At 60.3% G+C, this 115003-nt stretch carries 99 protein-coding genes, 2 tRNA genes and 2 pseudogenes (1 of these 103 cut by a window edge); 54 read left to right on the forward strand and 49 right to left on the reverse strand.

The annotated features are described in order from the left end of the window. Positions 1–235, reverse strand: a 235-nt coding sequence (locus BMX59_RS19810) for a transposase domain-containing protein (protein ID WP_175486696.1), incomplete at its 3' end; no start/stop codon positions are given. A 125-nt stretch (positions 236–360) separates the two neighbouring features. Further along, a complete protein-coding gene (treR, locus tag BMX59_RS19815) occupies positions 361–1065 on the reverse strand; it encodes a trehalose operon repressor (protein ID WP_093124996.1) in 705 nt (234 codons plus the stop codon). A gap of 237 nt (positions 1066–1302) precedes the next feature. Between treR and treP the strand changes: the two genes are divergently transcribed. The 5 genes from treP to BMX59_RS19840 all read left to right on the forward strand — a co-directional run bounded on the left by treP (position 1303) and on the right by BMX59_RS19840 (position 8646). Beyond that, positions 1303–2745, forward strand: coding sequence for a PTS system trehalose-specific EIIBC component (treP, locus tag BMX59_RS19820; protein ID WP_093125001.1), 1443 nt, complete (start codon positions 1303–1305; stop codon positions 2743–2745). Between the two features lie 117 nt (positions 2746–2862). Continuing rightward, positions 2863–4509 carry an alpha,alpha-phosphotrehalase gene (treC, locus tag BMX59_RS19825; RefSeq protein WP_071489266.1) on the forward strand — a complete coding sequence of 549 codons (1647 nt, stop codon included), beginning with the start codon at positions 2863–2865 and terminating at the stop codon, positions 4507–4509. 69 nt (positions 4510–4578) lie between these two features. After that, positions 4579–5799, forward strand: a complete 1221-nt coding sequence (locus BMX59_RS19830; protein WP_093125005.1) for a maltoporin — start codon at positions 4579–4581, stop codon at positions 5797–5799. A gap of 49 nt (positions 5800–5848) precedes the next feature. Then, entirely contained in the window at positions 5849–8365 is a 2517-nt protein-coding gene (ptsP, locus tag BMX59_RS19835) for a phosphoenolpyruvate--protein phosphotransferase (RefSeq protein WP_093125010.1), read from the forward strand. 2 nt (positions 8366–8367) lie between these two features. Then, entirely contained in the window at positions 8368–8646 is a 279-nt protein-coding gene (locus tag BMX59_RS19840; protein ID WP_071489269.1) for a PTS sugar transporter subunit IIB, read from the forward strand. A 124-nt stretch (positions 8647–8770) separates the two neighbouring features. Here BMX59_RS19840 and mltF read toward each other — a convergent pair whose 3' ends face one another. Further along, a complete protein-coding gene (gene mltF / locus BMX59_RS19845; protein WP_093125016.1) occupies positions 8771–10231 on the reverse strand; it encodes a membrane-bound lytic murein transglycosylase MltF in 1461 nt (486 codons plus the stop codon). 287 nt (positions 10232–10518) lie between these two features. Here mltF and purL point away from each other — a divergent pair, with 287 nt between their 5' ends. Further along, on the forward strand, positions 10519–14415 hold the full coding sequence (purL, locus tag BMX59_RS19850) for a phosphoribosylformylglycinamidine synthase (protein WP_093125021.1): 3897 nt from the start codon (positions 10519–10521) through the stop codon (positions 14413–14415). Between the two features lie 4 nt (positions 14416–14419). Beyond that, complete coding sequence (locus tag BMX59_RS19855; protein WP_015885716.1) at positions 14420–14731, forward strand: YqfO family protein; 312 nt, start codon at positions 14420–14422, stop codon at positions 14729–14731. A gap of 173 nt (positions 14732–14904) precedes the next feature. On the opposite strand, the gene nagE is transcribed toward BMX59_RS19855, so the two are convergent. The 7 genes from nagE to BMX59_RS19890 form a co-directional block, all read right to left on the reverse strand. Beyond that, positions 14905–16611 carry an N-acetylglucosamine-specific PTS transporter subunit IIBC gene (gene nagE, locus BMX59_RS19860; protein WP_093125025.1) on the reverse strand — a complete coding sequence of 569 codons (1707 nt, stop codon included), beginning with the start codon at positions 16609–16611 and terminating at the stop codon, positions 14905–14907. A gap of 27 nt (positions 16612–16638) precedes the next feature. Next, positions 16639–19149 carry a phosphoenolpyruvate--protein phosphotransferase gene (ptsP, locus tag BMX59_RS19865; RefSeq protein WP_093125027.1) on the reverse strand — a complete coding sequence of 837 codons (2511 nt, stop codon included), beginning with the start codon at positions 19147–19149 and terminating at the stop codon, positions 16639–16641. A gap of 29 nt (positions 19150–19178) precedes the next feature. Continuing rightward, complete coding sequence (locus BMX59_RS19870) at positions 19179–20201, reverse strand: SIS domain-containing protein (RefSeq protein WP_092246726.1); 1023 nt, start codon at positions 20199–20201, stop codon at positions 19179–19181. Next, positions 20182–21288, reverse strand: coding sequence for an N-acetylglucosamine-6-phosphate deacetylase (gene nagA, locus BMX59_RS19875; RefSeq protein ID WP_093125034.1), 1107 nt, complete (start codon positions 21286–21288; stop codon positions 20182–20184). The genes BMX59_RS19870 and nagA overlap by 20 nt, the downstream gene beginning before the upstream one ends. Before the next feature lie 10 nt (positions 21289–21298). After that, on the reverse strand, positions 21299–22057 hold the full coding sequence (locus tag BMX59_RS19880; protein ID WP_071489278.1) for a GntR family transcriptional regulator: 759 nt from the start codon (positions 22055–22057) through the stop codon (positions 21299–21301). Positions 22058–22320: 263 nt separating this feature from the next. Continuing rightward, positions 22321–22824: a L,D-transpeptidase family protein gene (locus BMX59_RS19885; RefSeq protein ID WP_071489279.1), complete on the reverse strand. Its 504-nt coding sequence runs from the start codon at positions 22822–22824 to the stop codon at positions 22321–22323. A 17-nt stretch (positions 22825–22841) separates the two neighbouring features. Next, positions 22842–23390, reverse strand: coding sequence for an NUDIX hydrolase (locus BMX59_RS19890; RefSeq protein WP_093125038.1), 549 nt, complete (start codon positions 23388–23390; stop codon positions 22842–22844). A gap of 149 nt (positions 23391–23539) precedes the next feature. Here BMX59_RS19890 and BMX59_RS19895 point away from each other — a divergent pair, with 149 nt between their 5' ends. The 5 genes from BMX59_RS19895 to purT all read left to right on the forward strand — a co-directional run bounded on the left by BMX59_RS19895 (position 23540) and on the right by purT (position 26796). Continuing rightward, positions 23540–24142 carry a CoA pyrophosphatase gene (locus BMX59_RS19895; protein ID WP_071489281.1) on the forward strand — a complete coding sequence of 201 codons (603 nt, stop codon included), beginning with the start codon at positions 23540–23542 and terminating at the stop codon, positions 24140–24142. Positions 24143–24178: 36 nt separating this feature from the next. Then, positions 24179–24703: a gamma carbonic anhydrase family protein gene (locus tag BMX59_RS19900; RefSeq protein ID WP_071489282.1), complete on the forward strand. Its 525-nt coding sequence runs from the start codon at positions 24179–24181 to the stop codon at positions 24701–24703. Then, complete coding sequence (locus BMX59_RS19905) at positions 24700–24915, forward strand: DUF1289 domain-containing protein (RefSeq protein ID WP_071489283.1); 216 nt, start codon at positions 24700–24702, stop codon at positions 24913–24915. The genes BMX59_RS19900 and BMX59_RS19905 overlap by 4 nt, the downstream gene beginning before the upstream one ends. Before the next feature lie 162 nt (positions 24916–25077). Beyond that, on the forward strand, positions 25078–25545 hold the full coding sequence (locus BMX59_RS19910; RefSeq protein WP_032890779.1) for a VUT family protein: 468 nt from the start codon (positions 25078–25080) through the stop codon (positions 25543–25545). A 69-nt stretch (positions 25546–25614) separates the two neighbouring features. After that, complete coding sequence (gene purT / locus BMX59_RS19915; protein WP_093125043.1) at positions 25615–26796, forward strand: formate-dependent phosphoribosylglycinamide formyltransferase; 1182 nt, start codon at positions 25615–25617, stop codon at positions 26794–26796. 102 nt (positions 26797–26898) lie between these two features. On the opposite strand, the gene BMX59_RS19920 is transcribed toward purT, so the two are convergent. From BMX59_RS19920 to BMX59_RS19930, 3 genes are all read right to left on the reverse strand, one after another. Then, on the reverse strand, positions 26899–28212 hold the full coding sequence (locus tag BMX59_RS19920; protein ID WP_093125047.1) for an MFS transporter: 1314 nt from the start codon (positions 28210–28212) through the stop codon (positions 26899–26901). Positions 28213–28488: 276 nt separating this feature from the next. Continuing rightward, complete coding sequence (locus tag BMX59_RS19925) at positions 28489–29727, reverse strand: transporter associated domain-containing protein (protein WP_093125051.1); 1239 nt, start codon at positions 29725–29727, stop codon at positions 28489–28491. Between the two features lie 12 nt (positions 29728–29739). Then, positions 29740–30552: a cytochrome C assembly family protein gene (locus tag BMX59_RS19930; RefSeq protein WP_071489286.1), complete on the reverse strand. Its 813-nt coding sequence runs from the start codon at positions 30550–30552 to the stop codon at positions 29740–29742. Between the two features lie 220 nt (positions 30553–30772). Between BMX59_RS19930 and ffh the strand changes: the two genes are divergently transcribed. The 9 genes from ffh to thrC all read left to right on the forward strand — a co-directional run bounded on the left by ffh (position 30773) and on the right by thrC (position 39138). Beyond that, entirely contained in the window at positions 30773–32149 is a 1377-nt protein-coding gene (ffh, locus tag BMX59_RS19935; protein ID WP_003193965.1) for a signal recognition particle protein, read from the forward strand. A gap of 251 nt (positions 32150–32400) precedes the next feature. Further along, entirely contained in the window at positions 32401–32652 is a 252-nt protein-coding gene (gene rpsP, locus BMX59_RS19940) for a 30S ribosomal protein S16 (RefSeq protein ID WP_003175899.1), read from the forward strand. 5 nt (positions 32653–32657) lie between these two features. After that, the gene (rimM, locus tag BMX59_RS19945; protein ID WP_053135622.1) at positions 32658–33194 is read left to right on the forward strand and encodes a ribosome maturation factor RimM; all 537 of its coding nucleotides are present in this window, start codon (positions 32658–32660) and stop codon (positions 33192–33194) included. Then, positions 33176–33949, forward strand: coding sequence for a tRNA (guanosine(37)-N1)-methyltransferase TrmD (gene trmD / locus BMX59_RS19950; protein ID WP_016971933.1), 774 nt, complete (start codon positions 33176–33178; stop codon positions 33947–33949). Before rimM ends, trmD begins: the two co-directional genes overlap by 19 nt. Positions 33950–33994: 45 nt before the next feature. Beyond that, positions 33995–34345, forward strand: a complete 351-nt coding sequence (gene rplS, locus BMX59_RS19955; protein ID WP_003175895.1) for a 50S ribosomal protein L19 — start codon at positions 33995–33997, stop codon at positions 34343–34345. A gap of 114 nt (positions 34346–34459) precedes the next feature. Then, a complete protein-coding gene (gene xerD / locus BMX59_RS19960) occupies positions 34460–35356 on the forward strand; it encodes a site-specific tyrosine recombinase XerD (protein WP_093125056.1) in 897 nt (298 codons plus the stop codon). Between the two features lie 139 nt (positions 35357–35495). Further along, positions 35496–36227, forward strand: coding sequence for a thioredoxin fold domain-containing protein (locus BMX59_RS19965; protein ID WP_010207987.1), 732 nt, complete (start codon positions 35496–35498; stop codon positions 36225–36227). A gap of 129 nt (positions 36228–36356) precedes the next feature. Further along, positions 36357–37661: a homoserine dehydrogenase gene (locus tag BMX59_RS19970; RefSeq protein WP_092246744.1), complete on the forward strand. Its 1305-nt coding sequence runs from the start codon at positions 36357–36359 to the stop codon at positions 37659–37661. Positions 37662–37728: 67 nt separating this feature from the next. Beyond that, on the forward strand, positions 37729–39138 hold the full coding sequence (gene thrC, locus BMX59_RS19975) for a threonine synthase (RefSeq protein WP_092246747.1): 1410 nt from the start codon (positions 37729–37731) through the stop codon (positions 39136–39138). Between the two features lie 88 nt (positions 39139–39226). Here thrC and BMX59_RS19980 read toward each other — a convergent pair whose 3' ends face one another. Continuing rightward, on the reverse strand, positions 39227–39427 hold the full coding sequence (locus tag BMX59_RS19980) for a hypothetical protein (RefSeq protein ID WP_093125066.1): 201 nt from the start codon (positions 39425–39427) through the stop codon (positions 39227–39229). 314 nt (positions 39428–39741) lie between these two features. Between BMX59_RS19980 and BMX59_RS19985 the strand changes: the two genes are divergently transcribed. Beyond that, complete coding sequence (locus BMX59_RS19985) at positions 39742–40026, forward strand: DUF3509 domain-containing protein (protein WP_092246752.1); 285 nt, start codon at positions 39742–39744, stop codon at positions 40024–40026. Between the two features lie 226 nt (positions 40027–40252). Here BMX59_RS19985 and BMX59_RS19990 read toward each other — a convergent pair whose 3' ends face one another. Further along, entirely contained in the window at positions 40253–41452 is a 1200-nt protein-coding gene (locus BMX59_RS19990) for a CaiB/BaiF CoA transferase family protein (RefSeq protein WP_093125072.1), read from the reverse strand. A 136-nt stretch (positions 41453–41588) separates the two neighbouring features. On the opposite strand from BMX59_RS19990, the gene BMX59_RS19995 reads away from it, so the two are divergent. Together BMX59_RS19995 and recJ are read left to right on the forward strand one after the other, a co-directional pair. Then, positions 41589–42131, forward strand: a complete 543-nt coding sequence (locus BMX59_RS19995) for a YaeQ family protein (protein WP_032858231.1) — start codon at positions 41589–41591, stop codon at positions 42129–42131. A gap of 60 nt (positions 42132–42191) precedes the next feature. Continuing rightward, complete coding sequence (recJ, locus tag BMX59_RS20000) at positions 42192–43901, forward strand: single-stranded-DNA-specific exonuclease RecJ (protein ID WP_093125076.1); 1710 nt, start codon at positions 42192–42194, stop codon at positions 43899–43901. Positions 43902–43977: 76 nt separating this feature from the next. Here the strand turns inward: recJ and BMX59_RS20005 are convergent, their stop codons facing one another. The 4 genes from BMX59_RS20005 to BMX59_RS20020 all read right to left on the reverse strand — a co-directional run bounded on the left by BMX59_RS20005 (position 43978) and on the right by BMX59_RS20020 (position 48538). Further along, positions 43978–45258, reverse strand: a complete 1281-nt coding sequence (locus tag BMX59_RS20005; protein ID WP_071489292.1) for a virulence factor family protein — start codon at positions 45256–45258, stop codon at positions 43978–43980. Next, positions 45258–47900, reverse strand: coding sequence for a bifunctional lysylphosphatidylglycerol flippase/synthetase MprF (mprF, locus tag BMX59_RS20010; RefSeq protein ID WP_071489293.1), 2643 nt, complete (start codon positions 47898–47900; stop codon positions 45258–45260). Before mprF ends, BMX59_RS20005 begins: the two co-directional genes overlap by 1 nt. A 279-nt stretch (positions 47901–48179) precedes the next feature. After that, positions 48180–48256 (reverse strand) — tRNA-Met (locus tag BMX59_RS20015). A gap of 205 nt (positions 48257–48461) precedes the next feature. Continuing rightward, positions 48462–48538, reverse strand: a tRNA-Met gene (locus BMX59_RS20020). 279 nt (positions 48539–48817) lie between these two features. On the opposite strand from BMX59_RS20020, the gene dinB reads away from it, so the two are divergent. Continuing rightward, entirely contained in the window at positions 48818–49876 is a 1059-nt protein-coding gene (gene dinB, locus BMX59_RS20025) for a DNA polymerase IV (RefSeq protein WP_093125081.1), read from the forward strand. Positions 49877–50005: 129 nt separating this feature from the next. Here dinB and BMX59_RS20030 read toward each other — a convergent pair whose 3' ends face one another. The 4 genes from BMX59_RS20030 to BMX59_RS20045 form a co-directional block, all read right to left on the reverse strand. Beyond that, entirely contained in the window at positions 50006–50959 is a 954-nt protein-coding gene (locus tag BMX59_RS20030; RefSeq protein WP_093125085.1) for a hypothetical protein, read from the reverse strand. Between the two features lie 20 nt (positions 50960–50979). Beyond that, entirely contained in the window at positions 50980–52695 is a 1716-nt protein-coding gene (locus BMX59_RS20035; RefSeq protein ID WP_093125089.1) for a proline--tRNA ligase, read from the reverse strand. 182 nt (positions 52696–52877) lie between these two features. After that, positions 52878–54410: an AmpG family muropeptide MFS transporter gene (locus BMX59_RS20040; RefSeq protein ID WP_092246767.1), complete on the reverse strand. Its 1533-nt coding sequence runs from the start codon at positions 54408–54410 to the stop codon at positions 52878–52880. 43 nt (positions 54411–54453) lie between these two features. Then, positions 54454–54807, reverse strand: coding sequence for an MGMT family protein (locus BMX59_RS20045; protein WP_058423311.1), 354 nt, complete (start codon positions 54805–54807; stop codon positions 54454–54456). A gap of 154 nt (positions 54808–54961) precedes the next feature. Between BMX59_RS20045 and BMX59_RS20050 the strand changes: the two genes are divergently transcribed. The 5 genes from BMX59_RS20050 to groL all read left to right on the forward strand — a co-directional run bounded on the left by BMX59_RS20050 (position 54962) and on the right by groL (position 59591). Beyond that, complete coding sequence (locus BMX59_RS20050; protein ID WP_071489298.1) at positions 54962–55969, forward strand: DUF481 domain-containing protein; 1008 nt, start codon at positions 54962–54964, stop codon at positions 55967–55969. Between the two features lie 106 nt (positions 55970–56075). Then, on the forward strand, positions 56076–56807 hold the full coding sequence (locus tag BMX59_RS20055) for a HugZ family pyridoxamine 5'-phosphate oxidase (protein WP_093125094.1): 732 nt from the start codon (positions 56076–56078) through the stop codon (positions 56805–56807). 66 nt (positions 56808–56873) lie between these two features. Further along, entirely contained in the window at positions 56874–57350 is a 477-nt protein-coding gene (locus tag BMX59_RS20060; protein ID WP_016975517.1) for an FxsA family protein, read from the forward strand. A gap of 247 nt (positions 57351–57597) precedes the next feature. Continuing rightward, positions 57598–57891: a co-chaperone GroES gene (locus BMX59_RS20065; RefSeq protein WP_003193940.1), complete on the forward strand. Its 294-nt coding sequence runs from the start codon at positions 57598–57600 to the stop codon at positions 57889–57891. A gap of 50 nt (positions 57892–57941) precedes the next feature. Beyond that, a complete protein-coding gene (gene groL, locus BMX59_RS20070) occupies positions 57942–59591 on the forward strand; it encodes a chaperonin GroEL (RefSeq protein ID WP_092246773.1) in 1650 nt (549 codons plus the stop codon). A gap of 75 nt (positions 59592–59666) precedes the next feature. Here groL and BMX59_RS20075 read toward each other — a convergent pair whose 3' ends face one another. From BMX59_RS20075 to BMX59_RS20085, 3 genes are all read right to left on the reverse strand, one after another. Then, positions 59667–60014 carry a hypothetical protein gene (locus BMX59_RS20075; protein ID WP_092246776.1) on the reverse strand — a complete coding sequence of 116 codons (348 nt, stop codon included), beginning with the start codon at positions 60012–60014 and terminating at the stop codon, positions 59667–59669. Positions 60015–60134: 120 nt separating this feature from the next. Then, on the reverse strand, positions 60135–61433 hold the full coding sequence (locus BMX59_RS20080) for an ATP-binding protein (RefSeq protein ID WP_092246779.1): 1299 nt from the start codon (positions 61431–61433) through the stop codon (positions 60135–60137). After that, complete coding sequence (locus BMX59_RS20085) at positions 61423–62121, reverse strand: response regulator (RefSeq protein ID WP_093125106.1); 699 nt, start codon at positions 62119–62121, stop codon at positions 61423–61425. The genes BMX59_RS20080 and BMX59_RS20085 overlap by 11 nt, the downstream gene beginning before the upstream one ends. A gap of 250 nt (positions 62122–62371) precedes the next feature. Between BMX59_RS20085 and colR the strand changes: the two genes are divergently transcribed. The 5 genes from colR (at position 62372) to BMX59_RS20110 (ending at position 66142) form a co-directional block, all read left to right on the forward strand. Next, positions 62372–63055, forward strand: a complete 684-nt coding sequence (gene colR / locus BMX59_RS20090; protein ID WP_003175870.1) for a two-component system response regulator ColR — start codon at positions 62372–62374, stop codon at positions 63053–63055. Beyond that, complete coding sequence (locus tag BMX59_RS20095; protein WP_071489305.1) at positions 63045–64325, forward strand: sensor histidine kinase; 1281 nt, start codon at positions 63045–63047, stop codon at positions 64323–64325. Before colR ends, BMX59_RS20095 begins: the two co-directional genes overlap by 11 nt. 188 nt (positions 64326–64513) lie before the next feature. Next, positions 64514–65194 carry a class I SAM-dependent methyltransferase gene (locus tag BMX59_RS20100; RefSeq protein ID WP_093125110.1) on the forward strand — a complete coding sequence of 227 codons (681 nt, stop codon included), beginning with the start codon at positions 64514–64516 and terminating at the stop codon, positions 65192–65194. Positions 65195–65198: 4 nt separating this feature from the next. Then, the gene (locus BMX59_RS20105) at positions 65199–65918 is read left to right on the forward strand and encodes a lipopolysaccharide kinase InaA family protein (protein WP_093125116.1); all 720 of its coding nucleotides are present in this window, start codon (positions 65199–65201) and stop codon (positions 65916–65918) included. Continuing rightward, the gene (locus BMX59_RS20110; RefSeq protein WP_028617789.1) at positions 65915–66142 is read left to right on the forward strand and encodes a hypothetical protein; all 228 of its coding nucleotides are present in this window, start codon (positions 65915–65917) and stop codon (positions 66140–66142) included. Before BMX59_RS20105 ends, BMX59_RS20110 begins: the two co-directional genes overlap by 4 nt. A gap of 250 nt (positions 66143–66392) precedes the next feature. Here BMX59_RS20110 and BMX59_RS30245 read toward each other — a convergent pair whose 3' ends face one another. The 4 genes from BMX59_RS30245 to BMX59_RS20125 all read right to left on the reverse strand — a co-directional run bounded on the left by BMX59_RS30245 (position 66393) and on the right by BMX59_RS20125 (position 71478). Further along, positions 66393–67400: a hypothetical protein gene (locus BMX59_RS30245; protein ID WP_139212914.1), complete on the reverse strand. Its 1008-nt coding sequence runs from the start codon at positions 67398–67400 to the stop codon at positions 66393–66395. A 454-nt stretch (positions 67401–67854) separates the two neighbouring features. Beyond that, complete coding sequence (locus BMX59_RS20115; RefSeq protein ID WP_093125485.1) at positions 67855–68952, reverse strand: DUF1513 domain-containing protein; 1098 nt, start codon at positions 68950–68952, stop codon at positions 67855–67857. 2 nt (positions 68953–68954) lie between these two features. Continuing rightward, on the reverse strand, positions 68955–70019 hold the full coding sequence (locus BMX59_RS20120; RefSeq protein WP_071489310.1) for an imelysin family protein: 1065 nt from the start codon (positions 70017–70019) through the stop codon (positions 68955–68957). A 31-nt stretch (positions 70020–70050) separates the two neighbouring features. After that, positions 70051–71478, reverse strand: a complete 1428-nt coding sequence (locus BMX59_RS20125) for a di-heme oxidoreductase family protein (RefSeq protein WP_093125120.1) — start codon at positions 71476–71478, stop codon at positions 70051–70053. Positions 71479–71618: 140 nt separating this feature from the next. Between BMX59_RS20125 and BMX59_RS20130 the strand changes: the two genes are divergently transcribed. Beyond that, positions 71619–72182, forward strand: a complete 564-nt coding sequence (locus BMX59_RS20130) for an NAD(P)H nitroreductase (RefSeq protein WP_071489312.1) — start codon at positions 71619–71621, stop codon at positions 72180–72182. 134 nt (positions 72183–72316) lie between these two features. Here BMX59_RS20130 and BMX59_RS31170 read toward each other — a convergent pair whose 3' ends face one another. The 8 genes and pseudogenes from BMX59_RS31170 to gap form a co-directional block, all read right to left on the reverse strand. Further along, complete coding sequence (locus BMX59_RS31170) at positions 72317–73072, reverse strand: methyl-accepting chemotaxis protein (RefSeq protein WP_371914385.1); 756 nt, start codon at positions 73070–73072, stop codon at positions 72317–72319. Positions 73073–73174: 102 nt separating this feature from the next. Continuing rightward, positions 73175–74455 (reverse strand): annotated as a pseudogene (locus tag BMX59_RS31175) (HAMP domain-containing protein); the annotation flags it as partial. 138 nt (positions 74456–74593) lie between these two features. Continuing rightward, complete coding sequence (locus BMX59_RS20140; RefSeq protein WP_071489314.1) at positions 74594–74995, reverse strand: YbaN family protein; 402 nt, start codon at positions 74993–74995, stop codon at positions 74594–74596. 146 nt (positions 74996–75141) lie between these two features. Then, the gene (locus tag BMX59_RS20145; RefSeq protein ID WP_071489315.1) at positions 75142–75750 is read right to left on the reverse strand and encodes a biliverdin-producing heme oxygenase; all 609 of its coding nucleotides are present in this window, start codon (positions 75748–75750) and stop codon (positions 75142–75144) included. A 133-nt stretch (positions 75751–75883) separates the two neighbouring features. After that, positions 75884–78448, reverse strand: a complete 2565-nt coding sequence (locus tag BMX59_RS20150; protein WP_093125129.1) for a TonB-dependent receptor — start codon at positions 78446–78448, stop codon at positions 75884–75886. A 115-nt stretch (positions 78449–78563) separates the two neighbouring features. Further along, entirely contained in the window at positions 78564–79532 is a 969-nt protein-coding gene (locus BMX59_RS20155; protein ID WP_093125134.1) for a FecR family protein, read from the reverse strand. A gap of 74 nt (positions 79533–79606) precedes the next feature. Further along, positions 79607–80125 carry an RNA polymerase sigma factor gene (locus tag BMX59_RS20160; protein WP_092246816.1) on the reverse strand — a complete coding sequence of 173 codons (519 nt, stop codon included), beginning with the start codon at positions 80123–80125 and terminating at the stop codon, positions 79607–79609. A gap of 214 nt (positions 80126–80339) precedes the next feature. Next, a complete protein-coding gene (gene gap, locus BMX59_RS20165; RefSeq protein ID WP_058426789.1) occupies positions 80340–81341 on the reverse strand; it encodes a type I glyceraldehyde-3-phosphate dehydrogenase in 1002 nt (333 codons plus the stop codon). A gap of 221 nt (positions 81342–81562) precedes the next feature. Here gap and edd point away from each other — a divergent pair, with 221 nt between their 5' ends. From edd to BMX59_RS20185, 4 genes are read left to right on the forward strand one after another with little or no spacing between them, the layout of a single operon-like run. After that, positions 81563–83389 carry a phosphogluconate dehydratase gene (edd, locus tag BMX59_RS20170; RefSeq protein WP_071489320.1) on the forward strand — a complete coding sequence of 609 codons (1827 nt, stop codon included), beginning with the start codon at positions 81563–81565 and terminating at the stop codon, positions 83387–83389. Continuing rightward, entirely contained in the window at positions 83386–84342 is a 957-nt protein-coding gene (locus BMX59_RS20175; RefSeq protein ID WP_093125140.1) for a glucokinase, read from the forward strand. The genes edd and BMX59_RS20175 overlap by 4 nt, the downstream gene beginning before the upstream one ends. Before the next feature lie 59 nt (positions 84343–84401). Further along, the gene (locus BMX59_RS20180) at positions 84402–85178 is read left to right on the forward strand and encodes a response regulator (RefSeq protein ID WP_219731708.1); all 777 of its coding nucleotides are present in this window, start codon (positions 84402–84404) and stop codon (positions 85176–85178) included. Continuing rightward, positions 85168–86637, forward strand: coding sequence for an ATP-binding protein (locus tag BMX59_RS20185; protein WP_071489322.1), 1470 nt, complete (start codon positions 85168–85170; stop codon positions 86635–86637). The genes BMX59_RS20180 and BMX59_RS20185 overlap by 11 nt, the downstream gene beginning before the upstream one ends. A gap of 60 nt (positions 86638–86697) precedes the next feature. Here the strand turns inward: BMX59_RS20185 and BMX59_RS20190 are convergent. Then, positions 86698–87627 (reverse strand): annotated as a pseudogene (locus BMX59_RS20190) (AraC family transcriptional regulator N-terminal domain-containing protein). Between the two features lie 327 nt (positions 87628–87954). Between BMX59_RS20190 and BMX59_RS20195 the strand changes: the two are divergent. Continuing rightward, positions 87955–88296, forward strand: coding sequence for an antibiotic biosynthesis monooxygenase family protein (locus BMX59_RS20195; protein WP_010208042.1), 342 nt, complete (start codon positions 87955–87957; stop codon positions 88294–88296). 9 nt (positions 88297–88305) lie between these two features. Then, positions 88306–88584: a hypothetical protein gene (locus BMX59_RS20200; protein ID WP_083351504.1), complete on the forward strand. Its 279-nt coding sequence runs from the start codon at positions 88306–88308 to the stop codon at positions 88582–88584. 123 nt (positions 88585–88707) lie between these two features. On the opposite strand, the gene BMX59_RS20205 is transcribed toward BMX59_RS20200, so the two are convergent. Beyond that, positions 88708–89340: a flavin reductase family protein gene (locus tag BMX59_RS20205; protein ID WP_092246825.1), complete on the reverse strand. Its 633-nt coding sequence runs from the start codon at positions 89338–89340 to the stop codon at positions 88708–88710. Positions 89341–89500: 160 nt separating this feature from the next. Between BMX59_RS20205 and BMX59_RS20210 the strand changes: the two genes are divergently transcribed. After that, complete coding sequence (locus BMX59_RS20210) at positions 89501–90256, forward strand: COG4705 family protein (RefSeq protein ID WP_071489326.1); 756 nt, start codon at positions 89501–89503, stop codon at positions 90254–90256. A gap of 53 nt (positions 90257–90309) precedes the next feature. Here the strand turns inward: BMX59_RS20210 and BMX59_RS20215 are convergent, their stop codons facing one another. The 4 genes from BMX59_RS20215 to BMX59_RS20230 all read right to left on the reverse strand — a co-directional run bounded on the left by BMX59_RS20215 (position 90310) and on the right by BMX59_RS20230 (position 96718). Beyond that, positions 90310–91629: an MFS transporter gene (locus BMX59_RS20215; protein WP_071489327.1), complete on the reverse strand. Its 1320-nt coding sequence runs from the start codon at positions 91627–91629 to the stop codon at positions 90310–90312. 284 nt (positions 91630–91913) lie between these two features. Then, positions 91914–93239, reverse strand: a complete 1326-nt coding sequence (locus BMX59_RS20220; protein ID WP_093125147.1) for a sigma-54-dependent transcriptional regulator — start codon at positions 93237–93239, stop codon at positions 91914–91916. Continuing rightward, a complete protein-coding gene (locus BMX59_RS20225) occupies positions 93233–94999 on the reverse strand; it encodes an ATP-binding protein (RefSeq protein ID WP_093125151.1) in 1767 nt (588 codons plus the stop codon). Before BMX59_RS20225 ends, BMX59_RS20220 begins: the two co-directional genes overlap by 7 nt. Before the next feature lie 195 nt (positions 95000–95194). Next, a complete protein-coding gene (locus tag BMX59_RS20230; RefSeq protein WP_027605509.1) occupies positions 95195–96718 on the reverse strand; it encodes a fumarate hydratase in 1524 nt (507 codons plus the stop codon). Positions 96719–96934: 216 nt separating this feature from the next. On the opposite strand from BMX59_RS20230, the gene BMX59_RS20235 reads away from it, so the two are divergent. Together BMX59_RS20235 and BMX59_RS20240 are read left to right on the forward strand one after the other, a co-directional pair. Continuing rightward, positions 96935–97867 carry an iron-sulfur-binding ferredoxin reductase gene (locus BMX59_RS20235; RefSeq protein ID WP_071489330.1) on the forward strand — a complete coding sequence of 311 codons (933 nt, stop codon included), beginning with the start codon at positions 96935–96937 and terminating at the stop codon, positions 97865–97867. A gap of 30 nt (positions 97868–97897) precedes the next feature. Further along, entirely contained in the window at positions 97898–98647 is a 750-nt protein-coding gene (locus BMX59_RS20240) for an enoyl-CoA hydratase (protein ID WP_092246834.1), read from the forward strand. Positions 98648–98808: 161 nt separating this feature from the next. Here BMX59_RS20240 and pyk read toward each other — a convergent pair whose 3' ends face one another. Next, on the reverse strand, positions 98809–100260 hold the full coding sequence (gene pyk, locus BMX59_RS20245; protein WP_071496512.1) for a pyruvate kinase: 1452 nt from the start codon (positions 100258–100260) through the stop codon (positions 98809–98811). Between the two features lie 173 nt (positions 100261–100433). Here pyk and BMX59_RS20250 point away from each other — a divergent pair, with 173 nt between their 5' ends. Then, positions 100434–100808: a tetratricopeptide repeat protein gene (locus BMX59_RS20250; RefSeq protein ID WP_092246837.1), complete on the forward strand. Its 375-nt coding sequence runs from the start codon at positions 100434–100436 to the stop codon at positions 100806–100808. Between the two features lie 224 nt (positions 100809–101032). Further along, complete coding sequence (locus BMX59_RS20255) at positions 101033–101392, forward strand: PilZ domain-containing protein (RefSeq protein WP_093125160.1); 360 nt, start codon at positions 101033–101035, stop codon at positions 101390–101392. 76 nt (positions 101393–101468) lie between these two features. Here the strand turns inward: BMX59_RS20255 and BMX59_RS20260 are convergent, their stop codons facing one another. Together BMX59_RS20260 and BMX59_RS20265 are read right to left on the reverse strand one after the other, a co-directional pair. Then, entirely contained in the window at positions 101469–102800 is a 1332-nt protein-coding gene (locus BMX59_RS20260) for a DUF58 domain-containing protein (protein WP_093125163.1), read from the reverse strand. A 7-nt stretch (positions 102801–102807) separates the two neighbouring features. Then, positions 102808–103848 carry an AAA family ATPase gene (locus BMX59_RS20265; RefSeq protein ID WP_371914383.1) on the reverse strand — a complete coding sequence of 347 codons (1041 nt, stop codon included), beginning with the start codon at positions 103846–103848 and terminating at the stop codon, positions 102808–102810. Positions 103849–104096: 248 nt separating this feature from the next. Between BMX59_RS20265 and BMX59_RS20270 the strand changes: the two genes are divergently transcribed. The 7 genes from BMX59_RS20270 (at position 104097) to BMX59_RS20300 (ending at position 113612) form a co-directional block, all read left to right on the forward strand. Then, complete coding sequence (locus BMX59_RS20270; protein ID WP_071489336.1) at positions 104097–105869, forward strand: ATP-dependent nuclease; 1773 nt, start codon at positions 104097–104099, stop codon at positions 105867–105869. Between the two features lie 665 nt (positions 105870–106534). After that, on the forward strand, positions 106535–107329 hold the full coding sequence (locus BMX59_RS20275; RefSeq protein WP_010425947.1) for a Hachiman antiphage defense system protein HamA: 795 nt from the start codon (positions 106535–106537) through the stop codon (positions 107327–107329). Next, on the forward strand, positions 107330–109810 hold the full coding sequence (locus tag BMX59_RS20280) for a DEAD/DEAH box helicase family protein (protein ID WP_093125169.1): 2481 nt from the start codon (positions 107330–107332) through the stop codon (positions 109808–109810). Between the two features lie 238 nt (positions 109811–110048). After that, complete coding sequence (locus tag BMX59_RS20285; RefSeq protein ID WP_071489338.1) at positions 110049–110336, forward strand: hypothetical protein; 288 nt, start codon at positions 110049–110051, stop codon at positions 110334–110336. 460 nt (positions 110337–110796) lie between these two features. After that, complete coding sequence (locus tag BMX59_RS20290; protein WP_027981124.1) at positions 110797–111618, forward strand: hypothetical protein; 822 nt, start codon at positions 110797–110799, stop codon at positions 111616–111618. Beyond that, entirely contained in the window at positions 111596–112792 is a 1197-nt protein-coding gene (locus BMX59_RS20295; protein ID WP_231999527.1) for a DUF3800 domain-containing protein, read from the forward strand. The genes BMX59_RS20290 and BMX59_RS20295 overlap by 23 nt, the downstream gene beginning before the upstream one ends. 52 nt (positions 112793–112844) lie before the next feature. After that, positions 112845–113612 (forward strand): SIR2 family NAD-dependent protein deacylase, encoded by a 768-nt coding sequence (locus tag BMX59_RS20300; protein WP_027981122.1) that lies wholly within the window; start codon positions 112845–112847, stop codon positions 113610–113612. A 39-nt stretch (positions 113613–113651) separates the two neighbouring features. Here the strand turns inward: BMX59_RS20300 and BMX59_RS20305 are convergent, their stop codons facing one another. Next, positions 113652–114590: a hypothetical protein gene (locus BMX59_RS20305; RefSeq protein WP_071489341.1), complete on the reverse strand. Its 939-nt coding sequence runs from the start codon at positions 114588–114590 to the stop codon at positions 113652–113654. A gap of 171 nt (positions 114591–114761) precedes the next feature. After that, positions 114762–115003 carry the 3' portion of a hypothetical protein gene (locus BMX59_RS20310; RefSeq protein WP_071489342.1) on the reverse strand. It continues 94 nt past the right edge of the window, so only the last 242 of its 336 coding nucleotides appear in the window; the start codon falls outside the window, past its right edge; its stop codon occupies positions 114762–114764.

Here is a 115003-nt window from a genome sequence, read left to right on the forward strand (position 1 = left end):
CTTGCGCGCAGATATTCAAACGCCTGGCGACCTCGTGGACGGGCTCATCACGAAACAAAGCCATGCCCAGAACCAGCCAAAGAACTTGGTCACTCGGCAAGCGGCGCCGCCGTATGGTGGCTTGCACCGAAAGGTTCAGCGCACTCGCTACCCACTCGATTGGGATGTTCTGAGTGAAGGTGCTCAGGTCAGAAAAGTTGAAGAGATCGCCGAGGTCGAGCAACTGCTGCTGAATGGGCATAAAAAAATCCGATGCCAGGAGTCTGACATCGGATTCTCTATAAAGCCCGGCCGGGACTCAAATGCTTAAGTGAACAGCATTACGGTCATGTGCCGGGGTTTTGTGCTTTTGGTGTTTGTTTACCGCCGCGCAATATCCGAAAAATAAAACTTATCCAACGTATGCCGCGACTCGGTGTACTCGAACTGCCGCCCGTCCTGCAAAAACGTCTGGTTGCTCACCACGATCACATGGCTCTGACCCTCAAGGTCCAGGTGCGTCTGGTCGTCCTTGCTGCGCGGCAGGGCTTCGATGGTGCGTTGGGCGTAGGCGATTTGCAGTTGCAGGGTCTGTTCGATAAACGCGTAGATCGACTGCTCGGCAATCGAGCGGTCCAGGCCGGGGATCACGTCGGCCACGAAGTGGTTGATGTCGAGGATCACCCGTTTGCCACCGATGCGCCGTACCCGTTTGATGCGGGTGATCAGGGTGCCGGGTTCGGCTTCGATGTGTTGCAGCAGTGAGCCTTCCAGTGGGAACTGAGTGAATTCGACCACTTCGGTGCGTACGTCGTCGCCCAGGTCGGCGTGGGTTTCGTGGAAGCTGACGATGCCGCCCAATTGGAACTCGATCGGGTTGGGCGACAACACGAACGTGCCCTTGCCGTGGATCTTTTGCGCAAACCCGCGCTCCTGCAACTGCTCGATGGCGCGACGCACGGTGCCTCGGCTGGCCTGGTAGCTGTCCATCAGTTCGGTTTCGGAGGGGAGGCGCGTGCCGCGTTGCAGGCGTTCAGTGGTGATGCTGGCAAGCAGATCCGTATAGATCTGGTTGTATTTGCTCATGGGGATGGCTCTTTGCCGGGGTTGCGGTCAAGGCAGGAACCTTAGTGGCAGAGAGGCGGTTTGTCCATTAGACCCTTGGTTCATGCGGCTTGCAGCGACGCGCTGTCCTACAAAAAATAAACAATATGTAACTCGTACAGACGAGTTGTTGCTTTAACTCGTACAGACGAGTACTTTTGCCCTCGGCGTGCTGCCAATGACTGCCCCCAATAAAAAAAACCAAAGTGGAACCCAAGCATGAGCCACGACTATTCCAATATCGCCCGCGAGATTCTCGAGAACCTCGGGGGCAGCGACAACCTTGAGCAAGCTGCCCACTGTGTGACCCGTCTGCGCCTGGCGCTCAAGGACCCGAGCCTGGTCAACAGCAGCGCGCTGAACCAGGTGGATCTGGTCAAGGGCTCGTTCTTTACCGGCGGTCTGTTCCAGGTGGTGATCGGCCCCGGCGAAGTGGAGAAGGTCTACGCCGCCCTGCGTGAACAGACCGGCCTCGCCGCCGCGACCATCGCCGACGTGAAGAAGAAGGGCGCCGACAAGACCAACGCCATGCAGCGCCTGGTGCGGGTGTTCTCCGATGTGTTCATGCCGATTCTGCCCGCGCTGATCATCGCCGGCCTGTTGATGGGCGTGAACAACCTGATGGGCGCCAAGGGCATGTTCATCGAGGGCAAGACGCTGCTGGAGGCTTATCCGGACCTGGATGGCCTGTGGAGCCTGATCAACCTGATGGCCAACACCTCGTTTGTGTTCCTGCCGGCCCTGGTGGGCTGGTCGGCGGCCAAGCGGTTTGGCGGCAGCGAAATCCTCGGCATCGTGCTCGGCCTGATGCTGGTGCACCCGGACCTGCTCAACGCCTGGAACTACGGCAAGGCGGTGGCTGGTCTCGACGGCCAGAGCCTGCCGTACTTCGATATCTTCGGTTGGTTCAAGATTGAAAAAGTCGGTTACCAGGGGCAGATCCTGCCGATCCTGATGGCGGCCTACGTGATGAGCGTCATCGAGAAATGGCTGCGGGCGCGGGTGCCCAACGCGATTCAACTGCTGGTCGTGCCGATCACCACCATCGTTGTGACCGGCGTGCTGGCCCTGGCCATCATCGGCCCGGTGACCCGTCACCTCGGCATCCTGATCACCGAAGGCGTGGTCACCCTGTTTGACCTGGCGCCGATGGTCGGCGGGGCGATTTTCGGCCTGCTGTATGCGCCGCTGGTGATCACCGGCATGCACCACATGTTCCTCGCCGTGGACCTGCAACTGATCTCCACCCAGGGCGGCACTTTCATCTGGCCGATGATCGTCATGTCCAACCTGGCCCAGGGCAGCGCCGCGCTCGCGGTGTTCTACACCACCCGTAATGCACGGGACAAAAGCATGGCCTCGACCTCGGCAATTTCCGCGTACTTCGGCATCACTGAACCTGCGATGTTTGGCGTGAACCTGCGCTTCAAGTTCCCGTTCTATGCAGCGCTGCTCGGCTCGGCGCTGGGTAGCATTTTCCTGTCGCTGAACAAGGTGCAGGCGTCGGCCATCGGCGTCGGTGGCTTGCCTGGATTCATTTCGATCATTCCGCAGTACATCCCCAGCTTTGTTATCGGGATGGTCATCGCGATCGTCGTGCCGTTTGTCCTGACCTGTGCGTTGAGCATGAAAATTGTTCGGCCTGGATATCGCGTCGCCTGAACCATCGCAATCGGGGCAAGCCCCCTCCCACATTGAAACGCATTTCAAATGTGGGAGGGGACTTGCCCCCGATGAGGCCCGAAAGGCCTGCACAGCAATCAACTGAAGGAACCCACCATGCAAGACTGGCAACACTCGGTGATCTACCAGATCTACCCCAAAAGCTTCCACAGCCACGCGGGTAACGCCACCGGTGACCTGCTGGGCATCGTGGACAAGCTCGACTACCTCAAATGGCTGGGCGTGGACTGCCTGTGGATCACCCCATTCCTGCGCTCGCCGCAACGCGACAACGGCTACGACATCAGCGACTACTACGCCATCGACCCCAGCTACGGGACCATGGCCGACTGCGACCTGCTGATCAGCGAAGCGGCCAAGCGCGGCATCAAGCTGATGCTCGACATCGTGGTCAACCACACCTCCATCGAGCACGAATGGTTCCAGCAGGCACGCAGCAGCCTGGACAATCCGTACCGCGACTTCTACATCTGGCGCGACCAGCCGAACAACTGGGAGTCCAAGTTCGGCGGCTCGGCCTGGGAATACGAGGCGCAAACCGGCCAGTACTTCCTGCACCTGTTCGACCACACCCAGGCCGACCTGAATTGGGACAACCCCAAGGTGCGCGCCGAGGTGTTCAAGCTGATGCGCTTCTGGCGCGACAAGGGCGTGGGCGGTTTCCGCCTGGATGTGATCAACCTGATCTCCAAGCCCGCCGATTTCCCCGAGGACACCAGCGACGGCCGCCGTTTCTACACCGACGGCCCGAACGTGCATGAATACCTGCAGGAAATGCACCGCGAAGTCTTCGAGGGACATGACCTGATCAATGTCGGCGAGATGTCGTCCACCAGCCTCGAGCACTGCATTCGCTACTCCAATCCCGCGTCGAAAGAACTGTCGATGACCTTCAACTTTCATCACCTGAAAGTCGATTACCCGAACCTGCAGAAGTGGGTGAAGGCTGACTTCGACTTCCTGCAGCTCAAGCAGATCTTCTCTGACTGGCAGCTGGGCATGCAGGCCGGTGGCGGCTGGAACGCGCTGTTCTGGTGCAACCACGACCAGCCGCGGGTGGTCTCGCGTTTCGGCAATGACGGTGAACATCGCGTGGTCTCGGCCAAGATGCTCGCCACCGCGCTGCACTTTCTCCAGGGCACGCCGTATGTGTACCAGGGCGAAGAACTGGGCATGACCAATCCGGGCTTTGACCGGATCGAACAGTACCGCGATGTGGAGACCCTGAACATCTTCCGACTCAAGCGTGATGCGGGGGAATCCGAGGCGTCGAGCATGGCGGCGATCATGCAGAAGTCCCGCGATAACGGCCGTACGCCGATGCAGTGGAATGCCGACAGGAATGCCGGTTTCAGCAGCGGAGAACCCTGGATCGGCATTCCGGCCAATGCCTCCATCATCAACGTCGAAAGCCAACGGGATGACCCCGAGTCCGTGCTGCATCACTACCGCGCATTGATTGCGTTGCGCCGTCATGAACCGCTGATCCAGGAAGGTATTTATCGCGAGCTGCTGCAAGGCCACTCGCAAGTCTGGGCGTACCTGCGCGAAGGCCATGGCGAACGCCTGCTGGTGCTGAACAACTTCTACGGCACGCCCTGCGAAATCCAACTGCCGGACAACGTGATCAACCAGGCGACTGAACAACGCCTGCTGATCAGTAACTACCCCGACTGCCCGGCGCGAACGGGCACGGTTGCATTACGCCCTTACGAATCGTTCGTGCTGCACCTCAAGGACTGAGACCCGCTGTAACCCCGTGTGGGAGCACGGGGCGCTGCAAAAAACATAATAAAAATATCGGAGTGCTTTATGAAAACAACAATAAAGCTGGGCCTCGTTGCGTCTTGTCTAAGCCTGCCTCTTGGCGTTCAAGCCTTGGAATTTGCGGGTTACGTGCGCAGTGGCGCGGGGACGTCGACGGGCAGTGGCCCACAGCAGTGTTTCCAATTACCCGGGGCGCAAACCAAATACCGTCTGGGCAACGAGTGCGAGCAGTACGCCGAACTGGAGTTGCGCCAGGACCTGCTCACCCTCGACGACGGCTCGGTGCTCAGCGTCGATGCCATGGCATCGCTCTACAACAAGTACGACCGCGCGCTGAAGTTCCAGGGCGAAAACAACGGCACCGCGCGCATGCCGCAGATGTATGCGCAGTGGTCCAACCTGCCAGCCCTTAATGGCGGTTCGCTGTGGGCCGGCCGGCGTTACTACAAACGTAACGACATCCATATCTCCGACTTCTACTACTGGAACCAGAGCGCCACGGGCGGTGGTATCGAGGACGTGCTGATCGGCGACCTCAAGTACAGCTATGCCATTTCCCGCAAGGACAACCTGTACCAGAAGGAATACGCCACCCGTCACGACTTCAACGTCGCGGGCTTCAAGACCAACCCCGGCGGCGAGCTGGAACTGGGCCTGAGCTACATCGAAAAAGCCGGCGGGCGCGACACCAACAGCGGTTGGGCGCTCACCGCGCAGCACGTGCAAAAACCTTTCCTGGGCGGCAAGAACAAGTTCGCCTTGCAGTACGGCGAAGGCCCCGGCACCGGCCTGGGTTACACCGGCAATACCTTGCTGGACAACAGCAGCAAAAGTTACCGCGCCGTGGAGTTTTTCGATTGGCAGGTGACCCCGCGTTTCGGTGGGCAGATCGAAGCGGTGTACCAGAAGGATATTCGTCCGGGCAGCCAGGACCAGACCTGGATGTCCCTCGGTGTGCGTCCGGCGTACGCCATCAGCGAACAGTTCAAACTGGTCGCCGAGCTTGGGCATGATCAGGTCGAGGCTACGGGCGGGACGCGCAAACTGAGCAAATTCACCTTCGCTCCGACCTGGTCGCCCAAAGGCCCGGATTTCTGGGCGCGGCCGGAGGTGCGCTTGTACTACACCTATGCCACCTGGAACGAAGCGGCCAAACGTGCGGCGAATGAATTGGCGGCGGGGTCGGCGTTGTCCGATACCGGCTCGTATGGCACGGCGCGGCATGGGTCGAACGTTGGTGTGCAGGTTGAGTATTGGTGGAAGTGACCCTTCCTCCGCTCAATGATATCTACGGAACAAAACAACAGGTGAAGTCATGACCACAACTCAACCCCTGGAATTACTGGCGCCCTTGTCGGGTGTGCTGCTGGCGCTGGACAAGGTGCCCGACCCGGTCTTCTCCAGCCGCCTGATCGGCGATGGCCTGTGCATCGACCCCACGTCGCAGACCCTCTGCGCGCCATTGGCCGGGACGATCAGCAATATCCAGGACAGTGGTCATGCCGTCAGCATCACCGACGACAACGGCGTCCAGGTGCTCATGCACATTGGCCTGGACACCGTGAACCTGGCGGGCAAGGGCTTCACCCGGTTGGTGCAGGAAGGCCAGCGGGTGGAGACCGGGCAGCCGTTGATCGAATTCGATGCCGACTACGTGGCGCTCCATGCGCGCAGTCTGCTGACCTTGATGCTGGTGGTCAGCGGCGAGCCGTTCAGCGTGTTGGCCACCGATGGTGTGGAGGTCGGCCAGCCGTTGCTGCAGTTATCCCCCGGTGAAGCCGTTGGCGCAGTGGACGAGGAGGAGGGCGATGCGCTGTTCTCCAAGCCGTTGACCTTACCCAATGCCAACGGTTTGCACGCCCGGCCGGCGGCGGTGTTCGCCCAGGCGGCGAAGGGGTTCAAGGCGAGCATCTACCTGCACAAGCAAACCCAGAGCGCTAACGCCAAGTCGCTGGTGGCAATCATGGCGTTGCAAACGGTACGGGGCGACAGCTTGCAGGTGAGCGCAGCAGGGCAAGATGCCGAAGAGGCGATCAAGGCGCTGGTGGCCTTGTTGGCTGAAGGTTGTGGCGAGGTAATTGCGAGCGTTGCCGAGCCCGTCGAAATTCAGTCGTCGGCGACCGTGCTGCGGGGCGTGTGTGCATCGCCGGGTTCGGCGTTTGGCCAGGTTGTTCAAGTGACTGAGCCTGAACTGACCATCACTGAGCAAGGCACGGGGGAAGCCACCGAACGTGCTGCCTTGGCGCGTGGCCTGCTGGCTGCCACTGAGGCATTGCAGGCGTTACGGGACAAGGCTGCCGGCAGTGCCCAGGCCGAGATTTTCCGCGCTCACCAAGAATTGCTCGAAGACCCGACCTTGCTGGAACAAGCCCACCGTTTGTTGGCGGAGGGCAAGAGCGCCGCGTTTGCCTGGAACAGTGCCACGCTCGCGACCGTCAAGCTATTCCAGGGGCTGGGCAACGCGCTGATCGCCGAGCGCGCGGCAGACCTGGCCGATGTCGGCAAGCGTGTGCTGAAACTGATCCTGGGTATTCAGGACAACGCCTGGGACTTGCCGGAGCGCGCGATCCTGATCGCCGAGCAATTGACCCCTTCGCAGACGGCCAGCCTGGATACCCGCAAAGTGCTGGGGTTCGTCACCGTTGGCGGCGGCGCGACCAGTCATGTCGCCATCCTTGCCCGCGCCCTCGGCCTACCGGCCATTTGCGGTGTTCCAACCGAGGTACTGGGGCTGGCCAATGGCAAACAGGTGTTGCTCGACGCCGACAAGGGCGAGCTGCACCTGGAGCCGGACCTGGCCGAAATCGAGCAACTGGACATTGCGCGCAAGCAACAGGCGCTCCGCCATCAGCGCGATGTGGCACAGGCGTCTTTGTCCGCCACAACCCGCGATGGCCATCACGTCGAAGTCACCGCCAACGTGGCCTCGTTGCAGGAGGTGGAGCAATCCCTGACCCTGGGTGGCGAAGGTGTCGGCCTTCTGCGCTCGGAATTCCTCTACCTGGATCGCAACCGTGCGCCAGGCCCCGATGAACAAGCGGCCACCTACACCGCCATCGCCCGTGCCCTGGGCACCGAGCGCAACCTGGTGGTGCGCACCCTGGACGTCGGCGGCGACAAGCCGTTGGCCTATGTGCCGATGGACGCCGAAACCAACCCGTTCCTCGGCCTGCGCGGTATCCGCCTGTGCCTGGAGCGTCCTGAGCTGCTGCGCGAACAATTCCGTGCGATCCTCGCCAGCGCAGGCTTTGCGCGGCTGCACATCATGTTGCCGATGGTCAGCCTGCTGTCGGAGCTGCACCTGGCCCGCAGGATGCTTGAAGAGGAAGCACTGGCGCTGGGGCTTACCGAGCTGCCGAAGCTGGGCATCATGATAGAAGTGCCGTCCGCCGCGCTGATGGCGGATGTGTTCGCGCCCCATGTGGACTTTTTCTCCATCGGCACCAACGACCTGACCCAATACACCCTGGCCATGGACCGCGACCACCCGCGCCTGGCCAACCAGGCCGATAGTTTCCACCCGGCGGTGCTGCGCCTGATCGCCACCACGGTCAAGGCCGCCCATGCCCATGGCAAGTGGGTGGGGGTGTGCGGTGCGCTGGCTTCCGAAGTGCTGGCCGTGCCGGTGCTGATCGGGCTGGGCGTGGACGAGTTGTCGGTCAGCGTGCCGTTGATCCCCACCATCAAGGCCACCGTGCGCGAACTGGACCTGGCCGACTGCCAGATCATCGCCCGTCAGGTACTGGGCCTGGAAGAAGCCGCCCAGGTGCGTGAGGCCTTGCGCCAATATCACGCAGCCACCGTTGAAACCTCACCTGTCATGGAGCTTTGAGCATGTTCGAGAAATTACAGCGGGCGTTCTGGAAAGCCCTGACGCCGGATTTGATTGCCGAGACCGTAGCAACACCGACGCAGAGTCTATTGCCGGCCGAAGTAATCAGCGCGTTGGGCGGCGCGGACAACCTCAAAACGCAGCAGCGTGTGGCGCTGACGCGGGTGCGGGTGCAGTTGCAGGATGCGGGGCGGTTGGATGAGGTGGCGTTGAAGGCGGCCGGTGTCGCAGGGGTGATGGTGTTAACAGGCGGCGTAGTCCATCTGCTCACCGGTCTCTAATCCAAATAGAGATCAAAATGTGGGAGGGGGCTTGCCCCCGATTGCAATGTATCTGTCAGCTTATTTGTAGCTGACACACCGCTATCGGGGTGCAAGCCCCCTCCCACTGGGTTTTGCTGTGTTCTTACAACTGTGGGTTGTCTTCCGGCGGCTTGGTCTTGTCGATACCCGGCACATGCAAGTTGCCTTCGACCACCTGGTTGCCCTCCAGCTGCGGCTGGGTCACCCAGGTGAGGATGTCGTAGTAACGCCGGATGTTTGCCACAAAGTGCACCGGCTCACCGCCTCGCGCATAGCCGTAGCGGGTCTTGCTGTACCACTGCTTCTGCGACAGGCGCGGCAGCATCTTTTTCACATCCAGCCACTTGTTCGGGTTCAGGCCTTCGCGCTTGGCCAGCGTGCGCGCATCCTCCAGGTGGCCGGTGCCAACGTTGTAGGCGGCGAGGGCGAACCAGGTGCGATCCGGTTCGGCGATGCTGTCGTCCAGTTCACCCTTGATCTTGGCCAGGTATTTGGCGCCGCCCATGATGCTTTGCTTGGGATCCAGGCGGTTGGACACGCCCATGGCCTGGGCGGTGTTCTGGGTCAGCATCATCAGGCCACGCACGCCGGTCTTGGAGGTGACGGCCGGCTGCCACAGCGATTCCTGATAGCCGATGGCGGCCAGCAGGCGCCAATCGACCTTTTCTTCCTTGGCATAGGCGCGGAAGTGTTTCTCGTACTTGGGTAAACGCTGCTGCAGATGCTGGGCGAAGGTGTAGGCACCCACATAGCCGAGCACGTCGACGTGCCCGTAGTAGCGGTCTTTCAGACGCTGCAACGTGCCGTTCTTCTCGACTTTATCCAGGTAACTGTTGATCTCGTTGAGCAGGCTGTTGTCATCACCGGCAGCGACAGCCCAGCTCTGGTTGCTGGCGTCGCCCAGGTCGAACGCCACGCGTACGTTGGGGAAGTACACCTGGTTCATCGCCACTTCGTTGGAGTCCACCAGGGTCAGATCGATTTGCCCCTCGTCCACCATGCGCAGCAGGTCGACTACCTCAACGGCGTCGGATTCTTCGTATTCAATTGCAGGATTCTGCTTCTTCAGCGCCGCCAATTGTTCGGCGTGGGTGCTGCCCTTGAGCACCATGATCTTCTTGCCCACCAGGTCCGCCGCGTTCGTCGGGCGGGACTGGCCATTGCGGTAGATGATCTGCGGAGTGACTTCCAGGTAAGGGTGGGAGAAACGTACCTGCGCCTTGCGCTGTTCGCTGCTGACCAGGCCGGCGGCGGCGAGGACCGGGCCGTTGGGTTTGCCCAACTGGCCGAACAGGTCGTCGAGGTTGTCGGCGGTCTCGATCTCCAGCTTCACGCCCAGGTCGTCGGCGAAGCGCTTGACCAGTTCGTACTCGAAACCGGTTTCACCGTTGCGGTCCTGGAAATAAGTCGCCGGGCTGTTCCGGGTGATCACCCGCAAGACGCCATCCTCCTTGATTCGCTCGAGCGTGCTGGGTTTATCAACACAGGCGCTGAGCATCAGGAAGAGTCCGGTGGCGATGAGCCATTTGGCGCATCGCGGTCGCAAAGCCGTTGGGGAGAACATCTGCGCAGTATACGCAAACGGCCCACGGCGCCATATCTCGACAGCGTGGGCGTTGTCTGCTAGCGCCGGCAAAACTGTGCTGCAACCCGCAGAAACGCGGCTTGGCGAGGGATTGTGACGGTTAAAATAACTGCGCCGAATGCCCCTCATGACCCGGCGAAAGGGGTGCAATCCGGCCAACTGACGTTCGGCGGCAGCCACCGGTAGCGTTTCGGGTGCCGTTGGCGGCGGTTTACGCTAGAATGCACGGCCTCAAAGCACACCCCCTTCCCGAGGCTGTCCCGAAGATGTTGATCCTGCGCGGCGCTCCTGCCCTTTCTGCCTTTCGCCACAGCAAGCTCCTTGAGCAACTGAGCCAGAAGGTTCCAGCTGTTACAGGCCTGTACGCTGAATTTGCTCACTTCGCCGACGTTACCGGCGTGTTGAACGCCGACGAACAGCAAGTGCTCGCACGCCTTCTGAAGTACGGCCCAAGCGTTCCGGTCCAAGAGCCTGATGGCCGCTTGTTCCTGGTGCTGCCACGGTTCGGCACCATCTCGCCCTGGTCGAGCAAGGCCAGCGATATCGCCCGTAACTGCGGCCTGGAGAAAATCCAGCGTCTGGAGCGTGGTATCGCTTTCTACGTCGCGGGCCAGTTCAGCGATGCCGACGCCGAGCTGATCGCCAGCAGCCTGCACGACCGCATGACCCAGATCATCGTCAGCCAGCTGGAACAGGCTGCCGGCCTGTTCAGCCATGCCGAGCCCAAGCCGCTGACCGCGATTGACGTGCTCGGCGGTGGCCGCGCCGCCCTCGAGAAGGCCAACACCGAGCTGGGCCTGGCCCTGGCCGAAGACGAGATCGACTACCTGGTCAACGCCTTCAACGGCTTGAAGCGCAACCCGCACGACATCGAACTGATGATGTTCGCCCAGGCCAACTCCGAGCACTGCCGTCACAAGATCTTCAACGCCAGCTGGGACATCGACGGCGAAAGCCAGGAAAAAAGCCTGTTCGGCATGATCAAGAACACCTACGTGATGCACAGCGAAGGGGTTCTTTCTGCTTATAAGGACAACGCCTCGGTGATCGTCGGCTCCGTCGCCGGCCGTTTCTTCCCGGACCCTGAGACCCGCCAGTACGGCGCGGTCCAGGAGCCGGTGCACATCCTGATGAAGGTCGAGACCCACAACCACCCGACCGCGATTGCCCCGTTCCCGGGCGCAGCCACCGGTTCCGGCGGCGAAATTCGCGACGAAGGTGCTACCGGTCGCGGCGCCAAGCCCAAGGCGGGCCTCACCGGTTTCACCGTGTCCAACCTGCAGATCCCGGGTTTCGAACAGCCGTGGGAAGTGCCGTACGGCAAGCCTGAGCGCATCGTCACCGCGCTGGACATCATGATCGAAGGCCCGCTGGGCGGCGCTGCGTTCAACAACGAATTCGGGCGTCCGGCGCTGACCGGTTACTTCCGGACCTTCGAACAATCCATCACCACCCCGCGTGGCGATGAAGTGCGCGGCTACCACAAGCCGATCATGTTGGCCGGCGGCATGGGCAACATCCGTGAAGAACACGTCAAGAAAGGCGAGATCCTGGTCGGCTCCAAGCTGATCGTGCTCGGCGGCCCGGCGATGCTGATCGGCCTCGGCGGCGGCGCGGCGTCCTCCATGGCCACCGGCACCAGCTCGGCAGACCTGGACTTCGCTTCGGTACAGCGCGAAAACCCGGAGATGGAACGCCGCTGCCAGGAAGTCATCGACCGTTGCTGGCAGTTGGGTGACAAGAACCCGATCAGCTTCATCCACGACGTCGGCGCGGGCGGTTTGTCCAATGCCTTCCCGGAACTGGTCAACGATGGCGACCGGGGTGGCCGCTTCGAACTGCGCAACATTCCAAACGACGAGCCGGGCATGGCCCCGCACGAAATCTGGAGCAACGAATCCCAGGAACGCTACGTACTGGCGGTTGGCACAGAAGACTTCGCGCGCTTCCAGGCCATCTGCGAACGCGAGCGCTGCCCGTTTGCCGTGGTCGGCGAAGCCACTGCCGAACCGCAGCTTACCGTCACCGACAGCCACTTCGGCAACAGCCCGGTGGACATGCCGCTTGAAGTGCTGCTGGGCAAAGCCCCGCGCATGCACCGTTCGGCGGTACGTGAAGCCGAGCTGGGCGATGACTTCGACCCAAGCCAACTTGAACTGGCCGACAGCATCGAACGCGTGCTGCACCACCCGGCCGTGGCGAGCAAGAGCTTCCTGATCACCATCGGCGACCGCACCATCACCGGCCTTGTGGCACGTGACCAGATGGTCGGCCCGTGGCAAGTGCCGGTGGCTGACGTTGCCGTCACCGCCACCAGCTTCGACGTCTACACCGGTGAAGCCATGGCCATGGGCGAACGTACGCCGCTGGCCCTGCTGGATGCGCCGGCGTCAGGCCGCATGGCAATCGGTGAAACCCTCACTAACATCGCGGCGTCGCGCATCGGCAAGCTGTCCGACATCAAGCTGTCGGCCAACTGGATGTCCGCTGCCGGCCACCCGGGTGAAGATGCGCGCCTGTACGACACCGTCAAGGCGGTCGGCATGGAACTGTGCCCTGAGCTGGGCATCACCATTCCGGTGGGCAAGGACTCCATGTCCATGGCCACCCGTTGGAACGAAGACGGCGTCGACAAGACAGTCACCTCGCCGCTGTCGCTGATCGTCACCGGTTTTGCACCGGTTACCGACATCCGCCAGACCCTGACCCCGCAACTGCGCATGGACAAGGGCACCACCGACCTGATCCTGATCGACCTGGGCCGTGGCCAGAACCGCATGGGCGCGTCGATCCTGGCGCAGACCCATGGCAAGCTCGGCAAGCAGGCTCCGGACGTCGATGACGCCGAAGACCTCAAAGCCTTTTTTGCCGTGATCCAGGGCCTCAACGCCGACGGTCACCTGCTGGCTTACCACGACCGTTCCGATGGTGGCTTGCTGACCAGCGTTGTCGAGATGGCCTTCGCCGGTCACTGCGGCCTGAATATCGTGCTCGACAGCGTTGCCGAGGATGCGTCCGAGATCAACGGCATCCTGTTCAACGAAGAGCTGGGCGCAGTGATCCAGGTTCGCCAGGACGCGACCCCGGACGTACTCGCCCAATTCAGCGCCGCTGGCCTGGACGACTGCGTGGCGGTGATCGGCCAGCCGATCAACAACGGCGAGATCAACATCTCGTTCAATGGCGACACGGTGTTTGCCGGCCAGCGCCGCTTGCTGCAACGCCAGTGGGCCGAGACCAGCTACCAGATCCAACGCCTGCGTGACAACGCCGACTGCGCCGAGCAGGAATTCGACGTGATCCTGGAAGAAGACAACCCGGGCCTGAGCACCAAGCTCAGCTTCGACGTCAACCAGGACATCGCCGCGCCTTACATCAAGAAAGGCATTCGTCCACAAGTTGCCGTACTGCGTGAGCAGGGCGTCAACGGCCAGGTGGAAATGGCGGCGGCGTTCGATCGCGCTGGCTTCAATGCGATCGACGTGCACATGAGCGACATCCTCGCCGGTCGCGTTGACCTCAACGAGTTCAAGGGCCTGGTGGCCTGCGGCGGTTTCTCCTACGGCGACGTGCTGGGTGCCGGTGAAGGCTGGGCCAAGTCGGCCCTGTTCAACAGCCGTGCGCGCGATGCGTTCCAGGGCTTCTTCGAGCGCAACGACAGCTTCACCCTGGGTGTGTGCAACGGTTGCCAGATGATGTCCAACCTCAGCGAACTGATCCCAGGCAGCGAGTTCTGGCCGCACTTTGTACGCAACCGTTCCGAGCAGTTCGAAGCCCGTGTTGCCATGGTGCAGGTGCAGGAGTCCAACTCGATCTTCCTGCAAGGCATGGCCGGTTCGCGCATGCCGATCGCCATTGCCCACGGTGAAGGCCATGCCGAGTTCGCCAGTGAAGAAGCGTTGCTTGAAGCTGACCTGTCCGGCACCGTCGCCCTGCGTTTCGTCGACAACCACGGCAAGGTCACCGAGACCTACCCGGCCAACCCGAACGGCTCGCCGCGCGGGATCACCGGCCTTACCAGCCGCGACGGTCGCGTGACCATCATGATGCCGCACCCGGAGCGTGTATTCCGCGCCGTGCAGAACTCATGGCGTCCGGAAGAGTGGAACGAAGACGGCGCCTGGATGCGCATGTTCCGCAACGCGCGCGTGTGGGTGAACTAAGGCCGTGTACAAGCTCAGCTTCTTCGTGCCCGACAGCCACGTGGAGACGGTGAAAACCGCTGTCTTCGCAGCGGGTGGCGGGCGCATCGGCAACTACGACAGCTGCGCCTGGCAAGTGCTGGGCCAGGGCCAATTCCGCGCGTTGGACGGCAGTCAGCCGTTTATCGGGCAGGTGGGCCAGGTTGAAGTGGTTGAAGAGTGGAAGGTTGAGCTGGTGGTGGCGGATGAGTTGATTGTGGCGGTTGTGGCTGCGTTGAAACTTAGTCACCCCTACGAGACACCGGCGTATGAGGTGTGGCAGTTGGCGGATTTTTGATTCGCACGCTGCAAAAACAAGAAACCCGCTGGGCCAGTTTGGCCAGCGGGTTTTTTGTCGGCTGTCAGGGCCTCATCGCGGGCAAGCCCGGCTCCCACATCTTGAATGTATTCACAGATAAAAATGTGGGAGCCGGGCTTGCCCGCGATGGGGGCTGTTCAGGCCAAGATTTGTTAGGCCCCAGCCCCAATCTGGCGACCGCTGACCAACCGCTCCAACGCGTCACCCAAGCCCGACGCTTTGTCACCAATCAACAAATGCCAAACACCGCTTTCCAGCTGGCTCACACCCTGGCAACCCAGAGCAGTCAGGTCAGCTTCAGACAACTCCGAGTCATCCCCTAACTCCACTCGCAACCGCGTCATCGCCACCGCTTCCAACTGGCGAACATTACCTCGGCCACCCAAGGCATTCAGCCATTTCTCAGCCTCTTGCACATTCACTGCTACGGGCTTATCCACAGGCGCCGGTTGCACGGGCACACTGGCAACAAACGAAGGCATGGCCAAGCGAATCTCATCGGCAATGCTGTCTGCCATCGGCCCGACCACCACCTGCAAACTGCCGCCGTTACCTGGCCGGACGACCGCCATGGCACCCAGCGCTTTCAACTCCGCATCCACCGCCTTGTTGCGATCCACCATGTCCAACCGTAAGCGCGTGGTGCAGGCGCCGACACTCAGCAAATTCTGTGCACCGCCCAAGGCCTGGATGTAGGCCGTGGCGCGCTGGTTATCTGTCATCACCTCAGCCTGCACCACCTGGATATCCTCACGCCCCGGCGTCTTCAGGTTGAACCGGCGAATGCAGTAGCTGAACACGCTGTAATAGACCAGCGCATACGCCAGGCCTACCGGGAACACCAGCCAGCCATTGGTGGACTTGCCCCAGCCCAGCACCATGTCGATAAACCCACCGGAGAAGGTAAAGCCCAGGTGGATATTCAGCATATTGGTGACCGCCATCGACAGGCCGGTCAGCACCGCATGGATCAGGTACAAAAACGGCGCGAGGAACATGAAGGCGAATTCAATCGGCTCGGTCACCCCGGTCAGAAACGACGTCAGCGCCATCGACAGGAAAATCCCGCCCATCACTTTGCGCCGTTCCGGCAGCGCATTGCGGTACATCGCCAGACACGCCGCTGGCAGCCCGAACAGCATCACCGGGAACATGCCGGTCATGAACTGGCCGCCTTTGGGGTCGCCAGCAAAGTAACGGGTCAGGTCGCCGGTCACCACGGCACCGGTCACCGGGTCGGTAAAGGTGCCGAACACGAACCACGCCATGTTGTTGAGGATATGGTGCAGGCCGGTGACGATCAGCAGGCGGTTGAACACGCCAAACACGAACGCGCCCAGGCTGCCGCTTTCCATCAGCAGCACACCGAAGCTGTTGATGCCGTGCTGGATCGGCGGCCAGATCAGGCCAAAGATCACGCCCAGCGCCACCGCCGAAAACCCCGTGACAATCGGCACGAACCGTCGCCCACCAAAGAACGCGAGGTACTCCGGCAGCTTGATGTCCTTGAAGCGGTTATACAGCGCGCCTGCCATCAAACCACTGGCGATACCGGCAAGCATGCCCATGTTGATGGTCGAGTCCATCACCTTGAGCGTGGAAACCATCACCAGGTAACCAATCGCACCCGCCAAACCCGCCGTGCCGTTGTTGTCGCGGGCGAAACCCACGGCGATGCCGATGGCGAAGATCAGCGCCAGGTTGGCGAAGATCGCCTGCCCGGCGTCGTGCATCACCGCGATGTTCAAAAGATCGGTGTCGCCCAGGCGCAGCAACAGGCCGGCGATCGGCAGGATCGCGATCGGTAGCATCAGTGCACGGCCCAGGCGTTGCAGGCCTTCGATGAAATGTTGGTACATGGCGAGTCTCCTTTTTTCTTGTTGTTGTCAGCTCAGCGGCCAGTGGTGTTGACAGGCTTGGCGAACGGCCTGGGCGCTGCTCAGGTTGAGCAGGCCCTGGCTCAGTTGCCGGCATTGCGCCGCGTCCAGGTGGCGGACGCGGTCCTTGATTTCTCCGATCTGCGGCGGGCTCACCGACAGCTCGCTGACCCCCAGGCCGACCAGTACCGGCGTGGCCAGCGGGTCGGAGGCGAGGGCGCCGCAGACCCCAACCCAGCGCCCGTGTTGCGCCGCGCCTGCGCAGGTCTGGGCGATCAGCCGCAGCAGCGCCGGGTGTAGCGCATCAACGCGCGCGGCGAGGCCGGCGTGGTCGCGGTCCATGGCCAGGGTGTACTGGGACAGGTCATTGGTGCCGATGGACAGGAAGTCGGCATGTTTGGCCAACTGCTCGGCCATCAGCGCGGCGGCGGGCACTTCGATCATCACGCCCAGTTCGGGACGCTGGGTCAGTTCCAACTCAGCGCACAACTCGTCCAGGCGCTGGCGAATCTGCAACAACTCATCCACCTCGCTGACCATCGGCAGCAGGATGCGGCAGCGCTCCAGCGGGCTGACTTGCAGCAGCGCCCGCAGTTGCTGGTCGAGCAGTTCCGGGCGTACCTGGGCCATGCGGATACCGCGCAGGCCCAGCACCGGGTTGGCCTCGACCGGCAGTGGCAGGTAGTCGAGTTGCTTGTCGCCGCCCACGTCGATGGTGCGGATGATCACCGACTTGTCGCCCATGGCATCCAGCACGGCCTGGTAGGCCTGGCGTTGTTCCTGTTCGTCCGGCGCGGTGCGGCGGTCGACGAAGAGAAACTCGGTGCGCAGCAGGCCGACGCCATCGGCGCCATTTTCAAACGCCACCAAGGCTTCGGCGCTGGAGGCAACATTCGCGGCAACTTCGATGCTCACGCCATCGGCGGTGCGTGCCGGCTGCCGGGCTTGGGCCTGTTGTTGCTGGCGCCGCAGTTTCTGCGTATCGCGAATCTGGTGTACTTCGGCGTGGCGCGCATCGCTGGGCGCCAGTTCCAGCCTGCCGTTGGCGGCGTCGAGGACCACGCGTTGGCCCTGGGGCACATCGAGGACTTCGGCGCCCAGCGCGACCACACAGGGCAAGCCTTTACCACGGGCCAAAATAGCCACATGGGAGGTGGCACCGCCTTCGGCCATGCAGATGCCTGCGGCATTTTGCGCGCTCAGTTGCAGCAGGTCGGACGGGGTCAGTTCGTGGGCGCTGACAATCGCCCCTGCGGGCAATTCGAAGTGCCAGGCTTCACCCAGCAATGCGCGCATTACCCGTTGCTGCAAATCCCGCAGATCATTGGCACGTTCGGCAAACAGCGGTTTGCCCAGGGCCAGCAACACGGCGCATTGCGCCTGGATCGCGTCGCGCCAGGCATGGGTGGCGGCACTGCCGTGCTCGATGGCGCCGGTGGCGGCGTCCAGCAGGGTCGGGTCTTCCAGCAGGGCGAGGTGGGCGGCGAAGATGTCTTCTTCCTCGACGTTCTTGCGTTGGCGCGCATGATCCAGGGTGCTGCGGATTTCGCTGCGCACCTGCTCCAGGGCGGCATCCAGGCGTTGCAGTTGCTCGTCGGCAGCATGCTTGCCGGTGTCTGCCGGCAGTTCGATACCGGTCAGGCGGAACAATGGCCCGCAGACCAGGCCCGGCGCGGCACACACGCCTTGCAACACACCCACTTCGGTATTGACCCGACGGGGCGCGGCTGCCACCGGGGTGTGGTGTTCTTCCTTGACGACGGCTGACAAGGCCGCGATCACTGCCTGCACCGCCGCTTCGGCATCCTTGCCGCGACAGCTCACACGCACCTCATCCCCTTCACCGATACCCAGGCCCAGTAAACCGATCAGGCTGTCACACGAGGCGGTTTTATTGCCAAAGTGCAGCGAGGCCTGGCTGCTGAAACCCTGCGCAGCCTTGCGCACCAACGCCGCCGGGCGGGCATGTAAACCACCGCGATGGGTGATGCGTACGCGGGCGCTGGCTTCACCCGCCGAGTTATCCACAGGCGTCGACACCGACGCTGCCGAACGCGCCACGATCTGCAACAACGGCTCGCCGACCTTGACCGTTCTAGCCGCCACCGAGCGCAACTCGAAGCGCTCGCCATTGGTCAGGATGATCAGGCTGACCAGGCTCTTGCACTGGCGTGCAATGCGGTCCAGCTCAAACTGCACCAGCGCCTGGCCCTTGCTTACCCGCGCGCCATCCTTCACCAGCAAGGCGAAGCCTTCGCCGTTCAGTTCCACCGTATCGATGCCCACATGCATCAACACCTCGGCACCGTTGTCAGCGCGGATCGTCAGTGCATGCCCGGTGCGGGCGACGTGGATGATCACGCCGTCACAGGGTGCATGCAGGCAGTCATTCAACGGGTCGATGGCAATGCCGTCGCCCATGGCGCCGCTGGCGAACACTTCGTCGGGAACGTTGCCCAGGGCCAGCACCGGTCCGCTGAGGGGGGCGCTGAGGGTCAGGTCATTATTGTTGTTGGACATGGGCACGGTACTCATCAGGAAAACGCGACTCAGTGAGTGCGGGTAACTTTGCTCAGGTGACGCGGCTGGTCCGGGTCCATGCCCCGGGCTTCGGCCAAACCTGCCGCCATCACGTAGAAACTCTGGATCGCCAGGATCGGGTCCAGGGTCGGATGTTCGGCGCGGCTCAGGGTCAGGTCACGCTCGGCGATATCGTCCGGCGCAGCCAGCAACACGCGGGCACCGCGTTGACGCATGTCGGCGGCCAGGCTCAACAGGCCGGCTTGCTCGGCGCCGCGCGGGGCGAACACCAGCAGGGGGTAGTTGTCGCCAATCAGTGCCATCGGCCCGTGACGTACCTCGGCGCTGCTGAAGGCTTCGGCCTGGATCGCCGAGGTTTCCTTGAGCTTGAGCGCCGCTTCCTGAGCGATGGCAAAACCGGCGCCTCGACCGATCACCATCAGTTGCTGGCAGTCGCGCAGGGCGTCGATGGCGACCGTCCAGTCCTGCCTGGCGGCGGCACGCAGTTCGTCCGGCAAGGCGCGGCAGGCTTGCAGCAAGTCGGCTTCCTGGTTCCAGTGGCCGATCAGCAGCGCGCTGGCACTCAGTGTGGCGATAAAACTTTTGGTGGCGGCGACGCTTTGCTCCGGCCCGGCGCAGAGCGGCACGTGGAATTCGCAGGCGGCTTCCAGCGGTGAGTCTTCAGCGTTGACCAGCGAAATGCTCAGGGCGCCGCGTTTGCGCAGCAGGCGCAAGCTGTTGACCAGGTCCGGGCTTTGCCCCGACTGCGAGAAACCGAACGCCACTTGGCCGCTGACTTTCAACGGGGCTTGCAGCAGGGTCACCACCGACATTGGCAACGACGCCACCGGGATGCCCACGTGCTGCATGGCCAGGTAGGCGAAGTAGCTGGCGGCGTGATCCGAGCTGCCGCGGGCGATGGTCATCGCCACTTGCGGCGGCTGGCGGCGCAGGCGGCCGGCGACTTCTTCCAGCAGTGGGTCCAGGCGTTGCAATTGCGCCGACACGGCGTCGCAGGAGGCCAGGGCCTCTTCAAGCATTTTTGAAGTCAATGGTTTCTCCTTCGACCATTACGTCGGTGAGTGTCAGGGAGCGGTCCAGGCGCACGCAGTCGGCAAAACTGCCGGGTTGCAGGCGGCCGCGCTCTTCCAGGCCCAGGTAGTCCGCAGGAAATTGCGACAGGCGTTGTGAGGCTTCGCTGACGGGCAGGCCGATCTTCACCAGGTTGCGCAGCGCCTGGTCCATGGTCAGCGTGCTGCCGGCCAGGGTGCCGTCGGCCAGGCGCACGCCGCCCAGGCATTTGGTCACGGTGTGGCTGCCCAGCTTGTATTCGCCATCCGGCATGCCGGCGGCGGCAGTGGAGTCGGTGACGCAGTACAGGCATGGGATCGAACGCAGCGCCACGCGCATGGCGCCGGGGTGCACATGCAGCAAATCCGGGATCAATTCGGCGTACTTGGCGTGGGCCAGTGCGGCGCCGACGATGCCGGGCTCGCGGTGATGCAGCGGGCTCATGGCGTTGTACAAATGGGTGAAGCTGGTGGCGCCGGCAGCGAGGGCGGCGACGCCTTCTTCATAGCTGCCCAGGGTATGGCCGATCTGCATGCGCACGCCGCGTTCGCTGAGGGCGCGGATCAGGCCGTCATGCCCGGCGATTTCCGGGGCGATGGTGATCACGCGGATCGGCGCCAGGCGCAGATAGGCTTCCACTTCGGCCATCAATGCGGTGTGGGCAAAGTTGGGTTGGGCGCCGAGTTTTCCCGGATTGATGTAAGGCCCTTCCAGGTGCACACCCAGTACGCGGGCGCTGCCCTTCGGACGCCGTTCGCAGAAGGTGCCGAGCTGACCGAGTACGCTTGAGATTTCATCCACCGGCGCAGTCATGGTCGTAGCCAGCAGAGAAGTCGTACCGAAACGCACGTGGGTGCGGGTGATGGTCTCGAAGGCATCGCTGCCTTCCATGATGTCCTTGCCACCGCCGCCGTGGACGTGCAGGTCGATAAAACCCGGCAGCAGGTAGGGCAGGTCGTTGTCAGTCGGGTCGCAAGGGGTGCCTTCGATGGCGATCACCTTGCCGTGCTGATGCACCAGGCGGCCGCGAATCCAGCCGCTGGGCGTGAGGATGTTGTCTTCGGACATGGGCAGTTCTCTAGAGTCGCAGTTCAGCGGAGTAGTCATGGCGGCGCAGCTCTGCGACGAAGTCGTAGTAGTCGTTGCGGCAGTAGGTGTCGGTGATTTCGATCGGTGTGTTGTCGGCGGTGTAGCCGACCCGGGTCATCAGCAGCATCGCGGTGCCGGGGGCGATGCCCACCAGCGCGGCGAACTCGTCGGAAGCGTTGATCGCCTGCACATGCTGCAGGGCGCGCACGATGGGTTTGCCGATGCTTTCGAGGTATTCGTACAGCGAATTGCCAATGCCTTGCGGGTGCGGCAGTACCGAGGCGGGCAGGGTGCTCATTTCAATCGCCATCACCGTGTCATCCGCCTTACGCAAGCGTTTGAGGCGTGCCACTTTATCGGCGGGCGAAAGGCCCAGGCGGATCATCTCTTCGTGGGTCGGCTGGGTCAGTTCTCGTTCCAGCCATTGGGAGCTGGGCACGAAACCCTTGAGCCGCAGCATCTCGCTGAACCCCGAAAGGCGCGACAGCGGCTGTTCCAAGCGTGGCGATATATAGGTGCCGGAGCCTTGATTACGGCGGATCAGCCCTTGGGCAAACAACACTTCCAGCGCCTTGCGAGCGGTGACTCGCGAGATGCTCAATTGCTCGCTGAGGACGCGCTCCGAGGGCAGGGCCTGTTCGGAGGTCCACTGGCCGGCATGGATCGCTGCTTCCAGTTTGCGCGCCAATTGCAGGTACAGCGGCGTGGATTGTTTATCGTCGGGGCGCAGGGCCAGGATGGGGTTCATCTGTCAGGTTTCCGATGCGGTTATTGGAGTGTTGTCGCCCGGTATTGGCCGGAAATTAATACCACTTAAATACCATGTCAATGCAGCTAAAACGGTGCAAGCAGCGGTTTAAAGGCTCCACAATGAGGCCTGGTATGAAGTGGTATTAGAGAGGTCTTTATCGCGCACAGAACGGCGCAGCCCGCAGGGGTGAACTGGTATTCACCGGCGGGCACAGAGGGGGGGCGGGATTTTTTTCGAATTATTTTACGAACGGTACGAGATTACGGACGAATCTCGATCAGGGTGCCGTCCTTGACCAGGTTCCACACTTCGCGCATGTCCACGTTGCGCATGCCGATGCAGCCGTCGGTCCAGTCCAGGGTATGGAACCACTGTTCCGGGTACTCTTCGCTGTCGGGCGTGCCGTGGATCATGATCATGCTGCCGGGCTTCACGCCTTCGCGGCGGGCGCGGGCGGCGTCGCTGATATTGGGGTAGGAGATGTGCATGGCCAGGTTGAAGCGGTCGCTGGTCTTGCGCCAGTCGATCCAGTACAGGCCCTCTGGCGTGCGGCGGTCACCCTCGATCAGCTTGTGGCCCTTGGGGTTCTTGCCCAGGGAAATGCGGTAGGTCTTGAGCGGCTTGCCGTCGTTGATCAACTGCAACTGATGGGCGGACTTGAGCACCAGGACCTTTTCGACGGTCTTGCCGCCCAGGGTTTCCACGGTCGAGGCTGATGACAGGGTCGCGAACGACAGGCAGATAAGGGCAAGCAACCAACGCATTAAAACGGTATCCCTAGTCATGGAGCGGGCAACACCCGCGGCTCTACAGCCTCGCTGCGCACCGGGAAGGCCTGCTGCCGACGGTCAGAAAAAAAGTATTCGAGGGTACGCCCGACCGTGCGGAACGCCAGCTCGGACCAAGGGACGTCGGCTTCGTCGAACAACTGCACTTCCAGGCTTTCGGGGCCGGCGGCGAAGTCCAGGTCAAGCAGGTCGGCGCGGTAGAAAATATGCACCTGATTGATATGCGGCACGTCGATCAGGGTGTAGATGCTCAGGTTGTGCACGCGGGCGCAGGCTTCTTCCAGGGTTTCGCGCATGGCGGCCTGTTCCACGGTCTCGCCGTTTTCCATGAAGCCGGCGGGCAGCGTCCAGTAGCCCAGGCGCGGCTCGATGGCGCGGCGGCACAGCAGCACTTTATCGCCCCATACCGGCACGGTGCCGGCGACGATATTGGGGTTCTGGTAGTGGATGGTCGAGCAGTGATCACACACAAAGCGCAGGCGGCCGTCGCCTTCGGGGATGCGTTGGGTAACCGGTTTACCGCACTGGCTGCAGAAATTCATGCTGGGGTTCCTGGAAAGTGCGTCTATCTTGGCGTGACGGGCAGGGCGCTGCAACAAGTTGTCGTTTAGCGACACCGGGCGGGTTTTGGGGTTGGGCACCCGCGAGCTTTGGTGCATGATGCAAGGTAGCCAACAGACCGAGATGACTCATGCTGGACGAGCTACTTCGCCGGGTAAGCAACCACACCCCCCACACGCTTGAAACCGACGGGCGTTTCCCCGAGGCTGCGGTGCTGGTGCCGATTACCCGCAGTGACGAACCTGAGCTGATCCTGACCCTGCGCGCCAGTGGCCTGTCGACCCATGGTGGCGAAGTGGCCTTTCCGGGCGGGCGGCGCGACCCCGAAGACCCGGACCTGATCTTCACCGCGCTGCGCGAGGCCGAAGAAGAAATCGGCCTGCCGCCCGGGCTGGTCGAAGTGATCGGCCCGCTGAGCCCCTTGATCTCGCTGCATGGCATTCGGGTCACGCCGTATGTCGGCGTGATCCCCGATTACGTCGAGTACTTGGCCAACGATGCCGAGATTGCCGCGGTTTTCAGCGTGCCCTTGGACTTCTTCCGACAAGACCCACGCGAACATACCCACCGGATCGATTACCAGGGCCGCAGTTGGTACGTGCCCAGCTATCGGTTTGGCGAATACAAGATCTGGGGGCTGACGGCCATCATGATCGTCGAGCTGATCAATCTGCTCTATGACGATGCCAAGATCAGCCTGCACCAGCCACCCAAGAGCTTCATCAATACTTGAGCCATCGCTTGAATGGCAACGCCGTGAGGAAAAACCATGAAATACCGCCTGGGCGACGCCCGCGTCGAGACTCATCCACAGAGCTGGGTGGCACCCAATGCCACGCTGGTGGGCAAGGTCAAGCTGGAGGAGGGCGCCAACGTGTGGTTCAACGCGGTGTTGCGCGGTGACAACGAACTGATCCTGATCGGCAAGAACAGCAACGTGCAGGATGGCAGCGTGATGCACACCGACATGGGCTACCCGTTGACCCTGGGCACCGGCGTGACCATTGGGCATAACGCCATGTTGCACGGCTGCACGGTGGACGATTACAGCCTGATCGGCATCAATGCGGTGATCCTCAACGGCGCCAAGATCGGCAAGCACTGCATCATCGGCGCCAATTCGCTGATCGGCGAAGGCAAGGAAATCCCCGATGGTTCGCTGGTGATGGGCTCGCCGGGCAAGGTGGTGCGTGAACTGACCGACGCGCAGAAACGCATGCTCGAAGCCAGCGCCGCGCACTATGTGCACAACGCACAGCGTTATGCGCGGGATCTGGTCGAGCAGGAAGAATGAATCCGATTGAACGCCCCGTTGCGTCGCCGTGCGTGAGCATTTGCGCGCTGGACGATGACGATATTTGCACCGGCTGCCAGCGTACGGTGGATGAGATAACGCGTTGGAGCCGCATGGATAACGCCGAGCGCCGGGTGGTGCTGGGGTTGTGTCATGAGCGGGCGGTGGCGAGTGGATTGGTGTTTATGGCCTCTAATAAATCCGGCGCCTGAACCAACGCTATCGGGGGCAAGCCCCCTCCCACAGTTGGCCGCGTTCAGTCTGTAGGAATGCAGTCAAAATGTGGGAGGGGGCTTGCCCCCGATAGGGCCATCCCAGACGACATATTTCAAAATGTGAAGTACCCTGTGCCCCTTGTTCACAGGTCCATCCCCATGCTCTTCCTGATCGCCTACATCAGCAGCGTCGTGCTGATCAACTTCGCCTTCTCCACCGCCCCGCACCTGGATGTCATCTGGTCCGCCTGGGGTGGCCTGGTCTTTATCCTGCGCGACATGGTGCAAACCCGCTTCGGCCATGGCGCAATCATCGCCATGCTGGCCGCGCTGGTGCTGTCGTATGTCACGTCCGACCCGGCCATCGCCCTGGCCAGCGCCACCGCGTTCGCGGTGTCCGAGTGCATCGACTGGCTGGTGTTCAGCATCACCAAGCGTCCGCTGCACGACCGCCTGTGGATCAGTTCGGCGCTGAGCATTCCCCTCGACACCTTTATCTTCTTCGGCCTGATCGGCGCGCTCACGCCGGCGGTAGTGGGTACTGCACTGGCGTCGAAGTTCGCCGGGGTCACGGTGGTGTGGCTGATCATGGCCTGGCGCATCCGCAAGCGGGCTGTCGCCAACTGAGGCCTATTCCTGCAGTTCATGTAAAATGCCGGCCTTTCTCCCAATGATCCGCTCCCCTGAGGACCTGAGATGACCCGAATCGGAACTCCATTGTCGCCAACCGCGACCCGCGTTTTGCTGTGTGGCTGCGGTGAGCTGGGCAAGGAAGTGGTAATCGAGCTGCAACGCCTGGGCGTTGAAGTGATTGCCGTGGATCGCTACGCCAACGCGCCGGCCATGCAGGTTGCGCACCGTAGCCACGTGATCAACATGCTCGACGGCACCGCCCTGCGAGCGGTGATCGAGGCGGAAAAACCGCACTTCATCGTGCCGGAAATCGAAGCCATCGCGACCGCCACCCTGGTGGAACTGGAAGCCGAAGGCTTCACCGTGATCCCGACCGCACGCGCCACCTCGCTGACCATGAACCGCGAAGGCATCCGCCGCCTGGCCGCCGAAGAGTTGGACCTGCCAACCTCGCCGTACCACTTCGCCGATACCTTCGAAGACTACAGCAAGGCCGTGCAGGACCTTGGCTTCCCGTGCGTGGTCAAGCCGGTGATGAGTTCGTCGGGCAAGGGCCAGAGCCTGCTGCGCAGCGTCGAGGACGTGCAGAAAGCCTGGGACTACGCCCAGGAAGGCGGCCGTGCAGGTAAAGGCCGTGTGATCATCGAAGGCTTTATCGACTTCGATTACGAAATCACCCTGCTGACCGTGCGTCACATCGGCGGCACCACCTTCTGCGCGCCCGTCGGCCATCGTCAGGAGAAGGGCGACTACCAGGAATCCTGGCAGCCACAGGCCATGAGTCCGATTGCCCTGGCGGAATCCGAGCGCGTTGCCAAGGCGGTGACCGAGGCCCTGGGTGGCCGTGGCCTGTTTGGCGTGGAGTTGTTCATCAAGGGGGATCAGGTGTGGTTCAGCGAAGTGTCGCCGCGCCCGCATGACACCGGTTTGGTGACCCTGATTTCCCAGGACCTGTCGCAGTTTGCGCTGCACGCGCGCGCCATCCTGGGCCTGCCGATCCCGTTGATCCGTCAGTTCGGGCCTTCGGCCTCGGCGGTGATCCTGGTGGAAGGGCAGTCGACCCAGACGGCGTTCGCCAACCTCGGCGCCGCGTTGAGCGAACCTGATACCGCGCTGCGCCTGTTCGGCAAGCCCGAAGTGAATGGCCAGCGCCGCATGGGCGTGGCGTTGGCGCGGGATGAGTCGATTGAAGCAGCCCGTACCAAGGCGACCCGGGCTTCCCAGGCAGTGGTGGTAGAGCTCTGAAAGCATCGGGGGCAAGCCCCTTCCCACACTTGATCCAGTTCACAGAGTTAGATTTGTGAATACATTCAATGTGGGAGGGGGCTTGCCCCCGATAGCGGTCTATCAGCCCACGCGATTCAAATCATTATCCCGCGTCTCTTTCAGGCACAGCACCGCAATCAAGCTCAGCAACGCTGCCGCCGACACATACCCACCGACATAACTCAGCCCACCCATCGCCACCAGCTTGGTCGCGAAGAACGGCGCGGCAGATGCCCCGACAATCCCACCCAGGTTATACGCCGCCGAAGCGCCGGTATAACGCACGCGGGTCGGGAACAGTTCCGGCAGCATGGCGCCCATCGGCGCGAAGGTCACGCCCATCAAGAACAGCTCCAACGCCAGGAACAACGCCACGGCCCAGGTTGAACCATGGGTCAGCAACGGCTCCATGGTAAAACCCGACAGAATCGCCAGGACTGCACCAGCAATCAGCACCGGTTTACGCCCATAACGATCACTGGCCAGCGCCGCCAGCGGCGTTGCCAAGCCCATGAACAGTACCGCGAAGCACAGCAGGCCGAGGAAGGTTTCACGGCTGTAGCCCAAGGTCGACACGCCATAGCTCAGGGAAAACGCCGTGGTGATATAGAACAGCGCGTAGCACACCACCATCGACGCAGCGCCCAGCAACACCGGCAGCCAGTGCTGGCTGAACAGCTCCACCAACGGCACTTTGACCGGCGCGTGCTGGGCGACGGCGTTGGCGAACACCGGCGTTTCGTGCAGCTTCAGCCGCGCGTACAGGCCTACCATCACCAGCGCCGCGCTGAGGATGAACGGGATGCGCCAGCCCCAACTGCGGAATTGCTCATCGCTGAGACTCATGGCCAGGATCAGGAACAAGCCGTTGGCTGCCAGGAATCCGATCGAAGGGCCGAGTTGCGGGAACATGCCGAACCAGGCGCGTTTGCCCTTGGGCGCATTCTCGGTCGCCAACAGCGCCGCGCCGCCCCATTCGCCGCCCAGGCCCAGGCCCTGGCCGAAACGCAGTACACACAACAGGATCGGCGCCCAGGCGCCGATGCTGTCATAACCGGGCAGCAAGCCGATCAGCGTGGTGCACACGCCCATCAGCAGCAGCGAGGCCACCAGGGTCGATTTGCGCCCGATACGGTCGCCAAAGTGGCCGAACAGCGCCGACCCCAGTGGGCGGGCGATGAAGGCGATACCGAAGGTCAGGAATGACGCCAGCATCTGCGCGGTGCCGGAGGTCTGCGGGAAGAACACCGGGCCGATCACCAGCGCAGCAGCCGTGGCGTAGATATAGAAGTCGTAGAACTCGATGGCGGTGCCGACGATGCTCGCCGTGGCGACCCGTGCGGTCGAGTTGGTCGGGGCGGCAGCAGGTGCGGCCTCGTTGTAGGTGGTGCTCATGGCGATATCCCTGACGGTCAGTGCGCGTTTGGACGCGGATTATTATTGGTCGAACACCCATGGATCAGGGTTGTGCGCGGGGCGGCTCGGGATGGGAGCGAACACCGGTCAGACACTGTAAAGCGGTGCCTGGACGCGTTCAGTGCGGGTAGCACGCAGTCGGGCGGGGCTCTGGTAAGCCGTCCCGATTATAGGAAGGGGTTTGAACACACAACAAGTCAAAATGTGGGAAGGGCAAGCCCCTCCCACATTATGTGGTTGTGTTTTGTCTGGGAACTAAGCGGCGACCGGCATCCGGCTGGTATGCCAGATCAGCACCTTGCTCACCCGGTTGTCCTCGGTCTCGAGGATTTCCAGGCGGTAGCGGCCTATTTTCAGGCACACCGCGCAATCCGGAATGGTCTCCAGCGCCTCGGTGACCAGGCCGTTGAGTGTCTTGGGGCCGTCGCTGGGCAGGTGCCAGTTCAGGCTCTTGTTCAATTCGCGGATCGAGGCGGCGCCGTCGATGATGTAGCGGCCATCCGGTTGCGCTTCGATATGCGGGTTGTCCGCACTCTGTTCGCTTTCGAATTCACCGACGATTTCTTCGAGGATATCTTCCAGGGTCACGATGCCGAGTACTTCGCCGTATTCATCCACCACCATGCCCAGGCGACGCTGCTGTTTGTGGAAATTCAGCAGTTGCAGTTGCAGCGGAGTGCTTTCCGGGACGAAGTAGGGCTCGTGGCAGGCCGCGAGCAACGCCTCTTTGGTCAGGCTCGCGTCGGGCAACAGGTGCTGGATCTGCCGCGTGTTGAGCACGGCTTCGACCTGGTTGATATCACTGTGGAACACCGGCAGGCGCGTGCGCTGGGAGGTGCGCAGCTGCTCGATGATCTCCTCGATCGAGTCATCCAGGTTGATGCCGTCCACTTCGCTGCGGGGCACCAGGATGTCGTTGACGGTGATGTTGTCCAGAGCGTGGATGCCCGGCATGCCGGGGGTACGGCCTTCGGCGATCTCGGGTTCGGGTTCGTCATCATGGTCAGGCAGCGGTTCGTCGCTCTTCTTCACCACGCCGGTCTTGCGCGCGAACGGGCGCAGCAGCAACAGACTGATACCATTGAGCAGCCAGGCCAGGGGGTAGACGATTTTGAGTGGCACGCCCAGCAGCGTATTGCCGAAGCCCAGTACCGCTTGCGGATAGCGGGTGGCCAGGGCGCGGGGCAGGTAGTCGGCCAGGATCAACAGGGTCGCGCAGGAGATCAGCCAGCCGAGCCACGGCCCGTTCTGCGCCCAGGCGTATATGGCCAGCAGCGTGCACAGGATGACCACGGCGGCGCGACACAGGCTGTTGCACAGGATCAGGCTGTTACGCGGAAAGCTCAGGCGGGTGGCGGCCTTGTCGCCCTGGCGTGTTCCGGGGCGCAGGGCCAGCAAGTGTTGCTGGGCGGCTTCGATGGCAGTAAACAGCGCGGCCCATAACACCAGCAGGGCGATTACCGCGAGCATCGGCTCCAGGGGCAAGTTGTCCATGATCGCCGCCCGTCAGATATGCAGGATGTATTCGCGAACCAGCTTGCTGCCGAAATAGGCCAGCATCAGCAGGCAGAAACCGGCCAGGGTCCAGCGGATCGCCTTGTGCCCGCGCCAGCCGAGGCGGTTGCGGCCCCACAGCAGGACGCTGAACACGATCCAGGCCAGGCAGGCCAGCAGGGTCTTGTGCACCAGGTGCTGGGCGAACAGGTTTTCGAAGAACAGCCAGCCGGAGATCAGCGACAGCGAGAGCAAGGTCCAGCCGGCCCACAGGAAGCCGAACAGCAGGCTTTCCATGGTTTGCAGCGGCGGGAAGTTCTTGATCAGCCCGGACGGGTGCTTGTGCTTGAGCTGGTGGTCCTGCAGCAGCAGGAGCAAGGCCTGGAACACTGCGATGGTGAACATGCCATAGGCCAGGATCGACAGCAGGATGTGGGCAAGGATGCCTGGCTCTTCATCGATCACCGGCACCGTACCGGTAGGCGCGAATTGCGCCAGCAGCACCGTCAGCATGCCCAGCGGGAAGAGCAGTACCAGCAGGTTCTCGACCGGGATCCGGTAGCAGGCCATCAGTGTCAGCGCGATAACGGCTGCGGCGATCAGGCTGGCGGCGCTGAAAAAGTCCAAGGCCAGGCCGACCGGCGTCATCAAGTGCGTGAACAGGCTCGCGGCATGGGCGAGCAAGGCGAGGACGCCAAGGCCTACCAACAGGCGTTTGTCCGCCTTGGTGCCCTGGGCCAGACGAGTGCCCTGATAGACGGTCGCAGCGGCGTACAAGATGGCGGCGGCGAGGCTGGGTAGCAAACTGGGTGACAAAGGGAGCATAAATCCTGTTAGGCAAGCCCGAAAGGCGCTGAGTTTGGCATACCCCCGCGCAACACGAAAGACTCCCGGGCCAGACAGCGGGTGTGCATGGACGCAGTCTTCGCTATAATCCGCGACCTGCCCACGCCGCAGGCTCGCCGAGCGCTGTTTTTAATAGCGATTTACCACAGCCTGGGCCGCCATTACCTCGGTCTATGAATAGGGCCTGAAAGGATCGCGCATGTTTGAAAATCTGACTGACCGTCTCTCGCAGACGCTGCGCCACGTTACCGGCAAGGCCAAGCTGACCGAGGACAATATTAAAGACACCCTGCGTGAAGTGCGCATGGCGTTGCTGGAAGCCGACGTGGCCTTGCCGGTGGTGAAGGACTTCGTCAACTCGGTCAAAGAGCGCGCGGTGGGCACCGAGGTGTCCCGCAGCCTGACCCCGGGCCAGGCGTTTGTGAAGATCGTCCAGGCCGAACTCGAAAGCCTGATGGGCGCGGCCAACGAAGACCTGAACCTCAGCGCTGTGCCGCCGGCTGTCGTCCTGATGGCGGGTCTGCAAGGTGCGGGCAAGACCACCACCGCCGGCAAGCTGGCGCGCTTCCTTAAAGAGCGCAAGAAGAAGTCTGTGATGGTGGTGTCGGCCGACGTGTACCGTCCGGCGGCCATCAAGCAGTTGGAAATGCTCGCAGGCGAAGTGGGCGTGACCTTCTTCCCGTCCGACCTGAGCCAGAAGCCGGTCGACATCGCCAACGCCGCCATTAAAGAAGCCAAGCTCAAGTTCATCGACGTGGTCATCGTCGATACCGCCGGTCGCCTGCACATCGATGAAGAGATGATGGGCGAGATCAAGGCGCTGCATGCCGCGATCAACCCGGTCGAGACCCTGTTCGTGGTCGACGCCATGACCGGCCAGGATGCGGCCAACACCGCCAAGGCCTTCGGCGACGCGTTGCCGCTGACCGGCGTGATCCTCACCAAGGTCGACGGCGACGCCCGTGGCGGTGCAGCGCTGTCGGTACGTGCCATCACCGGTAAGCCGATCAAGTTCATCGGTATGGGCGAGAAGAGTGAAGCGCTCGAGCCGTTCCACCCGGAGCGTATCGCCTCGCGCATTCTCGGCATGGGCGATGTGCTCAGCCTGATCGAACAGGCCGAAGCCACCCTCGACAAGGACAAGGCCGACAAGCTGGCCAAGAAGCTGAAGAAGGGCAAGGGCTTCGACCTCGAAGACTTCCGCGACCAGCTGCAACAGATGAAGAACATGGGCGGCCTCGGCGGCCTGATGGACAAGCTGCCGAACATCGGCGGTGTGAACCTGGCGCAGATGGGCAATGCCCAGGGCGCGGCAGAGAAGCAGTTCAAGCAGATGGAAGCCATCATCAACTCCATGACCCCGGCCGAGCGCCGCGACCCTGAGCTGATCAGCGGTTCGCGCAAGCGTCGGATCGCCATGGGTTCCGGCACCCAGGTGCAGGACATCGGTCGCTTGATCAAGCAGCACAAGCAGATGCAGAAGATGATGAAGAAGTTCTCCGCCAAGGGCGGTATGGCCAAGATGATGCGCGGCATGGGCGGTATGTTGCCCGGCGGTGGCATGCCCAAGATGTAAAGAATTCGAGCGGGGGCCCAGCTCCTGCTCCGACCCACAGGGATGTGGGATCTCCAGCAAACCCGCCGTTGGCGGGCGCTGACTCGCCGTTTTAACCGACGGCTCTATAGCAAATCTGGATGGCACGCTGATAGGCGCCGGAAAAAGACATTTGCAAAAGTCCGGATATTCCTTAGAATATGCGGCCTTTCGGGCACCTATGCCCGCTGTGCATTTAGATTTGCAGCACCGACTACAGGAACGATGTTCACATGCTAACAATCCGTCTTGCCCTTGGCGGCTCCAAAAAGCGCCCGTTTTACCACTTGACCGTAACCGACAGCCGCAACCCGCGCGACGGTTCGCACAAGGAACAGGTTGGTTTCTTCAACCCTGTTGCTCGTGGTCAAGAAGTTCGTCTGTCCGTGAACCAAGAGCGCGTAGCCTACTGGCTGAGCGTGGGTGCACAGCCATCCGAGCGCGTTGCAAAACTGTTGAAGGACTCGGCTAAGGCCGCAGCCTGAGCAATATGAACGCGACGCCAGCTGTTGCTGATGATTTGATCGTTATCGGCAAGATTTACTCGGTTCATGGCGTTCGCGGCGAAGTGAAGGTGTATTCCTTTACTGATCCGACTGAAAACCTGTTGCAGTACAAAACCTGGACGCTCAAGCGCGAGGGTAGTGTGAAACAGGTCGAGCTGGTCAGTGGACGCGGGAGCGACAAGTTCCTGGTCGCAAAGCTCAAGGGTCTTGATGATCGTGAAGAAGCTCGTCTTCTGGCCGGTTATGAGATCTGCGTGCCGCGCAACCTGTTCCCTGAATTGACCGACGGCGAGTACTACTGGTACCAGCTGGAAGGTCTGAAGGTTATTGATCAACTCGGGCAACTGTTCGGGAAAATCGATCATCTTCTGGAAACCGGCGCCAATGATGTAATGGTGGTCAAGCCTTGCGCTGGCAGCCTGGATGATCGCGAACGCCTGTTGCCGTATACCGAGCAATGTGTGTTGGCCGTCGACCTGGCAGCGGGCGAGATGAAGGTGGAATGGGACGCGGACTTCTAAGCGTGGCTAATTTGCGCATTGAAGTGATCAGTTTGTTTCCCGAGATGTTTTCCGCCATCAGCGAGTACGGCATCACCAGTCGGGCGGTGAAACAGGGGCTGTTGCAGCTCACCTGTTGGAACCCGCGAGACTACACGACGGATCGACATCACACTGTGGACGATCGCCCATTTGGCGGTGGCCCGGGCATGGTGATGAAGATCAAGCCCCTGGAAGACGCATTGGTTCAGGCCAAGGCCGCCGCCGGGGAGAAGGCGAAGGTGATTTACCTGTCCCCTCAAGGCCGTCAGCTGAAACAGGCTGGGGTCCGCGAACTGGCGAATGAGGAAGCACTGATCCTGATTGCCGGTCGCTATGAAGGCATTGACGAGCGTTTTATTGAAGCTCATGTCGATGAAGAGTGGTCGATTGGGGACTATGTCCTGTCCGGTGGCGAGCTGCCGGCGATGGTCCTGATAGATGCGGTTACACGACTGCTGCCTGGAGCTTTAGGGCATGTGGACTCCGCGGAGGAAGATTCCTTCACGGATGGTTTGCTGGATTGCCCGCACTACACCCGACCGGAGGTGTATGCGGATCAGCGTGTTCCCGACGTATTGCTAAGTGGCAATCACGCACACATCCGGCGTTGGCGTTTACAGCAGTCCCTTGGTCGGACCTATGAACGACGCGCCGATCTTCTGGAAAGCCGCTCGCTTTCTGGAGAAGAGAAGAAGCTGCTCGAGGAATACATCCTCGCGCGGGACGATAGTTAACAACGTATCGATGGTAGGTCCATTGACTTACCTTAGGAGCACAGCATGACTAACAAAATCATCCTTGCACTCGAAGCAGAGCAGATGACCAAAGAGATCCCTACCTTTGCCCCGGGCGACACCATTGTCGTTCAGGTGAAAGTGAAGGAAGGCGACCGTTCGCGTCTGCAAGCGTTCGAAGGCGTGGTAATCGCCAAGCGTAACCGTGGTGTGAACAGTGCTTTCACTGTTCGTAAAATCTCCAACGGTGTTGGCGTAGAGCGTACTTTCCAGACCTACAGCCCGCAAATCGACAGCATGGCCGTCAAGCGTCGCGGTGACGTACGTAAAGCCAAGCTGTACTACCTGCGTGACCTGTCCGGTAAAGCAGCTCGCATCAAGGAAAAACTGGCTTAAGTCCAGCTTTCCGATGCAGAAAAAAGCAGCCTACGGGCTGCTTTTTTGTGCCTGCGATTTGAGGTCCGAGATAGGATGCCAGCAGCCTCTCCCACTTTTCTGTTCGAGCCCCCTATGCCTGCCATTGACCACCCCCTGATCGACCGTTTCCTCGACGCCCTGTGGCTGGAAAAAGGCCTGTCGGACAACACCCGTCAGGCCTACCGCAGCGACCTGGCGCTGTTCAATGGCTGGTTGCAGGAGAAAAACCTCGAACTGATCAACGCCGGCCGCGAGCTGATCCTCGACCACTTGGCCTGGCGTCTGGAGCAGAACTACAAGCCACGTTCCACCGCGCGATTCCTCTCTGGTGTGCGTGGTTTTTATCGCTATCTGCTGCGGGAAAAGCTGATCGCCCTCGACCCCACCCTGCAAGTCGATATGCCACAACTTGGCAGGCCATTGCCCAAATCCCTGTCGGAAGCCGACGTGGAGGCGTTGCTCGCCGCCCCCGACCTCAGCGAAGCCATCGGTCAGCGTGACCGCGCCATGCTCGAAGTGCTCTACGCTTGTGGCCTGCGGGTGACCGAGCTGATCAGCCTGACGCTGGAGCAGGTCAACCTGCGCCAGGGCGTGTTGCGGGTAATGGGCAAGGGCAGCAAGGAACGGCTGGTGCCGATGGGCGAGGAGGCGATTGTGTGGGTCGAGCGCTACATGCGCGATGCTCGAGGCGAACTGCTCGGTGGGCGCCCAAGCGATGTGCTGTTCCCCAGCCTGCGTGGCGAACAGATGACTCGCCAGACCTTCTGGCACCGCATCAAGCACCAGGCCAAGGTCGCCGGGATCGGCAAGGCGCTGTCGCCGCACACACTGCGCCATGCATTCGCCACGCATTTGCTCAACCACGGTGCGGATTTGCGTGTGGTGCAGATGCTGCTCGGCCACAGCGACTTATCCACCACCCAGATCTACACCCACGTGGCGCGCGCGCGTTTGCAGGATATGCACGCCAAGCACCACCCGCGAGGCTGAAAACGTCCAATTTATCCGGCCGCGGGCTGCCCTGCGGCCCAACTGTGGTAGGCTTTGCCGGTTAGCAAAGGGGACGACCCAGACCTGTGTTTCCAGGCAGTGTCACTGCGCGTCCCTGCATCTGCCTTCAGGAGTTCCCATGCGCTTGACCCAGATTATTGCCGCCGCAGCCATTGCGTTGGTTTCCACCTTTGCCTTCGCCGATGACGCTGCCGAGCAGACCATCCGCAAGAGCCTGGCCAACCTGCAACTCGACACCCCGATCGAGAGCATCAGCGCCAGCCCGATGGCCGGCCTGTACGAAGTCAAGCTCAAGGGCAGCCGCGTGCTGTATGCCAGTGCCGATGGCCAGTACATCGTCCAGGGCTACCTGTTCCAGTTGAAGGACGGCAAGCCGGTCAACCTGACTGAAAAAGCCGAACGCCTGGGTGTTTCCAAGCTGATCAATGGCATTCCAGTGGCCGAGACCGTGGTGTACCCGGCTATCGGTGAGACCAAGACCCACATCACCGTGTTCACCGACACCACCTGCCCGTATTGCCACAAGCTGCACGCCGAAGTGCCTGCGCTGAACAAGCTGGGCGTGGAAGTACGCTACGTAGCGTTCCCGCGCCAGGGCCTGGGTTCGCCGGGTGACGAACAGTTGCAAGCCGTATGGTGTTCGGCCGACAAAAAAGCGGCCATGGACAAGATGGTCGACGGCAAGGAAATCAAGGCTGCCAAATGCGCCAACCCGGTCTCCAAGCAGTTCGCCCTGGGCCAGTCCATCGGCGTCAACGGCACACCGGCCATCGTTTTGGCTGACGGCCAAGTGATTCCGGGCTACCAGCCGGCACCACAAGTTGCGAAACTGGCGCTGAGTGCCAAATAAACCAGCATCGTCGAACCTTTGACGATCATGGCCTGTGGATAAGTCGACAGGCCACTAATTGAAAGCCGCAGTCGTGCGGCTGTTTTCCACGGCCGACCTCGTGTCGGCCGTTTCATGGGGAGTTCTTCAGTGAAACCGGTCAAAGTAGGCATCTGTGGGTTAGGGACCGTCGGTGGCGGCACCTTCAACGTACTTCAGCGTAACGCTGAAGAGATTTCCCGCCGTGCAGGGCGTGGAATTGAAGTGGCACAAATTGCCACGCGTTCGCCAAAGCCTCAGTTCGAAACGACCGGTATTGCGATGACCAACGATGTCTTCGCCGTTGCCACCAACCCTGAAATCGATATCGTGATCGAACTGGTGGGCGGGTATACCGTGGCCCGCGAGTTGGTACTCAAGGCCATCGAAAACGGCAAGCATGTGGTCACTGCCAACAAGGCACTGATCGCGGTGCACGGCAACGAAATCTTCGCCAAGGCCCGTGAGAAGGGCGTGATCGTGGCGTTCGAGGCTGCGGTGGCTGGTGGCATTCCGGTGATCAAGGCGATCCGTGAAGGCCTGTCCGCCAACCGCATCAACTGGGTGGCCGGCATCATCAACGGCACCGGCAACTTCATCCTCACCGAAATGCGCGAGAAGGGCCGGACCTTCGAAGACGTCCTCTCCGAAGCCCAGGCCCTGGGTTACGCCGAAGCCGACCCGACCTTCGACGTGGAAGGTATCGACGCCGCGCACAAGCTGACCATCCTGGCGTCCATCGCCTTTGGTATTCCGCTGCAGTTCGACAAGGCCTACACCGAAGGCATCACCAAGCTGACCACCGCCGATGTGAACTACGCCGAAGCCCTGGGTTACCGCATCAAGCACCTGGGCGTGGCGCGCAGCACCCCGGCCGGTATCGAACTGCGGGTACACCCGACGCTGATCCCGGCCGACCGCCTGATCGCCAACGTCAATGGCGTGATGAACGCCGTAATGGTCAACGGTGATGCGGCCGGTTCGACCCTGTTCTACGGCGCCGGTGCCGGCATGGAACCCACCGCTTCGTCGGTGATCGCCGACCTGGTGGACGTGGTCCGCGCCATGACCAGCGACCCGGAAAACCGTGTGCCGCACCTGGCCTTCCAGCCGGATTCGCTGTCGGCCCACCCGATCCTGCCGATCGAAGCCTGCGAAAGCGCCTACTACCTGCGCATCCAGGCCCAGGATCACCCGGGCGTACTGGCCCAGGTGGCGAGCATCCTGTCTGAGCGCGGTATCAACATCGAGTCGATCATGCAGAAGGAAGTCGAGGAGCAAAACGGCCAGGTGCCGATGATCTTGCTCACCCATCGCGTGCTCGAACAGCATATCAACGATGCCATCGCCGCCCTGGAAGCCCTGCAAGGCGTGGTCGGGCCGGTGGTGCGGATCCGCGTCGAACACCTGAACTAATGGTTTTGCGGCAAGGGCCCCGCAAGTTCGGCGGCCCTTGTTCAAGAATGCTCTAGAGGAGCCAGTCATGCGTTATATCAGCACCCGCGGCCAGGCACCGGCCCTGAATTTCGAAGACGTCCTGCTGGCAGGCCTTGCCACGGACGGCGGCCTGTACGTGCCGGAAAACCTGCCACGTTTCACCCAAGAGGAAATCGCATCCTGGGCTGGCCTGCCATACCACGAACTGGCGTTCCGCGTGATGCGCCCGTTCGTCACCGGCAGCATTCCGGACGCCGATTTCAAGAAGATCCTGGAAGAAACCTACGGCGTGTTTTCCCACAACGCCATTGCACCGCTGCGCCAACTGAACGGCAACGAATGGGTCCTGGAGTTGTTCCACGGCCCGACCCTGGCGTTCAAGGACTTCGCCCTTCAACTGCTGGGTCGTCTGCTGGATTATGTGCTGGAGAAGCGCGGCGAGCGCGTGGTGATCATCGGCGCCACCTCCGGTGATACCGGTTCGGCGGCCATCGAAGGCTGCAAGCACTGCGAAAATGTCGACATCTTCATCCTGCACCCGCACAAGCGCGTGTCGGAAGTGCAGCGCCGCCAGATGACCACCATCTTTGGCGAGAACATCCATAACATCGCCATCGAAGGCAACTTCGATGACTGCCAGGAAATGGTCAAGAACAGCTTCGCCGACCAGAGCTTCCTGAAAGGCACGCGCCTGGTGGCGGTGAACTCGATCAACTGGGCGCGGATCATGGCCCAGATCGTCTACTACTTCCACGCCTCGCTGCAGTTGGGCGGCCCTGCACGTTCAGTGTCTTTCTCGGTGCCGACCGGCAACTTCGGCGACATTTTCGCCGGTTACCTGGCGCGCAACATGGGCCTGCCGATCAACCAGTTGATCGTCGCTACCAACCGCAACGACATCCTGCACCGCTTCATGAGCGGCAACCAGTACGTCAAGGAAACCCTGCACGCGACCCTGTCGCCGTCCATGGACATCATGGTCTCGTCCAACTTCGAACGCCTGCTGTTCGACATGCACGGCCGCAACGGTGCGGCGATTGCTGGCTTGATGGACACCTTCAAGCGCGGCGGCGGTTTCAGTGTGGATGAAGAGCGCTGGACCGAAACCCGCAAGCTGTTCGACTCCCTGGCCGTGGACGACGCGCAGACCTGCGAAACCATTGCAGACGTCTATGCCCAGTCCGGCGAGCTGCTCGACCCGCACACCGCCATCGGTGTGAGGGCCGCCCGTGAATGCCGTCGCAGCCTGGATATCCCGATGGTCATCCTGGGCACTGCCCACCCGGTCAAATTCCCGGAAGCGGTGGAGAAGGCCGGTGTTGGCAAGGCGCTGGAGTTGCCAGTGCACCTGGCCGACCTGTTCGAGCGTGAAGAGCGTTGCACGGTGTTGGCTAATGACCTGACGGCCGTGCAGGCGTTTGTGAGCCAGCATGGCAACCGGGGTAAGCCGTTGTAAGGCACACCGCGTAGACAAAAACGCCGCTTGCCCTTCCCTGGGTCAGCGGCGTTTTTCGTTTATGGCAGGCCCCGCTTGGTATGCGCGGCTACGTGAGTAGTTTCTGCACGATGGCCAAGACAGCGCTGAACGCCGTAAACATGGCCATGACGACACCCAATGGATACCAGAAATTCTCACGGGTTATCTTGTGGGTCTCGGCAGCGAGTTTGCGTTGCTCCGCATAAATGCGTGATATGTCGGCGTGAATCTTCTCTAGCGCAGCTTGCTCTTTGTCGTGTTCCAGCATCGTCTTCATCCTTCACAGTAAGGGCCTTCTGACATGCGCTTTTATCTGCTTGGCAGCGTCACCAGCGCTCACCGAGTAAAGGATCCACCTCTGATCTGACCCTTGGGCAAAACCCAAAACGACTTGCCAGTGCGTAAGCAGTTATGTGCCGTCGTTTTTAGGTTGTCATGTTGCAAGCGCATGCTGGAATCCGTCACCCCCTGACGGCCCCATAAAGACGATAAAGCGAACTTTCCTACGTCACAAACAGTCACTTAGGATAGATGCAGCTCCCGTTGAAACGATTGTTCCCGAACTATTGAGTGGTGATCGAGATGGAAAGTATCAGCCTATTGCTCGAAGAAGCACTGAGCCCTTATCAGGTTACGCTGACCACCTCTGGTGCGCAGGACGAGTGCCTGGTAACCGTGAAGAATCCTGCTGGCGCCATCGTGGTCGAGCGTGACGTCGACCGCGCCCAATTGATGGACAAGCGCGTACTGGTGGATGTGGTGGACTGCCTGCTGCGTGACATCAAAATTGCCGAAGGACGTCTGGAGCCTTCGGTCATCGCGGCCTTGCGCAACGCAGCCCTGACTCGCAACGCCACCGCCGCATGAAGAATTGTTTAACTGTGGAAACTTCCTACAGCGCGGCCGGTCAGACTTTGTAACAGCAAGAGCAAACATTGTGCTCCGGTGTTTGTGCCTTGCTGTACTGGTCTTTGTAGGCCACGTTTAACCCCAAAGTGTCTCCCCACGCTTTGGGGTTTCTTTTTGCCTGCGATTTGTCAGGCAAGTCATCTGGCACAGGGCATCTGGTGCCAAAGCCTGGCGGAATGGGACATCAGATCGCGCCTTCCTCGCGCAAGCGCACAATGGCGGCCGCGTCGTAGCCCAGGCCAGCGAGCACTACGCTGTTATGTTCACCCAGTTGCGGCCCCACCCATTCGCAACTGCCCGGCGTGTCCGACAGCTTGGGCACGATGCCCGGCATCTTGAATTCCTTGCCGCCGGGAAGCCGGGCCTTGAGGAACATCTCCCTGGCGAGGAATTGCGGGTCGCCCAACATGTCCTCGGCGCTGTAGATCCGGCTGGCAGGCACCTCGGCTTTGTTCAACAGGTCGACCACCTGGTCCAGCGGCAGCGAATTCACCCAGCGATCTATCACTCCATACAGCTCGTCACGGCGGCTATCACGCCCGTCGTTGCTGGCCAGCACCGGATCGTTGGCCAAGTCCTCACGGCCAATGGCCGACATGAAACGCTTGAAGATCGCATCACCGTTGGCGCCGATCTGTACATGCTTGCCGTCGGCGCTGGTGTGGATGGAGGAGGGCGTAATGCCGGGCATGATGTTGCCGGTGCGTTCGCGAATAAAGCCGAACACGTCGAACTCGGGGATCATGCTTTCCATCATGGCGAAGATGGCTTCGTACAGTGCCACATCCACCACTTGGCCCAGGCCACCGTTGACCTCGCGGTGACGCAGCGCCATCAGCGCGCCGATCACTGCCCACAATGCGGCAATCGAATCGCCAATGGAAATGCCGGTGCGCACCGGCGGGCGGTCTTCGAAACCGGTGATGTAGCGCAGGCCGCCCATGGACTCGCCGACTGCACCAAACCCGGGTTGGTCTTTCATCGGTCCGGTCTGGCCGAAGCCGGAGAGACGTACCATCACCAGCTTGGGGTTCAGCGTGTGCAGGGTCTCCCAACTCAGGCCGAGCTTTTCCAGCACGCCGGGGCGGAAGTTTTCGATCAGGATGTCGGCGTCCGCCAACAGTTGTTTGAGAATGGCCAGGCCGTCCGGGTGCTTGAGGTTCAGCGTCAGCGACTGCTTGTTGCGCGCCTGCACGAACCACCACAGCGACGTGCCCTCGTACAGCTTGCGCCATTTGCGCAGCGGGTCGCCGCCGTCCGGCGATTCGACCTTGATCACCTCGGCGCCGAACTCCGCGCAGATTCGTGAGGCGAACGGGCCGGCGATCAGGGTGCCGAGTTCGATGACTTTCAGGCCGGCAAGTGGTTTGGCATTGAACGACATGAGGATCCTTGTCTGCGCAGGGCGATGGTGTGATGCCTTTTAACATAGGCGAGCAGCCCAGGGCAGCGCAGGATTCGTTGATTGGCCTCGTCATCGGTTAGACTGGCCGCCTTTCCCTGTCTCTAGAAGCCCGTTCATGGCCCAGCCGTCCACGACCTACAAATTCGAACTCAACCTCACCGACCTCGACCGCTCGGTGTATGAGAGCGTCAAACAGACCATCGCCCGCCACCCGTCGGAAACCGAAGAGCGCATGACCGTGCGTCTGCTGGCCTACGCACTCTGGTACAACGAGCAGTTGTCGTTCGGGCGTGGCCTGTCAGATGTCGACGAACCAGCCCTGTGGGAAAAAAGCCTGGATGATCGGGTGTTGCACTGGATCGAAGTCGGCCAGCCCGATGCCGACCGCCTCACCTGGTGCTCGCGCCGTACCGAACGCACCAGCCTGCTGGCCTATGGCAGCCTGCGTGTGTGGGAAGGCAAGGTGGTGCCGGTGGCAAACAACCTGAAAAACGTACACATCGCCGCTGTGCCGCAGGAAGTCCTGGAGACTCTGGCCAAAGACATGCCCCGCGTGATCAAGTGGGATGTAATGATCAGCGAAGGCACGATCTTCGTCACCGACGACCGCGGCCAGCACGAAGTGCAGTTGCAGTGGTTGGTCGGCGAACGCGGTTGATTGAGTCGCCGCCGGTCACCTGTTTTATTTCCGTATCAGAAGAGAAGTTTTCGTCACCCCATGCGTATCGATCCCCGCCCGTTGCCTGCCGTCCTGCCGTTTCTCGGTGAATTGCCACCGCTGTTGACCCGCCTCTATGCTGCGCGCGGCGTGCAATCCGAGGCCGAGCTGGATAAAAGCCTGGCGCGGTTGATTCCCTATCAGCAGCTCAAGGGCATCGACGCGGCGGTGGACCTGTTGGTGACGGCGTTGGAGCAACGCCAGCGCATCCTCATTGTCGGTGACTTCGACGCCGACGGCGCCACCGCCAGCACCGTGGGCACCTTGGGCCTGCGCCTGCTCGGTGCGGCCCATGTCGATTACCTGGTGCCCAACCGTTTCGAATACGGCTATGGCCTGACCCCGGAAATCGTCGCGGTGGCCCTGCAGCGCGAGCCGCAGTTGCTGATTACCGTGGACAACGGCATCTCCAGCGTCGAAGGCGTGGCGGCGGCGAAAGCGGCGGGTTTGCAGGTGCTGGTGACCGACCACCACTTGCCCGGCGACGAGTTGCCGGCGGCGGACGCTATCGTCAACCCGAACCAGCCCGGCTGTGAGTTCCCCAGCAAGGCGCTGGCCGGCGTGGGGGTGATCTTCTACGTGTTGATGGCCTTGCGTGCGCGCCTGCGCAGCTTGGGTTGGTACGAGAACAAGCCACAACCGAATATCGGCGAACTGCTCGACCTGGTCGCCCTGGGCAGCGTCGCCGACGTGGTGCCTCTGGACGCCAACAACCGCATCCTGGTGCATCAGGGGCTGGAACGTATCCGCGCCGGTCGTGCACGGCCGGGGATCAAGGCGATCCTGGAAGTGGCCAAGCGCGATGCCGCGCGTATCACCTCCACCGACCTGGGGTTCATCCTCGGGCCGCGTTTGAACGCAGCCGGACGCTTGGACGACATGAGCCTGGGCATCGAGTGCCTGCTCACCACCGACGTGGCCGCGGCCCGTGAAATGGCCGCGCAACTGGACGGCATGAACCAGGACCGCAAATCCATCGAGCAAGGCATGCAGCGCGAAGCCCTGGCCCAGCTCAAGGACTTGCCGGTGGAGTCGATGCCCTACGGTTTGTGCCTGTTCGACCCGGAATGGCACCAAGGTGTGATCGGGATTCTGGCGTCGCGCATGAAAGAGCGCTATTTCCGCCCAACCATTGCCTTCGCCGACGCTGGCGACGGTTTGCTCAAGGGCTCTGGGCGCTCTGTGCAGGGTTTTCATATCCGTGATGCCCTGGCGGTGGTCGCCAGCCAGCATCCGAACCTGATCAGCAAGTACGGCGGTCACGCCATGGCGGCAGGGCTGACATTGCCCAAGGAAAACTTCCCGCTGTTCGCCGAAGCCTTCGATGCCGAAGTGCGTCGGCAACTGCGCGAAGAAGACCTGACCGGGCGCCTGCTGTCTGATGGCACCCTGGCAGTGGAAGAGTTTCACCTGGAGCTGGCCCGTGCGCTACGGCACGCCGGGCCGTGGGGGCAGCACTTCCCTGAGCCGTTGTTCCATGGCGTGTTTCAGTTGGTGGAGCAGCGCGTAGTGGGGGAGCGGCACCTGAAGGTCGTGCTCAAGAGCGAGTGCGGGTCGGTGAAGCTGGATGGCATTGCATTTGGCGTGGACCGTGAGGTCTGGCCGAACCCGACGGTGCGTTGGGTGGAATTGGCCTACAAGCTGGATGTGAACGAGTTTCGCGGGAATGAAACCGTGCAGTTGATGATCGCGCACATCGAGCCGCGTTAGATCTCACCAACACCACAAAACCAATGTGGGAGGGGGCAACCCCCCTCCCACATTTTGATTTGTGTAAGGCTCGGGCTTATTCGGTTTTGGTTTGGTGTTTGACGATGATATCCACCAACCGCTTGGCCAGCGCCGGGTAGTTCTCATCGAAGTGATGCCCGCCTGGCAACTTGATGGCTTCACCTACAGCCGTCTTGTCCGTGCAGCCACTCTCGTCGACTTCTTCGGCGCCGTAGATGCACACCACTTTGTCAGCCGGCAGTTTGGCCATTTCCGGGCCTGTGGCCGCTTCTTTGCCCGCGTTGCCCAGCCAGCCTTCGACTTCAATCTCGAAGCTGCCAGTGCGTGCGAATGCCAGCAGGATGATTGCGTCCACACGCTGCTGCTCGTTTTCCGGCAGGCGGTTGTAGATGGCCGGCAGTACATCGGCACCGAACGAATAGCCGGTCAGTACGAAGCGCTTGGTGCCCCACTTCTGACGGTAGTGCTGCATCAGCTCGGTGAGGTCCTTGGCGCTTTGTTCCGGGGTCTTGTGCTGCCAGTAGTAGCGTAGGGTGTCGATGCCCACCACCGGATAACCGATCTTGGCCATTTCACCGGCCACGTCACGGTCGAGGTCGCGCCAGCCGCCGTCGCCGGAGAGGAACAGGGTGACAGTGTCCTTGGCCTGGCCGGCCGGTACTTCAACCACCGGTATTGCCAGGCCGCCATTGTCCGAGCCCACCAGTTGCTTGCGCAGCTCGTTGTTCAGTACTTGCGGGTAGTGGATGTCGTAGTCGCTGATGCTGGTGGTGGCGCGCGGTGTGTCGCGTACGAAACTGGCGCTTTCATCGTCAGGGTTGTCGTTCCAGGCCACCAGCCAGTTGCCGTGGGCGGCTGTCTTCGGCAGTGGGTCCTTGCAGCCTTCCTGCACCAGGGCGAAGCCGACGGAGATGGCGTTGGCCTTGTCGTCGTTCTGGGTGGCCAGCCAGCGCCAGGCGAGGGCAGCGCCAGGGCCGATGCCGCTGACCAGTGTCGCCGGGCCCTTGAGCTGGGCCAGGGCGCCTTGCAGCGCTTGTTCCTGCAGCTTGCAGTCATCCTTGGGCAGGACCACCTGGACAATCTGCGCCTTGCCGCCTTGGCTCAGGGCAATCAACTGGCTGTCGGTCAGGGTTTCATCGGCCATTACGGCCACGGCCACGCGGGCTTTCGGCGTGCCGTTGGGGGTCACCCGGGTCATGACCGAACCGTCGGCCTGGGGCAGTTGCTCCAGCACCGGCTGAGGGGCAGGGCGGTTCCAGTACCAATAGCCGCCACCCAGGACCAGGGCGAGCAGCACTACAAAGGCCAATACATACCGCCAGGAGCGTCGAATCATCAGCGTTTCACCAATCCAGTCAAGCCGCCCGCGATCAGGGCGGCGGTATCGGCCAGTGCCACCAGCGGATCAAGTCCTGCGGGCACGGCCATGTAACGGGGTTCCCAGTCAGGCTGGAACTTGTCTTTGAAGCGGCGCAAACCTTGGAAGTTATACAGTTGCTCGCCACGGCGGAACACCATCGAGCCCAGGCGTTGGGTCAACGGGGCGCCGCGTCGTGGTTGCAGGCCCGACAACGGCACCATGCCGAGGCTGAAGCGGGCATAGCCGTGACTCTTATAATGTTGAATCAGGCCGACCATCATGAATTCCATGGTCAGCTTGGGCGCGTCTGGGTGGGCGCGCATCAGGTCGAGACTGGCCAGGTCATGGTTGTAGGTCTCGAGCAGGTTGGCGAAGGCCACCGGGCGCCCTTCGAAGCGAATGATCGCGATGCGAAAGTGCTTGAGGTAGTCGTCGCTGAAGCGTCCCAGGGAAAAGCCTTTTTCCCGTACGTTCTTGCCGGTCAGCCAGGCATCGGAGATCACCTTGAGTTCGTCCATCGGCGCCGTGCCCGGTTCGCAGATCTCCAGGGACAGGCCGTCCCGCGAGCCACGGTTCCAGGTGTAACGCAGGTCCTTCATCTCTTTGCCCTTGGCTTCCAGGTCAAAGCGTTTGAGGTCGACACGGGCTTCTTCGCCCAGTTTGATCGCGGTGAGGCCGATGTCCATGTAGTACGGCAGGTTCTCCGCACGCACCTGGTAGAACACTGGGCGGGCGTGGTGGATGTCGCATAGGTCTCGGAACTGCCAGATCATCTCGGCCCGTGGCTGGGTGGGGCCAATCGGGTCGTACAAGGCTACCAGGCTGCGGCCGCGACGGGCGTACATGAGGAAAGCTTCATCATTGGGGTGGAACAGCAGCGCCTTGTCGCCAGTGAGCGCCAGGCCGCCGTCAGGCTGGGAAGAGGCCATCAGGATCTTGCTGGCACGCTCCAGTTCATCGGGTGTCGGCAGATGGATCACCGGGCGCGCAGTACGCAGCAGCCAGGTCAGGGACACGATCACCAGCAACACGGCGGCGCCCAGCAGCGAGCGCAGGCCACGTGGGGCGTTGGCGTCCAGGGTGAACTGCCACCACAGCTGATGGCTGTACGGGACATCCTGGTAAGCAAACAGCAGCAGCCAGATCGACGCCCCGAGTACGCAGACACTGGCCACCAGGTACAGCGGCGAGAAGGGCAGCTCGGTGAGGCGGCTGGCGCGATAGAACGAGCGTCGGAAGATCGCCAGCAGGATCGCGGTCATGGTCATCAGGCTGGCTTCTTCCCAGTCGAAGCCTTTGAGCAGCGAGAGCAGGGCGCCCACCAGCAGCAGCACCATGGTCAGCATCCAGGCGGCCGACAGGCGTCGACGCAGGCCCTGGGCCAACAGCAGGCACAACACGCCGATCAGGCTGGCGCCAAAGTGCGAGGCGTCAATCAGGCGGTGAGGAATCAGGAAGCCGATGTTTTCCAGGCGTGAGTCGATTTCGGGCGTGGCGCCAGAGAACAGCAGGACCACGCCGGACAAAAAAACCAGGACGGCCAGTACCGGCGCTGCCAGCCCCGAGGCGACCCGCAGGCTTTGCTGGGTCTGGAACAGGCGCTGGGCTTCGTTGACCAGCAGGAACACGCAGGCGATCAGCAGAGGCAGCACCACGTAGATCATGCGGTACAGCAGCAGGGCGGCGGCCAGTGGCGCGGCGCCCAGTTTGTCGGCGAACGCCGCCAGCAGGATCGCTTCGAATACACCCACACCGCCCGGTACATGGCTGAGTACACCGGCGGCCAGCGCCAGCAGGTACACGAGCAGGAAGGGGCCGAAGGGCGGCGCCTCCGGCAGCAGCATATAAAGGACGGTAGCGGCAGCGGCAACGTCCAGTGCGGTAATGATCAGTTGCAGGAAGGTCAGGCGACGGCCCGGCAGGCGCAAGGTGCGGCGGCCGGCTTTTACCAACAGGTTGTCCGGGTAGGGTTGCTCCGGCAGGCGACGGCGATAAATGCCGATGCACAACACCGCCGACAACAGCAGCACCGCGCCAGCAATACCGCCCAGCACCGCTTGTGGCAAATGCAGGTAGGTTGATGCGGCGGGCAGGTTGCTCAGTGTTGCCAATGCTGCCAGTGGCGGCAGGGCAGTGCCCAGCGCCAGGCTGGCGAACACGGTCATATGGGCGACTTCGGATGCACCGATGCCATGGCGTGCATATAAACGGTAGCGCACCGATCCGCCGGAAAGCATCGACAGACCAATGGCATTGCCAATCGCGAAGGCGGTGAAACCACCGAGGGCCAGGGTCTTGGCGGGCAGGTTCACGCCGGCATAGCGGGCGCCGGAGAACTCATAGCCTAATAGAATGACAAAACCGGCAACGGCTGCGGCAAACGCACCGAGCAGGGCTGGCTTGGGCACTTCCAGGATCGAGTCGTGGAGCGCGTAGAGGTCCAGCTCCAGCAGCAGGTGGCGGCAGGCGATCAGGGCGATGGCAAACAGCAATAAGGTGACGGCCAGCCCGATAGGCTGCCGATACTTGCTCACCAGATCCAGCCAACGCAAGCGGGTGGGTGTGATCGGTTGTTCTGCTGTGACAGTGTCTTGTGTTTCAGACGAGTTGGCGCGCATCAATCACCTCGTGGATTGTGCGCGACAGGATGGAGGTATCCAGCCAAGTTACCAATCCCTATGGACAAAATAATTACAAATATTAACGCGTATCGCCGGGGGCGGCGACTGCGGCCATTGGTCGTAGAGGGCAGCGCTTGAGCATTGAGCATAGCTTGCAATGAGATGGACTCTACAAACCGCGCGCGGTTTCATGAAAGATGCCATGCCATTGTTTCAGAAGAACTTTTTCACCGGATACAAAAAAGGCCACTCTTTCGAGTAGCCTTTCTTGATGTTTGGTTGCGGGAGCCGGATTTGAACCGACGACCTTCGGGTTATGAGCCCGACGAGCTACCAGACTGCTCCATCCCGCGTCTGTGGGCGGCATTCTACAGTCCAACGCCGAGGTGTCAACCGTTATCGGGCCGATGGGTCAAATAAGTGTGAATTGGCCTCTGAATGTTGGCCATGCACCGTAAGTGCGCGATGGCAAAGATTTTTTTGTCTTACAATTTTCGTACATGCCAAAACAGGCACGCACAAAAAAGGCCACTCTTTCGAGTAGCCTTTCTTGATGTTTGGTTGCGGGAGCCGGATTTGAACCGACGACCTTCGGGTTATGAGCCCGACGAGCTACCAGACTGCTCCATCCCGCGTCTGTGTGTCGGCATTCTACAGAGGAACGCCGGTGTGTCAACCTGTGAATTAAAGAAAAGCGCTTGTGGTTCAATCGCTTAGCTCTCTATAAAAGCCCCTTGATACCCCTCGGGCCCAGTCTGGCCGAGGCTTTCAGCTCTATCGGAAGGGTAAATCCGATTGAGAAAATAAATTCATCCTGGAATTTTCCTACCGCTTAGGCGGAAGATTCAAACTACTGGTGCTATATACAGGTGTGAGTGCGATACTGGCCACCCGTAGGTAAACACCCCGTTTATATGACGCAGCGCAAAATCATCCACGTCGACTGTGATTGCTTCTACGCCGCCATCGAGATGCGCGATGACCCGAGCCTGGCGCAAAAACCGCTGGCGGTGGGCGGCTCGGCGGACCGGCGCGGGGTGATCGCCACCTGCAACTACGAGGCACGCGCCTATGGCGTGCGCTCGGCCATGTCGTCGCGGCATGCCTTGAAGCTGTGCCCGGACCTGACCATCGTCAAGCCGCGCATGGATGCCTATAAGGAAGCCTCCAAGGAAATCCAGACGATCTTTCGCGACTACACCGACCTGATCGAGCCGCTGTCGCTGGATGAGGCTTACCTGGATGTGTCCGACAGCCCGCACTTTGGCGGAAGCGCCACGCGCATCGCCCAGGACATTCGTCGCCGTGTCTCCAACCAACTGCACATCACCGTGTCCGCAGGCGTGGCGCCGAACAAGTTCCTGGCCAAGATCGCCAGCGACTGGAAGAAGCCCAACGGCCTGTTTGTGATTACCCCGGACCAGGTCGAAGACTTTGTCTCGCAGTTGCGGGTCAGCAAGTTGCACGGTGTGGGCAAGGTCACGGCCGATAAACTGGCACGCCTGGGCATTGAAGACTGCCTGCAACTGCGCGAGTGGAACAAACTGGCGCTGGTGCGCGAATTCGGCAGTTTTGGCGAGCGGCTGTGGAGCCTGGCGCGTGGGATCGATGACCGTGTGGTGCAGAACGACAGTCGTCGGCAATCGATCAGTGTGGAAAATACCTACGATGTCGACCTGCCGGATCTCTCAAGCTGCCTGGCCAAACTCCCCGAACTGATGGAAACCCTGGCCGGGCGCATGGCGCGCATCGACAGCAGTTACCGGGCCGGCAAGCCGTTCGTGAAGGTGAAGTTTCATGACTTTACCCAGACCACATTGGAGCAGGCGGGGGCAGGGCGGGATCTGGAGAGTTATCAACAGTTGCTGACGCAGGCGTTCAACCGGGGAGGGAAACCGGTGCGGTTGCTGGGGATTGGGGTGCGCTTGCTGGATCTGAGTAACGGCAACGAGCAGCTCGAATTCTTGTGGTAAAAATGGGGAGCAAATTGTGAGAGGGGGCTTGCCCCCGATAGCAGTGGATCAGCCAGTCTATCTATAGCTGACCCGCTGCAATCGGGGGCAAGCCCCCTCCCACATTTGACCGCCAACAATTTGAGGGGCTCAGCGTGCTCCAGGATCTGCGACGAGCCGCCCCGCATCCTTGGTCAGCGCCTGCAGAAACTCTTGCTGCAACTCGGGATCATTGCGGGTCAGTTCGATCAGGCTCTGTTCCAGTTCGCTGGCTTCTTCTTCCAGGCCCAGTTCCGACAAGCGCTTGACCCGGTGCACCCACTGGCTGACTTCGTCGTCTTCCAGGTCGTCGTAGATCAGGCCGTGGGCTTCCAGCAACTTGCCGCGCAGGGTGTTGCTGATCGCCAGGGTCGAGTCCGAATGCACATCGTCCTGGCCGTCTTCCACACTGATCTTCAAGGTCGTGACGCGGTTCAGGTCCTGCTCGGCAAATGGGCTGTCCAACAGGTTCAGGCGCAGGACGCCGTTGCGGTCGGTGGTCAGCTCATGGGTCTGCTTGCCGGCGGTGACCTGCACCGGGCGTTCGCTCCAGGGCAGGCTCGAATACTCCACGCGCTTGTCGCGCTGGACTTCATCGATACCCGCCAGGTTCTGTTGCGCACGGCCGTGGGATTGCACGTTCATGAACGGGTTGAGGCCGTCCACGCCATAGATCAGCCAGTCATGGGTCATGCTGGTCGGCAGGTGGCCGAGGGCGAAGATATTCGCCACGTTGGCGCCCGCGCCCGCCACCAGGGCGACTGCACCCAAGGGCATCTCGTAGAGCTTGCGCCAGGGCTGGTAAGGGGTATAGCGGTCGTAACGACGGGTGACTTCGTACTCGGTGACCTCGAAGGTCTTCTGCTCGTGAATGCGAACCCGGCGTTGCGGCAGCTCCAGCACTTTGGGCTCGCCGACATCGATCTGCAGGCTGTGGTCGAGCAACTTACGCTCGACCCGCTCCTCGTGCTCACTGCGTTGCGACATCTGGTTGGCGCAGCCGCTGACCAGCAGGGCGCCGCACAAGGCGGCGCCCCCCAGGGCTCTGGTGTTTCGCTTGAACATGACTTCTCTTGATCTGGTTTTCAGCGACGAATACGCGCCTGGAGGAAAGACAGCACGTTAGCCACCGGCAACGGTTGGGCTTCGGCTTCGGTCCGGCTCTTGTATTCCAGATTGCCATCGGCCAGGCCGCGGTCACTGACCACGATCCGGTGCGGGATGCCAATCAGTTCCATGTCGGCGAACTTGATGCCCGGGCTGGTTTTCTTGTCCCGGTCATCCAGCAGCACTTCAAAACCAGCAGCCGTCAATTCGGCATACAGCTTGTCGGTGGCTTCGCGCACTTGCTCGGTTTCATAACGCAGCGGCACCAGGGCGACCTGGAACGGCGCCAGGGCGTCACTCCAGATGATGCCTTTGTCATCGTTGTTCTGCTCGATGGCAGCGGCAACCACGCGGGATACGCCAATGCCGTAGCAGCCCATCTCCAGGGTGATCGGCTTGCCGTTCTCGCCCAGCACTTCGCACTTCATTGCCTTGCTGTACTTGTTGCCCAGCTGGAAGATGTGCCCGACTTCGATGCCGCGCTTGATTTCCAGGGTGCCCTTGCCGTCCGGGCTAGGGTCGCCGGCCACGACGTTACGCAGGTCGGCCACGGTCGGCACCGGCAGGTCACGTTCCCAGTTCACGCCGAAGTAGTGCTTGTCGTCGATGTTTGCGCCGATCCCGAAGTCGCTCATCAGCTCGACCGAACGGTCGATGATGATCGGCAGCGGCAGGTTCAGCGGGCCGAGCGAACCGGCACCGGCGCCAATGGCGTCGCGCAGTTCGGCGTCGGTGGCCATGACCAGCGGGCTGGCCACGCCAGGTTGGTTGGCGGCCTTGATTTCGTTGAGCTCGTGGTCGCCACGGATCACCAGGGCGATCAGCTTGCCTTCTTCCTCGGCGCGCACGATCAGGGTCTTGATGGTCTTTTCAATCGGCAGATTGAATTTCTCCACCAGGGCCGCGATGGTCTTGGTATCCGGCGTGTCCACCAGGCGCAGTTCTTCGGTCGGCGCCGGGCGGGACGTTTCCCGTGGCACGGCTTCGGCTTTCTCGATGTTCGCCGCATAGTCGGAACCGTTGCTGAACACGATGTCGTCTTCGCCGGACTCGGCCAGCACGTGGAATTCGTGGGAGCCGGCGCCGCCGATGGAGCCATTGTCGGCTTCAACCGGGCGGAACTTCAGGCCCAGGCGCGTAAACACGTTGCAGTAGGCCTGGTGCATGCGGTCGTAGGTGACCTGCAAGGACGCCTGGTCAGCGTGGAACGAATAGGCGTCCTTCATGATGAATTCGCGACCGCGCATCAAGCCGAAGCGTGGGCGGATTTCGTCACGGAACTTGGTCTGGATCTGATACAGGTTCAGCGGCAGCTGCTTGTAGCTGCTCAGCTCGTTGCGCATCAGGTCGGTGATCACTTCTTCGTGGGTCGGGCCGGCACAGAAATCGCGGCCATGGCGATCCTTGAAGCGCAGCAACTCCGGGCCGTACTCTTCCCAGCGCCCGGATTCCTGCCACAGTTCAGCCGGTTGGGTGCTCGGCATCAACACTTCCAGAGAGCCGGCGGCGTTCATTTCTTCACGAACGATGGCTTCGACCTTGCGCATCACCTTCAAGCCCATGGGCAGCCAGGTGTACAGGCCGGAGGCCAGTTTGCGGATCATGCCGGCGCGCAGCATCAGCTGATGGCTGATCACGACCGCGTCTGAAGGCGTTTCTTTCTGTGTGGCGAGCAAATATTGACTGGTACGCATGGTAGGCCGTTGTCGGTTGCTTGGACTTGAAATGACTTGGGATTGTACGGGCGCCGGCTGCTGGAGTACAGGCATCAGAACGCAGAGGGGTATGTGGGAGGGGGCTTGCCCCCGATAGCGGTGGATCAGTAACACATAAGCGCCTGACAACCTGCTATCGGGGGCAAGCCCCTCCCACATTGTCAGTCTTCGGCCGGCGGACTCAACCGCGCCCGCCGATTTTCCTGGAACCAGTGCAACGCGATCAGGAACAGCGTCGGCACGCCCAGCAGGCAGGTGATCATGAAGAAATTGTGATACCCGAACTTCTCCACCATTACCCCCGAATACCCGCCGATCAGGCGTGGCAGCAACAGCATGATCGAGCTGAGCAGGGCATATTGGGTGGCGGAGAACTTGAGGTTGGTCAGGCTCGACAGGTACGCCACAAACGCCGAGGTCGCCAGCCCTGAGCTGAAGTTATCCAGGGAAATGGTGAAGATCAGCATCTGCAGGTCCGGGCCCATGTCGGCGAGCATCACGAACAGCAGGTTGGTGCCGGCCGACGCCACACCGCCGATGAACAGGATCGGCAGGATACCGAAGCGCACAATCAGCAGGCCGCCCATGCCTGCACCCAGCAGGGTCATGATCAGGCCGAAGATCTTGCTGACCCCGGCGATCTGGTCCTTGGTGAAGCCCTGGTCGATGTAGAACACGTTGGCCATCACGCCCATCACGGTGTCGGACATGCGATAGGTGGCGATCAGTCCCAACAACAGCAACGCCTGCCAGCGGTAACGCAGGATGAAGTCATTGACCGGTGTCAGCACCGGCGCCAGACCCCGGCGCCCCATGGCCGACAGGCACAGCGACGTGAGGGTTATATAGAGGATGGCGCGCAGGAAGGCGCGGTCTTCCATCAGCAGATCCCACAGGCTCACGCCGTGGAATATCACGCTGCCGAAGTCCGTGTTGAACAACTGGGTAAACATTGCCGGTACCGATACCAGCAGCACGATCAGCACGAACACCGATGCCAGTTGGTGTACGAAGCTGTAGCGCCCGGCCTGCAACTGGGTGCGCAGTGGCACATCAGGTTCGCGCATGAACAGCGTGGTCAGCAGCGCCGGAATCATCAGCACGCCGAACAGTACGTAGGTGCCGGTCCAGGCCGAGTGCTTGTAGTTGAAACCGGTGGAGCCGAACCCTTCGGCAAAGAACAGTGCGCCTGCGGTGGCCAGCAGCGCGGCGATGCGATAACCGGACATGTAGCTGGCGGCCAGCGCAGCCTGGCGGCTGTCGTCGGCGATTTCCAGACGGTAGGCGTCGACCGCGATGTCCTGGGTGGCGGAGGCGAAAGCCACGATGACGGCGATAGCGATCAGCCAGGACAAGTGTTTCTGCGGGTCGCAGAAGCCCATGCCGATCAATCCGAGGATCACCAGCGACTGGGCCAGCACCAGCCATGAACGGCGGCGTCCGAGTTTACCGAGCAGCGGCAGGCGCCATTGGTCGAGCAGTGGCGACCAGACCCATTTAAAGGCATACGCCAAACCGATCAGGCTCGCATAGCCGATGGTCTCGCGTGCCACACCGGCCTCGCGCAACCACACTGAAAGCGTCGAGAACACCAACATGTAAGGCAGGCCGGCGGCAAAGCCGAGCAACAACAGGACTAACGTCGAAGGGCTGGCATAGGCAGCGAGCGCGGCGCGCCAGGTTTTACGGGGCATGGGCTGGAGTCTGCCTCAGATTTGCGGAAACAAAGCGCGCACTCTAACCGCTGTGCTCTACCGGGCGCCAGCCATGGCGCTGAATATCCACGCGATTGTTGCGGACCGTGACGCCTTCATCGCGCAAACGCGCCCGTTGTTCGTCACCCGAGGCACTGCCCACCGGCAGGCTTATCCGACCACCGGCACCCAGTACGCGGTGCCAGGGCAGCCTGGTGTCTTCTGGCAGTTGGCTCAACGTACGGCCCACCCAGCGTGCGGCACGGCCAAGGCCCGCCAGGTGAGCCAGCTCGCCGTAACTCACCACGCAGCCTTCGGGCACTTGCGCCAGGGTCAGGTACAGCGCGGTACGACGCATCTCGGCGGGGCTTTGCGGCGACTCGGCAGGTTGATTCATTGAGCGGCTATCCGTTTAAATCGTCGGCATATTTGTAAGAAACGTCGGTAAACATCGCGATGAGCATTGAACTCGACCTCGATACTTGAGTCAGTCCTAGCTATCTAACACGATAATGCCTCCTTTTCGCCAACCTTGAGCCCCATACCCGCTTATGTTGTCCAGAACCCTGCTGTGCCTTGCTGTTTTCAGCGCCTCCACGCCCTTGCTGGCCGACACCGTCTGGTTGAAGAACGGTGACCGTCTGACTGGCAAGATCAAAGTCTTTGATGGCGGCAAATTGCTGATCCAGACTGACTACGCCGGTGCCATCCCCGTGGACTGGAAGCAGGTGAAAACCCTGGAGAGCGACCAGGAGTTGCTGGTCAAGCAGGACGCCTACACCGGCGAGAAAGCCAAATCCCTGAAAGCAGCGGAGGATGGCAAGGTGGTGTTAGCCAACGGTGAAGCGCCCAAGACGGTGGACTTGGCAAGCATCCAGCAGATCATCAAGCCCAAGCCTGTGATCGAAGACCTGGTGTGGAAGGGCAATGTGGACATGGCGCTGGACTATAAACGCGCCGACAAAGACACCAACGACTACGACATCGATTTCAAGACCACCGCACGCCATGGTCAATGGCGCCATACCGGACAGGGCGAGTACAACCGCGAATTCCAGGACGATGTCACCACCACCGACAACTGGGCCCTGGAATACGATCTCGACCGCTTCCTGACCGAACACTGGTTCTGGCAGGGGCGCTTGACCTACAAGCGTGACAAGGTTGAAGACCTCTCGCGCCAGCGCACCGTCGGTACCGGCCCTGGCTACCAGTTCTGGGACGATGAGCTGGGTGCGTTCTCCCTGGGCTCGCTGGTCAACCGCACCGACTATGAATACGCCGACGGCGGCAAGGACAACTTCTATTCCCTGGCCATGAAGTGGAACTACAACCGCTACCTGGTGGGCAAGACCGTTGAATTCTTTACCAATGGTGAAGTGGGCAAGCCTATCGACGGTCCTGCTGAGTACTCGCTGGATGCGGAAATGGGCCTGCGCTACAAAGTCACCGAGTGGGCCTCTCTCAACCTCAAGGCCGAGCGCGACGTGATCAGTGGCGACTCCGACAGCAGCCTGAGCAAGACCCGCTACACCGCGGGCTTCGGCGTGGCCTGGTAACACGGTCGAACAAAACCTGCTTGGCAACCTTTGCCGATAATGATTACCTTGCGTTGAGATCCATTCCCATATGCCATGGGCGGCTGAATACCCGAGGAGTCATACGTTGAGCGCACAGGTTGCCAAGAACGCCCGAGAGCTGTTGCTCAAGGAATACCGTGGGGCTCTCTCCACTTTGTCCAAAGCCATGCCCGGCTTCCCCTTCGGCTCGGTCGTACCGTATTGCCTCGACGAGCAGGGTCGCCCGTTGATCCTGATCAGCCGTATCGCCCAGCACACCCACAACCTGCAGAAAGACCCCAAGTGTTCGCTGCTGGTGGGGGAACGCGAGGCCGATGATGTGCAGGCCGTCGGGCGCCTGACCTACCTGGCCGAAGCGGAAAAACTGGAGGAGGGCGACGCCATCGAGGCGGCGGCCGAGCGTTATTACCGCTACTTCCCGGATTCGGCCAACTACCACAAGGCCCACGACTTCGACTTCTGGGTACTCAAACCCGTACGCCACCGGTACATCGGTGGCTTTGGCGCGATTCACTGGGTCGACCAGTTGACCCTGGTCAACCCGTTCGCCGGCAAGGCCGAGCGCAGCATGATCGAGCACATGAACAGCGATCACGCCAAGGCCATTGCCCATTACGTCGATCTCAGCGGTTTGCCCACCTCCGAGCCCGCCCAATTGGCCGGCATCGACAGCGAAGGCATGCACTTGCGTATCGGCCAATCCTTATATTGGTTGCCGTTTGCGGAGCCTTGCAACACGCCGACACAAGTACGCGAAGCCCTGGTTTCATTGGCCCACGCCGAGGCCTGGCCGAAAAAAGCCAGCGCCGACGCTTGAATTCACGAAACGGCGACGTCATCTAAGGTGGACTGGCAAGGCATTCTTGCGTTGAGGAACCATTTGATGCGCCCTTTTTTATTGCTCTTTCTGCTGTTCCCGGTGTTGGAGCTGTTCGTATTCGTTCAAGTCAGCAGCGCGATCGGGTTTTTCCCGGCCCTGTTGCTGATCATTCTCGGCTCGATGCTCGGCGTCCTGGTGCTGCGCGTCGCCGGCCTGGCCACGGCGCTGCGTGCCCGTGAAAGCCTGAACCGTGGCGAGCTGCCCGCCCAGACCATGCTTGAAGGCCTGATGATGGCCCTGGCGGGTGGCCTGTTGATCCTGCCGGGCTTCATCAGCGATGTGGTCGGCCTGGTGATGCTGCTGCCGTTCACCCGCAAGCTGCTGGCCGGCAAGATGCGCCAGCGTGCCGAAGAGGCGGCGATTCGCCAGCGAGCTTTCGCCGACGACCTGCAACCCCGTGGCGGCCCCGCTCCGCGCCAGCCGCTGGGGCGTGAAGGGGATGTGATCGAAGGCGAGTTCGAACACCGCGACAGCAAATAACCGCTTCATTGGCACGGCACCTTCGGGTGCCGTGCTGCGTTTAACCGCAGGCAGACACAAAAATTTTCATCCCCGGCCCCTTGTAATAAGCATATGCGCCCTTATGTAACGGTCACCGCAAGGTTTCTGGTGGTGACACTGGACAGACTTCCGCGTTTCGCCCCGCGAACCGCGACCGGCACCGCCGGAATTTAACCCGCCGGAATTGATACCGGCCGATGAAAAACACAATTAGGAGAGATCGACAATGAAGCTTCGTCCTCTGCACGACCGCGTCGTAATCCGTCGCAGCGAAGAAGAAAAGAAAACCGCTGGCGGTATCGTTCTGCCAGGTTCGGCTGCTGAAAAAGCCAACCACGGTGTGATCGTCGCTGCGGGCCCAGGCAAGACCCTGGAGAACGGTGATGTACGCGCGCTGGCCGTGAAAGTGGGTGACAAGGTTGTTTTCGGCCCTTACTCCGGCAGCAACACAGTGAAAGTCGACGGCGAAGACCTGCTGGTTATGGCTGAGAACGAGATTCTCGCTGTTCTGGAAGACTGATTTCCCCGCTCATTTTCCCGTTACTCCAAAGTATTTAAGGAATATCGATCATGGCTGCTAAAGAAGTTAAATTCGGCGATTCCGCCCGCAAGAAAATGCTCACCGGTGTCAACGTCCTGGCTGACGCAGTAAAAGCGACCCTGGGCCCGAAAGGCCGTAACGTGATCATCGAGAAGAGCTTCGGCGCTCCGACCATCACCAAGGACGGCGTTTCCGTCGCCAAAGAAATCGAACTGGAAGACCGTTTCGAAAACATGGGCGCGCAGCTGGTCAAAGACGTTGCCTCCCGTGCCAACGATGACGCAGGCGACGGTACCACCACCGCGACCGTCCTGGCCCAGGCCATCGTCAACGAAGGCTACAAGGCCGTCGCTGCCGGCATGAATCCGATGGACCTCAAGCGCGGCATCGACAAGGCGACCATCGCCATCGTTGCCGAGCTGAAAAACCTGTCCAAGCCATGTGCCGACACCAAGGCTATCGCTCAGGTAGGCACCATCTCCGCCAACTCCGACAGCTCCATCGGTGACATCATTGCCCAAGCCATGGAAAAAGTCGGCAAGGAAGGCGTGATCACCGTGGAAGAAGGTTCGGGCCTGGAAAACGAACTGTCGGTTGTCGAAGGCATGCAGTTCGACCGTGGCTACCTGTCCCCGTACTTCGTCAACAAGCCGGAAACCATGGTTGCCGAGCTGGACAGCCCGCTGATCCTGCTGGTCGACAAGAAGATCTCCAACATCCGCGAACTGCTGCCAGTGCTGGAAGCCGTGGCCAAAGCCGGCCGCCCACTGCTGATCGTTTCCGAAGACGTTGAAGGCGAAGCCCTGGCGACGCTGGTTGTGAACAACATGCGTGGCATCGTTAAAGTCGCAGCCGTCAAGGCGCCAGGCTTTGGCGACCGTCGCAAGGCCATGCTGCAGGACATCGCCGTACTGACCGGCGCTACCGTTATCTCCGAAGAGATCGGCCTGAGCCTGGAAAGCGCCACCCTGGAAAACCTGGGTAGCGCCAAGCGCGTGACCATCTCCAAGGAAAACACCATCATCGTTGACGGTGCTGGTGTAGATCAGGACATCCAGTCGCGCATCACTCAGATCCGTGCCCAGGTTGCCGAAACTTCCTCGGACTACGACCGTGAAAAACTGCAAGAGCGTCTGGCCAAGCTGTCCGGCGGCGTTGCAGTGATCAAGGTTGGCGCCGGTTCCGAAGTTGAAATGAAAGAGAAGAAGGCCCGCGTTGAAGACGCCCTGCACGCAACCCGCGCAGCCGTTGAAGAAGGCGTGGTACCTGGCGGTGGCGTTGCGCTGATCCGTGCTCTGGAAGCCCTGACCAACCTGACCGGCGACAACGCTGACCAGAACGTGGGTATCGCTGTGCTGCGTCGCGCTGTTGAAGCGCCGCTGCGTCAGATCGCTGCCAACTCCGGCGACGAGCCAAGCGTTGTGGTCAACGAAGTCAAGAACGGCAAAGGTAACTACGGTTACAACGCTGCGACTGGCGTCTACGGCGACATGATTGAAATGGGCATCCTGGACCCTACCAAGGTGACTCGTTCCGCACTGCAAGCAGCATCCTCCATCGGCGGCCTGATTCTGACCACCGAAGCGGCTATCGCTGACGCTCCGAAGAAAGCCGAAGTAGGCGGTGGCGGCGGCATGCCAGACATGGGCGGCATGGGTGGCATGGGCGGCATGATGTAAGCCAGCCTTACCCGGCTCATAAAAAACCCCGCCTGCAGTGATGCAGGCGGGGTTTTTTTATGTCCGGTTGACCGCTCAACCCATGCCGCCGCGTCGCAACAGCTTCTTGAATGTCATCCCCCTGGCAAGCGCCGAGGGCACACGTGCAGCGGACCACGGTGCAGACGTGTGGCCGAGCGGGCCTTGGGCAGACAGAGTCGCGGCTTTAGTGCGTGGCCTGGGTATGGGCCGCCGCCAGCGGCTGGACATGGTCACCTCGCCCAGCAGTTTAAGGGTGTGGGCGTCGTAGCCGGGTGACTTGATCGAACCAGTGAAGTCAGGCGCTGCGCGGCTCACGGCAGCCGCCTGACTGGCCAGCAGCGCGCTGGCGACGATACACAGCGATAGCATCAACGTGGATAAATGCTGTTTTTGGGGACGCATGAACGGGCTCTCCAACCGGGTCCAGAGGACGGGGACCCAGGGCGCAGGGGCAACCCTGGATCAGGTGGCGAGATTACGGAGAATGCCAACGGTTCACTGTCACAGGCTGTAACACGCAGGCTATTGCGGGCGCAGCGGCAGGATCAGGGTCAGGCGTGCCCCGCCCAACGGGCTGCGCGCCACGGACAACTCACCGCGATGCCATTGGCTGGCGCGCCTGGCCAGTGCCAGCCCGAGGCCGAAGCCGCCGGGGTCATCGCCGCCCATGGCCAGTCGTACAAACGGCTCGAATATCTTTTCGCGGTTTTCGGCGAGTATGCCGGGGCCGTCGTCGTCCACATGCAGCACCAGGTGCTGGTCATCCTGGTGGGCAGCGCTGACGCTCACTTGGTCACGGGCGTAGGTGATTGCATTACTCAACAAGTTGCGCACGATCAAATGCAACAAGGCGCGGTCGCCGATCAATTGCAGGTCCGCCGGCTCGGTGTCCAGGCTCAGGCGCCGCTGGTGCCCGTCGAGCAAGGCAAACTCCTGATGCAGCCAGTCACGGATAGGGATGGGCTCATGCTGCAGGTCGGCGGGGGCGCCCGCCATCCGGGCAAAGGCCAGGCTGGCGCGCACCAGGGCTTCAAGCTCTTCCACATCGGTTTGCAGGCGTTCCTGCAAGCGTATGCGCGTGGACGGGTCATCGCTTTTGCCCAGCAGGGTCAAGGCAAAACGCATGCGTGCCAGCGGCGTGCGCAACTCATGGGAGACGGCCTGGGAAACCTCTCGGTGACGTTCGCTCATGGCGTTGATGTCTTGGGCATGTTGCTGCAAGGTCTGCAGCACGGGCGCCCATTCCTTGCCCATGGCTGGCAGCATCGCATTGGGGGTACGGGCCAGGGTAGCCAGGCAGCTATCGAGCGCTTGCAAGTCGGCACTACGCTGGCGGCGTGCGCGCAGACCGAACCACATCCACAGCACCAGCGGCAGGCCGGCCACGCACGCGGTGATCCCATACACCGGGAATTGCAGCAGGTCCTTGACCTCGGCGGTGCCCCACATCGGGCCGAATTGGATCAGCGTTTTGTCGTCGAGCGGGAAATAGGTGATGTCTTCATCGCTGCTCTGCGCCGGTTGCTGGTGCTGAAGCATGATCAGCGCTTCGGGCGGCAGTTCGACCTCATCCAGGGTGACGAGCCGGATCGGGTACTGGAAGCGCGCGCGCAGTACCTCCATACGCGCTTCACGCTGGTCAGCCGGCAAGGCCTTGAGCTGCTCCGCCACCAGATAGCCCGGTCCGGCCATCAAGCGCAAAAAGCTGTATTCGCCGACAAACACCGAGGCATTGGCGCACAGCCACAGCAAATACAGGGTCAACGCGCCCCAGCCGGTGCCCGCGAGAATCGCCATCCAGGGTCGCACTCTAGAGAACATGCCGGGCCTCTTGCGGTGTCTCGACAAACAGGTAGCCCTGGGCGGTGATGGTCTGGATCGTCACCGGGCAGCCCAGGCCCATCAGCTTTTTGCGCAGGCGCGATACGCGCATATCCACCGAGCGATTGAGCCCGTCGTACTCCAGGCCGCGCAGGCTTTGCAGGAGTTTTTCCCGGGTCAGCAACACCCCGCAGTGGCGGGCGAAGATCGCAAGCAATTCGAACTCGGCCACCGAGAACTGCAAGGGCACCTCATCGAGCCAGGCGAAATGGCAGTCGAGGTCCAATCGAAACGTGCCCAATTGGTAATACGCACGGGGCGCCTGGGGATGGCGACGCAGCAGCGAGCGGATACGGGCCAGCAACAACAGCGGGTCGACCGGTTTGACCACGTAATCGTCCGCACCGACGTTGAACCCCGTCAGTTGCTCGGCGTTTTCGTCCAGCGCCGTCATCATCAGGATCAGGCCGGGGTACTGCTCGCGGATCTGTCGGCACAGGGTAAAACCGTCGATGCCGGGTAGCATCACATCCAGAATCAACAACGCCGGTTTTTCGTCGAGAATACGCTGGGCGGCACGGTCGCCACGGTGCTCCACCGCCACGCTGAAACCTTCGGCGCGCAGGAACTCCGCCGTCAGGGCGGCCAGTGGGCGGTCATCTTCGATCAGCAGCAGGGTGTCGGACATGAAAGGGCGTCATCGCCGGAGAATGGGCGCAAGTGTTACGCCCTTGCTCCGGCGCAGGCAAGGGGGAAAAGTTTGGCGATCCTAGCCCTGATGTTGTGTTGAGTTTGTGAAGCTATAGTGAAAATCTCGTTCAACTGAAATATCGGTTGAAAACCTTTATCGACAGCCCTTGCGGGTCTATCCCTGAGCCACACTTGGCCTTAAGCTGCGCGAGCCAACACGGCCGTTACCGCGTACGGAGACACTGCCCATGCGAATTCTACTGGTTGAAGACAACCGCGATATTCTGGCCAACCTGGCCGACTACCTGGGGCTGAAGGGCTACACCGTGGACTGTGCGCAGGACGGTTTGTCGGGCTTGCACCTGGCCGCCACCGAGCATTACGACCTGATCGTGCTCGATATCATGCTGCCCGGCATTGATGGCTACACCCTGTGCAAACGCCTGCGTGAAGACGCCCGCCGCGATACGCCGGTGATCATGCTCACTGCCCGCGATCAGTTGGACGACCGGCTGCAGGGCTTCAAGTCCGGCGCCGACGATTACCTGCTCAAACCGTTTGCGCTATCGGAACTGGCCGCACGTATCGAAGCCGTGCTGCGCCGTGCCCAGGGCGGCGGTCGCCGCGCCCTGCAGGTCGGTGACCTGAGCTACGATCTCGATACCCTGGAAGTTACCCGCGAAGGGCGCCTGCTCAAGCTCAACCCGGTCGGCCTGAAACTGCTGGCGGTGCTGATGCAGAAGAGCCCGCACGTGCTGCGCCGCGAAATTCTCGAAGAAGCCCTGTGGGGCGATGACTGCCCGGACAGTGACAGCCTGCGCAGCCACGTTCACCAATTGCGCCAGGTGATCGATAAACCTTTTGCCAAGCCGTTGCTGCAGACGGTGCACGGTGTGGGTTATCGCCTGGCCGAGGGTCGTGATGGAGTTTAAGCAAAGCCTTGCGCAACGGATCATCATCGCCTTTGCCTTGATGAGTGCGTTGGTGGCGGGGGCCTTCGCCATGGGTATCGTGGCGACGGTGCACCTGGTGGAAGAGAAGTTGATCTCGGCGGGCCTGGGCGGGGACTTGCAACGCCTGCTGCTGATGGACACCGTCGAGGACTGGCGGCACCGGCCCGAGCCGGACCAGCTGTTTTATTTCAGTGGTGGCCCCGGCGACTTCGAGTTGCCCAAGGATCTGCGCCACCTTGAGCCCGGTTTCCATGAGGTGTTCCGCGAGGCGCTGTCGTACCACGCCATGGTCGAAGTGGTCGACGGGCGGCGCTACGTACTGTTGCAGGACCAAAGCGATTTCGAAGAGCGCGAGCGCGTGTTGTTCGCCGTGGTGCTGGTGGGTTTTGTGCTCAGCCTGGCGCTGGCGGTGTTCCTCGGCTGGGTGTTGGCGCGCAAGGTAATGGCGCCGGTGGTGCGTCTGGCCCGTCAGGTGCGCCACCGTGACCAATTGCTCGGCCTGGCACCGCCCTTGGCGCCGGATTACGCAGCGGATGAAGTGGGCGAGCTGGCGGTGGCGTTCGACGCCACATTGGGACGGCTGCGCCAGGCCCTGTCCCGTGAACAGCTGTTTACCAGCGACGTGAGCCATGAGCTGCGCACACCCTTGATGGTGTTGGCCAGCTCCTGCGAACTGCTGCTGGAAAACCCCGCCATCGATCAGCGCGGGCGCAACCAGGTGCTGCGCATTGCCCGGGCCTGCGAAGAAATGCGCGAACTGGTGCAGACCTTCCTGATGCTGGCCCGTGCCCAGCATGACGAAGCGGCAATGTCGCCCCAGGTCAGCCTGACGCAGGTGGCCGAAGATCTGCTCGGCATCTGGCGCGAGCCCATCGAGCACAAAGGCCTGGAACTGATCTATCAGCCCGGCAACCCCCTGGATACGCGCTATAACACCACCTTCCTGCATGCGGTGATGGGCAACCTGCTGCGCAATGCCCTGCACTACACCGAGCAGGGGTTTATTCGGCTGACCCTGGAACCGAGCGGATTTATCGTGGAAGACAGTGGTGTCGGTATCCCCGAGGACAAGCGCGAGGCAATGTTCGAGCCGTTCGTACGCGGCAGCGAGAAGCGCGGTGAGGGCCTGGGTTTGGGGTTGTCGCTGGTGCAGCGCATCTGCGAGAACCAGGGCTGGAGCGTCAGCCTCAGTACCATGGAGCCCAACGGCTGCCGCTTTCATGTGCAATTGAGTCAGGTCAACGCCTGACGCCATCCCCTGCCGCTATCCTGCCAGAGATCCCGGTAATTCGGCGAAGATGGCCCCATGCTATTGCGTGAGTCTGTAAAGTCTTGAAATGTATGGGGCTGGACAGGACAAGTTTTTCACAACGGGTTGACCTGTTAATCACAGTGCGCTGCTTAACGTTGTAGGCATCAGCTACTGGAGACCCGTTGATGCCTACCCCGATCAAGCTCGAATTTTCCGAAAAGTACGACGACGAACACGCTCAAGAATATTTGCTCAAGCATAAGGACAATCTGGCGCGCCGGTTGTCCCACAAACGCGACGAGCAATTGGCCCGTGGCGCGCTCGCGATGGCGGGTGAGCCTGGCCTGGTGCTGGACTTGCCCTGCGGCGCCGGGCGTTTCTGGCCCCTGCTGGCGGAAAAGCCCAACCGCGTGATCATCGGCGCCGACAACTCGGCGTCCATGTTGAAGGTGGCAACGGTCGCCCAGCCCGCCGATGTGGTGAAACGGGTACGACCCTTGCAGACATCGGCTTTTGATATTGCTTTGCCAGATAACGCGGTCGACAGCATTTTCTGTATGCGCCTGTTGCACCACATTGGTGATCCGGCGCATCGCGTGGCGATATTGCGCGAGTTTCAACGCGTTACCCGTGACAGCGTGATTGTTTCGTTGTGGGTCGATGGCAATTTCAAGGCCTGGAAACGCAAGCGGCTCGAACAGCAGCGTCGCAAGAAAGGTGAGCAGGAAGGTTACCAAAACAGATTTGTGTTACCGGCTGCTACTGTTGAAGCAGAGTTTGAGGAAGCCGGCTTCCGTGTCCAGGAGTCCCTGGACTTCATACCGCTCTACGCCATGTGGCGAGTGTACGTATTACGCAAGAGGTAACAGGATGGCATTTGAGTGCGTAGCAGGCAGTCACGTAGCTCCCGAGGAACGATTCGATTATTTCTGGCACCAGCAAGGCGAGTGGGTCGAAGAGCCCAATCGTCGCCGTGGTGGTGAAAGCGGTGTGCAGCGTGTGATCAGCCCCAACGGACGCTTGCTCTACAGCAAGCGCCAGACCGGGCACATCTACCGCAGTTGGCTGCATCCGTTTGGCCGCCCGACGGTGCTGCGTGAGCGCGATGCCCTCAAGGGCTTGCGTTTGTTGGACGTGCGTGTGCCGGAAATGGTGTTTTGCGAAGCGCGCCGCGACCCCGAGCACCAGTGGAAAGCGCTGCTGGTCACTGCCGCACTCGACGGTTTCGACGAAATCGAGAACTGGTACGCCGCCGGTGGCCGCGAGCAATACGGCGAACTGGTGCATGAGCGTGTGCTCCAGGAACTGGCCGGCACCCTGGCGCGCATGCACAAGGGCCGATGGCAGCATGGCTGCCTCTACATCAAGCATATCTTTGTGCGGGTGACGGGCGAGGGTGACTCGGCCAACGTCGAAGTGGCGCTGTTGGATTTCGAGAAATGCCGCCAGCGCCTGACCGCTTATCGGGCCGCCTCCCATGACATGCTGCAATTGCGCCGCCATTCGTCGTGGAACGATACCGACTGGAAGAAACTCAGCTACTTTTACGAGACGGCGTTTGGCAGCGCTATCAAGGGTTTAACCAGATGAAGCTAGAAATAGCACGAGGTCTGTTCCTGGTCGGGGCGCTGGGCGTTGCAGCCCTGGCGCTGGCGGCGTGGGAACAGCCTCGCACCCAGGTGCTCAGTGCAACGCAGGGTGGCGCGCAATGCCTGTTGCCGCGCGTTGCCAAGGCGAGCACGGCGGCCAAGCCCGATCATGAGTTGTTGCTGTTCATGTTTGGCATGTCTCAAGGGATGAGGCCACAGAGTTGATGAGTTTAAAGGCAAAATGAAAAGGCCTCGCGTTACGAGGCCTTTTTTGGGCTTGTTAAAGTAGAAGGGCGTAACTTTCTTTAGTGTTTTTAATGTTCGGCCTCAGTGCGTGTATAACTTATTGAGCCGTTTTGTAGGTCAGGTACTCTGGTTGTAAAGTAGTAAAGAATGCTGTGGGGGCATTGCTTTATTTGCCGTGTTGCCTCGTTGAAGGTGCTGTCGGTTTATGAGTGTCAACGTTAACTTGGCATTATGTGGGAACTTCGTAGTTATGTTTTTTGGGCGGCAAAGCTCCAACTTCAGGGTACGCTATTTTTGTCTGCTTGGAGTACTCGGTTTTATCAGTTGGCAGGGCTGAGTAGGACCTTTCGTGGGCGACCCTATACAAGATGGCAGCCTCACTGCCTGCGTCGATTGTTGCGTAATTAAATGGAGGAGGAAGGGGTGAGTAGCGTTCACCGTCAATTTTTCCGTTGTTTTTGTATTGGTAGGGGGAAAAGTTTTTTTCTGGGTCGGCAGGGTCCGTGGGCATATGGTTACGATGGCTAAGTTCGGTTGTTAAAGAGTCAATGTAGTGGAGTAGACGTACCAAGTAGTAAGCAGCATTAGCTTGGCTTACTGGGTCCGGATTACTAGGAGTATAGTTACCGACAACCTCTATTAACCATTCATCGGGAATGATTTTAGGTCGGCTATTTACAATCTCACGATTCTCTTTGAGAATCTGACCTGCTAACCGCTTATCCCACTCTGGCCTTCCCGTAGGGCCAGTGGGTGCGACGTCGGTGTTTAATTCTGGGCGTTTGGCCTCAGTGCCACTGATGGGGGGCGTCGTTGTTTTAGGTGTTACAGTTTTCTCTGTATCTGGAGGTGTGTCGGAAGTTTTAGCTTGTGTATTATGTTCGGTTATATCGTTTTTTTTGTTTTTCTCTGTATCTTTGGCTGGGTCTTTCAGGGCTGAATAACCGTTCTCGAGGAAGTTCAAGAACAGTTCATAATTTGAGTTTTTTGTGGGAGGCTTTCCGGGGCCATTATAGCCATCATATATCGGTCGCCCAGGTGTAGGTGATGCTCTGCTGTCCGTGCCTGATGTGATGTACCCGACCACTTGCGAGAAATCGTACATCCTGTCTGCCCGATCATTGGGGTCGGGGTTATCAATCGAAAAGTTACCAACCTTTTTATAAGCCCGGTCGAAGTCACTTTCTGGGTGCGGTCCGAAATAATACTCTTTAAGTCTGGGATTGCTGTCGACCATTTCACGTGCGCCGCGGTTATCGCCCCATGGGCGTCCAGTGGGATGGGATGGAGGGTTGGCGCGTATAACCTGAGTCTTTTGGTCTGTATTGGAGTTGCGGGTATCCGGTCCACAGGGATAGTTAGTGGCTGGCGATTCAGATGGGCACGGCGATCGATTGGCGGGCGGTGTGTGCGCTGACTGCATACCGTTGAGCGTTATAAGGTTGAACATTTATTCTCCTGGCTTGTGTAGTGATTAAAGTCACGTAGCTAAGTGGTAAATGTTCCGAATTCGTTCCATAGAGTGCGAAAGTGCCTACGGCGAGTATCTTCTACTTCTTAAGGTATTGCCGAACTCAACTTACTCTCAGAGATTTCTGAGTTACTTCCCCCTTCTGATATCAAGCAGGCGTAACAGCGAGCCGTTGCTTAACGTGGCATTCGGCTCGTGTCGGGTGAGAAGCGACCTGCACTCAGATCAGATGCAGATGGTTATCCCAAAGCCCTGCCGGCAACTCCAGCGGCGTTGCCACCAACTGTTTCTGGCGACAATCGTAGAACCGGCAACGGCCCTGGCCCGAGGTCACGACAAACCCATCCTCGACCGCGCCCACGCCGGCGCAGTCGGGCAGCGGTCCGTCCAGGCGCAGCTCGCCGCTGTCCATGTTCCAGATAAAGAAGCGGTTGCCCCGTGGGGCAGTCAACGCCACCAGGCGCAATTCGCTGTGCACTGCGACGCTGGCTGTGTAGTGCCCCATCGCCTGCAACTGCTCGTCCGCCACCGGAAACGCCACGAATGGCTGCCCCGGACGCTTGATCGCCAGCAACTCGGAACGCTCCTGTGATGCCCCCATGAACTGCTGCCCGGTGAGGATGGTGCCATCGCTGGCGATCCCCATGTGCCGCACGCTGTTCATCTGCTGGCCGAGGGTTTCCTTGCTGATCAAGGTACCGTCGCGCTGCATCAGCACCAGGCTCGGTTCCATGGCGTCGAGGTTCATCTCCACGCGGCTTTCGGCTTCGGTACGAATGCCGCCGTTGGCCACCACCAGGGTCTCGCCGTCGGGCATCCACGACACCTGGTGCGGGCCGATGCCGTGGGTGGAGATCTCGCCGGTATGCACCAGCCGCTCGCCTTCGAACCGGTACACACCGAGCAGGCCACGGCCGGGGTCGGTTGTGTCGTTCTCGGTGGCGTACAGCCAGTCGCCGCTCTTGTGAATGACCGCGTGGCCATAGAAGTGGCGGTTGACCTGGGAGGTGATGGTTTGCAGCAGCGCGCCATCGCGCAGGTCGATCAGGTAACTCTCGGTGCCCGGGCGACGGGCGACAAACAGCGCAATCGGCAGCGTCGGGTGGTTGATGATGTCGTGGCAGCGCTGGCCGACCTGGGTGGCAAATACCTGCCTGCCGTCCAGGCGGTAACCCACGGCGTAGTGCTTGCCGTCCGCATCATCCCGCGCCGAGAGCAGCAGCGGGCCCTTGTCTTTGCTTTTGAACAGCGTCCAGCCACCCAGTGTGAGAGCACTGAGCAGCACGCTGCCGATGGCCAAAGCCTGTCGCCTGAGCATCATCAGTCACCGTCGTTGGCGTTAAAGCCCAGTTGGATGCCCAGCGCCTTGGCCAGCTCGCCCTCGTGCAGGCGGTGGACGACGTTGAGGCTGTCATAGATATCGTTGAGCTGCTGGCGCCCAGCGTCATCGTTCAACAGTTCGTTGAGGGTGCGCTGGTTGCTGGCGAACAGTTTCAGCGACGCGGCATAGGCGGCGTCGATCTTGTCGGCCAACGGCTTCTGCTCGGACGGCAGCAGGCCACGCAGGCCTTTGTTGTCGACGCCGACCCATACGGTCTGGGCTGCCGCGAGGCTGGCTTCGAGGCTTTGCAGGGACGACTGGCTGCGCCATGCATCGGCCTGGAACGGCTGCGGGATACCCTTGGTCTGGCGGCCCATCGGCGTGCCGAGTTTTTTCTTCAGGGTGTCCAGTGCGGTGACCTGCACGCGCAGCAGATCGGCAATGGCTTCGTGGGAATCGGCGTAGCGCTGGTTCGGAAACTTGGTCATCTGCGCCAGCATGCCGTCGGTGCTGTTCCAGCTGGCCAGGATCTCTTCGGCCAGGGCCTTCTGACGGTCACCGATGGCGACCAGCAGCGGGCAGTAACGGGCCTTTTGTGCGTCGTCGGCGATGTCGGTCTTGGCGTCGTAGAGGATGTATTCGTAGGCGGACAGGCCTTGCACCACCACGCTGGACTTGGCCAGGGCGGCGCCGTCGATCTGCGGCTGGCTGGCGACCAGTTGCTCGACCTGGCGGCCGACCAGGTTCTTCTTGTCCGGCCAGAACTGCACCTGCCACGAACGGTTGCCCTCGGCCAGCGGCCCGATCAGCAGCGGTTGCAGCTCGGCCCAAGCCTTTTGTGCATGCAGGAAATCGGCACGCGCGGTGTCCAGGCTCTCCTTGCCCTGGCAGTAGGCCAGCGCGCTGACGGCCAGTTGGCGGTCGGCTTCGACCCAGCGGCTGTAGGTCGGCAGGATCACTTGCTTGGCGATGGCCGCAGAGGTCACTGCTTGCGGGTCTTGCGGCGAGCAGGCGCCTAGGGCGAGGGCGGCCAGGCTGGTGAACAACAACTTGGGACGGAACATGTCGAGCTCCCTTCTATAAGTGGGGCGAAGCTTATAAAGAATTCAGGAACGCCAGCAACGCTGCGCGCTGCTCGGCATTGAAGGACAACACATGCTGCTGCGCCGCTTGGGCTTCACCGCCATGCCACAGCACGGCTTCGAGCAGGTTGCGGGCGCGGCCGTCATGCAAGAACTGGGTATGGCCACTCACGGTTTGCGTCAGGCCAATGCCCCACAACGGCGGCGTGCGCCAGTCGCGGCCACCGGCCTTGAATTCTGTGCGGTTGTCGGCGAGGCCCGGTCCCATGTCGTGCAACAGCAGGTCGCTGTAGGGGCGGATCACCTGGTTGGCCAGTTCAGGTTCGGCGGCATTGGCGGCCGTGGTGAATGCAGGCGTGTGGCAACCCTGGCAGCCGGCTTGATAGAACAGGTTTTTACCGGCCAGCACCTGCGGCGTGTTGACGCCACGGCGCGCCGGCACCGCCAGGTTGCGCGTGTAGAACAGCACCAGGCGCAGGATGTTGTCGCTGACTTCCGGCTCGCCATCGGGGCCATTGCCGTTGGGGGCCTGTTTGCAGGCGACTTGGGCATCGGTGCAGTCATCAAAGGGTCTCAGGGATGTGGTGAGGCCCATATCACCAGAGAACGCGTGAACATTTTGTTGATTGAGGTTGGGTTGCCCGGCTTTCCAGCCAAAACGCCCGAGCACGGTTTTTTGCTGGGCGTCGTCCCAGACCCAGTTGGCGCGGCCGACAATGGCTTGCTTGTCGGCGGTCTTCGGGTCGGTGTTGCGTAGGATGTCGACGTCGCTGATGGCTTCGAGCAAGCCCAGGCCGATCATCGGCGGCGCGATGCGTGCGGAAAAGCGCGTGTCGGGGTGCATCGGGCCGTAGCCAAGCTGAGTGATCTGCAGGTCGGGTTTACGCAACTCGACCACCGTGCCGTCCTTGAACGTCACGTTGACCGGCGTGTAATCGACCCGCACCTTGCCTTCCGGCGGCACGCCCGGCACGGCCATGTCCTGCAATTGCCCACCGTAGACCGGCTCGGGCACCACGCCAATGTGCTCGATGGCCTTGGCATAGGCGGGCGCATCCGGAATCGACAGGCGTACCAGCATCGACACCGCGTTGGGTGCATCGGGCAGCGGTGGGTGACCACGACCGTCTTTTATATGGCAGTTCTGGCAGGCGTTGGTGTTGAACAGCGGGCCGAGGCCATCACGCGCCGTGGTGGTGGACGGTGCGATCACCCAGGGGCTGCGAAAGAAGCTGTTGCCGACGCTGAAATCCAGGCGGCGGGTGGGCGACAGGTTGGCCGAGGGCAGGGAAAACGCGTTCTGGTCGCGCTTGTTCACCGTCGCAGCACCGCCCGCCCGTGATTCACCCGGCTCGGCCTTGGTAAATCTGGGCGCGTCATCGCAGCCAGCCAGGCTCAAGGCCAGCAAGGCTGCGGACAGGCGAAAAAGCGAAGGGGACATCGAATTTCCTGAACCACGGCGGAAAATAAGGTCGCAAAGTCTAACAGGGCAGGGCGCAATGAATAAGAGCAATTATCGTTTGGTGGCATCCCGATTCATTCCCGCTAGAATGACCGCACATTTTTTTCTGGAGGTGGCCCATGCAGGCTCTCGACGCTTTGCTCAACCGTGTTTCCGTGCCGCGCCTGCTGGAACCGGCGCCGACCCAGGAGCAGCGCGATGTGCTGTTTGCCGCCGCCATGCGTGCGCCCGACCACGGCCAACTGCGCCCTTGGCGCTTCCTCACGGTTGAAGGCGCTGCTCGCGAACAGATGGGCACCTTGTTGGCCGAAGCGGCCCGGCTGCAAGACGCCGATGCGCCACAGGCGGTGATCGACAAGGCCCAGAACGGCCCGTTGCGCGCGCCGTTGGTGGTGGTGGTGATTGCCCGTTTGCAGGAGCACTTCAAGGTGCCCAAGTCCGAGCAACTGCTGGCTGCTGCCTGTGCGGCTCATGGCATCCTGTTGGCGGCGTATGCCCAGGGGATTGGTGCGGTATGGCGCACCGGGGAATTGTCCTACTCGGCCCACGTGGCCAAAGGCCTGGGGCTGACGGCGGATGAGGAGGTGATTGGCTTCCTGTACCTGGGCACACCGCAGAACCCGCCGCGTACCGCGGCTAAAGAAGACCTGACGCAGTTTGTCAGTGCCTGGACCGGTCTCTAAATCCAAAGTGATCAAACTGTGGGAGGGGGCAAGCCCCCGATGTGGGGGGGCAGCTACAGAAGCGTTGACTGGCACTCTGCTATCGGGGGCAAGCCCCCTCCCACATTGGAACTGTGTTGTTTTTGAAATTGGGTTTACACCCTGAACTGATCCATCAACTTCATCTGCTGGCTGGCCAGTGCATTGAGTTGACTGCTGATGGCCGCCGACTCGGTGGCCTGGCCGGTGAGGGTTTCGGTCACGGTACGGATCGCCGAGACGTTGCGGTTGACCTCTTCGGCCACGGCGCTCTGTTGTTCGGCGGCGCTGGCGATCTGCAGGTTCATGTCGCTGATCACGGTCACCGCATCGCTGATCTTGCCCAAGGCCTGCACCGCCTGATGGATCTGCCCGGCATTGCTCTGGGCCTGGTTCTGGCTGGAATGCATGGTCGCCACCACGCCACGGGTGCCGCTCTGGATGCGCTCGATCACCAGGCGGATTTCCTCCACCGAATCCTGGGTACGCTTGGCCAGGTTACGCACTTCGTCGGCTACCACCGCAAACCCTCGGCCGCTTTCCCCGGCGCGTGCCGCTTCGATGGCGGCATTGAGGGCCAGCAGGTTGGTCTGCTCGGCAATGCTGCGGATCACTTCCAGCACTGAACCAATCTGTTCGCTGTTGACCGCCAGGGCTTCGACTTCGCCCACGGCCTTGCTGACTTCTTCGGCCAGGGTGGTGATGTCGCGGGTGCTCTGCTCGATGATCGACATGCCTTCACGCGCCGACTGGTCGGCACCGCGTGCCGCGCTGGCGGCATTGGACGCGCTGTTGGCGACGTCGTGGGCGGTGGCGCTCATTTCGTTGGACGCGGTGGCCACCTGGTCGATTTCGCGGAACTGCACCTGCATGCCTTCGCTGGTCTGGCGTGCGATGGCCGAAGACTGGTCTGCGGTGCCGCGTGCTTCGGTGATGCTTTGCTTGATCTGGGCGATGGTCGGTTGCAGCTTGTCGAGGAAGCGGTTGAACCAGTTCACCAGTTCGCCGAGTTCGTCTTTCTTGGCGTAGGCCAGGCGTTGGGTGAGGTCGCCGTCGCCGCTGGCGATGTCCTTGAGCATGGCGGCCACGCTGTTGATCGGCCGGGTCACGCCGGTAGCGGTCAGCCAGATCAATAGCAAACCGAGCAGGCCGGCGGCGGCGGCCACCAGCAGTGCCTTCAGGGTGCCGGCGGACTGGGCGTCGTCAAGCACCCGCTGCAACTTGACGTTGTCGGCGAGCATCACGGCTTTTGGCAGCTTGATCACCACGCCCCAGGATTTGGCGTCGGCAATCGGCTTGACCGGGTACACGGCGCGGATGGTGTCGTCCTGTTCGCGGATCATGCGGTTGTCACTGGCCAGCAACTGTACGATTTCCTTGCCCTCGGCGCCGAGGGTGTCGATCAGGTTCTTGCCGACCTTGGCCGGCTCGCCGCTGTAGGCGGCAATCAGGCCGGTACTGGAGAGAATCTCCAGGTGCGCTGCGCCGTTGAACAGGTCCTTCTGTGCAGCGTCGGCGGTTGCTTGCAGGGCGGTGAGGGCGATGTCGACACCGACGACGCCGATGAGTTTACCCCCCACGATCAGCGGCGAGGCGATGGTGGTCATCAGTACCTTTTTGCCGGCCACCGTATCTTCATAGGGGTCCAGCAGGCAGGTATTGCGGGTGTCCCGTGGGCACGTGTACCAGATGTTGTAGGGCGTACCGTTGAGGGTGAGGGTGGTCTTGTTCAGGTCTTCTTCGACCATGATGGTGTTCAAGCCTTCACCGCCGGCACGGCTCCAATAGCTGGAGAAGCGCCCTGTTTCGTTGGAGACGCGTGCCTTGTCATCGACGAACTCGCTGTCCTTGCCGTCCAGGCCGTTGGGTTCGAATGACAGCCAGAACCCCAGCACTTTGCTGTTGCGATCAAAGGTGGTTTTCAGGCTCTGGTTGATTTCTTCGCGCAGCGCGCCGGCTTCCAGGCCACGCTTGCTGGCCATGGTGCGCAAATCCTTGATCTGGTCGGCCAGCGCTGTCAGCGCCATCAGGCTGTCGCCAAAGGTTTTCTGCAACTGCACCGCTTGCTCGGCGGCCCTGGCTTGCAGCAGTTGTTCCACGCTGGCGGTGAGCATGCGCGAGCTGGAATCGCTGACCAACAGATCATTCTGGTTGGTGTTGTAGATATTGATGCCGACGACCAGCGCTATCACCCCCAACAGGCAAAGGCCGGACAGCAGCACGATTTTCAGGCGGATGGAGAGGGTGTTGAACATAGGCTCACTCGCGAATGGACTGGTGGGGATGCATGCAGCAGAGCCAAGTCCATTCAGCGCTATGTCTGAAACATCGGCGTCACAAATCAATTCATGAGAAAGAGGCGATGAGCGGTAGGAAAACACCTACATGCGGCGTCAGACAGGCGCTGCAAGCCTTTCCGGGCGTGACCAGATCCACAGGTTGCCCAGGCTCATTCCGGCAATGGCCAGGTAGATCGGCCAGCCGTGGTCGAGCATCACCAGCATCAGCATGGCGCACAGCAGCATGCTTACAGTGGCGCTGACTTTGGCTCGGCGAGCGATGATCTTGCCGTTGCGCCAGTTGAACAGGATCGGCCCGAACAGCCGGTGGTTCTCCAGCCAGGCGCTGAGGCGTGGCGAACTTTTAGTGGCGGCCCAGGCGGCCAGCAGGATGAATTCGGTGGTGGGCAAACCCGGCACGACAATCGCGATCAACCCAATGCCCAGGCTGACATAGGCCAGCAGGCCGAAGAGGATCCGGGCGATTTTCGAGGTGGATTGGGTTTTGCGGGTCATGGTTTATTTGTAACGTCGCGAAGTGAGCGCCAACTGTTGGAGGGGCTTGCCCCCGAAGGGGATGTGTCAGCTAGAGAAGCGTTGACTGGCACTCTGCTATTGGGGGCAAGCCCCCTCCCACAGTTGATGGCATTTCAATCTGGATGTCAGGCCAATTCAGGGGCGCTAGCGTACGCCTGTTCGAGCAAGACGGTGAAGCGTACAAACGCGTCGATCGCACCTTTTTCCACTGCGGCTTCCTCTTCGGCACTGAACTCCAGGGCGTCGAGGGTACGGGTGAAGCTTTTCCAGCCTTCGGCGCGACCACCGGCCGGCTCACCCAGGTGACGGGCACCGAAGGTTTCGCTCAGGCCCAGGCCCACGGCACGCTTGATCAGGAACGCAGCGCCCAGTTTGGAGCCTTCGGACACAAACAGCCAGCCCAGGGCTTCGGCCTTGCTCGGGTTTTTCACGGCGCCGGCGACCGGTGCAGGCACCTCGGTGTCCAGGTCGCCCAGGTCCAGTTTGGCGGCTTCGGCACGGCAACGTTCGGCCAGGTCCGGCACGATCTTGATCAGTTCGGCATCGTTGTACAGGGCCACCAGTTCCGATTGGAACAGGTACTGCGCCACCACGAAACGGGCGAAGTTGGCCCGGGTTTCAAACGGGGCGTGGGCCTTGACCAGTGCGTCGAGCTTGGTGTGCGGCTCGTTGGTGATCTGGTTCAGGCGTTGGGAGCGCAGGCTTGCGCGTTCTGCGGTAGGGGAAGCGGTCATGAAAAGTCCTTGAGAAGGGATGCGCCTGGGTGCCCGAAAGAGAGCTGTTATCAACTAGACGAACAAGAAGACGCGGCACAGTAAAAAATCCTCACCCCGTCGAAGAAATTTCAACGGGGTGAGTAGGGCGGTGCTAGATGTCCCAGATCACGTTGATCGCAAAGTTGCGGCCCGGCTGGGTCAGGCGGTCGAGGTTGGCCGGGCCGGTCACGGCGGCTTCGCCGACACTGTCGTAGCTGCGCACGTCATCCCAGTTCCAGTACTTCTTGTCGGTGAGGTTGTAGAGGCCGCCGTTGATGGTCACGTCGTGGGTGACTTTGTAGAAGGCGGTCAGGTCGACTACACCGAAGCCAGGGGTCTTGAAGGGGCCGCTGGTGTCGCCGTCCGGCGCGTGGAAGGTGGTGCTGTCGACGCGATCCTGCTTTTTCACCAGGGTCCAGCTCAACAGGCCACCGTAGTTGTCCTGGTCGTAGCCCAGGCCGAACACCCCCTTGAGCGGGTTGACGCTGTTCAGCGGCTCGCCGTTATCGTCGTTGCGGCCATAGGCATAGGACACCGAGCCCTGGGTGTAGAGACCTTGCGGCGCACCGAAGGCATCCAGGTTCAGGCGGCCCTTGGCTTCGGCGCCCTTGATGGTGGCGCGCTTGATGTTGATGGCCTGGAACTGTTCAAGACTGCCCCCGGCAACGGCGTTGTCTTCGTCGATAAAGTCGCGGTATTTGTTGTAAAAAACGGCGATCTCGAAGGAGCCTTCGTCGAACTTGCCGCGAATCCCGGTTTCGACGCCTTTGCTGGTTTCTGGCTTGAGGTCGGGGTTCGGCTCGACGGTGTAGCCCAGGTTCAGGTTTTCAAAGCGGCCGTACAAGGCCTTGGCAGACGGCGTACGGAAACCTTCGGCGTACTGGCCGAACCAGGTGTATTGATCCGTCAGGGCGTACGTCAGGCCAAACTTGGGCGTCACACGGTGCCAGGTTTTTTCCTTGTCGCTCACCGGGTCCGCCCCTGTCGGGTTGACGGTGTTGAGAAATTCCTGGGTCAGCTTGGGTTTGAGCTGGGTGTAGTCGTAGCGCACGGCGGGCAGGAAGGTCCACTTGTCCCAGGTGATCTGGTCCTGTGCGAACAACGAATACGTGTTGATGGTCGGGTCGGGGAAGTCGCTGGACTTCTTCACACTGTCGCTGGCAATCGGGCTGGGTGCACCGATGGCGGTGCACCCACTGCCGACGGCCACGCAGGTCGCGTTGCCCTCGCGCGAACCGGTGACTTTCTGCTGCTTGAGGGTGGTGCCGTAGGTCACCTGGTGGTCGGTTTCACCGAGGCTGAACGCCTTGTCGAGCTGGGCGTCGAAAATCCACTGTTTTTCCTGGTAGAGCGTGTCGCGGGTGCGCAGGACACGACGGCCTGACTGATAGATCTCGGCGGTGGTCTGGTCGGTCTTGGCGATCTGGTAATTGAGGCTGGTCTTGATGCGGTCGGCAATCGGCGACTCGAGGGCGAAGCTGTTTTCCAGGCCGAAACGTTCACGGGTAATGGTGTCGTTGCCACGACGATCACGGTAGAGGTTGAAGCCTCGGCCGCCGATGAACGGGCCGCCTACCGCGTTCTTCAGGTTGACGTCGCGATCGTCCTTGTACTTCTCGTAGGTCAGGCCCAAGCGGTTGTCATCACCATAGTTCCAGCCGAGCTTGGCCAGGATGTTGGTGGTGCGCGCGTCCTCCGGGTTGGCGCCGGTGCGGGCCAGGCCGGTGGCGTTGTTGCCGTCGTAGGATTCGGTCTCGTGGCCATTGCGCTGGCTCAGGTGCAGCAAACCATCGAAGTCCTGCAGGCGGCCGGCGACGGTGCCGGAGGTCAGCCAGCTTTCGTCGGCGGAGCTGTAGCCGGTCTTGAGGCGGGCGCCGAAATCCTGGCCTGGCTTGATGATGTCGTCCGGGTCGAGGGTGAAGTAGCTCACGGCGCCACCGATGGCGCTGCTGCCGTACAGGGCGGAGGCCGGGCCGCGCAGGATCTCCACACGCTTGACGATCTCCGGGTCGACGTAGTTGCGACGGGTCTTGGCGTAGGGGCCGTTGAAAAAGTTGTCCGGCACTTCCACGCCGTCCACCTGGGTGAGGATGCGGTCGCCGTCGATACCGCGGATGTTGAAGCCGGCGTTACCGGAGCGGGTGCCCGCGCCGCCGACCGAGACGCCGGGCTCGTAGCGCACCAGTTCGCGGATGTTGTTGACGTTCTGGCGGTCCAGTTCTTCGCGGTCCTGCACGCTGACGGTGCTCGGTACGCTGGTCACATCCTGCTCGTTACGGGTGGCGCTGATGGTTACCTGTTGCAGGTTTAGGGTGCCGCCCGCTGCGCGTTTTTCCAGGATGATGTTGTTGCTGCCCAGCTTGCGATAGCTCAGGTTGGTCCCCACCAACAGCCGGTCCAGGGCTTTTTCCGGCGACAACGGACCGCGTACGCCAGGGGATGACACACCCTGGGCCAGTTCCGCCGGCAGGCCGACCTGCCAGCCGGTCACGGCGGTAAAGGCGTTGAGTGCAGAGACCAGCGATTGCTGCTCGATGCTGAAGTTGTAGTTGCCATGGCTGCGCGGAGCAGGCTCGGCGGCGGTGGCGGTCATCACTGGCGCACCGGCCAGCAGGATGGCCGCCGTCAGCAAGGACAGCACGGGCGAAGAGGACCGGCGGTTGAAACAAGAGGACATCGAGAGCGCTCCGGGGTACGAATCTTATAGTTGCGAACCGAACCAAATAGGAATCAGTTGCATTGGCTAAGACGAGACGTACCAGTGCCAGCTATCGAGTAAAAATAATTCTCATTTAGTTGAGGATCACCAGCGCCGGGTATTCCGACAACTTGGCCGAGGTGATGTGGGCCAGCGAGCGCACCACATCCAGGGGCTGGTCGAGGCGGTAATTGCCGGTGACGGCGACGCTGGCGAGTTGGTCGTTGGTGTTGACGATCCAGCCAGGGTAATAGCGGCGCAGTTCGGCGAGCACTTCGCTCATGGGGCAGTTTTCGAAGATCAGCCGGCCTTGCACCCACGCCAGGTCCTTGTTGGCGTCCAGTCTGGCGGGCGAGCCGAAACCCTTGGGGCCGACGCGGATGCTTTCCCCGGCGCTCAGACGCACGCGGGCATCATTGAAGGTATTGCTCAGGTCGACATCGCCACGTTGCACCTGCACCTGTGCTTCGCCATTGAGGTAGCGCACGGCGAAGGCGGTATCGCGCACGCTGGCGCGCACGGGGCCGGCGTCGATTTCCAGGGGCAGGCCATGGTTGGGTTTGATTTCGAAAAACGCCTCGCCCTGGTACAGGCGAGCGATGCGCTGATGGTCCTTGATGCTGCTGGAAAACGCCGAATTGGTGTTGAGCAGCACCTTTGAACCGTCGTCCAGTTGCAGGCGCTGGCGTTCGCCCACCACGGTGAGGTGATCGGCCTGCAGGCGCACCGGCAGGTTGCTGAAACTGAACAGCCCGATCAGCAACACGGCGGCGGTGGCCAAAGGTTTCCAATGGGGTTTGATCCACCGCCAGGCGCTGGGCTTGCGCGGTGCTGCCAGGGCGACGGCGGCGCTGTGCACTGGCGCGCCACCCCAGGCCGCCTGGGCCTTGGCGAAGGCGTGGACGTGGGCGGGATCGCTGGCCAGCCAGGCTTCGAATTCGGCCTGCTGCCCGGGCTGCGGGCACTGCAAGGCGATCAGCCAGTCGAGGGCTTGGTCCATGGCCGTGTCTTGCAACACCCCATGAGCCAGCTCATGGGGGTGCAGTTTGTTCGGGTCCGTCACGGTGTTCCTCGGGTCTTCGCCACGTTCTATTTAACTTTCCTACAGCTTGGGTCGACGTTTCTGTCGGGGGAAGCTTAAGGCCGATCCAGCCGTTCGGCCACACCTACACAGATGGCCATGATCAACTTCAGTTCCTTTTGTACGGTGCTCAAGGACACTTCCAACTGATCGGCGATCTCCTGGTAACTGTAACCGTGCAGGCGGCTGAGGATGAAGATCTGCTGCTGGCGGGCGCTCAACTGGCCCAGGCTGACGCTCAGGGCCTCGAGCATTTGCTCGGCCTGGGTGGCATCTTCGGGCGTGCTGATGGGGGCGGCGACACTTTGCAGGACGTCCAGCGGGACATCTTCCTGCAGCGTGCGTGCCTGGATCCTGCGCGCACGCAGATGATCCAGCGCCAGGTTGCGCGCGGTCTGATAGACGAAGGGTTCAAGGTGATCGATCGGCCGCTCGCTGAGGGCCCGGGTGACGCGCAGGTAGGTTTCCTGCAACAGGTCCTCGGCGGTGCTGTGGTTATTGACCATCCGCTGCAAGGTGCGAAGCAGAATCACCCGTTGGGCGAGAAAGACGTGGTTGAAGCGAGATTGGCTCACAGTGCTACCAGACCGATTTGCAGTTAATGATAATGCTTATCATCAACTGAAATGACAAGTAGCTATTTTCCTTATGCGGGACACAAACCAGTGTGGGAGGGGGCTACACCCCGATGGCAGTGTGTCAGTCAACAAAGATGTTGAATGTGCCACCGCTATCGGGGGCAAGCCCCCTCCCACACAAGCCCCTTCACAAGGTCCCGCACAGCTCACATTACTCGGCGTTGCACAGCGCCAGGCAGTTATCCAGCATGCGGTTGGAGAAGCCCCACTCGTTGTCGTACCAAGCCAGCACTTTCAGCAATTTACCGCTGACCTTGGTGTGATTGGCATCGAAGATCGACGACAGCGGGTTGTGGTTGAAGTCACTGGAAACCAGCGGCAGGGTGTTGTAGCCGAGGATCTTCGAGTGCTGGCTGGCTTCTTTGAGCAGCGCGTTGACTTCTTGCGCCGTGGCTTCTTTCTTCAGTTGTACGGTGAGGTCCACCAGCGACACGTTGATCACCGGCACCCGCACCGCCATGCCGGTCAGCTTGCCCGCCAGCTCCGGCAGCACCAAGCCTACCGCTTCGGCGGCGCCGGTCTTGCTCGGGATCATGTTCTGGGTGGCCGAACGCGCGCGGTACGGGTCGGTGTGGTAGACGTCAGTCAGGTTCTGGTCGTTGGTATAGGCATGGATGGTGGTCATCAGGCCGCTCTCGATACCCAGCTCGCGGTGCAGCACTTGAGCCACTGGCGCCAGGCAGTTGGTGGTGCACGAGGCGTTGGAGATGATCTGGTGGGATTGACGCAGAATGTCATGGTTGACGCCGTAGACCACGGTGGCGTCCGCGCCCTTGGCCGGTGCCGAGATGATCACCTTGCGTGCGCCGGCGGTAATATGGGCGGCAGCCTTGTCACGGTCGGTGAACAGGCCGGTACATTCGAACACCACGTCGATCTTGTGCGCAGCCCAGGGCAGGTCGGCCGGGTTGCGAATGGCACTGACGGCAATCCGGTCGCCATTGACGGTCAGGCTTTCCTGATCGTGGGCGACCTCTGCTTCGAAAGTGCCATGCACGGTGTCGTATTTGAGCAGGTGGGCATTGATCGAACTGTCGCCCAGATCATTGATGGCGACGATCTGCAAATCCTGGCGGTAGCCTTGGGTATACAGTGCGCGCAGGACATTACGGCCGATACGGCCAAAACCATTGATTGCGATACGAAGAGTCATTGGAAAGTGCCTGTCGTCGATTTGTTGTAAGAATTACAAGATTATTCGCATAAAAATAGAAAACAAGCCTTTTTAGTGGCAATATTTTGTTCAATCTACAACGAGTGACCTGAATCAACTGGTCCGATGATCCAAACGACTCCCTGCCATCCCATGCGCTGCGGGCGTTTGATCAGCATAGACACTCAGGTCGCCACATCCGTTAGCCTGGAGTTCTACACATGCATCCCCGCGTCCTTGAGGTCACCGAACGGCTTATCGCCCGCAGCCGCGCCACCCGCGAGGCTTACCTTGCGCTCATTCGCGGCGCAGCCAGCGACGGTCCGATGCGCGGCAAGCTGCAATGCGCCAACTTTGCCCACGGCGTGGCCGGTTGCGGCACTGAAGATAAAAATAGCCTGCGCATGATGAATGCCGCCAACGTGGCAATTGTTTCGTCATATAACGACATGCTCTCGGCGCACCAGCCGTACGAACATTTCCCTGAACAGATCAAGAAAGCCCTGCGCGAAGTCGGCTCGGTCGGCCAGTTCGCCGGCGGCACTCCCGCGATGTGCGACGGCGTGACCCAGGGCGAGCCCGGTATGGAGCTGAGCCTGCTCAGCCGTGAAGTCATCGCCATGTCCACGGCGGTAGCGCTGTCCCACAACATGTTCGACGCGGCCTTGATGCTGGGCATCTGCGACAAGATCGTCCCCGGCCTGATGATGGGCGCGCTGCGCTACGGCCACCTGCCGATGATCTTCGTACCGGGTGGGCCGATGCCGTCGGGCATTTCCAACAAGCAGAAGGCCGATGTGCGCCAGCGCTATGCCGAAGGCAAGGCCACCCGCGAAGAGCTGCTGGAATCGGAGATGAAGTCCTACCACAGCCCCGGCACCTGCACCTTCTACGGCACCGCCAACACCAATCAGTTGCTGATGGAAGTCATGGGCCTGCACCTGCCGGGCGCCTCGTTCGTCAACCCGTACACGCCGCTGCGTGATGCGCTGACCCGCGAAGCCGCGCACCAGGTCACGCGCCTCACCAAGGCCAACGGCAACTTCACGCCGATCGGCGAGATCGTCGACGAGAAATCCATCGTCAACTCCATCATCGCGCTCAACGCCACCGGCGGCTCCACCAACCACACCCTGCACATGCCGGCCATCGCCATGTCGGCGGGCATCATCCTCACCTGGGACGACATGGCGGACCTTTCCGAGGTGGTGCCGACCCTGTCCCACGTGTATCCCAACGGCAAGGCCGATATCAACCACTTCCAGGCAGCGGGCGGCATGTCGTTCCTGATCCGTGAACTGCTCGAAGCCGGCCTGCTCCACGAAGACGTCAACACCGTGGCCGGCAAGGGCCTGAGCCGCTACACCCAGGAGCCGTTCCTGGTGGACGGCGAGCTGATCTGGCGCGACGGTCCCATCGAGAGTCTCGACGAAAGCATCCTGCGCCCGGTGGCCCGCGCGTTCTCGCCCGAGGGCGGCTTGCGCGTGATGGAAGGCAACCTTGGGCGTGGCGTGATGAAAGTCTCGGCCGTGGCCCTCGAGCACCAGATTGTCGAAGCACCCGCCGTGGTGTTCCAGGACCAGCAGGACCTGGCCGATGCGTTCAAGGCTGGCCAGTTGGAAAAAGACTTCGTCGCCGTGATGCGCTTCCAGGGCCCGCGTTCCAATGGCATGCCGGAATTGCACAAGATGACGCCGTTCCTCGGTGTATTGCAGGACCGTGGCTTCAAGGTCGCGCTGGTAACAGACGGGCGTATGTCGGGCGCGTCGGGTAAGATCCCCGCCGCGATTCACGTCAACCCCGAAGCCCAGAGCGGCGGGCCACTGGCGCGGGTGCAGGATGGCGATATCATTCGTGTGGATGGCGTGAAGGGCACCCTGGAGCTTAAGGTGGACGCCGAAGAATTTGCAGCGCGTGCGCCTGCCACGGGCCTGTTGGGTAACAACGTGGGGGCCGGTCGCGAGCTGTTTGCATTTATGCGCTTGGCCGCAAGCTCCGCAGAGCAGGGCGCCAGCGCCTTTACCTCTGCCTTGGAGACGCTTAAGTGAAGTTAGCGCTGGTCGGTGACATCGGGGGCACCAATGCCCGTTTTGCGTTGTGGCGGGATCAGGAACTGCATTCGATCCGCGTGCATGCCACGGCGGATCATTCCAGTCCTGAGGCCGCTATCAAGGTTTACCTCAAGGAGGAAGGCCTGGAAATCGGGGACATCGGCGCGGTGTGTCTTTCCGTCGCTGGTCCGGTGAGCGGAGATGAATTTAAATTCACCAACAACCACTGGCGCCTGAGCAAGACTGCGTTTTGCAAGACATTGCAGGTGGATGATCTGCTGTTGGTCAATGATTTCTCGGCCATGGCCCTGGGCATGACCCGCCTCAAGCCCGACGAATTCCGCGTGGTCTGCGAGGGCTCGCCGGAGCCGTTGCGGCCTGCGGTGGTGATCGGTCCGGGCACCGGGCTGGGTGTCGGTACTTTGCTGGACCTGGGCGGTGGCCGTTTTGCGGCGCTGCCGGGGGAGGGCGGGCACGTCGACCTGCCGCTGAGCAGCCCACGGGAAACCCAGCTGTGGCAGCACATCTACACCGAGATCGGGCATGTCAGCGCTGAAACGGCTTTGAGCGGTGGCGGGCTGCCACGTCTGTACCGGGCGATCTGTGCGGTCGACGGCCATGCGCCGGTACTGGAAACCCCCGAAGCCATCACGGCCGCCGGCCTGGCCGGTGACCCGGTGGCGATGGAAGTGTTGGACCAGTTCAGCATCTGGCTGGGCCGCGTAGCCGGTAACAATGTGCTGACCACCGGCGGACGCGGTGGTGTGTACATCGTGGGCGGGGTGATACCGAGGTTTGCCGACTTCTTTATCCACAGCGGTTTTGCCAGGAGCTTTGCTGACAAAGGCTGCATGAGCGACTACTTCAAGGGTATTCCGGTGTGGTTGGTGACGGCGCCGTATTCCGGGTTGACCGGGGCTGGCGTCGCGTTGGAACAGGCTTTTGCATAGGGACTGATGGCCCTATCGGGGGCAAGCCCCCTCCCACATTTGGAACGCATTTGCCCCCGATGAGGCCATCAATAACACCCCATAACAACAAGGAGGACCCCGTGAGCGTAATCAGTAAATCGATCCTCCTGGTCGATGACGACCAGGAAATCCGCGAATTGCTGCAGACCTACCTCAGTCGCGCCGGTTTCCAGGTGCGTGGGGTGCCGGATGGCGCGGGGTTCCGCCAGGCGATGAACGAGGCACCGTGCGACCTGGTCATCCTCGATGTGATGTTGCCGGACGAAGACGGTTTCAGCCTTTGCCGCTGGATCCGCCAGCACCCGCGCCAGGCGCAGGTGCCGATCATCATGCTCACCGCCAGTTCCGACGAGGCCGACCGTGTGATCGGCCTGGAGCTGGGCGCCGACGACTACATCGGCAAACCCTTCAGCCCTCGCGAGTTGCAAGCGCGGATCAAGGCCTTGTTGCGCCGTTGCCAGTTCGGCCAGGAGCGCAGCAGCGGCGGCGATGTGCTGGTGTTCGATGAGTGGCGGCTGGACATGATCAGCCACCGTCTGTTCCATGTGGACGGCGAAGAAGTGATCCTCTCCGGCGCCGATTTTGCCCTGCTCAAATTGTTTCTCGACCACCCGCAGCAGATCCTCGACCGCGACACCATCGGCAACGCCACCCGGGGTCGTGACCTGATGCCGCTGGATCGCATCGTCGACATGGCTGTCAGCCGCCTGCGCCAACGCCTGCGCGACACCGAAAAGCCCCCTCGTCTGATCCGCACCGTGCGGGGCAGTGGTTATCAACTGGCAGCCAGCGTGGTTGCCGGCAATGTCCACTGAGCCGTTGACCGAACGCCGCCGACGCTTCCCGGTACCGCGTTCGCTGCTGGGGCGCATGCTGCTGCTGACGCTGCTGGCAGTGTTGTTCGCCCAGGCGCTGTCCAGCGTGATCTGGGTCTCGCAATTGCGCGCCACCCAGCTCGAAGGCCTGGTCACCAGTGCCCGCAGCCTGGCGCATTCGATGACCGCCAGCGTGAGTTATTTTCGTTCGTTACCGGTGGCGTATCGGCCGCTGGTGCTCGATCAACTGCGCAGCATGGGTGGCACGCGTTTTGTGGTGACGCTCAATGATCGCCCGCTGGACATGGCCATCCTGCCGCAGACCCCGCGCAAACAGGCGGTGCTTGAAGCGGTGGATGAGGTGCTCAAGCAGACCCTGGGCGCCGATGTGCATATGTCGGTGGAGTTCGTCAGCGCCGAAGACCTGCGCATCTTCAATGCCGGCCTGAAACTCGATGAGCTGCCGCGTTCCTGGGCCCACTACGCGCTGACCCTGGAACCGGTGAACCCGCCGGTACTGGTCACCCAGATCCAGTTGGCCCAGGGCGAATGGCTGTACATCGCCTCGCTGTTGCCCGAGCCCTACACCAGCCTTGAAGAACAAGGCCTGCCGTCCCAGCAGGTGTGGTTTATCGTGCTGACCAGCGGTTTTCTGCTGCTGTTCATCGGCCTGCTGGTGCACTGGCAAAGCCGGCCGCTCAAGCGCTTGGCGCGGGCGGCGCGGGACATGTCCCTGGGCGCCGACGTGGAGCCAGTGGCCGAAGGTGGCGGCAGCGAAGTGGTGGAAGTGGGCCGTGCTTTCAACGCCATGCGTGAGCGCATCAGCCGCTACCTGACCGAGCGCAGTCAATTGTTCAGTGCGATTTCCCACGACTTGCGCACACCGATCACCCGCCTGCGCCTGCGCGTGGAACTGCTGGAGGACGAGAACCTGCAAACCAAGTTCGGCCGTGACCTGGATGAACTGGAGTTGCTGGTGAAGGGCGCGCTGCAATGCGTGAAGGACACGGATATCCACGAGAACATTGAGCCGGTGGACCTCAATCATGTGCTCGAATGCCTGGTGGAGCCTTACGTGGCACCCAACGGCAACGGCCGGGTCACGCTGGACGGCGCTGCCCTGGCGGCGTATCCGGGCAAGCCGCTGGCGCTCAAGCGCTGCATCGGCAACCTGATCGACAATGCCTTGAAGTATGGGCAGAACGCCCATCTGCACATCGAGGACGATGGCGCGGAGTTCGTCCTGCATGTGGACGACGAGGGGCCCGGCGTGCCGGAGCAGCGCCTGGAGCAAGTCTTCGAGCCACACTTCCGCCTCGCCGGGCAGCAACAGGGTTATGGCTTGGGCCTGGGGATTGCGCGCAACATTGCGCACAGCCATGGCGGTGAAGTGAGTTTGCAGAATTTGCGTGAGGGTGGCTTGCGCGTGACCCTGCAACTGCCGCGCGGATTAGACTGAACACAAGCGGTAACAGTGTGGGAGGGGGCAAGCCCCTCCCACATGTTGATCGTCATTGGCTCAGATGCTCTGGCGCAACCGGGCCAGGTCACGCAACGGCGGTGCGCCAAACAATCGGCTGTATTCCCGACTGAATTGCGATGGGCTTTCATACCCCACCCGATACCCCGCCGCCGACGCTTCCAACCCTTCGGCAATCATCAAGCGCCGTGCCTCCTGCAAGCGCAACTGCTTCTGGTATTGCAACGGGCTCATGGCGGTGATCGCCTTGAAACGGTGGTGCAAGGTCGAAACGCTCAGGTTCACTTCCTTGGCCAGGTCATCGATGCGCAGCGGTTGTTCGTAGTTGCCGTTCAACCACTTGATCGCCTGGCTAACGCGATGGCTCTGACTGTTGGCCACGGCGATTTAATACAGCCGATAGCCCTGCGGCCCACGCAATAACCGGTAAAGAATTTCGCGGTTGATCAACGGCGCGAGCATGGCGATGTCTTTCGGCGTATCCAACAGGCGGGCCAGTCGCAGTACGGCGTCCAACAGTTGGCCATCGATGCGGTCGACGTACATGCCGCGAGAAGTCGGGCGCGATGGCACGCCCATCGGGCCAGCCTCGGCAATCAGCGCCGTGAGCTGTGCCGGATCGATATTGATGCGCACCGACAGGTTCGGGTCCTCCGGTGTTGCATCGATGATCCGCCCGGCCACCGGCATCGCTACCGAGAACACCAGGTAGTTGAGCGGGTCGTAGGCAAAGATTTCGTCGGCCAGGCGTACTTCCTTGCTGCCACTGGCGAGGATGCACAGGGCCGGTTCCACCAGCACCGGCATGAAGTCGCGCGGGGTGTTGTGGCGGTTCAGAAACAGGGTGGTGATGGCCGTACCGTAGGAACCGTCCTCCCAGGTATGCCGGTGCACGATGCTGGCCAGTTCGGCGCGCTGTTTTTCCATCTCGGCGTCGAGGGGAATGGCTGTATGTTCGGGCGACGACATGGAACGTCCTCTACTGGCTACTTCGATGGGGTCAGCTTAGCGGCGGCTTTTCAAACAGTGTTACGTCGATTCTGCACAATCCTTGCCTGATCCTGCGATACATCGTGAATCAGGCAATCGCGGCACCTGTCATCTCCCTGAAACAAGGCGTCGGGCCATCGAATAAACCTCTGTGCCAGACGTCCCTCCTACGCTTCTCGCAGGATTGTGCAATAAGCCGACAGGAATTGACTAACCGCGCGCCGACTCGCGCCGTTATCTTTGATCCTGTGGCAACACGCCCTCACAGTGCTTGCCGAGCATCACTTCTCAACGGGAGAGTCGAACATGTCCACCCCCATTCCCGCGAGCCATATGGCCTTTATCCGCGCCCGCACCGGGTGCAGCACCGAACTCGGTGCACGCTTGAGCAGTTTGATCGAACCGGGCCGCCAGGCTCAGGGTTGCCTGCAGTTCTCGTTGCAGCATTCCCAGGTTGATCCTGATGTGTGGTTGATCTCCGGTTTCTGGAGCAGCGAGCAGGCGATGAGCGCCTACTTCAACTCCCCGGCGCTGATGATCTTCACCGAGCTGTTGAACGACATGGTCGTGCGCAGCATGGACTTCCAGACCTTCACCGATGCATCCGCCGCACACGCCTACGGCGAGTACCTGCAACTCGCCGGCTGAAGGTCTAGAATGGCCGACTTTCCATTGGCCAGGACCTGCAACATGGCACGTAAACAATTTGCCCACCACGAAGCCGTATCCGCCGTAGTACCGGGTGAAGGGGGCTACAGCGCCGCCGTTGCCGTCAAGGCACTGGATGGCATGGGCGCCCCGCAGTTTCACAAGATCCTTGACGGACAGACGTTCAAGACAGCCTCCGATGCTGACGATGCAGCCACTGTGCAGCTTGAACGGCTGACGGGTGTGGACGAAGAGGGTCAACTGACCTGGGCGAGCGCCGCCAACTGAGCAACACCGACAGTCCAATGTGGGAGGGGCTTGCCCCCTATAGCGGCGTGTCAGTCAACAACGATGTTGAATGTGCCATTGCCATCGGGGGCAAGCCCCCTCCCACGTTTTATTGTCTTTCAGTCAGGGTTTGCTGGCGCCTGGGCGATACATCCTGAACAGGGCTTCTGGCCCCAACTGAAAGTAATCCGCCGGTCCGCCACCGCGCAGGATCGGCTCGGCGGCGGCGGTATCGTAGATGCCATCCTTGAGCAGCCACTTGGCAATGTGCACCGCGACCACCTCGCCGAGCACCAGCCAGCTCGGCACCAATGCCTTGTCGGCACGTTGCAGCTGAATGATCTGCGTCACCTTGCATTCGAACGAGACCGGGCTTTCGCCCACCCGCGGCACACCAACGATCTTCGAGGCCACCGGCGTCAGGCCGGCCAATTCAAACTCGTTCACCTCAGGTGAGACGGCAGCACAGCTCTGGTTCATCTGCTCAGCCAACGGACGGGTGGCCAGGTTCCATACAAACTCGCCGGTCTGTTCGATGTTGTTCAGGCTGTCTTTGCGCCCGACGCTGGAAAATCCAATGATCGGCGGAATGTAGTTGAACGCATTGAAAAAACTGTAGGGCGCCAGGTTCAGGTGACCTTCGTTGTCATGGGACGAGATCCAGCCGATCGGCCTTGGCCCGACAATGGCATTGAACGGGTCATGGGGCAGGCCGTGGCCGTTGGCGGGTTCGTAGAAATGGATATCGTCGGGCATGGCCGGGGTTCCTGCAGTGGTCGTCGATGAAGTGGCCATACTATGGAATTTTCATTCATCGCCCACCTATTTTTCACAGCTCCACCGTCAGTCTGCGCCCACTGTCGACAACCCAATAAGTCGGCCTATTGAGAGACTGAGCTTTGGAGCCTTCCCCCTTATGAATAAACTTCCTCAGATCACCCTGGCGTTCTGGGTCATGAAAATCTGCGCGACCACCTTGGGCGAAACCGCCGGGGATTTGCTGTCGATGACCCTGGATGTCGGTTATGCCATCAGTTCGATGATGCTGATCAGCGTGTTCCTGATCACCTTGGTGACGCAACTGCGCTCGAAAACCTATAACCCGGTGCTGTACTGGATCGTGATTCTGTCCACTAGCACCGCAGGCACCACGATGTCGGATTTCATGGACCGCACCTTGGGGCTGGGTTATGCCACGGGCTCCATGATCCTGATCGCGATCCTGATGATCATCTTCGCGTTGTGGCACCTCAGCGGCGATTCGCTGAACGTGAACAAGGTGCAGACCTTTCGGGGTGAGTTGTTCTACTGGATGGCCATCCTGTTCTCCAACACCTTGGGCACCGCGTTGGGCGATTTCCTGGCAGATGACTCCGGGCTGGGCTTTGCTGGCGGCGCCTTGTTGATCGGCTCGGCGATTGCGGCGGTGGTGGCACTCAAATACTTCACCAGGATTTCTTCGGTGCTGTTGTTCTGGGTGGCGTTTGTACTGACCCGGCCGTTCGGCGCGACCTTGGGTGACTTCCTTACCAAGCCCCATGAAAAGGGCGGGTTGGACTTCGGCACCATCGGTTCGTCGGCAGTGTTGGCGGCGGTGTTGGTGGTGATGATTGCGGGGGCGTCTTACGCGCAGCGGCGGTACGGACGTAAGACGATAGCTGAGTTGTCCTGATTCAACCTGTGGGAGGGTTTGCCCCCTCCCGCAGGGTTGACTGCAACTGACGTTTAGTCGGTGGTAATGCGCGAGTGCTTGCGGGTGTCCTTCATGGTCACGTAGACCACCAGGGACACCGCGATACACGCGGTCACGTACCAGTAATAACCGGTTTCCATGCCGATGCTCTTGAACCACAGCGCGATGTATTCAGCGGTGCCGCCGAAGATCGACACCGTCAGCGCATACGGCAGGCCCACGCCCAGGGCGCGGATTTCGGTGGGGAACAGTTCGGCTTTCACCACGGCGTTGATCGAGGTGTAGCCGCTGACGATGATCAGCGCCGCCATGATCAGGAAGAACGCGCCCCACCAGGTCTGGATGGTATGCAGGGTGGTGAGGATCGGCACGGTGAACAGCGTACCGAGTATGCCGAAGGCGATCAGGATCGGCCGCCGGCCGATTTTATCCGACAGCCCGCCGACGATGGGTTGCAGGCACATGAACAGGAACAGCGTCGCCGCCGAGATGGTGGTGGAGTCGGAAATGCTCATGCCGACGGTGTTCACCAGGTACTTCTGCATGTAGGTGGTGTAAGTGTAGAACGCCAGCGTACCGCCCATGGTCAGGCCGACCACGGTCAGCAGTTCCTTGGGGTGGCGCATCAAGGTGCGCATTGCGCTTTCCTTGGCCTTTTCCTTTTTGGTGAACGACTCGGTTTCTTCCATGCCGCGCCGCAGGTACAGCGCAACCACTGCGCAGAGTGCGCCGATGGCGAACGGGATACGCCAGCCCCAGGCATACAGTTGCTCGGTGGTCAGCAGTTGTTGCAGCACGATCAGCACCGCCAGGGCGATGAGCTGGCCGGAGATCAGCGTCACGTATTGGAAGCTGGAGTAGAAACCACGACGTTGCTTGGTCGCCATCTCGCTGAGGTAAGTGGCGGAGGTGCCGTATTCGCCGCCGACCGACAGTCCCTGCAGCAAGCGGGCAAAAACCAGCAGGATCGGCGCACCGATACCGATGATTTCATAGCCCGGGCTCAGGGCAATCAGCAGCGAGCCGAAGCACATCAGGTAGACCGAGGCCATCAGGGCTTTTTTACGGCCGACCTTGTCGGCGTACAGGCCCATCAGCCAGCCACCGATCGGGCGCATCAGGAAGCCCACCGCGAAGATCGCGGCGGTGTTGAGCAGTTGGGCGGTGGTGTCGCCTTTGGGGAAGAAAGTCTTGGCGAAGTACAACGAGAAAGCGGCGTAGACGTACCAGTCGTACCATTCGACCATGTTGCCGACGGAACCACTGAAAATCGATTTGATGCGGCTGGAGGTAGTGCGCTCTTTTGCCGGCGCGGCCGCCGACCCCAGAGGCAGGGCGTTGGAGTTATCCATTGAAGGATCCTTCATCTAGTTGTTTTTATGGAGCGGCGCGTGCGCAGCCTGGGTCGAGCTATAGCAGGAGCTGTGCCAGGTGGATGAAGGCCCGGAACAGAGGGGTTTGAGGATTTATTTGAGCGAAAAACCGCTGATGATTTGCAGGCGGTGGGCGGAAATCCGCTTATGGCTGTTGTCCTCATTGGGGGCAAGCCCCCTCCCACACTTGAATGTATTCACAGATCAAAATGTGGGAGGGGGCTTGCCCCCGATAAGGCCTGGCAGTCAACACAAAGGTTGGCCTAGAGAAACATCTCCCGCACCAACCCATGGCGCTGCATCTTTTCATTGAAGGTACGCCGTGGCAGTTGCAGCTCGGCCAGTACCGCCTTGATATCGCCTTTGTGTCGGGTCAGCGCGGCTTTCAGGCAGTGGGCTTCGAAGGCCTCTTGCTGCGCGGCCAGGGACTGTCCGGCCTCGATGCCCTCCGGTTCCGGGTCGCCCAGGCCCAGCACCTGGCGTTCGGCGACGTTGGCCAACTCGCGCACGTTGCCCGGCCAGTCATGGCTGAGCAAGCGCCCCAACTGCGCGCCGCTCAATGGCTCGACGCTGCGGCCCAGGCGTTCGGCAGCACTTTGTGCAAAGTGATCGAACAGCAACGGGATATCTTCGCGGCGCTCGCGCAGGGGCGGCAGGCGCAATTGCGCGACGTTCAATCGATACGCCAGGTCTTCGCGAAAGCGCCCGGCGCGGGCCTCTTCCAGCAGGTCCGGCTTGGTGGCGGCGATGATGCGCAGGTCCACGTGGATGCTCTGGTTGGAGCCCAGCCGCTCCAACTTCTGCTCCTGCAGCACACGCAGCAATTTCACCTGTTGGGCCAGCGGCATGCTTTCGATTTCATCGAGGAACAGCGTGCCGCCGTGGGCGTATTCCAGCTTGCCGATGCGCTTGCCCTGGGCGCCGGTGAACGCGCCGCTTTCGTGACCAAACAGCTCGGCCTCGAATAACTGTTCCGGGATTGCCGCGCAATTGAGCGCCACGAATGGCTTCTTCGCACGTGGACCAAAATCATGCAGGCAGCGCGCGACCATTTCCTTGCCACTGCCGGTCTCGCCACGGATCAGCACGTTGACCGGCAGGCTCGCCAGGTCCAGCACCTGGCGGCGCAAGGTCTGCAAACCCCGGGACACGCCCAGCAGCGTCGATTCCAATTGCGCCCGGTGGTCGGCCTGCTGATGCAGGCGACGGTTTTCCAGGATCAAGCCACGTTTGTCCAGGGCACGGCGCAGGCTGTTGAGCAGGGCGTCGGGGCTGAAGGGTTTTTCGAGGAAGTCATAGGCGCCGTCGCGCATGGCTTCGACCGCCATCGGTACATCGCCATGGCCGGTGAGCAGGATCACCGGTAAATCGGCATCACGGCGCCGCACTTCAGCCAGCAGCTCCAGGCCGCTGAGACCCGGCATGCGCACGTCGCTGAGGATCACGCCGCGGAAATCCCTGGGCAGTTGCGCCAGGCATTCTTCGGCGCGGCTGAACAACTGCACTTCAAAGCCTGACAGGCTCAACCATTGCTCGACGGCCGTGCGGATGCTGGCTTCGTCATCGACCACAATCACCGCGTTCAACATAGGTCGGGCGTCTCCAGCGCGATGGGCAAGGTCAGGGTAAAGACTGCGCCGTCGCCCCGGTTACCGGCGATCAGGCGACCGCCCAATTCGTGCACGATAGCGTAGGACACCGCCAACCCCAAGCCGAGGCCGTCTCCCACCGGCTTGGTGGTGAAGAACGGGTCGAACACGCTGCTCAGGTGTTCTTCGGCAATCCCGCCGCCGCTGTCGCTGACCGTGAGTTGCCAGAGTTGCTGGTCGGCGTGCAGGCGGATTTCCAGGCGTTTGCGCGGTTTGTCGGCCATGGCGTCGAGGGCGTTGCGTAACAGATTGATCAGCACCTGTTCCAGGCGGATCGCGTCACCGCGTACCCAGGCGGGGCGGGCCAGGTCCAGCACCACGCCGATGGCCTCATCGCGCAGGCGTGCGTCGAGCAGGTGCAGGGACTGGTCGACCACCGTGGCCAAGTCCAGGCGTTCGCGCAGGCCACTCGGGCTTTTGCGCGCGAAGGTCTTGAGGTGGCCGGTGAGGGCGGCCATGCGTGTGAGCATATCGTCCAGCGGTGTCAGGGCCTGGTAAGCGTCGTCAATGCGGCCGTGATCGAGCAGCAGGCGCAAGGTGGCCAACTGCATGCGCTGGGCGGTCAGTGGCTGGTTGATTTCGTGGGCGAGGGCGGCGGACATCTGCCCCAGCGCCGCCAGTTTGGCCGATTGCACCAGGCCATCCTGGGCGGTGCGCAACGCCTGGGTGCGTTCTTCCACCAGTTGCTCAAGCTCCTCGCGGCTGCGCTGGCGCAAGCGGGCCAGGCGCCAGCGTTGGGTCAGGAACAGCACCAGGAACACCAGCGCCAGCCAGGAACCGGCGGCAGCGAGCCCGGCGTTGCGTTGGTCCTCAAAGGCGAACTGGGGCTTGCGCAGCAGGTGCAGGGTCCAGCCTTCGGCTTTCAGGGGCAGCGATTCCCAGATGTAGTTGGCATTGCCATCCGGGCCGTTGACGCGCATCAGATGGCTGTTTTCGTCAAAGCGCTGCAGGGTCTGGGTTTCCAGCGCCTGCAGTTGTTTTTTGTCGTATTGGCGGGTGGCTTTCAGCTCGGCAAGGTCGTTGGCCGATAACGGTCGCAGGTTGCGATAACGCCAGCCGGGCTGGTTGGCGATAAACACGATGCCGCGCGCATCGCTGACCAGCAGCAGGTCATTGCCCTGGGCCCATCCGCGTTCGAGCTCGGGGAACTCCAGCTTGACCACCATGGCGCCGAGGAACTGCTCGTGTTCATCCAGCACGGCGCTGGAGAGGAAATACCCTGGGATGCCGGTCGTCACCCCCACCGCATAAAAACGCCCGGTGCCCTGGCTCAGAGTCTGGCTGAAGTACGGTCGGAACGCGTAGTTATGGCCCACGTAACTGCTCGGCAGGTTCCAGTTGCTGGCGGCGACCGCCAGGCCGGTGCGATCCATCAATTCCAGGGTGGAGGACTGCGCGGCCCCATTGATGCGTTCGAGCTTGCGGTTGAGCACGTCCTGGGTGGCGGCGTCCAGCGGGCCTTTCAACGCGCTGATCATTTCCGAGTCCAGCGCCAGCACGGCGGGTAGCGCACGGTAGCGTTCGATCAGGGTGTGCAACGAGCTGGCATAGAGTGCAAGTTGCTGATTGGCACGGGCGGCATCGTCCACCAGGGCCTGGCGTTCAGCGTGGCGGGTGGCCAGGGCTGCGGCCAGCAGTGCGCCAGCGATGATCAGCAGGGAGTAGAAGGTCAGGCGCAGGGCGCGCGGGATCACGATCATACGGTGATGGGCAGGCACGGTAAGGGGAGTGCACCATAGCATGCACGACGTTTATGTTGGGGCAAGCCCGCTCGCCACAACAAGCCCAGTGGTCACAGAAAGCCCACAGGTCACAACCGCCGCGTTTTCCACAGGCCATAAAAAAGGCGACCGGGCCATGGGCCGCAGTCGCCTTTATGTTTGGAGGGGAAGCGCTTACTGCACTTCTACCGCCAGGCTTTCACTGATCTTTTTCTGCCAGATGGCAGGACCGGTGATGTGCACGGACTCGCCCTTGCTGTCGACAGCAACGGTGACCGGCATGTCTTTCACGTCGAACTCGTAGATCGCTTCCATGCCCAGTTCGGCAAACGCGACAACACGCGACTTCTTGATGGCTTGCGCCACCAGGTAAGCAGCGCCGCCGACGGCCATCAGGTACACGGCCTTGTGGTCCTTGATCGCTTCGATCGCAGTCGGGCCGCGTTCGGATTTGCCGATCATGCCCAGCAGGCCGGTTTGTTCGAGGATCTGGCGAGTGAACTTGTCCATCCGCGTAGCGGTGGTCGGGCCTGCCGGGCCAACCACTTCTTCGCGCACCGGATCAACCGGCCCGACGTAGTAGATGAAGCGACCTTTCAGGTCCACCGGCAGGCTTTCGCCCTTGTTCAACATCTCGACCATGCGTTTGTGCGCGGCGTCGCGACCGGTGAGCATCTTGCCGTTGAGCAACACGGTTTCGCCTGGTTTCCAGCTCTGCACTTCTTCCGGGGTCAGGGTGTCGAGGTTGACGCGACGGGCCGACGGGCCGGCTTCCCAGACGATTTCCGGGTAGGCATCCAACGGTGGCGCTTCCAGCGACGCCGGGCCCGAACCGTCGAGCACGAAGTGTGCGTGGCGGGTGGCGGCGCAGTTGGGGATCATGCACACCGGCAGGGACGCGGCGTGGGTCGGGTAGTCCATGATCTTCACGTCGAGCACGGTGGTCAGGCCACCCAGGCCCTGGGCGCCGATGCCCAGTTGGTTGACCTTCTCGAACAGCTCCAGGCGCATTTCTTCGATACGGTTCTGCGGGCCGCGCTTTTTCAACTCGTGGATGTCGATGGATTCCATCAACACTTCCTTGGCCATCACCGCAGCTTTCTCCGCGGTGCCGCCGATGCCGATACCCAGCATGCCCGGTGGGCACCAGCCGGCGCCCATGGTCGGAACGGTCTTGAGCACCCAGTCGACGATCGAGTCGGACGGGTTGAGCATGGCCATTTTCGACTTGTTCTCGGAGCCGCCGCCCTTGGCCGCCACGTCCACTTCCACAGTGTTACCCGGGACGATGGAGTAGTGGATGACCGCCGGGGTGTTGTCCTTGGTGTTTTTGCGCGCGCCTGCCGGGTCGGCGAGGATGGATGCACGCAGGACGTTTTCCGGCAGGTTGTAGGCGCGACGCACGCCTTCGTTGATCATGTCGTCCAGGCCCATGGTGGCGCCATCCCAACGCACGTCCATGCCCACGCGCACGAACACGGTGACGATACCGGTGTCCTGGCAGATCGGACGATGGCCGGTGGCGCACATGCGCGAATTGATCAGGATCTGGGCGATGGAATCACGGGCTGCTGGCGATTCTTCGCGCAGGTAGGCTTCGTGCATGGCCTGGATGAAATCAACGGGGTGGTAGTAGGAAATGAATTGCAGGGCGTCGGCAACGCTCTGAATCAGGTCGTCTTGCTTGATCACGGTCATGAGTCGCGCTCCTCTATAAGGGAACATTCAATAAAGGTGGGCCCAGTGTTGCATCGGTCGGCTGAGGCCACCTTTCCAAGGCACGCCAAAGTGGTGCAGGCGCGACGCTAAAAAGGCGCGGCAGTATAACCCGGCGCGGTGGCCGATACACCCGACTATGGTCAAACTGTCGCAGGCATGATTCCCTGTGCGCGCCCCTTGTGATTGAGTCCTTATATGCCTGAACTGTACGTCGGCGAACACCATTGGTCGGTAGCCCCCGGCAGCAACCTGCTGGATGCCTTGAACCTGGCGGGTGTGGCCGTGCCCTACAGTTGCCGCGCCGGCAGTTGCCATGCCTGCCTGGTGCGGTGCCAGGGCGAGGTCGAAGACAAGCAGCCCGAGGCCTTGAGCCCGGCGCAGCGCCAGGACGGCTGGCGGTTGGCCTGCCAGTGTCAGGTCAGCGGCGACCTGCGGGTCGAAACGTTTGACCCGACGCGTGACGGCTTGCCGGCCCAGGTGGTGGGTGTCGATTGGCTGAACCCGAACGTGCTGCGCCTGCGCCTGCAACCAGAGCGAGGTTTGCGTTACCGGGCTGGGCAGCACCTGGTGTTGTGGGCCGGGCAAGTGGCGCGACCTTATTCCCTGGCGAGCTTGCCCCAGGAAGATCCATTCCTGGAGTTTCATCTCGATTGTCGCCTGCCCGGCGAATTCAGCGATCTTGCCCGGCAGTTGCAGGTGGGTGATCGACTGCGCCTGGGGGATTTGCGCGGCGGTGCGCTGCAATATGATCCGGACTGGCAAACACGGCCATTGTGGCTGCTGGCATCCGGGACTGGGTTGGGGCCCCTGTGGGGTGTGTTGCGTGAGGCGCTGCGCCAGGATCACCAGGGCGCCATCCGCGTCATTCACCTGGCCCATGATGCCGAAGGCCATTATCTGGCCGAGCCCTTGGCTGCGCTGGCTGCACAGCATCCCAACCTGTCGGTGGAACTGTGGACGGCGGCGCAGGTGGCCCAGGCATTGGCGCAACTGCGGCTTGTTTCGCGGCAAACGCTGGCCTTACTCTGCGGGCACCCGGCCAGCGTCGAGGCGTTTTCCAGGCGCCTGTTCCTGGCGGGATTGCCGCGTAATCAGCTGCTGGCCGATGTGTTCTTGCCCCGCGGTTGAGCGCTGAATGTTCCAGCCGCGAGATTTGCCATGACCGATGCCATCCAACAGTTGCGCGAACGCGGGGCGTTGATCCTGCAGTTCAATCGTCCCGACAAGAAGAACGCTCTGACCCGCGCCATGTACACGCAATTGGCCAATGCACTGGAGCACGCCGACGCGGATGCCGATATCCGCTGCGTGCTGATCCAGGGCAGCAGCGAGTGCTTCACGGCCGGCAACGACATCGGTGATTTTCTCGAACAGCCGCCCAGCGACCTCGACAGCCCACCGTTTCACTTCATGAAAAGCCTGCTCAACTGTCGAAAACCCGTAATTGCTGCGGTGGCGGGGTCTGCGGTGGGTATTGGTACAACCCTGCTACTGCATTGCGACCTGGTGTACATCAGCCGCGATGCGCGTTTGCGCATGCCGTTCGTCAACCTGGGGTTGTGCCCGGAGTTTGGCTCGAGCCTGATCTTGCCAAGGTTGCTGGGGCACGCAAAGGCCGCCGAATTGTTGCTGTTGGGTGAGGGATTTACCGGCGAACAGGCAGTGGCGTGGGGGCTTGCCACTGAAGCGCTGGGCAACGGCGAGGCGGCGCTGGCCAAGGCGCGGGAAGTGGCCGAACGGTTTGAGACCCTGGCGTCGGGTGCGGTGCAGGTGACCAAGCAGCTCATGAAAAGTGTGGATCGCGAGCAGTTGCGCCAGGTGATCGAGGAGGAGGGTGCCTTGTTCACCCAGCGGTTGAAGTCGCCGGAGGCGATTGCGGCGCTGTCAGCGTTTATCACCCGGCGATGAATGTGTGGTGGTTGATCGGGCTTCATCGGGGGCAAGCCCCCTCCCACCTTTGGTCGGCGGCGCGGTCAAGATGAGGTGCTTTGGCATCAAACAACCGCTTCCCTGAAATGCAAAAAGCCCCGCCATTTTCATGGCGGGGCTTTTGTTTGTCAGCGTGTCACTCAGACCTGAGGGTCGCCCACGTGCAGGATCTTCATGCCATTGGTGCCACCGGTGGTGTGGTAGCTGTCGCCTTTGGTCAGGATGACCCAGTCGCCTTGCTCCACGACGCCGCGCTTGACCAACTCGTCGATTGCCTTCTGGCTGACTTCGTTCGGTGCCAGTGAAGCCGGATCAAACGGAACGGTGTACACGCCACGGAACAGCGCCGCGCGGGCCTGGGCTTCACGGTGCGGTGTGAACGCGTAGATCGGCACCGAGGAGCGGATGCGCGACATGATCAACGGCGTGTAGCCACTTTCGGTCAAGGCGATGATCGCTTTAACGCCCGGGAAGTGGTTGGCGGTGTACATGGCGGCCAGGGCGATGCTCTGGTCACAGCTTTCGAACTCTTTGCCAATACGGTGGCTGGAGGTCTTGCTGGTCGGGTGCTTTTCGGCGCCGAGGCAGATACGTGCCATTGCCTGAACGGCTTCCAGCGGATACGGGCCGGCGGCGCTTTCAGCCGAGAGCATCACGGCGTCGGTGTAGTCGAGCACGGCGTTGGCCACGTCGGACACTTCGGCACGGGTCGGCATCGGATTCTGGATCATCGATTCCATCATCTGGGTCGCCACGATCACCGCTTTGTTGTGGCGGCGTGCGTGCAGGATGATCTTTTTCTGGATACCGATCAGCTCGGCGTCACCGATTTCCACGCCCAGGTCGCCACGGGCAACCATCACCGCGTCGGAAGCCTTGATCAGGCCGTCGAGGGTTTCGTCGTCGGCCACGGCTTCGGCGCGTTCGATCTTCGCCACCAGCCAGGCGGTGCCGCCGGCTTCGTCGCGCAGTTTGCGAGCGTATTCCATGTCGGCGGCATCGCGCGGGAAGGACACGGCGAGGTAGTCCACTTCCATTTCGGCGGCGAGCTTGATGTCAGCCTTGTCTTTTTCAGTCAGGGCCGGTGCCGTCAAGCCACCGCCACGACGGTTGATGCCTTTGTGGTCGGACAGCGGGCCGCCGATGGTCACGGTGCAGATCAACTCGGTGCCGGTGGCGGTGTCGACGCGCATGACCACGCGGCCATCGTCCAGCAGCAGTTCGTCACCGACGCCGCAGTCCTTGACCAGGTCCGGGTAGTCAATACCCACGACTTGCTGGTTGCCTTCGGTCAGCGGGTGGCTGGTGGAGAAGGTGAAGGTGTCGCCGATTTTCAGCTCGATCCGCTTGTTGGCGAACTTGGCGATACGGATTTTCGGGCCTTGCAGGTCACCCAGCAGTGCCACGAAGCGGCCGTGTTTGGCAGCCAGGTCACGCACCAGCTTGGCGCGAGCCTTGTGCTCGTCCGGGGTGCCGTGGGAGAAGTTCAGACGGGCAACGTCCAAACCAGCCAGAATCAGCTGTTCGAGGACTTCCGGCGAGTTGCTGGCCGGGCCAAGGGTGGCGACGATTTTGGTACGACGGACGGACATGCACAGACTCCTGAGTTCAAGCGCTGAGGAAGGCTACTATGCTCTTTCGTTGTAGTCATTGTTCGTTTGCACTACTTATCGACGATTGCCTTGTTTTCGCTGCGGCTGAATACGAACATCCTTGAAGATTTTTAACGAGGGGTCGATACACTGCACAAGACAGGAGAACCCTCATGCGAATTTTGCTCATTGCTGCCCTGGCCGTCAGTGTTATCGGCTGCACCCGTTGGTCGATGGACCACCATTTGAACAATGCCTACCGCGCCTACAAGGTCGGCGATTGCGAGCGTGTCACCCTGGAGTTGTCCCAGGTCGACCGTGAAAGCCGCACGCGCCGCTATGTGCAACCGGAGGTATCGATGTTGCGCGGGCAATGCCTTGAACGGCAGAAACTGTTCGTCGATGCGGTGCAGACCTATCAATTCATCATCAATCAGTACCCGTCGAGTGAGTACGCCTATCGTGCTCGTGCGAGGCTCGATACCTTGCAGCAGTTGGGGCATTACCGCGGTGCAAGCGTCGCCCAGCCGCGTCCCGCTTCATTGTGATGATAATCGCCATTTCATAACTGGCCTGTTGCCAGTCTTGGGCTATCCTTTGAATGTTCGTTTGTACAAGTTTCTATGCAAACGAATGTGGGCCCGGACTCGGTAGCTGTTCTGGCGACGGACTATTGCCCGTTGTCTTACCGAGATCCATGGAGAGCGGGTTTTATTACTCGTTCCGAATCACTGGCACGGCCGCGTTATGGCCACTGGATGGCGATCTCACCATGTTTACCGACCGACGGATCGAGCGGCATCAGCTTCCTTACTTCCTGCAAGTGTTTAACCGTCTCACCGACAAGCCCATCGGTTTTTTGGGCAATGTTTCGGAAGACGGGCTGATGTTGATCAGCCAATTGCCCATGATGGTCGACGTGGATTTCGAGCTGCGCTTGAAGATTCCGGAGGCTGACGGCACCTTTTATCCCATTGATCTCACGGCTACCTGCCTGTGGAGCCACGAAGATATCAACCCGCAGCATTACGATTCCGGGTTCACTGTGCTGCAGGCCCCGGAGGAGTATGGGCAATTGATCAACGTCTTGTTGCATTACTTCAGTTTTGACCCCTTGCAGGCTTCGGCCTAGCTACAACGCACTGTCGACCCGGTTCAGAGGGATTTACCTCTGCCGTGGTCGAGTGTTGTTTTTCAGAACGCTTTTCTCAGAAAGCGCCGGCTTTCTTCCAGCCCAGGTAGCGTGTCACCAGTGCGGGGCCCAGCTCGGATGGCAAGGTGTCCAGGACGGATAAGCCATGTGCGGTCAGGCGGTCATGCAGCTCGTCCCGTGTGTTGAGGTAGTCGATGGTGCCGCTGTAGGCCAGGGCTTCGGGCAAGGTTTGCACGGGGGCTTGACGCAGTTGGTCGAGTACCTCCTCGCGCAAGCTGGTCACCAGCACCTTATGTTGACGACTGATGCGTTTGACGGCCGTCAACAGGGCTTCATCGTCCTCGTCCCGCAGGTTGCTCACCACAATGACCAAGGCTCGACGCTTCTGCCGGGCCAGCAGTTGGCTTGCCGCCGCCTGGTAATCGGCGGTCCGTCGGGTGGTGTCCAGGTCGTACACCGCGTTGAGCAACAGGTTCAACTGGCTACTGCCCTTGACCGGCGCCAGGTAGCGCGATTGGTCACCGGCAAAGGTGCACAGCCCCACGGCATCGCCCTGGCGCAAGGCAACATAGCTGAGCAGCAGGCACGCATTGAGGGCGTGGTCAAAATGAGACAGTTCGTCATCCTGGCTTCGCATGCGCCGGCCGCAATCAAGCATGAACACGATTTGTTGGTCGCGCTCATCCTGGTATTCACGGGCGATGGGGGTGCGTTGTCGGGCGGTGGCTTTCCAGTCGATCTGTCGCAGGCTGTCGCCTTCGCGAAACTCACGTAGTTGATGAAATTCCAGCCCCAGACCGCGCCTTTGACGTTGACGAACGCCCAATTGGCTCAGCCAGTTGTCCACACCCAGCAGTTGGGCGCCGTAGAGCCGAGCGAAATCCGGGTAGACGCGGGTGGAGTCGCTCACTTCGATATGGCGTCGTGCCGCCCACAGCCCCATAGGGCTGGGCAGATGTATTTCGCAACGGCTGAAACTGAAATGCCCGCGCCGCAGGGGGCGAAGGCGGTAGCCCAGTTCGCTGCGTTCACCGGGATACAAGGTTATGGGTTGAGGCATGTTCTCCACGCTCAGTCCGTCGGGGGCATGATCGAATACCTGCACCGTCAGCGGCTGTGGGAAGTCGTGCTCCAGAGCCAGGCGGATTTCGCCCCAGCGTCCCAGCGCCAGGCTGCCGGGCATCTGCCGTTGTACATGCGGAGATGGGCGGCGATGCAATCGTACGGCGTCCAGCATGGCCAGCAGCAACAACGCCAGGAGTAACCCCCAGACGACTGAGTGCAAGGTGTCCGGTACTGTGAGCTGCAATGCTGCCGCAGTGCCCAGCAAAATGCCCAGACCCAGCAATGCGCCGAGCCAGTTCAACAGCAGACGGGTCGGCTTCATGGGCGAGTCACTGCCGGGGTGCCGGAATCTGATCCAACAACTGCCTGAGCACCTGGTCGACCTCCAGCCCATCGATATCCAGCTCTGGCGCGATACGTACGCGATGACGCAGTACTGCCAGGGCGCATCCCTTGATATCGTCCGGTGTTACAAATTCACCACCGCGCAACAAGGCGCGGGCACGGGCGCCGCGGACCAGGTCGATTGAGGCGCGCGGTCCTGCACCGATCGCCAGCCCTGGCCAGCTGCGTGTAGCGCGTGCCAGGCGCACGGCATAGTCGAGCACCTGTTCATCCAGGGCAAGGTCACTGGCAACCTGCTGCAGTTGCAGCACATCTTCGGCCTGCAATACGGTGCGCAATGGGTGTACAGCCAGCATGTCGGCCCGCGACGAGCGGGTGACTTCGCGCACCATCTCCAGTTCCTGCTGCGCGTCGGGGTAATCCATGCGCACCTTGAGCATGAAGCGATCCAGTTCCGCCTCCGGCAGGGGGTATGTGCCTTCCTGTTCGATGGGATTCTGTGTCGCCAACACCATGAACGGTTGGCCGATGGGCAGCGCCTCGCCTTCGAGGGTCACCTGCCGTTCCTGCATGGCCTCGAGCAAGGCTGCCTGGGTCTTGGCTGGAGCACGGTTGATTTCATCGGCCAGCAACAAGTGGGTGAACACCGGCCCCTTGCGCAGCTTGAACTGTTCGGTATGCAGGTCATACACGGCGTGGCCTGTGACGTCGCTGGGCATCAGGTCCGGGGTGAACTGGATACGCGCGAAATCGCCCTCGAAGCAGCGTGCCAGGGCGCGCACCAGCAAGGTTTTGCCCAGCCCTGGCACGCCTTCGAGCAGCACGTGGCCACCGGCGATCAGTGCGGTCAGGACGTCTTCGATCACCGAATCCTGGCCAATCACTGCCTTGCGCAACTCAGTGCGCAGGGCTTGGGCTTGCCCACTGGCGCGTTGCAGGGCTTCACTGGTCAAGGCAGTGGTGCTTGGGAAATCACTCAGCTGTTCCGGTGCCTTGCTAACGGTTAGTTCTAGATTATGATCCATAAATCAATCGCTTACCCAATCTAACTGTTTTTGGCTGACCTTTTGGTCAGTACGCATTCTTGGTCTGTGTACTCAAATCTAACCTATCAGAAGATATGTAGATAAGGAGCCGGGCTCCGCTTGCGCGAGAGAGGATATGTGCTCACAGCGCTGCTGCATCCTTAAGCAATGATGCCAGGATTGTGGCGCATCGCCACTTTCAGGCTACGCTGAGGAGCCTTGCCCACCGTAGAAAAGGAATTCATCCCATGCACGCCTTGAGCAAGATACACATCAAGAACTTCCGCTCTTGCAAGCAAGTAATCCTGCCACTGGGCGATTTCACCCCACTGGTCGGTCAGAATAACGCAGGAAAATCCACCATCCTCGACGCGATCAGATTAGTGCTTGCGCCCAAGGCATTTGCGAAGACAGACGCGAATGATCCGACTCAGCCCATCATCATTAGCGCCTGCGTATCCGGGATTACCGAGGAACTGATTGCGCAAATCCCTGAAGCCAAACATCAAGCAGCGATTACCCCTTACTGCATCAACGGTGATCTTTGGATAAGGATTTCTGCTTCGGGCTCAACCAAACCGACCACAGAGGTGTGGGGGAATGCTGATATAGATGAGCAAGGTCTGCCTACGTCGTGGCGCTCCTATCCGACGGGGTTGCCTCAAGCCATTTCGGCATTGTTACCTGAAGCGTTGCATATCCGCGCCATGGATGATGTCCAGGAAGACCTAGGCAAAGGCAAAGCTGGCAGCACAATTCGTGGGCTACTGGATGAAATCATGGCACCCATCCTCACTGCCCACCAAGAGGTTCAGGATGCACTCACAGCAGTCAGGAATATACTGGGATCCGACGGTGAGAACCGATCCCCTCTGCTGAATGAGTTCGACACCAGCGCCACCAATGCCCTCTCAAGCTTCTTCCCTGGTTTGATGTTAAACCTGGACGTACCGTCAATCGACGTTAAGGAGTTTTTCAAGAGCGGTGATTTAAACGTGACCGATGAGATATCCGGTCAAACCAGACGATTCGACACTTTAGGAAGCGGTGCTCAGCGCGCAATACAAATGGCCTTGATCCGGCTCCTAGCCGACATCCGTAAAACCCGCGATCAAGACCTTTCTCGTCGTCTCTTGCTGATCGATGAACCCGAGGTTTTTCTGCACCCACAAGGTGTCAGGGGCCTTAGAGAAGCACTCCATGTGCTTTCAAAATCCGGCTACCAAGTTGTGTTCACGACCCATTCGCCATTGATGGTAAGCAGGGATAATGCGCCTGAAACGGTAATCGTGCGCCGCTCACGGGAGAACGGTTCCGAGGTTCGCATTCCTATGGGCACGGCGGTTGCTCAAGCTATAGCAGAGGCTCAAGCGCAATCTCGAACGCTTTTTGAGCTTGGAAACATTGCGGAGATCTATTTTGCCGAAAAGGTAATTTTGTGTGAGGGCAAAACTGACCAGAGGTTGCTACCCCTCATTTACGAGAAGCTCTATGGCGTTAGTCCGGAGCTTGAACGGATCTGTTTCGTTGCCCTTGGGAGTTGCACCGCTATACCTAAAGGATTTTCTGTACTGACGGCAATGGGTATCAAATGTGGCGTGATCGCTGACTTGGATTTTGCTTTCACCCACGCTAGAGGCCCTTGGCTTCCGAAGGAATGCGAAGAGATGGATAACGTCAGATCTGCACTTCGGGTTGTCAGCCAAGCCGAAGGTTTCCAGCTCGGAGGAAATGGAATGCCTCAGAAATCCCAGAACGGAACTGCAGCGGATTGTTGGGCTGCCTTCGCGAGGCATGCTGACGGTCGACCGCTCGCAGATGCGGCTCATGAAGCCATGAAAGCAGGATTTTCAACTTGGGTCTGGCCGATGGGATGTATTGAGGATGCCTTGAGCATTGTGGAAAAAGGGGAAGCCGCAATCATTGCTCAGGAAGATAATATTCGAACCTGGCAGCCGGAGACGATAGATCAAGAATATCCTGTTTTCCGCAGCACCCTTGATTGGATGCGAGCTCTCTGACCGGCTACGTTATCTTTATGCTTCCGCTTGGAAGCATAATCCAGCCTGCTTGCTGCCCTTCTGTAGCGATCCTACCTGGGGCTGCGAGCAGATCTGTTAGCCCGGTTAGGCACTTTGAAGATCGAGGTGAACGAGAGCGTCTTCGACGTAATCCATCCTGGCTCGTCAATGATTTGGGTGGCTTACCGCAGTGCTGGGCCACCGCGCATCAAACCTTGGCTGCGCTTGGTTTTCGCCCGGCAGGCGTCCACCCTTCGGCCATCTTGGCTGGCGCTATCCGCTGGCGCCCGAATCTTTTTTCCAGCATGTCAGGAACTGCGTAGCTAATCTGCGCAATCAGTCGCATCAAACCTCCCAATCCATCCAGCTTGCGGAACCTCCGCAGCCTGTCCCCTGGACATTAGCACCACTCTCCGCAGAGTGAGTGTGGCGTGAGCATGTGATCTGACCTGGCTCAAAGCAGCCCGCCCCGACAGGCGTTGGTCTCTACTTTCAACAGAATCATCTCGCTATACTTCAAGAAGTGGCATAGTGCCGTCATGGCTATTTCAGCCTGTGGGCTGGCCTTGCTACTTGGCAGTAAAACCAACAGTAGACCTACAGGCCGCTGCGATGGATGCAGCGGCAGGATTTCAGAGGCTGCGGCCCCTTTGGATATTTGAGTTATGGATGGCGTCGTTTTCAAGCAAGTGGGTCAATACGCAATGTGCTGCATCGAGTCCTTCTCAGATGAGCTGAAGGACACTCTCAGGGCAAATCTGACCAGGATATGCCATGGCGCCGATCAGGCGAGCCGGAGCATGGTGGTATTCAAATACGCGGCAACCTTGAAGTCATTCTGGGATCGCTATTCCAGCAAGGATCAGAATACTCGTACTGGGATGCTGGGAGAGTTGCTTGCGCATGTCGTAATACTCGAAATGCTCGACGATTTTGATGTCGTTTCGCCTTTCTTCAATATGGAAGAAAAACATATCCGGAAAGGTTTTGATCTCATTCTTTATCAACCCTCAACTGACGAGGTGTGGATTACGGAAGTGAAGTCGGGGGCAGCCGGAAAGAAAACCTCCTGTGCAGCCAGCAAATCCATGCTTGCCAAAGCACGTGATGACCTTAAGGGCCGACTCGCTGAATCAGAAATGAATCATTGGCTGAACGCCATGAATGCCGCGCAGAAATCCATCAACGATAAGAAAAGCTACAAAGAATCTGTGCTCGCCATCCTGGGCATGGAGGGTGACAAAGCTTACGGGAATTCTGCCGTACCATCAGACAATAACGTGGTCTTGGTTTCTGCTTTATTCAATGATGTCTCGCACAAGGTTATGGAGACAAGTATTGCGGACTTTACCACTACCCTAACAGCGACTCCTATCTTCAAAACTGTCTTGGTATTATCCCTCCATAAGGGAACACTTCAGAAACTGGAAGACTTTCTCCGCGCCGAGGCAGGATGCTAAATGCAAGAGCTAACTATCAAGGAATTGGCAAAAACCCGTTTCAAAGACATTTACATGGAGCTTCTCCGTGGCAGCGAGATGTCCGACGGGGATACTGTTAAGCTGCTTGCGATTGCAGTCCTGCTCCTCAACCACAAAGCGCCTGAAATAAAGCGTTTAGGTTATAGGGTGACTTTATTTTATGGCAATCTGACGGGGAGATACGAGCCGCTTTATGACGTATCTATCAATAGTGGGCTATTACCTGTCTCTGCTGTTCTCGGTAAATCTTTTGAGAAAGATGAAAGGCTAAGTAGGTCATTCATTCAAAATATTGTGAGTAGTTACGTAGACACATTCCGTGATCAGGGGATGGTGCTTACGGAGCAGCAGGATACTCTGAGAACTTTTGTCCAGGACGAATATGAGAACTCGTCAGTAGTCATTGCCCCGACGTCCTACGGGAAGTCTGAGCTCATTATCAAATCTGTCAAAGACAACCCCTCTAAACGCATCCTTATCTTGGTGCCATCGAAAGCTTTGCTCGCCCAGACGAAGAAGCGCCTGATTTATTCAGATATTCCAAAGTTGGGCAAGGTGGTGACGCATCCGGAGATGTATTCGCCCGAGCGAAACAATCGAACGTTTGTGCTTACACAAGAGCGCCTGAATCGACTACTAAACGAATACAGTGGTCTGTACTTCGATATGGTGTTTGTGGACGAGGCTCACAACCTCCTTCAGGGCGACAGTCGCAATGAACTATTGGCGACTATGCTATGCATCCTAGGCGCTAGGAATTCTCAGACTTCATTTAAGTTTTTGACTCCTTTCCTTTGTAACGAGCTTAACGTTCGAGTTCGTTACCTTGATATGACACCCAAGGGCTTCAGGGTAGATGAATACATCAAGTCTGAGCGCTTCTACACCAGAGACTTCAGGACTGGGAAGAACGACGGCAAGCTGAAACTCTACGACCATTTCCTCAACCAATGGTTGGAAATCGACAGAAAGCACAAGAATTGCTTCGACCTGATCAAGCGCGAATCGTTAGCCAAGAATATTATTTATGGCAACACCAAAAAGAAAATTGAGCAGTTCGCCGTCGAGCTCGCCAACACTTTACCTGATATCGACTGCCCATTAGTTCAGCGAGCTTGTGATGAGCTTGAGGAGACATTCGATAAGCGATATAGGCTGATTTCATGCTTGCGCAGGGGAGTGATGTACCACCACGGCTCGATCCCGGACACCATACGACTGTATTTGGAAAACCTGTTCCACCAGTCAAAGGCGATGAAGTATCTGGTCTGCAACTCCACTCTGCTTGAAGGCGTAAATCTTCCTATTGAGCGCCTGTTTATTTTTGACTATTCAAAAGGCCGTGGAAATCTGACCTCATCGCAATTCAAAAACCTAATCGGTCGTGTCAATAGATTTAGCGAGGTGTTCGCACCCGAAGCGGGCATCACGCTTAAAAAGTTAGAGTCAAGCATCTACCTTTTGGGTGTCGACGGCTTCACGAATAAGAAATCTAATCTTCAGACCTTCTATGAAAAAAACGTGAATGTTTCGAAGGTCGACGAAGACAGCGTAAGCAACGTTCTGCTTCAAGAGACTGCCATTTTGGATGGCCCAATGGCAGACCGGCATCGTGACGCTGTGGCAAGGCTGGAAAACCTCCAACCTGGCATAGTCACTGGTCAAGAGTGTGAGTATGTCAAGACGCAGGTTGGCCAGTTGCTGATCGCTAACAGTGTGAGTGAGATTGACGTGTTCGCCACTGAGGAGCAGATTGATAGCGCGATTAGTACATCGGTTGAGGAATATGGTTTGATCGATAGCGCTGACCGCCTCCTGCTAGAAATCAAGTCTTGCTTTGTTGACAATTTCGATGATAAGAGAAAGTACAGTGACCTAAAGCGACTGCAAAACAAGGCTACTATAGATTTCTATGCTATGTTTTTGGACTGGAAACTGAAAAAATACAGCCTCAAGCAGATACTAAGGTACACATTAAAATATTGGCGCGAGCTTCCTGAGAAAAAGGGGACGGACTATGTGTATGTCGCAAACTGGGGTGATACTAAGTTTGGTAATAGCCAGTTTCCTTATTGGGTCAGAATTTCAACCAAGGATGATGTAGAAAGAGTCAATCTCGCTATCGTTCGTCTTAAGGAAGAAGATGATTTTTTCGACAACAAGATTTTTAAATTTGTTGAGGTGCTGAACGGGGTTGGGGCTATTGATCCAGCTTTTTATAAACGCATGAAATATGGCACCACGGATGACGCAAAAATCAAGCTAATCCGAGAGGGTTACAGTCGTGGTCTGTCCGAGCTGTTGCTTGATCGATACCCCCAGTATGTTCGCCTCGATAGAAATGGCGAGATCCAGGTTAGCTCTAGGGTCATTGGGTTGATGAGGGACAATGAAGAGAGCGACCTGCTCATCTTCGAAGCTCAGATGAACCTGAAAGCGGTTCCCGAGCCGGCGGCTTAACCCTCCCAGGTATTGCTGAGATCGTCCGACCCTCTTGGTCTATGGCCAAGAGGGTCGTGACATCCTCTCGTTTGCCGCTTTAAGTGCGATATCAAAGAGCCACTTGCCACGTGACACTGCGCCATAGCTGAGGCAGGATTAGGGTGCCCAAGCACCTTCGTGCTCGCCATATAGGGGGCAGCGTTGGCTCGCATGGAGCACTTATCTTTCCACAGCTGTTCACGCAAATGGAGTTCACATGGCTGTAACACTGAAACGCTCGAACCTTCAGACTGATGTCTATACCTACACTTGGGCTCGGGATGAAGGGGACTCGCCTTATGCTGGCATTCAGGATCGTCGTCAGGTAGACAAGGACGAAGGCTACGAAGTCCTGTACTTCCTGGAGCAACTCCTGAACAAGCACGACAAGAAAAAGGTTACTGAGCTGCATGCCGCAGAAGACGCCCTTCATCACAAAGACTTGAGCAAGGTCACTGATCGGGTTGACCTCACCGCAGGGGTTGAGAAAATCCTGGGCTGGTAAACAAAGCTGATGCGTACGCGGGGCATGCGGGATATCTTCATAACTGCAGCTTAATGGCGATGATGCCGTTGCAGTTTTGGGCTTGCCCCCGCTGGGGTACGGCTGTCGTAAACCAAACCCTGGCTTCGCCAGGTTTTGGCCCTGCGGGCTTCCATCCTCAAGCCTCTGGCACATCCCGAGCCGGCGCGCTCCGCTTGCGTTCATGGCAGATACCCGAGCCCCCCTCTTAGATACTCCCCGCGTAACCGGCCTAGGGCTGCCGCTCGCGCAGCCTATTGCAGAGTTAATTTCCCTGACCTATGATCGGCCCAGGCGGTGATGGTCGCCTGGCGCCTGTTTCGCGAAGCAATAGCCCATCGTAGATACATCCCTCGTTTTACATCGGCATGTCCCTAACCCGACGCTGCCCGGTGAACAGGCAATCGGTAACCAAAGCGTCTATGGTTTTGGAGACATTGCTATGTCCGATTTTTCCCCGCTCAACATTTTCAAATCTCAAGCCAAGCAGCTCGCTCGTGATCAGGACGTAAAGCTTTCTGTCGCTCAAGAGACCCTCGCACGGAAAGCTGGCTTTGCTGATTACCACGAGCTCGCTGTGGTCGCTCAGCGGAACCCCGAGGATCCGCGCTTGATGATGGCTGTCTTTGGGATCAAGGATTTTGACGACGCGATCCACGAGGACGATGTTTACTCGGATCTGGATCAGGAGTTGGAAGATCAGCTGTCCGGTGCGATTGCGGAGACAAATGCAAGCGGATTCACGGTGGACGCCTTGACGGTCGATGCTACTCAATACGCCGACTCAACCGGGATACTGAGCTTGGGAGTTTCGCTGACCTATCAGGGCGAGCAAGACCAAGATCGGGTGTATCACGGTGCAGCATTCTTCCTTAACGCCACAGTCGAGTTGCTTCGCCGTGATGGTAAGTGGTTGCTTGCAGAGGATGGCGTATCCATCTCCAGTATGGAATCAGATGCTGATCGAGATCGTAGATCTGAGCACGAATATTGGGCTCAGGTGGAAGAGGCTCGAAACAGCAACCGCATGTCCATGGCGCAAGCACTCGCAAGCGAGCTGGGGATATCGGTCGAAGATGGCGAGCTCTTGGCGGGATCAGAGATCACCACCAACGAGTCGGATGATGGTCTCGTGTACAGCTACTGGATCAATTTTGAACCTGAAGCTGAAGGCGAACTGAGGGCAGACCTGCTAGCGCGTTTTGGCTCGCTCGAGTACGAGCTACACGTAAACTTCTTCGATGATGTTGAACACGAGTTCTGATATCGATGAGGTGGTGGCCAGCTTCATGCTGGCCATTCAGGACTCCACGAAGGCAGAAACGCAGGGTAGCGAAATGACAACAATCTACTTCGACGAATCAGGCAACACAGGACGTCAGCTGGCCGATCTCGACCAACCACTGTTTATCCTCGGCTCCTGTGACTTCAACGCTGAAGAGTGTGAGCGATTGCTCCGCCCACTGCGCTCCAGGCAGGCGCCTGAAATCCACTTCAAAAAGCTTCGAAAGACTGGGCGGGGGCAAGATCGGGTCATTGAGCTATTTCGGTCTGGTCTAGTGACGCCTGAGCGCTTCAAGGCACAGGTGTTTCACAAGCGGTTCATGCTGCTGACCAAGGTGATCGATGACCTCCTGGAGCCGCTGCTTTACTACCAATTCGACTTCAACCTCTATGAGAATGGCCAGAACATCGCTTTGAGCAACATGATCTTCGCTTGCCTTCCACTCGCAGTGGGAGATGCCTGCTTTGATCAATTTCTTTCTTTCTACTACGACATGTGCGGCGAGAAGAGCGAGGAAGCTATCACCGCGTTCTACGAGTATTTAGAGGTGATGAAAGAAGCTGCCGCACAGAGCACGCTGCCGATGGAGTGGGAGCTTGAGATGCTGTCAATGAGCTCGATGATTGTTCGGGATGCCCTCGAAGAGTTGCCCAAGAGTACCTTCAACCCTGCGATCCCGGCGTTCTTTTCACTGTGTGTTGAATGGGGAAGGCAGCACGCCCGGTTCGACGCGATATGCGATGACTCGGAGCCCCTGGAACGTCAGGCCGATTTTTTCAAGGCAATCGCCGAGCTCGAAGAGCAGGCTGAAGAGCAACAAGTGATCGGTTTCGGAAACGCCCAGATTGAGTTGCCCCTGAGACTGAATACGTTGACCTTCAGCGCCTCACACGACTCTGATGGTATTCAGCTTACCGACGTGCTCACTAGCGCACTCTCGTATTACTACACCAAGCGGCAGAAGGGTGAAACAGACGATGAGTTCTTCATCAAGCTGGACAGCCTAGGCTTTCTGCATGATTTCGTCAGTGGATGTGTTTGGCCTACAACAGATGTAACCCCTGAAGCACTTGGAAGGGCGGGTGATGAAGGTGGGCACAACCCAGCGAACGCATTCGCTGACTTTATGATGGCACGAGACAGGCAAGATTAGCACCGGGCCATAATGGCGGCACCCAAATGAGATCCGATTCTAAGGAATGCTTATGATCACCAGCTCCCTCGCTGAGCAATTGCGTAACGCTCAGCATGTCGTTGTCTTCACAGGCGCTGGTGTATCAGTAGAAAGCGGCATCCCAACATTCCGAGATGCTTTGACTGGGCTGTGGGAGCGGTTTGATCCTGCACAGCTCGCCACCAGCGACGCATTCCGAGCTGATCCATCACTGTGTTGGGGATGGTATGAATGGCGCCGGAATAAGGTTCTGCAGGCGCAGCCAAATGGAGCCCATCTCGCTATCGCCGAACTGGCCAGGTACGTACCCAAGCTCACTGTCGTGACTCAGAATGTTGATGACCTTCATGAACGGGCAGGCAGCCGGGACGTATCCCATCTGCATGGCAGCCTGCACTCGCCTCGGTGTATCGATTGCCGGCTTGCTTATACGTTGCCCCTCACGTCCGAAGCTCTGCCTGAGGGCGGGAGTCGGATTGAGCCGCCACGATGCTCTGCATGTGATGGATATGTTCGACCTGGAGTCGTTTGGTTTGGTGAGATGCTGCCAGAGGACGCTTGGAGTGCAGGAATCGCAGCAGCAGCGGAATGCGATGTCTTCCTGTCGATTGGTACGTCCGGGATTGTTTATCCGGCAGCAGAGCTTCCGCTACGCGCGTTGGGACGTGGCGCGACCGTTGTTCACATTAATCCTGCGCGGTTTGATATCAGCGGTCAGGAGCACTTTCTCGAAGGCCCTGCCTCTGTGATGATGCAGAGCCTGCTTCGCGAAGCCTTTGGCGACCATCCTGTCTCGTAGTCTATGACGATTGAAACTAAAAGAGCCGCGAACATAGAACTAATTCCGAACACGCTCACCCAAAATTGACATCCTGTAAACGTTGGCGAGGTATTGAGCATCGCTCGCGAATTGTCTCGCGTGCTTCTCCCAGCGTGGCTGGTCGGTGACTGTCAGAATTGAGGTGCCGTCGGGAAGATTATCACCAACGATTTGGCCTTGAACCCCATTAACGAACACCTTTAACGCGTCATAGAAGTCTTTCCCGGCCAAGAGAGAAGCTTTAATCTCTTCCGAGCCTTCCTGGTGTAACCAGCTTTTGATGTTGAAGCGGAGCGCGTCTTCTACTTGCTCGACGTCACGGTGAAGATCTCGAAATGCATCGAAAGCTAGCTCCGGGATCCATCCTAGGGTGAAGTCGTACTGCTCCAACCAATGCAGATCGGACACAGAGAGGCAGGTGGGGACGTAGCTGCGCAGCTTGGCGAGCGAAACCATGTAGTCATCATTGGAGGGTGCTTGTGGGGTAACTGACAAACTGTAAGCGTTTGGGAAAATACGCTGCAGTACGTCTTGAGGTATGGACTTGAGATCATCCGCACTGTAATCGGCCCAGTGTTTCACATGAACGGAAAATGAGCTTCCGTCCGGACGCTTATGCCGATAGACAGAACCACTGTTTTGCTGATCCTGAATGGTGGTGTGCTTGTGAGCAGTCGTAAAAATCACGTAGCCTTGAATTTTTCCTGCATACCCATCAGTTTTTTCCAACTCATCCAGCACCTGCTTCCAAGTGAATGAGGTTTCGCGCAACTTGCATTGGCCGACCAGTGGAAAATCCGAGCTTTTGGGGACTAGATCAACCCCAAACTGGCTCTGACCTTTGTGACCGTAGCATTGGTATTTGATATGCGGGTCGTGCTTGTGGGCTATTTGCTCCATGAAGTAGCAGCAAAGTTCCTCCCAATGTTCCCAAATCTCAACCTTCAGTCCTAGCATTTCCAGCTCCCTTGGCGGCGGGAAGTTGTTGACGCGATGAGCGGGTGCAGCGGCCTAACGTTGGCAGGCATGATCATCGCACTAGAGGTCATGATATCGAGATCTGAAACGTAATGCGCCCAAGCTGAAGGCCGCGTAAGGTGATCGGCTTGAGGAGCTAATGAGCTCCATCTACATCGACTTGACCGAGACGACCTCCACGTACTTGTACTTTTTCCTAGCAGACTTCACAGCCTCCTGCTCAGCCAGCAGCGAGCTCAACGTGCCGGCTTCGTGAATTAGCTCGTACGTTTTTCCTTCGAATTCGTTTCCGACTCGGAGAGTGACCCTGAGCCTGGGCGTGAATGCTTTGCCCATTTTCTTCTTGGCTGCGGGAGCTGCTACCGGCTTCGTGAACACTACATCTGGCACTG

This window comes from Pseudomonas sp. NFR09 (genome assembly GCF_900111535.1).
GTDB classification, from domain to species: domain Bacteria; phylum Pseudomonadota; class Gammaproteobacteria; order Pseudomonadales; family Pseudomonadaceae; genus Aquipseudomonas; species Aquipseudomonas extremorientalis.

Excerpts from the sequence above, each read along its gene's own strand:
- BMX59_RS20075 (WP_092246776.1), bottom strand. The coding sequence starts at position 60,014 with ATGCGTCCCCAAAAACAGCATTTATCCACGTTGATGCTATCGCTGTGT.
- BMX59_RS19830 (WP_093125005.1), top strand. The coding sequence starts at position 4,579 with ATGAAAACAACAATAAAGCTGGGCCTCGTTGCGTCTTGTCTAAGCCTG.
- treR (WP_093124996.1), bottom strand. The coding sequence starts at position 1,065 with ATGAGCAAATACAACCAGATCTATACGGATCTGCTTGCCAGCATCACC.
- BMX59_RS19920 (WP_093125047.1), bottom strand. The coding sequence starts at position 28,212 with ATGAGCACCACCTACAACGAGGCCGCACCTGCTGCCGCCCCGACCAAC.
- BMX59_RS20180 (WP_219731708.1), top strand. The coding sequence starts at position 84,402 with ATGAGGCCATCAATAACACCCCATAACAACAAGGAGGACCCCGTGAGC.
- BMX59_RS20035 (WP_093125089.1), bottom strand. The coding sequence starts at position 52,695 with ATGCGTACCAGTCAATATTTGCTCGCCACACAGAAAGAAACGCCTTCA.
- BMX59_RS20045 (WP_058423311.1), bottom strand. The coding sequence starts at position 54,807 with ATGAATCAACCTGCCGAGTCGCCGCAAAGCCCCGCCGAGATGCGTCGT.
- BMX59_RS20255 (WP_093125160.1), top strand. The coding sequence starts at position 101,033 with ATGTTTACCGACCGACGGATCGAGCGGCATCAGCTTCCTTACTTCCTG.
- BMX59_RS20140 (WP_071489314.1), bottom strand. The coding sequence starts at position 74,995 with ATGACCCGCAAAACCCAATCCACCTCGAAAATCGCCCGGATCCTCTTC.
- BMX59_RS30245 (WP_139212914.1), bottom strand. The coding sequence starts at position 67,400 with ATGGTCGACAGCAATCCCAGACTTAAAGAGTATTATTTCGGACCGCAC.
- BMX59_RS20290 (WP_027981124.1), top strand. The coding sequence starts at position 110,797 with ATGTCCGATTTTTCCCCGCTCAACATTTTCAAATCTCAAGCCAAGCAG.
- rplS (WP_003175895.1), top strand. The coding sequence starts at position 33,995 with ATGACTAACAAAATCATCCTTGCACTCGAAGCAGAGCAGATGACCAAA.
- BMX59_RS20085 (WP_093125106.1), bottom strand. The coding sequence starts at position 62,121 with ATGTCCGACACCCTGCTGCTGATCGAAGATGACCGCCCACTGGCCGCC.
- BMX59_RS19895 (WP_071489281.1), top strand. The coding sequence starts at position 23,540 with ATGCTGGACGAGCTACTTCGCCGGGTAAGCAACCACACCCCCCACACG.
- BMX59_RS20130 (WP_071489312.1), top strand. The coding sequence starts at position 71,619 with ATGCAGGCTCTCGACGCTTTGCTCAACCGTGTTTCCGTGCCGCGCCTG.
- rimM (WP_053135622.1), top strand. The coding sequence starts at position 32,658 with ATGAACGCGACGCCAGCTGTTGCTGATGATTTGATCGTTATCGGCAAG.
- BMX59_RS20050 (WP_071489298.1), top strand. The coding sequence starts at position 54,962 with ATGTTGTCCAGAACCCTGCTGTGCCTTGCTGTTTTCAGCGCCTCCACG.
- BMX59_RS19925 (WP_093125051.1), bottom strand. The coding sequence starts at position 29,727 with ATGGACAACTTGCCCCTGGAGCCGATGCTCGCGGTAATCGCCCTGCTG.
- ptsP (WP_093125010.1), top strand. The coding sequence starts at position 5,849 with ATGACCACAACTCAACCCCTGGAATTACTGGCGCCCTTGTCGGGTGTG.
- BMX59_RS20145 (WP_071489315.1), bottom strand. The coding sequence starts at position 75,750 with ATGACCGCTTCCCCTACCGCAGAACGCGCAAGCCTGCGCTCCCAACGC.
- thrC (WP_092246747.1), top strand. The coding sequence starts at position 37,729 with ATGCGTTATATCAGCACCCGCGGCCAGGCACCGGCCCTGAATTTCGAA.
- xerD (WP_093125056.1), top strand. The coding sequence starts at position 34,460 with ATGCCTGCCATTGACCACCCCCTGATCGACCGTTTCCTCGACGCCCTG.
- BMX59_RS20195 (WP_010208042.1), top strand. The coding sequence starts at position 87,955 with ATGTCCACCCCCATTCCCGCGAGCCATATGGCCTTTATCCGCGCCCGC.
- ptsP (WP_093125027.1), bottom strand. The coding sequence starts at position 19,149 with ATGTCCAACAACAATAATGACCTGACCCTCAGCGCCCCCCTCAGCGGA.
- BMX59_RS20250 (WP_092246837.1), top strand. The coding sequence starts at position 100,434 with ATGCGAATTTTGCTCATTGCTGCCCTGGCCGTCAGTGTTATCGGCTGC.
- BMX59_RS19905 (WP_071489283.1), top strand. The coding sequence starts at position 24,700 with ATGAATCCGATTGAACGCCCCGTTGCGTCGCCGTGCGTGAGCATTTGC.
- BMX59_RS20115 (WP_093125485.1), bottom strand. The coding sequence starts at position 68,952 with ATGCTCAGGCGACAGGCTTTGGCCATCGGCAGCGTGCTGCTCAGTGCT.
- BMX59_RS20295 (WP_231999527.1), top strand. The coding sequence starts at position 111,596 with ATGATGTTGAACACGAGTTCTGATATCGATGAGGTGGTGGCCAGCTTC.
- purL (WP_093125021.1), top strand. The coding sequence starts at position 10,519 with ATGTTGATCCTGCGCGGCGCTCCTGCCCTTTCTGCCTTTCGCCACAGC.
- nagA (WP_093125034.1), bottom strand. The coding sequence starts at position 21,288 with ATGTCCGAAGACAACATCCTCACGCCCAGCGGCTGGATTCGCGGCCGC.
- BMX59_RS31170 (WP_371914385.1), bottom strand. The coding sequence starts at position 73,072 with ATGCAGGTGCAGTTCCGCGAAATCGACCAGGTGGCCACCGCGTCCAAC.
- BMX59_RS20210 (WP_071489326.1), top strand. The coding sequence starts at position 89,501 with ATGAATAAACTTCCTCAGATCACCCTGGCGTTCTGGGTCATGAAAATC.
- gap (WP_058426789.1), bottom strand. The coding sequence starts at position 81,341 with ATGACTCTTCGTATCGCAATCAATGGTTTTGGCCGTATCGGCCGTAAT.
- BMX59_RS20280 (WP_093125169.1), top strand. The coding sequence starts at position 107,330 with ATGCAAGAGCTAACTATCAAGGAATTGGCAAAAACCCGTTTCAAAGAC.
- BMX59_RS19900 (WP_071489282.1), top strand. The coding sequence starts at position 24,179 with ATGAAATACCGCCTGGGCGACGCCCGCGTCGAGACTCATCCACAGAGC.
- BMX59_RS20060 (WP_016975517.1), top strand. The coding sequence starts at position 56,874 with ATGCGCCCTTTTTTATTGCTCTTTCTGCTGTTCCCGGTGTTGGAGCTG.
- BMX59_RS20100 (WP_093125110.1), top strand. The coding sequence starts at position 64,514 with ATGCCTACCCCGATCAAGCTCGAATTTTCCGAAAAGTACGACGACGAA.
- BMX59_RS20205 (WP_092246825.1), bottom strand. The coding sequence starts at position 89,340 with ATGCCCGACGATATCCATTTCTACGAACCCGCCAACGGCCACGGCCTG.
- recJ (WP_093125076.1), top strand. The coding sequence starts at position 42,192 with ATGCGTATCGATCCCCGCCCGTTGCCTGCCGTCCTGCCGTTTCTCGGT.
- BMX59_RS19965 (WP_010207987.1), top strand. The coding sequence starts at position 35,496 with ATGCGCTTGACCCAGATTATTGCCGCCGCAGCCATTGCGTTGGTTTCC.
- BMX59_RS20300 (WP_027981122.1), top strand. The coding sequence starts at position 112,845 with ATGATCACCAGCTCCCTCGCTGAGCAATTGCGTAACGCTCAGCATGTC.
- BMX59_RS20120 (WP_071489310.1), bottom strand. The coding sequence starts at position 70,019 with ATGTTCCGTCCCAAGTTGTTGTTCACCAGCCTGGCCGCCCTCGCCCTA.
- BMX59_RS19880 (WP_071489278.1), bottom strand. The coding sequence starts at position 22,057 with ATGAACCCCATCCTGGCCCTGCGCCCCGACGATAAACAATCCACGCCG.
- groL (WP_092246773.1), top strand. The coding sequence starts at position 57,942 with ATGGCTGCTAAAGAAGTTAAATTCGGCGATTCCGCCCGCAAGAAAATG.
- BMX59_RS20285 (WP_071489338.1), top strand. The coding sequence starts at position 110,049 with ATGGCTGTAACACTGAAACGCTCGAACCTTCAGACTGATGTCTATACC.
- mltF (WP_093125016.1), bottom strand. The coding sequence starts at position 10,231 with ATGTTCTCCCCAACGGCTTTGCGACCGCGATGCGCCAAATGGCTCATC.
- BMX59_RS20225 (WP_093125151.1), bottom strand. The coding sequence starts at position 94,999 with ATGATCGTGATCCCGCGCGCCCTGCGCCTGACCTTCTACTCCCTGCTG.
- trmD (WP_016971933.1), top strand. The coding sequence starts at position 33,176 with ATGGGACGCGGACTTCTAAGCGTGGCTAATTTGCGCATTGAAGTGATC.
- mprF (WP_071489293.1), bottom strand. The coding sequence starts at position 47,900 with ATGCGCGCCAACTCGTCTGAAACACAAGACACTGTCACAGCAGAACAA.
- BMX59_RS20265 (WP_371914383.1), bottom strand. The coding sequence starts at position 103,848 with ATGGATCATAATCTAGAACTAACCGTTAGCAAGGCACCGGAACAGCTG.
- BMX59_RS20275 (WP_010425947.1), top strand. The coding sequence starts at position 106,535 with ATGGATGGCGTCGTTTTCAAGCAAGTGGGTCAATACGCAATGTGCTGC.
- BMX59_RS20215 (WP_071489327.1), bottom strand. The coding sequence starts at position 91,629 with ATGGATAACTCCAACGCCCTGCCTCTGGGGTCGGCGGCCGCGCCGGCA.
- BMX59_RS19985 (WP_092246752.1), top strand. The coding sequence starts at position 39,742 with ATGGAAAGTATCAGCCTATTGCTCGAAGAAGCACTGAGCCCTTATCAG.
- BMX59_RS20240 (WP_092246834.1), top strand. The coding sequence starts at position 97,898 with ATGACCGATGCCATCCAACAGTTGCGCGAACGCGGGGCGTTGATCCTG.
- edd (WP_071489320.1), top strand. The coding sequence starts at position 81,563 with ATGCATCCCCGCGTCCTTGAGGTCACCGAACGGCTTATCGCCCGCAGC.
- rpsP (WP_003175899.1), top strand. The coding sequence starts at position 32,401 with ATGCTAACAATCCGTCTTGCCCTTGGCGGCTCCAAAAAGCGCCCGTTT.
- dinB (WP_093125081.1), top strand. The coding sequence starts at position 48,818 with ATGACGCAGCGCAAAATCATCCACGTCGACTGTGATTGCTTCTACGCC.
- pyk (WP_071496512.1), bottom strand. The coding sequence starts at position 100,260 with ATGTCCGTCCGTCGTACCAAAATCGTCGCCACCCTTGGCCCGGCCAGC.
- BMX59_RS20305 (WP_071489341.1), bottom strand. The coding sequence starts at position 114,590 with ATGCTAGGACTGAAGGTTGAGATTTGGGAACATTGGGAGGAACTTTGC.
- BMX59_RS20030 (WP_093125085.1), bottom strand. The coding sequence starts at position 50,959 with ATGTTCAAGCGAAACACCAGAGCCCTGGGGGGCGCCGCCTTGTGCGGC.
- BMX59_RS19980 (WP_093125066.1), bottom strand. The coding sequence starts at position 39,427 with ATGCTGGAACACGACAAAGAGCAAGCTGCGCTAGAGAAGATTCACGCC.
- nagE (WP_093125025.1), bottom strand. The coding sequence starts at position 16,611 with ATGTACCAACATTTCATCGAAGGCCTGCAACGCCTGGGCCGTGCACTG.
- BMX59_RS19840 (WP_071489269.1), top strand. The coding sequence starts at position 8,368 with ATGTTCGAGAAATTACAGCGGGCGTTCTGGAAAGCCCTGACGCCGGAT.
- BMX59_RS20105 (WP_093125116.1), top strand. The coding sequence starts at position 65,199 with ATGGCATTTGAGTGCGTAGCAGGCAGTCACGTAGCTCCCGAGGAACGA.
- BMX59_RS20040 (WP_092246767.1), bottom strand. The coding sequence starts at position 54,410 with ATGCCCCGTAAAACCTGGCGCGCCGCGCTCGCTGCCTATGCCAGCCCT.
- BMX59_RS20150 (WP_093125129.1), bottom strand. The coding sequence starts at position 78,448 with ATGTCCTCTTGTTTCAACCGCCGGTCCTCTTCGCCCGTGCTGTCCTTG.
- BMX59_RS20220 (WP_093125147.1), bottom strand. The coding sequence starts at position 93,239 with ATGTTGAACGCGGTGATTGTGGTCGATGACGAAGCCAGCATCCGCACG.
- BMX59_RS20230 (WP_027605509.1), bottom strand. The coding sequence starts at position 96,718 with ATGACCGTGATCAAGCAAGACGACCTGATTCAGAGCGTTGCCGACGCC.
- treC (WP_071489266.1), top strand. The coding sequence starts at position 2,863 with ATGCAAGACTGGCAACACTCGGTGATCTACCAGATCTACCCCAAAAGC.
- BMX59_RS20270 (WP_071489336.1), top strand. The coding sequence starts at position 104,097 with ATGCACGCCTTGAGCAAGATACACATCAAGAACTTCCGCTCTTGCAAG.
- BMX59_RS20185 (WP_071489322.1), top strand. The coding sequence starts at position 85,168 with ATGTCCACTGAGCCGTTGACCGAACGCCGCCGACGCTTCCCGGTACCG.
- colR (WP_003175870.1), top strand. The coding sequence starts at position 62,372 with ATGCGAATTCTACTGGTTGAAGACAACCGCGATATTCTGGCCAACCTG.
- BMX59_RS19930 (WP_071489286.1), bottom strand. The coding sequence starts at position 30,552 with ATGCTCCCTTTGTCACCCAGTTTGCTACCCAGCCTCGCCGCCGCCATC.
- BMX59_RS20235 (WP_071489330.1), top strand. The coding sequence starts at position 96,935 with ATGCCTGAACTGTACGTCGGCGAACACCATTGGTCGGTAGCCCCCGGC.
- BMX59_RS19990 (WP_093125072.1), bottom strand. The coding sequence starts at position 41,452 with ATGTCGTTCAATGCCAAACCACTTGCCGGCCTGAAAGTCATCGAACTC.
- BMX59_RS20260 (WP_093125163.1), bottom strand. The coding sequence starts at position 102,800 with ATGAAGCCGACCCGTCTGCTGTTGAACTGGCTCGGCGCATTGCTGGGT.
- BMX59_RS19995 (WP_032858231.1), top strand. The coding sequence starts at position 41,589 with ATGGCCCAGCCGTCCACGACCTACAAATTCGAACTCAACCTCACCGAC.
- purT (WP_093125043.1), top strand. The coding sequence starts at position 25,615 with ATGACCCGAATCGGAACTCCATTGTCGCCAACCGCGACCCGCGTTTTG.
- treP (WP_093125001.1), top strand. The coding sequence starts at position 1,303 with ATGAGCCACGACTATTCCAATATCGCCCGCGAGATTCTCGAGAACCTC.
- BMX59_RS20200 (WP_083351504.1), top strand. The coding sequence starts at position 88,306 with ATGGCCGACTTTCCATTGGCCAGGACCTGCAACATGGCACGTAAACAA.
- BMX59_RS20095 (WP_071489305.1), top strand. The coding sequence starts at position 63,045 with ATGGAGTTTAAGCAAAGCCTTGCGCAACGGATCATCATCGCCTTTGCC.
- BMX59_RS19890 (WP_093125038.1), bottom strand. The coding sequence starts at position 23,390 with ATGAATTTCTGCAGCCAGTGCGGTAAACCGGTTACCCAACGCATCCCC.
- BMX59_RS20080 (WP_092246779.1), bottom strand. The coding sequence starts at position 61,433 with ATGTTCTCTAGAGTGCGACCCTGGATGGCGATTCTCGCGGGCACCGGC.
- BMX59_RS20065 (WP_003193940.1), top strand. The coding sequence starts at position 57,598 with ATGAAGCTTCGTCCTCTGCACGACCGCGTCGTAATCCGTCGCAGCGAA.
- BMX59_RS20005 (WP_071489292.1), bottom strand. The coding sequence starts at position 45,258 with ATGATTCGACGCTCCTGGCGGTATGTATTGGCCTTTGTAGTGCTGCTC.
- BMX59_RS20110 (WP_028617789.1), top strand. The coding sequence starts at position 65,915 with ATGAAGCTAGAAATAGCACGAGGTCTGTTCCTGGTCGGGGCGCTGGGC.
- BMX59_RS19885 (WP_071489279.1), bottom strand. The coding sequence starts at position 22,824 with ATGCGTTGGTTGCTTGCCCTTATCTGCCTGTCGTTCGCGACCCTGTCA.
- BMX59_RS19910 (WP_032890779.1), top strand. The coding sequence starts at position 25,078 with ATGCTCTTCCTGATCGCCTACATCAGCAGCGTCGTGCTGATCAACTTC.
- ffh (WP_003193965.1), top strand. The coding sequence starts at position 30,773 with ATGTTTGAAAATCTGACTGACCGTCTCTCGCAGACGCTGCGCCACGTT.
- BMX59_RS20125 (WP_093125120.1), bottom strand. The coding sequence starts at position 71,478 with ATGTCCCCTTCGCTTTTTCGCCTGTCCGCAGCCTTGCTGGCCTTGAGC.